General features: G+C 45.6%; 96 protein-coding genes, 1 tRNA gene and 3 pseudogenes. 62 read left to right on the forward strand and 38 right to left on the reverse strand.

Features of this window, described 5'->3' with window-relative positions:
- From Q0394_RS06215 to ileS, 7 genes are all read right to left on the reverse strand, one after another.
- The coding region (locus tag Q0394_RS06215) for an FAD-binding protein (protein ID WP_298946207.1) at nucleotides 1–256 on the reverse strand (256 nt) is incomplete at its 3' end.
- Nucleotides 257–687: 431 nt separating this feature from the next.
- Nucleotides 688–1,500, reverse strand: coding sequence for a carbon-nitrogen hydrolase family protein (locus tag Q0394_RS06220; protein ID WP_298946210.1), 813 nt, complete (start codon nucleotides 1,498–1,500; stop codon nucleotides 688–690).
- A complete protein-coding gene (xseB, locus tag Q0394_RS06225) occupies nucleotides 1,493–1,687 on the reverse strand; it encodes an exodeoxyribonuclease VII small subunit (RefSeq protein WP_002948190.1) in 195 nt (64 codons plus the stop codon). The genes Q0394_RS06220 and xseB overlap by 8 nt, the downstream gene beginning before the upstream one ends.
- Entirely contained in the window at nucleotides 1,680–2,780 is a 1,101-nt protein-coding gene (locus Q0394_RS06230; protein ID WP_298946212.1) for a homoserine O-acetyltransferase, read from the reverse strand. The genes xseB and Q0394_RS06230 overlap by 8 nt, the downstream gene beginning before the upstream one ends.
- A complete protein-coding gene (guaB, locus tag Q0394_RS06235; RefSeq protein WP_298791125.1) occupies nucleotides 2,780–4,228 on the reverse strand; it encodes an IMP dehydrogenase in 1,449 nt (482 codons plus the stop codon). Before guaB ends, Q0394_RS06230 begins: the two co-directional genes overlap by 1 nt.
- A gap of 4 nt (nucleotides 4,229–4,232) precedes the next feature.
- Complete coding sequence (gatA, locus tag Q0394_RS06240) at nucleotides 4,233–5,591, reverse strand: Asp-tRNA(Asn)/Glu-tRNA(Gln) amidotransferase subunit GatA (RefSeq protein WP_298946214.1); 1,359 nt, start codon at nucleotides 5,589–5,591, stop codon at nucleotides 4,233–4,235.
- Between the two features lie 96 nt (nucleotides 5,592–5,687).
- The gene (gene ileS, locus Q0394_RS06245) at nucleotides 5,688–8,444 is read right to left on the reverse strand and encodes an isoleucine--tRNA ligase (protein WP_298946216.1); all 2,757 of its coding nucleotides are present in this window, start codon (nucleotides 8,442–8,444) and stop codon (nucleotides 5,688–5,690) included.
- Between the two features lie 121 nt (nucleotides 8,445–8,565).
- Here ileS and Q0394_RS06250 point away from each other — a divergent pair, with 121 nt between their 5' ends.
- Complete coding sequence (locus tag Q0394_RS06250; RefSeq protein WP_298946218.1) at nucleotides 8,566–9,663, forward strand: CinA family protein; 1,098 nt, start codon at nucleotides 8,566–8,568, stop codon at nucleotides 9,661–9,663.
- A gap of 217 nt (nucleotides 9,664–9,880) precedes the next feature.
- Here Q0394_RS06250 and Q0394_RS06255 read toward each other — a convergent pair whose 3' ends face one another.
- Nucleotides 9,881–10,258 carry a rhodanese-like domain-containing protein gene (locus Q0394_RS06255; protein WP_298946220.1) on the reverse strand — a complete coding sequence of 126 codons (378 nt, stop codon included), beginning with the start codon at nucleotides 10,256–10,258 and terminating at the stop codon, nucleotides 9,881–9,883.
- 162 nt (nucleotides 10,259–10,420) lie between these two features.
- Here Q0394_RS06255 and Q0394_RS06260 point away from each other — a divergent pair, with 162 nt between their 5' ends.
- From Q0394_RS06260 to Q0394_RS06270, 3 genes and pseudogenes are all read left to right on the forward strand, one after another.
- Nucleotides 10,421–11,422, forward strand: a complete 1,002-nt coding sequence (locus Q0394_RS06260) for a Fe(3+) ABC transporter substrate-binding protein (RefSeq protein ID WP_298946358.1) — start codon at nucleotides 10,421–10,423, stop codon at nucleotides 11,420–11,422.
- A pseudogene (locus Q0394_RS06265) lies at nucleotides 11,422–12,979 on the forward strand (iron ABC transporter permease). Before Q0394_RS06260 ends, Q0394_RS06265 begins: the two are co-directional and overlap by 1 nt.
- 13 nt (nucleotides 12,980–12,992) lie before the next feature.
- Complete coding sequence (locus tag Q0394_RS06270; RefSeq protein WP_366115787.1) at nucleotides 12,993–13,910, forward strand: ABC transporter ATP-binding protein; 918 nt, start codon at nucleotides 12,993–12,995, stop codon at nucleotides 13,908–13,910.
- 23 nt (nucleotides 13,911–13,933) lie between these two features.
- On the opposite strand, the gene Q0394_RS06275 is transcribed toward Q0394_RS06270, so the two are convergent.
- From Q0394_RS06275 to rpoD, 6 genes and pseudogenes are all read right to left on the reverse strand, one after another.
- Nucleotides 13,934–14,536: a hypothetical protein gene (locus Q0394_RS06275; RefSeq protein ID WP_298946227.1), complete on the reverse strand. Its 603-nt coding sequence runs from the start codon at nucleotides 14,534–14,536 to the stop codon at nucleotides 13,934–13,936.
- 379 nt (nucleotides 14,537–14,915) lie between these two features.
- Nucleotides 14,916–15,689, reverse strand: a complete 774-nt coding sequence (locus Q0394_RS06280) for an ABC transporter ATP-binding protein (protein ID WP_298946229.1) — start codon at nucleotides 15,687–15,689, stop codon at nucleotides 14,916–14,918.
- A complete protein-coding gene (locus Q0394_RS06285) occupies nucleotides 15,673–16,650 on the reverse strand; it encodes an iron ABC transporter permease (protein ID WP_298946231.1) in 978 nt (325 codons plus the stop codon). Before Q0394_RS06285 ends, Q0394_RS06280 begins: the two co-directional genes overlap by 17 nt.
- Nucleotides 16,647–17,680, reverse strand: a pseudogene (locus Q0394_RS06295) (ABC transporter substrate-binding protein). Before Q0394_RS06295 ends, Q0394_RS06285 begins: the two are co-directional and overlap by 4 nt.
- Before the next feature lie 224 nt (nucleotides 17,681–17,904).
- Complete coding sequence (locus Q0394_RS06300; RefSeq protein ID WP_298946236.1) at nucleotides 17,905–18,519, reverse strand: hypothetical protein; 615 nt, start codon at nucleotides 18,517–18,519, stop codon at nucleotides 17,905–17,907.
- A gap of 164 nt (nucleotides 18,520–18,683) precedes the next feature.
- Nucleotides 18,684–20,600 carry an RNA polymerase sigma factor RpoD gene (gene rpoD / locus Q0394_RS06305; RefSeq protein WP_257792048.1) on the reverse strand — a complete coding sequence of 639 codons (1,917 nt, stop codon included), beginning with the start codon at nucleotides 20,598–20,600 and terminating at the stop codon, nucleotides 18,684–18,686.
- A gap of 193 nt (nucleotides 20,601–20,793) precedes the next feature.
- Between rpoD and Q0394_RS06310 the strand changes: the two genes are divergently transcribed.
- The 22 genes and pseudogenes from Q0394_RS06310 (at nucleotide 20,794) to Q0394_RS06415 (ending at nucleotide 41,450) form a co-directional block, all read left to right on the forward strand.
- Complete coding sequence (locus Q0394_RS06310) at nucleotides 20,794–21,606, forward strand: flagellar hook-basal body protein (RefSeq protein WP_298946238.1); 813 nt, start codon at nucleotides 20,794–20,796, stop codon at nucleotides 21,604–21,606.
- A 388-nt stretch (nucleotides 21,607–21,994) separates the two neighbouring features.
- On the forward strand, nucleotides 21,995–22,159 hold the full coding sequence (locus Q0394_RS06315) for a hypothetical protein (protein ID WP_298946240.1): 165 nt from the start codon (nucleotides 21,995–21,997) through the stop codon (nucleotides 22,157–22,159).
- A 17-nt stretch (nucleotides 22,160–22,176) separates the two neighbouring features.
- A complete protein-coding gene (gene flgG / locus Q0394_RS06320; protein ID WP_002948143.1) occupies nucleotides 22,177–22,965 on the forward strand; it encodes a flagellar basal-body rod protein FlgG in 789 nt (262 codons plus the stop codon).
- Between the two features lie 379 nt (nucleotides 22,966–23,344).
- A complete protein-coding gene (locus tag Q0394_RS06325; protein WP_298946241.1) occupies nucleotides 23,345–24,007 on the forward strand; it encodes an AzlC family ABC transporter permease in 663 nt (220 codons plus the stop codon).
- The gene (locus Q0394_RS06330) at nucleotides 24,004–24,342 is read left to right on the forward strand and encodes an AzlD domain-containing protein (RefSeq protein ID WP_298946243.1); all 339 of its coding nucleotides are present in this window, start codon (nucleotides 24,004–24,006) and stop codon (nucleotides 24,340–24,342) included. Before Q0394_RS06325 ends, Q0394_RS06330 begins: the two co-directional genes overlap by 4 nt.
- Before the next feature lie 11 nt (nucleotides 24,343–24,353).
- Complete coding sequence (locus Q0394_RS06335; protein WP_298946245.1) at nucleotides 24,354–25,340, forward strand: type II asparaginase; 987 nt, start codon at nucleotides 24,354–24,356, stop codon at nucleotides 25,338–25,340.
- A gap of 437 nt (nucleotides 25,341–25,777) precedes the next feature.
- A complete protein-coding gene (locus Q0394_RS06340) occupies nucleotides 25,778–26,275 on the forward strand; it encodes a YfbM family protein (protein WP_298946248.1) in 498 nt (165 codons plus the stop codon).
- Between the two features lie 350 nt (nucleotides 26,276–26,625).
- Nucleotides 26,626–27,225: a LysE family translocator gene (locus Q0394_RS06345; RefSeq protein ID WP_298946249.1), complete on the forward strand. Its 600-nt coding sequence runs from the start codon at nucleotides 26,626–26,628 to the stop codon at nucleotides 27,223–27,225.
- Nucleotides 27,226–27,316: 91 nt separating this feature from the next.
- Nucleotides 27,317–28,012: a response regulator transcription factor gene (locus Q0394_RS06350; protein ID WP_298946250.1), complete on the forward strand. Its 696-nt coding sequence runs from the start codon at nucleotides 27,317–27,319 to the stop codon at nucleotides 28,010–28,012.
- Nucleotides 28,009–28,866 (forward strand): hypothetical protein, encoded by an 858-nt coding sequence (locus tag Q0394_RS06355; RefSeq protein ID WP_298946251.1) that lies wholly within the window; start codon nucleotides 28,009–28,011, stop codon nucleotides 28,864–28,866. Before Q0394_RS06350 ends, Q0394_RS06355 begins: the two co-directional genes overlap by 4 nt.
- Nucleotides 28,847–29,908 carry a HAMP domain-containing sensor histidine kinase gene (locus Q0394_RS06360; protein ID WP_298946252.1) on the forward strand — a complete coding sequence of 354 codons (1,062 nt, stop codon included), beginning with the start codon at nucleotides 28,847–28,849 and terminating at the stop codon, nucleotides 29,906–29,908. The genes Q0394_RS06355 and Q0394_RS06360 overlap by 20 nt, the downstream gene beginning before the upstream one ends.
- A gap of 614 nt (nucleotides 29,909–30,522) precedes the next feature.
- Entirely contained in the window at nucleotides 30,523–31,005 is a 483-nt protein-coding gene (locus Q0394_RS06365) for a 3-isopropylmalate dehydratase small subunit (RefSeq protein WP_002952075.1), read from the forward strand.
- 1 nt (nucleotide 31,006) lies between these two features.
- Nucleotides 31,007–32,077, forward strand: a complete 1,071-nt coding sequence (gene leuB, locus Q0394_RS06370) for a 3-isopropylmalate dehydrogenase (protein ID WP_298793153.1) — start codon at nucleotides 31,007–31,009, stop codon at nucleotides 32,075–32,077.
- Nucleotides 32,074–32,319 carry a hypothetical protein gene (locus tag Q0394_RS06375; RefSeq protein WP_122868273.1) on the forward strand — a complete coding sequence of 82 codons (246 nt, stop codon included), beginning with the start codon at nucleotides 32,074–32,076 and terminating at the stop codon, nucleotides 32,317–32,319. The genes leuB and Q0394_RS06375 overlap by 4 nt, the downstream gene beginning before the upstream one ends.
- Entirely contained in the window at nucleotides 32,316–32,822 is a 507-nt protein-coding gene (locus Q0394_RS06380) for a GlcNAc transferase (protein WP_298946254.1), read from the forward strand. The genes Q0394_RS06375 and Q0394_RS06380 overlap by 4 nt, the downstream gene beginning before the upstream one ends.
- Nucleotides 32,788–33,924: a CCA tRNA nucleotidyltransferase gene (locus tag Q0394_RS06385; RefSeq protein WP_298946257.1), complete on the forward strand. Its 1,137-nt coding sequence runs from the start codon at nucleotides 32,788–32,790 to the stop codon at nucleotides 33,922–33,924. Before Q0394_RS06380 ends, Q0394_RS06385 begins: the two co-directional genes overlap by 35 nt.
- 196 nt (nucleotides 33,925–34,120) lie before the next feature.
- Nucleotides 34,121–34,600, forward strand: coding sequence for a tRNA (cytidine(34)-2'-O)-methyltransferase (locus Q0394_RS06390; protein WP_002945383.1), 480 nt, complete (start codon nucleotides 34,121–34,123; stop codon nucleotides 34,598–34,600).
- Nucleotides 34,597–35,934, forward strand: a complete 1,338-nt coding sequence (locus tag Q0394_RS06395) for an endonuclease/exonuclease/phosphatase family protein (RefSeq protein WP_298946259.1) — start codon at nucleotides 34,597–34,599, stop codon at nucleotides 35,932–35,934. Before Q0394_RS06390 ends, Q0394_RS06395 begins: the two co-directional genes overlap by 4 nt.
- The gene (locus tag Q0394_RS06400; protein ID WP_009494292.1) at nucleotides 35,921–36,049 is read left to right on the forward strand and encodes a hypothetical protein; all 129 of its coding nucleotides are present in this window, start codon (nucleotides 35,921–35,923) and stop codon (nucleotides 36,047–36,049) included. The genes Q0394_RS06395 and Q0394_RS06400 overlap by 14 nt, the downstream gene beginning before the upstream one ends.
- Nucleotides 36,046–38,079, forward strand: a complete 2,034-nt coding sequence (gene glyS / locus Q0394_RS06405; RefSeq protein WP_298946261.1) for a glycine--tRNA ligase subunit beta — start codon at nucleotides 36,046–36,048, stop codon at nucleotides 38,077–38,079. Before Q0394_RS06400 ends, glyS begins: the two co-directional genes overlap by 4 nt.
- A gap of 89 nt (nucleotides 38,080–38,168) precedes the next feature.
- A pseudogene (locus tag Q0394_RS06410) lies at nucleotides 38,169–38,471 on the forward strand (hypothetical protein); the annotation flags it as partial.
- Nucleotides 38,472–38,954: 483 nt separating this feature from the next.
- Nucleotides 38,955–41,450, forward strand: coding sequence for a phage tail tape measure protein (locus Q0394_RS06415; RefSeq protein ID WP_298946263.1), 2,496 nt, complete (start codon nucleotides 38,955–38,957; stop codon nucleotides 41,448–41,450).
- A 1-nt stretch (nucleotide 41,451) separates the two neighbouring features.
- On the opposite strand, the gene Q0394_RS06420 is transcribed toward Q0394_RS06415, so the two are convergent.
- The 3 genes from Q0394_RS06420 to Q0394_RS06430 form a co-directional block, all read right to left on the reverse strand.
- Complete coding sequence (locus Q0394_RS06420; protein ID WP_298946265.1) at nucleotides 41,452–42,027, reverse strand: hypothetical protein; 576 nt, start codon at nucleotides 42,025–42,027, stop codon at nucleotides 41,452–41,454.
- 260 nt (nucleotides 42,028–42,287) lie between these two features.
- Complete coding sequence (locus Q0394_RS06425; RefSeq protein ID WP_298946267.1) at nucleotides 42,288–43,025, reverse strand: TIGR04255 family protein; 738 nt, start codon at nucleotides 43,023–43,025, stop codon at nucleotides 42,288–42,290.
- 81 nt (nucleotides 43,026–43,106) lie between these two features.
- The gene (locus Q0394_RS06430; RefSeq protein WP_298946269.1) at nucleotides 43,107–43,769 is read right to left on the reverse strand and encodes a LexA family transcriptional regulator; all 663 of its coding nucleotides are present in this window, start codon (nucleotides 43,767–43,769) and stop codon (nucleotides 43,107–43,109) included.
- Nucleotides 43,770–44,336: 567 nt separating this feature from the next.
- On the opposite strand from Q0394_RS06430, the gene Q0394_RS06435 reads away from it, so the two are divergent.
- Both Q0394_RS06435 and Q0394_RS06440 read left to right on the forward strand, forming a co-directional pair.
- Nucleotides 44,337–44,576: a hypothetical protein gene (locus Q0394_RS06435; RefSeq protein ID WP_298946271.1), complete on the forward strand. Its 240-nt coding sequence runs from the start codon at nucleotides 44,337–44,339 to the stop codon at nucleotides 44,574–44,576.
- A gap of 22 nt (nucleotides 44,577–44,598) precedes the next feature.
- Nucleotides 44,599–44,799, forward strand: coding sequence for a hypothetical protein (locus tag Q0394_RS06440; RefSeq protein WP_298946273.1), 201 nt, complete (start codon nucleotides 44,599–44,601; stop codon nucleotides 44,797–44,799).
- Between the two features lie 8 nt (nucleotides 44,800–44,807).
- Here Q0394_RS06440 and Q0394_RS06445 read toward each other — a convergent pair whose 3' ends face one another.
- Together Q0394_RS06445 and Q0394_RS06450 are read right to left on the reverse strand one after the other, a co-directional pair.
- The gene (locus Q0394_RS06445; protein ID WP_298946275.1) at nucleotides 44,808–44,975 is read right to left on the reverse strand and encodes a hypothetical protein; all 168 of its coding nucleotides are present in this window, start codon (nucleotides 44,973–44,975) and stop codon (nucleotides 44,808–44,810) included.
- Between the two features lie 211 nt (nucleotides 44,976–45,186).
- The gene (locus Q0394_RS06450) at nucleotides 45,187–45,408 is read right to left on the reverse strand and encodes a hypothetical protein (protein ID WP_298946277.1); all 222 of its coding nucleotides are present in this window, start codon (nucleotides 45,406–45,408) and stop codon (nucleotides 45,187–45,189) included.
- Nucleotides 45,409–45,496: 88 nt separating this feature from the next.
- Between Q0394_RS06450 and Q0394_RS06455 the strand changes: the two genes are divergently transcribed.
- The 19 genes from Q0394_RS06455 to Q0394_RS06545 all read left to right on the forward strand — a co-directional run bounded on the left by Q0394_RS06455 (nucleotide 45,497) and on the right by Q0394_RS06545 (nucleotide 54,483).
- On the forward strand, nucleotides 45,497–45,703 hold the full coding sequence (locus Q0394_RS06455; protein WP_298946278.1) for a hypothetical protein: 207 nt from the start codon (nucleotides 45,497–45,499) through the stop codon (nucleotides 45,701–45,703).
- A 23-nt stretch (nucleotides 45,704–45,726) separates the two neighbouring features.
- Nucleotides 45,727–45,960: a hypothetical protein gene (locus tag Q0394_RS06460; protein ID WP_298946281.1), complete on the forward strand. Its 234-nt coding sequence runs from the start codon at nucleotides 45,727–45,729 to the stop codon at nucleotides 45,958–45,960.
- A gap of 4 nt (nucleotides 45,961–45,964) precedes the next feature.
- On the forward strand, nucleotides 45,965–46,153 hold the full coding sequence (locus Q0394_RS06465) for a hypothetical protein (protein ID WP_298946283.1): 189 nt from the start codon (nucleotides 45,965–45,967) through the stop codon (nucleotides 46,151–46,153).
- Nucleotides 46,104–46,295 (forward strand): hypothetical protein, encoded by a 192-nt coding sequence (locus tag Q0394_RS06470; protein ID WP_298946285.1) that lies wholly within the window; start codon nucleotides 46,104–46,106, stop codon nucleotides 46,293–46,295. The genes Q0394_RS06465 and Q0394_RS06470 overlap by 50 nt, the downstream gene beginning before the upstream one ends.
- The gene (locus Q0394_RS06475; protein ID WP_298946287.1) at nucleotides 46,295–46,540 is read left to right on the forward strand and encodes a hypothetical protein; all 246 of its coding nucleotides are present in this window, start codon (nucleotides 46,295–46,297) and stop codon (nucleotides 46,538–46,540) included. Before Q0394_RS06470 ends, Q0394_RS06475 begins: the two co-directional genes overlap by 1 nt.
- Nucleotides 46,533–46,727 carry a hypothetical protein gene (locus Q0394_RS06480; protein WP_298946289.1) on the forward strand — a complete coding sequence of 65 codons (195 nt, stop codon included), beginning with the start codon at nucleotides 46,533–46,535 and terminating at the stop codon, nucleotides 46,725–46,727. Before Q0394_RS06475 ends, Q0394_RS06480 begins: the two co-directional genes overlap by 8 nt.
- The gene (locus Q0394_RS06485) at nucleotides 46,728–47,633 is read left to right on the forward strand and encodes a hypothetical protein (RefSeq protein WP_298946291.1); all 906 of its coding nucleotides are present in this window, start codon (nucleotides 46,728–46,730) and stop codon (nucleotides 47,631–47,633) included. It begins immediately after the preceding gene.
- Between the two features lie 11 nt (nucleotides 47,634–47,644).
- A complete protein-coding gene (locus Q0394_RS06490; protein WP_185898765.1) occupies nucleotides 47,645–47,821 on the forward strand; it encodes a hypothetical protein in 177 nt (58 codons plus the stop codon).
- 2 nt (nucleotides 47,822–47,823) lie between these two features.
- Nucleotides 47,824–48,006 (forward strand): helix-turn-helix domain-containing protein, encoded by a 183-nt coding sequence (locus tag Q0394_RS06495; protein WP_298946293.1) that lies wholly within the window; start codon nucleotides 47,824–47,826, stop codon nucleotides 48,004–48,006.
- Nucleotides 48,003–48,938: a DNA methyltransferase gene (locus tag Q0394_RS06500; protein ID WP_298946295.1), complete on the forward strand. Its 936-nt coding sequence runs from the start codon at nucleotides 48,003–48,005 to the stop codon at nucleotides 48,936–48,938. The genes Q0394_RS06495 and Q0394_RS06500 overlap by 4 nt, the downstream gene beginning before the upstream one ends.
- A 9-nt stretch (nucleotides 48,939–48,947) precedes the next feature.
- Entirely contained in the window at nucleotides 48,948–49,235 is a 288-nt protein-coding gene (locus Q0394_RS06505; protein ID WP_298946297.1) for a hypothetical protein, read from the forward strand.
- A gap of 14 nt (nucleotides 49,236–49,249) precedes the next feature.
- Nucleotides 49,250–50,752, forward strand: a complete 1,503-nt coding sequence (locus Q0394_RS06510) for a DEAD/DEAH box helicase (RefSeq protein WP_298946299.1) — start codon at nucleotides 49,250–49,252, stop codon at nucleotides 50,750–50,752.
- A gap of 151 nt (nucleotides 50,753–50,903) precedes the next feature.
- On the forward strand, nucleotides 50,904–51,101 hold the full coding sequence (locus Q0394_RS06515; RefSeq protein ID WP_298946301.1) for a hypothetical protein: 198 nt from the start codon (nucleotides 50,904–50,906) through the stop codon (nucleotides 51,099–51,101).
- Nucleotides 51,102–51,105: 4 nt separating this feature from the next.
- Nucleotides 51,106–51,504 carry a YopX family protein gene (locus Q0394_RS06520; RefSeq protein ID WP_298946303.1) on the forward strand — a complete coding sequence of 133 codons (399 nt, stop codon included), beginning with the start codon at nucleotides 51,106–51,108 and terminating at the stop codon, nucleotides 51,502–51,504.
- 13 nt (nucleotides 51,505–51,517) lie between these two features.
- Nucleotides 51,518–52,291 carry a phage antirepressor KilAC domain-containing protein gene (locus tag Q0394_RS06525; RefSeq protein ID WP_298946305.1) on the forward strand — a complete coding sequence of 258 codons (774 nt, stop codon included), beginning with the start codon at nucleotides 51,518–51,520 and terminating at the stop codon, nucleotides 52,289–52,291.
- 40 nt (nucleotides 52,292–52,331) lie between these two features.
- On the forward strand, nucleotides 52,332–52,580 hold the full coding sequence (locus Q0394_RS06530) for a hypothetical protein (protein ID WP_298946306.1): 249 nt from the start codon (nucleotides 52,332–52,334) through the stop codon (nucleotides 52,578–52,580).
- On the forward strand, nucleotides 52,570–53,268 hold the full coding sequence (locus tag Q0394_RS06535) for a helix-turn-helix transcriptional regulator (RefSeq protein WP_298946309.1): 699 nt from the start codon (nucleotides 52,570–52,572) through the stop codon (nucleotides 53,266–53,268). Before Q0394_RS06530 ends, Q0394_RS06535 begins: the two co-directional genes overlap by 11 nt.
- Before the next feature lie 262 nt (nucleotides 53,269–53,530).
- Entirely contained in the window at nucleotides 53,531–53,689 is a 159-nt protein-coding gene (locus tag Q0394_RS06540; RefSeq protein WP_298946311.1) for a hypothetical protein, read from the forward strand.
- Between the two features lie 146 nt (nucleotides 53,690–53,835).
- Nucleotides 53,836–54,483, forward strand: coding sequence for a hypothetical protein (locus tag Q0394_RS06545; protein WP_298946313.1), 648 nt, complete (start codon nucleotides 53,836–53,838; stop codon nucleotides 54,481–54,483).
- Here Q0394_RS06545 and Q0394_RS06550 read toward each other — a convergent pair.
- The 4 genes from Q0394_RS06550 to Q0394_RS06565 all read right to left on the reverse strand — a co-directional run bounded on the left by Q0394_RS06550 (nucleotide 54,480) and on the right by Q0394_RS06565 (nucleotide 57,195).
- Nucleotides 54,480–55,667 carry an integrase arm-type DNA-binding domain-containing protein gene (locus tag Q0394_RS06550; protein WP_298946315.1) on the reverse strand — a complete coding sequence of 396 codons (1,188 nt, stop codon included), beginning with the start codon at nucleotides 55,665–55,667 and terminating at the stop codon, nucleotides 54,480–54,482. The two genes, Q0394_RS06545 and Q0394_RS06550, sit on opposite strands and share 4 nt — an antisense overlap.
- Before the next feature lie 190 nt (nucleotides 55,668–55,857).
- Nucleotides 55,858–55,944 (reverse strand) — tRNA-Leu (locus Q0394_RS06555).
- Nucleotides 55,945–56,034: 90 nt separating this feature from the next.
- Nucleotides 56,035–56,337, reverse strand: a complete 303-nt coding sequence (locus Q0394_RS06560; RefSeq protein ID WP_298946317.1) for an HU family DNA-binding protein — start codon at nucleotides 56,335–56,337, stop codon at nucleotides 56,035–56,037.
- A 120-nt stretch (nucleotides 56,338–56,457) separates the two neighbouring features.
- Nucleotides 56,458–57,195: a YaaA family protein gene (locus Q0394_RS06565; RefSeq protein ID WP_298946319.1), complete on the reverse strand. Its 738-nt coding sequence runs from the start codon at nucleotides 57,193–57,195 to the stop codon at nucleotides 56,458–56,460.
- 120 nt (nucleotides 57,196–57,315) lie between these two features.
- Between Q0394_RS06565 and Q0394_RS06570 the strand changes: the two genes are divergently transcribed.
- Both Q0394_RS06570 and Q0394_RS06575 read left to right on the forward strand, forming a co-directional pair.
- Nucleotides 57,316–59,562, forward strand: coding sequence for a flagellin (locus Q0394_RS06570; protein ID WP_298946321.1), 2,247 nt, complete (start codon nucleotides 57,316–57,318; stop codon nucleotides 59,560–59,562).
- A 178-nt stretch (nucleotides 59,563–59,740) separates the two neighbouring features.
- Complete coding sequence (locus Q0394_RS06575; RefSeq protein WP_298946323.1) at nucleotides 59,741–61,846, forward strand: DNA translocase FtsK; 2,106 nt, start codon at nucleotides 59,741–59,743, stop codon at nucleotides 61,844–61,846.
- Between the two features lie 211 nt (nucleotides 61,847–62,057).
- Here Q0394_RS06575 and Q0394_RS06580 read toward each other — a convergent pair whose 3' ends face one another.
- The 9 genes from Q0394_RS06580 to glmU form a co-directional block, all read right to left on the reverse strand.
- Entirely contained in the window at nucleotides 62,058–62,519 is a 462-nt protein-coding gene (locus tag Q0394_RS06580) for a DUF3137 domain-containing protein (protein WP_298946325.1), read from the reverse strand.
- 247 nt (nucleotides 62,520–62,766) lie between these two features.
- A complete protein-coding gene (locus Q0394_RS06585) occupies nucleotides 62,767–63,003 on the reverse strand; it encodes a hypothetical protein (RefSeq protein WP_298946326.1) in 237 nt (78 codons plus the stop codon).
- Complete coding sequence (gene truA / locus Q0394_RS06590) at nucleotides 63,000–63,956, reverse strand: tRNA pseudouridine(38-40) synthase TruA (protein ID WP_298946327.1); 957 nt, start codon at nucleotides 63,954–63,956, stop codon at nucleotides 63,000–63,002. Before truA ends, Q0394_RS06585 begins: the two co-directional genes overlap by 4 nt.
- On the reverse strand, nucleotides 63,957–64,982 hold the full coding sequence (locus tag Q0394_RS06595; RefSeq protein WP_298946329.1) for an LptF/LptG family permease: 1,026 nt from the start codon (nucleotides 64,980–64,982) through the stop codon (nucleotides 63,957–63,959). It abuts the gene before it with no gap.
- Nucleotides 64,975–65,796 carry an A24 family peptidase gene (locus Q0394_RS06600; protein WP_298946331.1) on the reverse strand — a complete coding sequence of 274 codons (822 nt, stop codon included), beginning with the start codon at nucleotides 65,794–65,796 and terminating at the stop codon, nucleotides 64,975–64,977. Before Q0394_RS06600 ends, Q0394_RS06595 begins: the two co-directional genes overlap by 8 nt.
- A gap of 341 nt (nucleotides 65,797–66,137) precedes the next feature.
- Nucleotides 66,138–66,839 carry a polyprenyl diphosphate synthase gene (uppS, locus tag Q0394_RS06605; RefSeq protein ID WP_002950179.1) on the reverse strand — a complete coding sequence of 234 codons (702 nt, stop codon included), beginning with the start codon at nucleotides 66,837–66,839 and terminating at the stop codon, nucleotides 66,138–66,140.
- Between the two features lies 1 nt (nucleotide 66,840).
- Nucleotides 66,841–67,521, reverse strand: a complete 681-nt coding sequence (locus Q0394_RS06610; RefSeq protein ID WP_298946333.1) for a hypothetical protein — start codon at nucleotides 67,519–67,521, stop codon at nucleotides 66,841–66,843.
- On the reverse strand, nucleotides 67,518–68,693 hold the full coding sequence (gene coaBC / locus Q0394_RS06615) for a bifunctional phosphopantothenoylcysteine decarboxylase/phosphopantothenate--cysteine ligase CoaBC (protein WP_298946335.1): 1,176 nt from the start codon (nucleotides 68,691–68,693) through the stop codon (nucleotides 67,518–67,520). Before coaBC ends, Q0394_RS06610 begins: the two co-directional genes overlap by 4 nt.
- A 1-nt stretch (nucleotide 68,694) precedes the next feature.
- Nucleotides 68,695–69,999, reverse strand: coding sequence for a bifunctional UDP-N-acetylglucosamine diphosphorylase/glucosamine-1-phosphate N-acetyltransferase GlmU (gene glmU / locus Q0394_RS06620; RefSeq protein WP_298946337.1), 1,305 nt, complete (start codon nucleotides 69,997–69,999; stop codon nucleotides 68,695–68,697).
- A 148-nt stretch (nucleotides 70,000–70,147) separates the two neighbouring features.
- Between glmU and Q0394_RS06625 the strand changes: the two genes are divergently transcribed.
- The 10 genes from Q0394_RS06625 (at nucleotide 70,148) to Q0394_RS06670 (ending at nucleotide 83,948) form a co-directional block, all read left to right on the forward strand.
- A complete protein-coding gene (locus tag Q0394_RS06625) occupies nucleotides 70,148–71,296 on the forward strand; it encodes a PepSY-associated TM helix domain-containing protein (protein ID WP_298946339.1) in 1,149 nt (382 codons plus the stop codon).
- Between the two features lie 302 nt (nucleotides 71,297–71,598).
- Nucleotides 71,599–72,366 carry a motility protein A gene (locus Q0394_RS06630; RefSeq protein ID WP_009494312.1) on the forward strand — a complete coding sequence of 256 codons (768 nt, stop codon included), beginning with the start codon at nucleotides 71,599–71,601 and terminating at the stop codon, nucleotides 72,364–72,366.
- A 5-nt stretch (nucleotides 72,367–72,371) separates the two neighbouring features.
- The gene (locus tag Q0394_RS06635; RefSeq protein ID WP_298946340.1) at nucleotides 72,372–73,142 is read left to right on the forward strand and encodes a flagellar motor protein MotB; all 771 of its coding nucleotides are present in this window, start codon (nucleotides 72,372–72,374) and stop codon (nucleotides 73,140–73,142) included.
- 2 nt (nucleotides 73,143–73,144) lie between these two features.
- On the forward strand, nucleotides 73,145–73,885 hold the full coding sequence (gene fliP / locus Q0394_RS06640) for a flagellar type III secretion system pore protein FliP (RefSeq protein ID WP_298085778.1): 741 nt from the start codon (nucleotides 73,145–73,147) through the stop codon (nucleotides 73,883–73,885).
- A 142-nt stretch (nucleotides 73,886–74,027) separates the two neighbouring features.
- Entirely contained in the window at nucleotides 74,028–75,347 is a 1,320-nt protein-coding gene (locus Q0394_RS06645; protein WP_298791020.1) for a TolC family protein, read from the forward strand.
- Nucleotides 75,344–76,492 carry an efflux RND transporter periplasmic adaptor subunit gene (locus Q0394_RS06650; RefSeq protein WP_298946342.1) on the forward strand — a complete coding sequence of 383 codons (1,149 nt, stop codon included), beginning with the start codon at nucleotides 75,344–75,346 and terminating at the stop codon, nucleotides 76,490–76,492. Before Q0394_RS06645 ends, Q0394_RS06650 begins: the two co-directional genes overlap by 4 nt.
- Nucleotides 76,480–79,500: an efflux RND transporter permease subunit gene (locus Q0394_RS06655; RefSeq protein ID WP_298946344.1), complete on the forward strand. Its 3,021-nt coding sequence runs from the start codon at nucleotides 76,480–76,482 to the stop codon at nucleotides 79,498–79,500. Before Q0394_RS06650 ends, Q0394_RS06655 begins: the two co-directional genes overlap by 13 nt.
- A 315-nt stretch (nucleotides 79,501–79,815) precedes the next feature.
- The gene (locus Q0394_RS06660) at nucleotides 79,816–80,901 is read left to right on the forward strand and encodes a PepSY-associated TM helix domain-containing protein (protein ID WP_298946346.1); all 1,086 of its coding nucleotides are present in this window, start codon (nucleotides 79,816–79,818) and stop codon (nucleotides 80,899–80,901) included.
- The gene (locus Q0394_RS06665; protein ID WP_298946347.1) at nucleotides 80,898–83,036 is read left to right on the forward strand and encodes a TonB-dependent siderophore receptor; all 2,139 of its coding nucleotides are present in this window, start codon (nucleotides 80,898–80,900) and stop codon (nucleotides 83,034–83,036) included. The genes Q0394_RS06660 and Q0394_RS06665 overlap by 4 nt, the downstream gene beginning before the upstream one ends.
- Before the next feature lie 294 nt (nucleotides 83,037–83,330).
- Nucleotides 83,331–83,948 carry a tetratricopeptide repeat protein gene (locus tag Q0394_RS06670; protein WP_298946349.1) on the forward strand — a complete coding sequence of 206 codons (618 nt, stop codon included), beginning with the start codon at nucleotides 83,331–83,333 and terminating at the stop codon, nucleotides 83,946–83,948.
- A 150-nt stretch (nucleotides 83,949–84,098) separates the two neighbouring features.
- On the opposite strand, the gene Q0394_RS06675 is transcribed toward Q0394_RS06670, so the two are convergent.
- From Q0394_RS06675 to Q0394_RS06690, 4 genes are all read right to left on the reverse strand, one after another.
- Nucleotides 84,099–85,271, reverse strand: coding sequence for a HAMP domain-containing sensor histidine kinase (locus Q0394_RS06675; RefSeq protein WP_298946351.1), 1,173 nt, complete (start codon nucleotides 85,269–85,271; stop codon nucleotides 84,099–84,101).
- Entirely contained in the window at nucleotides 85,264–85,926 is a 663-nt protein-coding gene (locus Q0394_RS06680) for a response regulator transcription factor (RefSeq protein WP_298946352.1), read from the reverse strand. The genes Q0394_RS06675 and Q0394_RS06680 overlap by 8 nt, the downstream gene beginning before the upstream one ends.
- The gene (locus tag Q0394_RS06685) at nucleotides 85,926–86,171 is read right to left on the reverse strand and encodes a hypothetical protein (RefSeq protein WP_002944746.1); all 246 of its coding nucleotides are present in this window, start codon (nucleotides 86,169–86,171) and stop codon (nucleotides 85,926–85,928) included. Before Q0394_RS06685 ends, Q0394_RS06680 begins: the two co-directional genes overlap by 1 nt.
- A 63-nt stretch (nucleotides 86,172–86,234) precedes the next feature.
- A complete protein-coding gene (locus Q0394_RS06690) occupies nucleotides 86,235–87,146 on the reverse strand; it encodes an AEC family transporter (RefSeq protein WP_298946353.1) in 912 nt (303 codons plus the stop codon).
- A gap of 145 nt (nucleotides 87,147–87,291) precedes the next feature.
- Between Q0394_RS06690 and Q0394_RS06695 the strand changes: the two genes are divergently transcribed.
- Genes Q0394_RS06695 through Q0394_RS06705 form a run of 3 tightly spaced genes read left to right on the forward strand, consistent with a single transcriptional unit; the run spans nucleotide 87,292 to nucleotide 91,795 of the window.
- A complete protein-coding gene (locus tag Q0394_RS06695) occupies nucleotides 87,292–88,503 on the forward strand; it encodes an efflux RND transporter periplasmic adaptor subunit (RefSeq protein ID WP_298946354.1) in 1,212 nt (403 codons plus the stop codon).
- 18 nt (nucleotides 88,504–88,521) lie between these two features.
- On the forward strand, nucleotides 88,522–90,450 hold the full coding sequence (locus Q0394_RS06700; protein WP_298946359.1) for a MacB family efflux pump subunit: 1,929 nt from the start codon (nucleotides 88,522–88,524) through the stop codon (nucleotides 90,448–90,450).
- Between the two features lies 1 nt (nucleotide 90,451).
- Nucleotides 90,452–91,795, forward strand: a complete 1,344-nt coding sequence (locus Q0394_RS06705) for a TolC family protein (RefSeq protein WP_298946355.1) — start codon at nucleotides 90,452–90,454, stop codon at nucleotides 91,793–91,795.
- A 108-nt stretch (nucleotides 91,796–91,903) separates the two neighbouring features.
- Here Q0394_RS06705 and Q0394_RS06710 read toward each other — a convergent pair whose 3' ends face one another.
- Nucleotides 91,904–92,596, reverse strand: a complete 693-nt coding sequence (locus tag Q0394_RS06710; protein ID WP_298946356.1) for a CorA family divalent cation transporter — start codon at nucleotides 92,594–92,596, stop codon at nucleotides 91,904–91,906.
- 9 nt (nucleotides 92,597–92,605) lie between these two features.
- On the reverse strand, nucleotides 92,606–92,901 hold a 296-nt coding region (locus Q0394_RS06715; RefSeq protein WP_298946357.1), incomplete at its 5' end, for a tRNA-guanine transglycosylase.

A 92,901-nucleotide genomic window follows, 5' to 3' on the forward strand; every position in this document is an offset into this window, starting at 1 on the left:
CGTTAATTACGGAGTTACCGCCGACGCGTCCCATCTTTTCTAGGATTAGGACTTTGTTGCCCTTTTCGGCTGCGGTGATACCGGCTGCTAGTCCTGCAAAGCCAGAGCCCACGATGACTACATCCCACTCTTCGTCAAATTTGACGTCTTTAGCGTTAACGGCTGCTTGCGCATTTACTCCGCCTAGAGCCAAAGCTCCGGCACCTACCATACTTAACTTAACAAAATCTCTTCTTGAAACGTTTGAGTTTTTCATAGCTTCTCCTTAAATTTACTTAGCTATTACCTGTAAATCTTTAATTTACGACTCTACTCTAAATACCTTTATTACTATTGGCGTCTTTTGGGCGTCCTCCTTAGATTAAATTTATTTTATCTAGTGTTATTATAGGACTTAACTTTAAAGAATAAGCTTAAATGAATGTGTAATTTGGAATTTATTTGTAATATTTAAAGATTTATTTAGCCTAAAAACGTGATTATATCGGGATATAGATAGAACAAAAAGAAATTTGAATTTAGTCTAATTAAATTGATTTATTATGCAAAATTTAAAGATATAAAAATATATTTGATCAAATTTTGGCGATAATATAAAATTTAAGGGCAGGGTAAATTTAGAAAATCGGCAAAATTTATAGAGAAAAGGCGGCAAATTTGAATACATTTGCCGCCTAAAAGCTAAATTTAGCCCAGTCTTTTATATAAAATTTGAGAAAATCCCCATAGGTGCCTAGCTTGTACGAGTTCGGTTTTTTCGAGTTTTGCCACCATCATCTCTTCGTTTTTACCTAGGCGAGAAACTACCTCGCCAAAGGGGCTAATAAGCATCGAATCGCCGTAAAAGCTCCATTGCTCGCCGCTTGCGGCCTTGTGGTTGCCGACTCGGTTTACGCGCAGGACATAGGCGTTGTTCGTAAAGGCGCGGGTCTTTAGTAGCTCCTCCCAGCGCATCTCGCTAAAAAACGTGCATGCGGTGGGAACTACGACGGCATCGACCTTCTTGCGTGCCATATACGCCCATGCCGCGTCAAAATGCGCCTCAAAGCCAAACATTACGCCGATTTTAAATTTTTCGTAGCTAAAGATGGGCAAATTTAGCTCGCCTTCAGTCTTGTTGGCAAAAAATTTCGCCTCGTTCCAGTGCGGATAGGGCATCAAGATCTGCTGCTCGTAAAAGCGCGACGACGCGGGGCTAAATCTCGCCGCGACCTTGACGAAGCCTTTGCCTTTGGGTAGTACGAGCGGGGCTAGGATTTCTAGATTGTATTTTTGCGCCATCGCGGCAAGCGCGTGTTTTTTGCGCTCGCTTTGTTCTTTGATGAGGCTTTTTGGCATGAGCTCGAGCTCTTTAAAAAAGCTGTTTAGCACATATTCTCCGAGTACCACGAGCCTAGCGCCTTCACCCGCGCAAATCCTAAAATAATAATCCAGCCTCGACTCGCTCATGGGCTGAGTGGGTAGCTGCAAGGCGCAAACGGCTGTGGTAGCGTTATTCATCGTCTGCATCCTTTACCACTAGCTTTGCGTTTTGCAGTATTTTGTCAGCTTCCTCGAGTAGCTTTTTGCCTTCTTTATGCAGCTTGACGCTTTGCTCTAGGCTTAAATTTTCGTCGCCGAGCTGTTTTAAAATTTCATTTGCTTTGGCGAGTTTGCTCTCAAAATCCTCGCTTAAATTTTCACTCATCTAAAACCTTTTTTATGATTTTTTCAAATTTATCTACTTCGACCAAAAACGCGTCGTGGCCGTAGTCGCTGTCTATCTCGTGGTAGTCGCACGCCTTGCCGATGCCCTGTAGCGTCTCGTGCATCTCGCGCATACAGCTTGGCGGAAACAGCATGTCGCCGCTAAATGCGACCAGCGTAACCTTGGCACAAATAGGCGAAAGGGCGTGCGCTAGGTCGTCGTAGTGGCGCGTGCAGTCAAAGATATTCATCATCTTTACGATGTAAAGGTAGCTCAGCGGATCAAAGCGCTTTGGAAAGCCGTGGCCGTTGTACTCCATATAGCGATCGACCTGAAACCGCCCCGTAAGCTCGTAAAGACCGTCGGTTTCTACGTAGTTACGGCCAAATTTGGAGTCCATGGAGCTAGGCGAGAGAAAGCTGATGTGCCCCGCCATACGTCCTAGCGCCATGCCGGTTAGCCCCTGCGCGGCGATATCGTTTTCGTCGTATTGTCCGTCTTTGAAACCCGGATCGCGCAGTATGCCCTCGATCGCGATTTTGTTAAACGCGATCGCCCAGGCCTTGCTCTGATAGGTGCTGGCTAGGATGATGACGTTTCTAGCAAAATTTGGAAACTCGATCGCAAAGCAAAGCGCCTGCATGCCGCCTAGGCTACCGCCCACGACCGCATGCGCGCGCTCTATACCTAAGTGCTCAAAAAGTCTCATCTGCGCCTTTACGACGTCGCTGATGGTTAGCACCGGAAAGCGCAAACGATACTGCTTGCCCGTGCTTTTTTCGATACTTAAGGGATTTGTAGAGCCGAAATTTGATCCGAGGATATTTACGCAGATGACGAAAAATTTGTTCGTATCTATGCCCTTGCCCTCGCCAACTAGCGCGTCCCACCAACCAAATTTCTGCTCGTTTTCGTATCTGCCTGCGGCGTGGTGGCTGCCCGTTAGGGCGTGACAGACGACTATGACGTTGCTTTTATCCTCGTTTAGCTCGCCGTATGTTTCGTAGGCGAGCTCAAATTCGGGTAAAATTCGGCCACTCTCTAGATAGAGCGGCTCATCAAATTTTACTTTGCCGGTTTTTAAATTTAGCACTAATTGACTTTGTAGTTAGGGGCTTCTTGCGTGATGACGACGTCGTGGACGTGGCTCTCTTTTAGTCCAGCGCTCGTGATCTCGACAAACTGGGCTTTTTCCTGAAGTGTTTTGATATCTTTTGAGCCCATATAGCCCATCGCGCTTCGTAGGCCGCCAATTAGCTGATGTACGACCTCTTTTATGCTGCCTGCAAACGGTACGCGACCCTCGATACCCTCAGGCACGAGCTTGTCTTGCGCGGTGCCTTCTTGGAAATATCTATCGCTGCTACCTTTCGTCATCGCGCCGATGCTGCCCATACCGCGGTAGACTTTGTACTGGCGTCCTTGGAATGTTATCACCTCGCCCGGAGTCTCCTCGCAACCAGCTAACAAGCTACCAGCCATCACGCAGCTAGCGCCTGCGGCTAGGGCTTTGGCTACGTCGCCTGAGTACTTTAGTCCGCCGTCTGCGATGACCGGGATACCGTATTTTGCAGCCTCGGCTGAGCAGCTATCGACGGCGAAAATTTGAGGTACGCCTACGCCCGCTACTACGCGAGTGGTGCAGATGGAGCCTGGTCCTATGCCTACCTTGATACCGTCTGCGCCGGCTTCTGCTAGGTCTTTGACGGCGGCTGGGTTTGCGATATTTCCGGCTACGACGTCTACTTTTAGCTCGGCTTTAACCTGCCTTAATGTATCTATTACGCCTTTTGAGTGGCCGTGGGCGGAGTCTATAACGATGACGTCAACGCCAGCTTCTGCTAGAGCTTTTGCTCTATCCATTTGGCCTACGCCGATGGCTGCTGCTACGCGGAGTCTGCCGTATGCGTCTTTGTTGGCGTTTGGATACTCTTTGCGTTTTTTTAGATCTTTTATGGTTATGAGGCCCTCTAGATGGCCGTCTTTATCGACGATAGGTAGTTTTTCTACGCGGTTTTGAGAGAAAATTTTCTCCGCGTCGTCTAGTGTGCAGCCCTTTGGAGCCGTGATTAGCGGAGCTTTGGTCATCCTATCTTTTACGAGGACGCTTCTGTCGTTTTCAAATCTCAAATCGCGGTTGGTTAGGATTCCTATTAGTTTATTTTCCTCGTCTACGACTGGAACGCCCGAGATATGCAGATCCGCCATCATATCAAGCGCTGAGCCCACGCTGGCGTTTGGCGAGATGGAGATAGGATCGATGATTACGCCGCTTTCGCTTTTTTTCACGCGGCGGACCTCTTTGACCTGGCTTTGTATGTCCATATTTTTATGTATGACGCCGATACCGCCCAGACGCGCCATCATGATCGCCGCGCGGTGCTCGGTGACGGTGTCCATCGCAGCCGATACGATCGGGATGTTTAGCTCCACGTTTCTGCTAAAGCGCGTTTTTATATCGACTTGTTTAGGCAAAATTTCGGAGTACTGCGGGACGAGCAAAACGTCGTCAAAGGTGAGAGCCTTCGTAACTATCTTCATGCGTTTATCCTTTTATAGAGTTTTCTAAACTAAGCGCGCCTTCTAGCAGCGTTTTTTCGTCCCACGCCTTTGCAATGAGCTGAGCAGAGACGTTTAGGCCGTCCGCGTCTTTAGCTACCGGAACTGAAATAGCAGGCAAACCGGCTAAATTTACGCTGATCGTATAGATGTCTGATAGATAGGAATCTAGCGGGTTTTTTAGCTCGCCAAATTTATACGCCGTGCTAGGGGCGACAGGCATCAAAATGAGGTCGCATTCGTTCAAAATTTGCTCATACTTGGCCTTAGTGTGGGCGCGAGCTTTTTGCGCTTTGATGTAGTATGCGTCGTAATAACCGCTGCTAAGCACGAAAGTACCGAGTAAAATTCGCTTTTTTACCTCTTCGCCGAACCCTTCCGAGCGTGAGTTGATATAGAGCTCTTTTAAATTTTTAGCTTCGGCTCTGCGTCCGTATCTTATGCCATCAAAGCGGCTGAGATTTGCGCTAGCTTCGGCCGTGGCGATGATGTAGTAGGTCGCGATATCGCATTTTGAGTTTTCTAAATTTTTATAGATTATCTTGTGGCCTACGGCTTTTAAAACATCGACCGCTTTTAAAAGCGCTTTTCTAGTCTCTTCTGAGGCTTCGTTTATGTAGTTTTCGATGACGCAGATCGTTAGTTTTTTATCCGCGTTTAACTTATCTGCTACGCTCTCAAATTTGATATCCGCGCTCGTGCTGTCTTTGTCGTCGTACCCTGCGATGATGTCGTACAGGATCGCGGCGTCCTCGACGTTTTGCGTTATCGGTCCGATCTGATCTAGCGAGCTAGAGTATGAGCCCAGACCGTATCTGCTCACGCGTCCGTAGGTCGGCTTTAGCCCTACGCAGCCGCAAAATGCCGCAGGCTGGCGTATCGAGCCGCCCGTATCGCTTCCTAGAGCAGCCACGGCTAGCCCGGCGCCGACCGCAGCCGCCGAGCCGCCCGAGCTGCCGCCCGGCACTCTTTCGCGGTTTAGGGGATTTAGTGTTTTACCGTAGTAGCTGTTTTCGGTCGTATTACCCATGGCGAATTCGTCCATATTCGTGCGGCCAAACGGCGCTAAGCCCGCCGCTAGCAGCTTTTCTATAACCGTCGCGTTATAAGGCGCGATGTAGCCTTGTAAAATTTTAGACGCGCTAGTTACGCTCCAGCCTTTTACCTGGATGTTGTCTTTTATGGCAATAGGTACGCCAGCACCCAGTTTGTCAAGCGGCAAATTTGCCAACTGCTCGACGTAAGCGCCAAGCTCCCTATCTGCGAAAATTTTCTTTTCCAGCTCGTTTCTAAGCTCGGCTACTTCGCCGGCACTTAGCTTTAGAGCCTCTTTTAAAGTTATCATTTTTTATCCTTAAATTTTATTACCGCTACGATACCTGCGGCTGTGACCGCGAGGATGGCCGCGATGGTCGCCGCGACGAACCAAGCGGAGATGGGCTCAGACATTTTTTAGTACCTTTTCGCATCTCGGGCAGGTTTCGCCGTCGTGCTTAGCGGTAAATTTCCAACATCTCGGGCACTTGTGACGCGTCGATAAAACGAGTTTAAATTTATCGTTTCCGACATCAAATTCTGCTAGGCCGTCGCTACCGTCCAGGCTTTGGACGTCGCTAACCATATACCAGTCGCTGATCTCGTTTATATCTTCACTTAGGATCAAATTTGAGCTTGTTTGTAGTACGAGTTCTAGGGTCGATTTTATCTTTTTATCTTTTTTGAGTACGTCGATTAGCTCGAAAAACTTCTCGCGGCTAGCCACTAGCAGCTCGTCGTCTACATTAAACTCAAAATCTAGCGGCGCGTACTCTAGATCAAAGGCGTCGGTTGCGCCGTTTTTTATGATCTCAGGCGCATAGTCCATCACCTCATCCACGGTGTACGTGAGCGTAGGAGCGATGAGCGGCAGGAGCGCTCTGGTGATTAGAGCCATCGCGCTTTGAGCCGAGCGGCGAGTGTCGCTATCTTTGGCATCGCAGTATAGGCGGTCTTTGCAGATATCAAGATATATGCCGCTTAAATCCGCGCTTAGGAAGTTCATCAGCAGGCTAAAGCCTTTTGAGAAATCATAGTTTCTAAACGCCGCTTCGGCCTCGTCGAATGCCTTTTTCGCGCGGCTTAGTATCCAGCGGTCTAGGATGTTGAAATTTGACGTTTCGATATCCTCTAGATCGTTTACGTTGGCTAGCAGAAATCTTATCGTATTACGTATTTTTCGGTATTGCTCGCTTACTTGCTTTAGGATGTTTTCGCTGATTTTTAGGTCGCTGGAGTAGTCGCTAAGCGCAACCCAAAGGCGTAAAATTTCCACGCCGTAGGTTTTAGCTACGTCTGCGGGAGCTACGACGTTGCCCTTGCTTTTACTCATCTTTTGACCGTTTTCATCGACGGTAAATCCATGCGTGAGCACGCTTCTATACGGCGCTCTTCCTTGTGCGGCGCAGCTTAGCAGTAGGGAGCTTTGGAACCAGCCTCTGTGCTGATCGCTGCCCTCTAGATACATATCGGACGGATAGCTACCCGCATCGTAGTCGCCGCTTTTTAGCACAGCAGCCCACGTCGAGCCGCTGTCAAACCAGACGTCTAGGATGTCCATAACTTTTTCTAAATTTTGCGGCTCGTATTTGCAGTTTGCCGGCAAGAGATCCTTGGTCTCGCTATCCCACCACGCGTCAGCGCCTTTTTGCTCAAATATCGCCGCTACGTTATCTAAAATTTTATCATCAAATATCGGCTCTTTAGTATCCTTATGTCTAAAAAACGCTATCGGCACGCCCCAGTCGCGTTGGCGCGAGATACACCAGTCGGGACGATTTTCTATCATCGAGCCTATCCTTTTTACGCCGCTTGCAGGGTAAAATTTGACGTTTTCAAGCTCTTTTAGCGCGACTTCTCGTAGCGTTTTGCCGTCGATTTTCGGCTCGTCCATCGCGATAAACCACTGCTTCGTAGCGCGGTAGATAACGGGCTTATGTGTCCTCCAGCAAAACGGATAGGAGTGGACAAATTTACTCGCTTTTAGCAAATTTGAGCCTAAAAGCTCTAAAATTTTCTCGTTTGCTTTAAAGATATGCATACCGATTAGTTCGTCCGCTACGCCCTCTGGAAATAACTTTTTCGCCTTTAGCGTTTCGTCGTACAGACCGCCTTCATCGACGGGCATGATGACTTCGATGCCGTATTTTAGGCTCACGTGGTAGTCGTCCTCGCCGTGACCCGGAGCAGTGTGAACTAGACCCGTACCGCCGTCCATAGTGACGTGATCGCCTAAGATAAATAGCGATTTTCTGCCGTTTAGCGGATTAACTGCGTGCAGGTTTTCAAGCTCGGCAGAGGCGAATTCTTTTAAAATTTCGCCCTTGGTTAGACCTTCTTTTTCTAGTTCGCCAAGCATCTCTTTGGCAAATATCAAATTTTCAGCCGTCAAAACGTAAATTTCATTTGGATTTAGCGAGATGGCTTGGTTCGCCGGCAGCGTCCAAGGCGTAGTCGTCCAGATGACCGCGCTGGCGTCTTTTGCACCGATTTTTGCGGCGGCTTCTTCGCCTAGCTTAAACGCGACGTAGATGCTGTAGTCCTCTTTGTCCTCGTACTCGACCTCTGCTTCGGCTAGGGCGCTTCTAGCCGCCCAGCTCCAGTATACCGGCTTGCTTCGCTCGATCAAAAGTCCGCGCTTGGCGACTTTGCAAAGCGTTTTGTAAATTTCGGCTTCAAATTTAAATTTCATCGTCAGATACGGATCGTCCCAGTCGCTGGCGACGCCTAGCTGCTTAAAGCTCTCCTTTTGCACCTCGATAAATTCTCTGGCGTGCTCGCGGCAAAGCTCGCGGATTTGCGTTTTGCTTAGACTCTTTTTCTTGTCGCCCAGTTTTACCTCGACTTGCTGCTCGATTGGTAGTCCGTGGCAGTCCCAGCCCGGCGTAAATCTCACGTTTTCGCCGAAGAAATAGTGCGTTTTTAAGATGATGTCTTTTAGTGTTTTGTTTAGCGCGTGTCCGATGTGGATGTTGCCGTTGGCGTATGGAGGGCCGTCGTGCAGAGTGAAGCTTTTTGCGGCTTTTTGCCTTTTAGCTTTCATTTTTTCGTAGATTTTTCTATCGTCAAACCACGATTTTAAGCGTTTTGGTTCGTTTTCCGGCAGGTTGCCGCGCATGGGAAATTCGGTGTTTGGAAGCAATAATGTATCTTTGTAATCCATAGGTTCGCCTTGAAGTAAAAAATTGGTAGATTTTATCCAAACGGCGATTAAATGCTACTGAAAAAACGCTATTTTAAGCTAAATTTATGTAAGATGTTTTCGGCTTTTAAAGGAGAAAACATTGAAAAACGCACTACTGATCATCGGCGAAGATATCGGCGTAAACGCGCCTTTTTTGGATTATATTTTTTGCGCTTACAAGCGGCATTTCGGCGAGCTTGGCGAGTTTAGGTTCGTTAGTAAAAGCGACAAGGAGTTGCCGTTTATCATCGAGCATCTTTGCGCTCGCTCCGATAGTCTTTGCATCTACGCATCGAGTCAAAACTGCTCCGTCGCGGCTAAAATTTTAGCTACGTTAAGCGGCGATATTTTGGAGCTCAAATCCCCGCAAATGCTAGCTCCTAGCAGGGCCGAGAAATTTGGCGACGAGGGCTTTTTAATCAAATTAAATCAAACTTACGTAAATTTACTAAAGGCCGACGCGAATCAAAAACTACCTGCCATAGATATCAAAACGCAGCGAGATTTTGGGTATTTTCATCTGGTCGATATCGACGAGGAGAGCGCGAAAATCCTGCTCGAACCGCTGGCAAAAACTTACGAAGTACAAATTTATTCGTCTCAAATTTTATCAAATTTGGCGCTAATCAGAGTGGAAGCAAATAAATTCGGCCAAACGAGCGGCTTTATAAACGGCGCTAAAAATCTTTTCTCAGGCAAATTTTTTGAGGGCGAGGATGTTTTTCGTCACGTTGCGAGCACTCTCATCGCAAGCGGGCTAAAGCTCACCTTTGCCGAGTCTTGCACGGCGGGGCTTGCCGCGGCAAAATTTGGCGCTTTTGCGGGGGTTTCGGCGGCGTTTAACGGCTCGCTAGTGACCTATGCAAACGAGATGAAACGCGACTGGCTAGGCGTTAGCGATGAGATTTTGCAAACCTACGGTGCGGTGAGCGAGCAGTGCGTGATGGCGATGCTAAAAGGCGCGTTAAAGGCGAGCGAATCGGACTTTTCGCTAGCTATCAGCGGGATTGCGGGGCCTGACGGCGGTAGCGAGGCAAAGCCGGTGGGGACGGTATTTGTAGGAGTTTACGCAAAGGACGGCGAGTGCATCATCGAGAGGCTAAATTTAAACGGCGACCGCAACTATATAAGAGAGCAAAGCGCGCTGGCGGCGTATGTTTGCCTACTAAAGCTAAAGCCGAGACTATTTTTGGCGTAAATTTTAGTTAAATTTGATGAAATTCGTCAAATTTGCGCTCGCTAAAATTTAAAGCAGATGTTTTTGTTCTATGTGAATTTTGTAAAAAAAGACGCCGACAAATTTAAAATTTACCGCCGTCTTGCGTGCGAGTGGAGCACAGATTAGCTCCGCCAAGCTTAAAATTTAGCGCAAATTTAAGCCTGACGGACGAAATTTATAAAGTAAAATTTGTGGATTATTTTTGATACGGTACGGTTTCGTAGCCTTGATTTATGAGGCTGCCCATACCGCCGTCAAGATTTATTATATTTAGTTCCGGCGAATCTATCATCATCGCCGCCGCAGCGCTTCTGCGTCCGCTTCTGCATATGAGCGCGACCGGTTTTTTTAGATCGACTTTGGCTTTAAGCTCGCTTAAAAATCCCTCTTTATCGGTTGCGTTAAAAGTGATAGTCTTTGCACCCTTTATTACGCCCGTTTCCATCCATTCAGCAGGCGTCCTGATATCAACGATCTGCTCGTAGTTTTTGATCGCCTCGGGACTAACTTGAACCGTAGAAATTTCCGCAAAAGCCATTGCTGCCGCCGCTCCTAAAAGTAAAATTTTTCTCATTTTCTCTCCTTAAATTTAACGGCGTGAATATTAGCACTCAATTTTAAATATTTTGTCATTCTAAAATCACTCCTGCATAAATTTTTCTTTTTTAATAATTAATATTACTTTCATCGGTCAGACGCCATAATCGCAAATCCATATCAATACAAAGGATAAAAAATTAAAAAAAGTTTTTTCGCACTTAGCTTGCTTTCAAGCTTTTTGTTTGCCGCGGAGGTAAATATCTACTCTGCGCGCCACTATGACGCCGACAGCGAGCTTTATAAGCTTTTTGAGCAAAAAACTGGTATCAAGGTAAACGCCACGCAGGCAAAAGCCGGCGAGCTAATCAAAAAGCTAGAAGTAGAAGGGGGTAGCTCTGCGGCGGATATTTCCATCACCGCAGACGCGGGAAATTTCTACACCGCAAAGACTAAAGGCGTGTTGCAAGCGGTCAAATCTGAAACTCTGGAAAAAATCGTACCGGAGCAGTATAGAGACAACGACGGTCAGTGGTTTGCTATCTCAAAACGCGCTAGAGTCATCGTTTACGACAAAAGAGACTTCGATCCTAAAGGCATCAAGGACTACGAGGATCTAACAAAACCAGAGCTAAAAGGCAAACTGTTAATCAGAAGCGCGACGGCTCCATACAGCAAGTCTCTGCTAGCTGCTATCATCGAGGCCGACGGTAAAGATGCGGCTACTAAATGGGCGGAAGGCACGCTAAAAAATCTTGCCCGCGATTCAAAAGGCGGCGATAGGGATCAGGCTAAGGCCATCTACGCAGGCGAGGGCGACGTAGCAGTGATGAACACCTACTACATAGGCCTCATGCTAACCTCTCCAAAAGCAGAAGACGTTGAGGCTGCGAAAAATTTGGGCATTATTTTCCCAAATCAGGACAACCGCGGTACGCACGTAAACATCAGCGGTATCGCGCTAACCAAAGCTGCTAAAAATAAAGAAAACGCCGTTAAATTTATGGAGTTTATGGTGAGTCCTGAGGCGCAAAAGATACTTGCGGGTATAAATTTCGAGTATCCGATCAACGCAGAGGTCGAGCCTAGCGACATCGTAAAGGGCTTTGGTAAATTTAAAGAAGACTCCACTCCGCTTTATAAAAGCGTGCAAAACACGAACGAGGCTATTAAAATTTACGACGTAGCCGGCTGGAAATAATGAAAGTAAAATTCGGGGCGATCTTTATCGCCCTTATCGTTTTGATCCCCATTTTTAGCATATTTTTCGAGATCGCTTTGGGCGATTACTCCTTACTCGAGCATTTTTTTTAAGTATCTTTTTATGAGGTATATCCAAGGTACTTTTGCGGTTGCGGCGGGCGTTTTGGCGCTTAGTCTCGTTATCGCCTTGGTTTCGGCGTGGCTGGTGGCGAACTACCGCTTTGCGCTATCAAATTTCTTTGAATATGCCCTCATCCTTCCGTTTGCGATTCCTGCTTATATATTTAGCTTTTGCTACGTCGGGATTATGGATTACGGCGGATATTTTCATCAAATTTTCGGCTTTAGGCTGGAGTTTATGAACATTTACGGAGCGATTTTCGTGCTATCGTTGTCGCTTTATCCATACATCTATATGTTTGCTAAAACCTCGTTTAAAACGCAGTCCGCAGCGATTTACGATGTTTGTAAAATTTACAAGCTCCCCGGCCTTGCCGTGTTTTTTAGGGTTGCGATATTTCTCTCGCGTCCGGCGATCGTGGGCGGAGCGATGCTGGTGCTCATGGAGACGCTTAGCGATTACGGCACGGCGGCTTATTACGGCGTAGAGACTTTTAGCGCGGGCATTTTTAAGCTATGGTTTGACATGGGCGACTCGTACTCCGCGTCAGTGCTAGCGGGGCTTTTGATGATGTTCGTGTTTGTTTTGATGATATTTGAGCACGTTAATAAAAACTCTAAAAAATACAGCTTCTCCACGCACGACACATCCAAATTTACGCAAAAGCGCGAGCTTGGTAAATTTGGCTCGGCGGCGGCGTTTTTGTGGTGCGCGAGCGTGTTTTGTCTGGCATTTGTGTTTCCTTTTGCCTGGCTCTTGTATTGGAGTATTCACGAGCTAGATAGCTTTAAATTTGAGTTCGTGCAGATGGCGGCAAATTCGCTTCTGATGGCTGCAGGCGCAGCGATACTCATCACGGCGGTGAGTTTTTTCCTCGTTTTTGCGACGAGACTTATAAAAAACAAAGCGCTAAACGCCTTTTTGCTAAAATCCGTCTCGCTAGGCTACGCGCTGCCGGGCGCTAGTATCGGGCTTTGCGTGATGATAGTTTTTGGTTATATTGACCGAAATTTTGACACCCATCTGCTCTCGTCGAGCTTTGTGGTGCTGATTTTCGGATACGTCGTGCGGTTTTTGGCGACCTCGATATATGCCGTCGAGAGCGGATACGCTAAGGTCCCGGCAAATATCGACGACGCCGCGCTTTTGCTAAACGGCTCGCGGTTAAATTTGTTTTTCAAAGTGCATTTTCCGCTGCTTCGCCACTTTTTCTTTCTCTCGCTCATCGTCGTTTTTATCGACATTATCAAGGAGCTGCCGCTTAGCCTCATTTTGCGGCCTTTGGGCTTTGAGACGCTTAGTATTAGAGCGTTTTTCTACGCGGCTGACGAGAGGCTTTATACTGCGGCTCTACCGTCGTTTCTCATCGTTTCGATGTCGCTAGTCGCCGTCCTTTGGCTAGAAATAATCTCCAGAAAAAAACAAGAAAGATAAAAATATGGCTGAAATTTTAAAAATAGTAAATTTAAACAAGAAATTTGGAAATTTAGAGGTTTTAAAGGACGTAAATTTAAGCCTTAACGAGGGCGAAATTTTAAGCATTTTAGGTGATAGCGGCTGCGGTAAAAGCACGCTTTTGCGTATAATCGCAGGGCTTGAGACGCCAAGCGGCGGGCAAATCGTAGTAAAAGAAGGCTGCGGTACGGCTATGATGTTTCAGAACTACGCGCTTTTTCCGCATTTAAGCGTTTGCAAAAACGTGGAATTTGCGCTGTGGCGGCTGCCTAGCGCCGAGCGAGCCCAAAGGAGCACGCAACTGCTGGAGAAATTTAAAATCTCCGAGCTAAAAGACAAAACTCCCGATCAAATTTCGGGCGGTCAAGCGCAGAGGACTGCATTTGCCAGAGCCGTGGCTAACCGCGAAAAGCTGCTTTTGCTCGACGAACCCTTCGCAAACCTTGATCGCAACCTAAAAAGCGCGCTAAGAGGCGAGCTAAAACAGATGATAAAGGCAAACGGCATCAGCGCGGTCATGGTAACGCACGACAAGGAGGACGCCTTTTTGCTAAGCGACAAAATCGCGCTGATAAAAGGCGGTAAGGTTTTGGCTTTCGGCGCGCCTAGGGAGCTGTATTTTAGCCCCACATTTTACGAGATCGCCTGCTTTTTGGGCGATATGAATTTGATCGATGAGCGAGAAGCGCAAAATTTGCCGGCTGAATTTAGATTGTGGCTGGAGCAAAGAAATTTTATGTTTCGCCCGGAGCTAATCATAAGCGACGAAAAATACGAAGCAGACGTGATGGAAGCAAAGTTTTTAGGCGCATTTTACGAGCTAAATTTGGAGTTTTACGGGGTCAAATTTAAAGCTGTAGTTAGCTCAAATTTGCAGATTTGCGATAAATTTAAATTTGACCTAGCTTAAATTTGACGAAAAGGAATCAAATTTTAAATTTGGCTTTCTGGGTTGCGGTTTTCGACGTAATCCACTCTCGACCAGGCAAGCACATAGATAAACCCCAGCGCCAGGTAGATACCAAGCACCGCAAGCTCGATAGGGTATGGATCGCGCAGGGCTTTGTTGAGTAAAAGCTTTAGCGCCGCGGCTATGAGCGTGCCGACTACGCAAAGCACCGCGTAGCCTGAAAATAGGGCGTTTTGCGTGACGGCGCCGAGTTTTAAATTTATTTTTATCCAAAGCAAAAACGCAAGCACCGCCGTGGTGCAAATGACGAAAAATAGGACCTTGTGCGTACTGGCTGGTGCGTAGTTTGTGCTAAAACTTAGCAAAATCATTGTACTGCTAATAGCGATAAAAATGCGGTAAAGCTTAAACACGCCTCCGCCTGCGAGTTTGTTTACCTTTGATATCGCGCCGTAAAGGCAGATGACGGAGACGAACAACATCGCTACGCGCGCGCTCGTTGCGATATCAAAGAGACTTTTAGGTAAAACCATCTCTTGCGAGAGCAAATTTAAAATAACCAAAATCCCGGACGTCATACCTAGCGCTCTTGCCGTACTTATGCGTCTTATAAAGTTTTCTTGCACGTTTTGCCTTTTATTAATTTAATAAAAATTTTACACAAACAAGCTTAAAATTTTTATTAAATTTAACCCAAGTAGACAGGCGAATAATCGCGATCTAAAATACAAAAAGCAAAGTTGCGAGCCGTTGAAAAGAGATCGTTTGCGTCAAATTTGAGTTTTTAAAATGAAAGATGATTTAAGGCCGCGAGCGTAAAAATAGAATTTACGCCTGATAAATTTGGGTGGCTTACGTGTAGTTTAATAAACGTCGCAAAGCTCGTAATCTGCGCAAGTTGGCAATCTAAAATTAAAAAAGTCGGTAAAATTTACAAACACGTAAATTTCAAAGTACATAAAATTTTACGCACAGCGCAAAATTTGCCGATTAATAACCCAAAAACTACTTCATCTGCGCACTGAAAATTTGCGTGATGCTCGGTATTTGCTCGCCTGTAACGTCAAATTTCGCCGTTTTCATCCGCACGCGGTAAAGCGCGTTTAAATTTTCCTCGTTTAAAACCTCGGCGCTGCGGCCGTAAACGTAGCTAAGATCGTCTTTTAAAATGAGCGTGCGATCGGCGACCGCAAGGGCATGGTTTGGCTGATGCGTGGTAAAAACGATGCTGGCGTTGCTTTTTCGCTTTAAATTTACAATGAGGCTTAGCACGCGGTCTTGGTTTCTGATATCAAGCGCGCTGGCAGGCTCGTCCAAAAACAGAATTTCGCTCTTGCTCGCGATCGCCCTGGCAAAGAGTACGAGCTGCTTTTGACCGCCTGAAAGCGAGTTGAAGCGCTTGTTTTTCAGGTGCGAAATTTCAAGGCTCTCAAGCGCGTCCAGACAGATCTGCACGTCGCGTTTGCTCGGCTTTGAAAACAGCGAAATATCGCGCACGCGTCCCATCGCTACGATGTCCTGCACGCTGTAATCAAACGCCACGCTAAAGCTTTGCGGCAGAAAGCCGAATTTTGCCTGCGTGCTAAGCCGCCCCTCTTTGAGGTCCAAAATGCCCATCATGCACGACATTAGCGTGCTTTTGCCCTGACCGTTAAGTCCTAAAATCGCTAAAATTTGACCCCGCTCAATCTCAAAGCTTAAATTTCTAAAAAGAAATTTGCCCTCTTCGTAGAAAAATCCCGCGTCTTTGATCGCGAGCAAACTATCTTCTGTTCGCATCGGCGCTCCTTTTTAAGAGGACGGCGAATATCGGGCTGCCGATGAGCGCGGAGATGATGCTAAGCGGCACTTCGCTGGAGCTTATCGAGCGCGATACGTCGTCGATGGCGAGCATAAAAACGGCTCCCGCGACGAAGCAAGCGGGCATGGAGCGTAAGTGGTCGCTGCCAAATATCATCCTAGCGACGTGCGGCACCACCAGGCCGATCCAGCCGATGTTTCCGCTGACGCTGACCTGTGCGGCGACTAGCAGGGTGCAGATGACGAGGATGACCGAGCGCAGCCGCACGATGTTTACGCCGAGAACCTTTAGATCGCCGTCTTCGAGGCTGAGTAGGTTAAACCGCCACCGCATCGCGATGAGCGCCGCGACGCAGGGCGCCGAAACGGCGGCGAGCATGACGAGCTTGTCGTAGTCTGCGCGCACGAAGCTACCCAGCAGCCAGTAGATGATGTTTGGCAGCACGTCTTCGTTGTCGGCTAGATACTGCACGAGGCTCGTTAGCGCGGCAAACACGCCGTTTATGACGATGCCCGCCAGTATGAGCGAAAAGACGTCGCTGCGCGAGACGAATTTGGCGATAAAATAGAGCATAAAAAGCGCGGCAAGCCCGAAAAAGAAGGCAAAAGCTACGATAAAATAGGAGCCAAAGCCAAGCATGATACAAAGCGCTCCGCCAAATGCCGCCGCGGTGCTGACGCCCACGATGTGCGGGCCTACGAGCGGGTTTTTAAACACCGCCTGAAGCGCGAGGCCGCTAAGCGCCAAGATTCCGCCGCAAAGGCTCGAAAGTAGGGCGCGCGGGATGCGGATATCAAGCACCACGCTTTTTGCCGTCTCATCGGCGGCGGAGCCGATTAAAATTTTACCCGTCTCCTCTAGGCTAACCGGATACTGCCCGATGCCAAGCGAAACCGCAAATAGCAGCACCCAGATCAGCAGCAGAGCGGAAAATTTCATTTATAGCTCGTTCGGTAGAATTTTTGATAAAATTCCTCTACTTTTTTGTCAAATTCCGCCTCGTCAAAGTGCTTCGGATAGAGCTTCATCGCTAGCCACCACTCGCCAAGCGCCATGGCTTCGGCAGTCGGATAGCCCCACGCTTTGGCGTATTCGGGCATCATGTAAATTTTATCTTCTTTGACCGCGCTAAAATTTGCAAGCTGCGGGTTGGATTTGAGCTCGGCCGGCACCTGAGGGTAGCGATCTGCACGAAGATTATCTGCGGCGCCCACGCCAAAACTTGCTCGGCGGACACCTGCTTGTAGCCCTTGATACTCTGCGCCGCGACGTTTTGCGCGCCTGCACGCATAAACATTATACCCGTGTATTTGCCACTGCCGTAGGTCGTGAGATCGGGATTTGCCATATAAATTTTAGGCCTTTTATCCACGATGAAGTCGCTAAATTTAGCCTTTAGCTGCTCTTGCGAGGTTTTAACGAAGCTTATGAGCTCGGCGGCCTCTTTTTCACGGTTTGCGACCTTGCCAAGAAGCTCGACCCCATCGTAAAAGCCCTCGGTGTAGGCCGCCTCGTCGTCTTTGAAGGTTGGATTTAGCTTGCCCTTATCGGCGGCATCGCTGCGCTGAAAGCTAACGGCGACGACTGGGATTTTGAGCTCCGTCATTTTGTCGATGTATTCTTGCGGGATGTAGTTTGTGACGATCGCGACGTCGGGCTTTAGCTTAAGCACCGCCTCGTAGTTGATGACCTTCAGATCGCCCGGCGTCGGCATATCTTTTAGGCTCGGCGCTAGGCGGATGTAGTTTTTGCCGAGCGACTTTTCCCACGATTCTTGTACGCCAACTACCTTATCCATCGCGTTTAGCTCGTTTAGCGCGTTTAGGTTTTGGTGCTGAAGCACGACTATGCGCTTAACTTCGTCGGGTAGCGTGACGTCGCGGCCTAGCTGGTCGGTTACGACGCGGTCTGCAAAAAGCGAACTCGCGCACAGCGCAAGAGCTAGTGCGAAAGAGTGAAATTTACTCATGTTTTTCCTTAAGTTTTTAAATTATATTTATTTATAGGCTTGAAATAAGCATTTTTAGCTCATAAATAAATAGCAGTATATTACAAAAACGGTGATGAATTTATCATAAATTTGCAGATTTTGTTTTGCGGGTAAATTTGAGGGGCGGCGTTGGCGTCATTTGCGATAAAATTTAGCAAAACGGCGTACAGGACGGCTGTAATAAAATTTGGAATTTATAAATTTTAAGGCCGCGCTAGAGCGATATTTTTGATCCTAGCCCAAACCGCCAGTTCGCAAAGCGGGATCAAAAGCGCTATCGTAAGCAGCGCGTATGGAGATACCAAACTGTTAAGGGACGAAAAATCGATAAACTGAAGCGTTGTGCACATAAAGGCTAAGCCTGAGTAGATGTAGAAAGCACTGCTCTGCGTATCTTTGCCGAGCAGATAGTACGCAACGCCGAGCATAAGCCAAAAGTAGATAGTAAGAATAGAGTCTATGGTAAGAAATATCGTAAGAGCTGAGCCTTGTATGTTTAAAAAATTACTTGCGACTGCTCCGATTACAGAATAAGCATTGTCAACAAAAGAGCCTCCAATCTGCGCCACGGCATACTCTACCGCACTAAAACCGACTTGACTTACCGAATACAATGCCATAGATAGCCATAAAATCGCTATTAGCGCCGCCGCGATTAGCGCGGAGGAAATTCTCGTAAAAAGCTTGCTTGCAGAGAGTTTGGAGATTTGTCTAGCAACAAGAAGCTTAAAAATCATCGATGCAAGAAAAGTAAAGCAGATAAAAAACACGGCGGTCAAAAATCCAGCTAGCGAAACGCGGCTACAAAATTCGCACAAAGCCCAAATAGATATGTAGCCTTCGATGATTAAAATATTAGACGCTATGCCGCGGAATTTTATCTCGGCCAGGGGTTTCTGATCTATCTTTGCGCCTTTGATTTTTCTTTAAATTTGGTAACGGGTTTTATTTGCCGATCCGCTATAAAAGAGGAGGGCTAAATTTAGCCCTCGATGTAGTTTTTGAGTTTTCTACCGACTTTCGGGTGTTTTAGTTTTTTGATCGCAGAGCTTTCGATCTGGCGGACGCGCTCGCGGGTTACGTTTAGCTCCTTGCCGATCTCTTCTAGCGTGCGGTCGCTCTCGTCATCTAAAAGGCCAAATCTCATCCTAATGACGGCTTTTTCGCGCTCGTTTAGCTGGTCTAGGACTTCGTCTATCTGCTCTTTTAGGTCGTTTTTTAGGATATGATCCATCGGGCTTAGAGAGCTTCTGTCCTCGACGAAATCTCCAAATTTACCGTCGTCTTCGTTGCCGATAGGGGCTTCTAGGCTGATAGGCTCTTTGGTTATTTTGATGACCTGTTTTATCTTGTCCGCGCTTAGTCCGACCTCAGCTGCGATTACGTTTATATCCGGCTCTTTGCCTTCTTCTTGTAGGTATTTTCGGTTGATTTTGTTGATACGGTTTATCGTTTCTATCATGTGGATAGGTATGCGTATCGTACGAGCTTGATCGGCGATAGCACGGCTAATAGCCTGACGTATCCACCACGTCGCATAGGTAGAAAATTTATACCCTTTTTTATATTCAAATTTATCGACCGCTTTCATTAGCCCGATATTGCCCTCTTGAATCAAGTCTAAAAACGGCAAACCGCGGTTCGTGTAGCGCTTGGCGATGCTCACGACTAGGCGTAAATTTGACTTTGCCATCCTGGCTTTTGCTTCGTCGGATATCTTTTTGCCGCGTTTGATCTGCTCTAAAATTTCCTTTAAAAGTATCGGATCGAGGTTAAATCCGCTCTTGCTCGCTTCCTTGGTCGCAAATAGCTTTTTGATCTCCACGTAGGTTGATACCATCGTAGCCTCGGGTACTCGCGCGATGATATCTTCTTTGCTGAGCTTGATGATATCTTTTAGGATCGACTTGTGATTTTTCTTTAGCTCGTCGCTAAACATAGGTAGCTTATACTCGAGTCTTTTTAGCTCCCTATCAAATTCGTCATCGCTCTTTAGCGCCGTTTCCATCGACTTTACGATCTCGGTTATGAGCTTGCTAGTAGGCCCTAGATCCATTAGCTTGTCTTTTAAAATTTTCTTTTTAAACGCAAGCGTTATCTTTGCTAAAAACTCATCCTCAGTCTCTACTTCGTTTTGTTTATTTGCAGTTTTTAGCCACTCTTTTTTGGCCTTTTCGAGCGCTTTAAAACTCTCGATCACTTTTTCAGCTCGTTTGTCGTCTTTTTTATTGTGTTTTTTTGGCTTGGCTTCTTTCTCTTCGCCTTCCTCGACATCATCCTCGACTTCTTCGTTTTCTTCCTCTTCCTCGACCTCTTCGCTGCCTTCCTCACCTTCGTCGTCAAAGCTTCTAAAAAGCTCTTTTACGCGGCGTTCGCGGTTTATAAGCGGCTCTTTGTAGTCAAGAATAAAATCGATAAGGTATGGTACTGAGCAAAATGCGTCAATGATGATATCTTCGCCAAGCTCGATTTTTTTGCTGATTTCTACTTCTTCTTCTTTGGTTAGTAGTGCGATTTGACCCATTTCGCGTAGGTACATACGCACGGGGCTATCCGAGCGCGACCACTCGAGCAGATCGGTTTCGCTGGCGAGGTCAAATTCTTCCTCTAGATTGTCGTCGGCTAGTTTGGCCAGCTCCTCGCGACGCTTTTTAGCATCTTCGATATTGCGCATTTTAGCGATTTCAGCCGAGGTGATGAGCTGGACTTTATTTTCTTTCGCCAGCGACTCTATCTTTTTTGCTATCGCTGCGGTCGGCGCTTTGTCTAGGAATTTAACTAGTTTTTCGTAAGTGATATAGCCTTTGGCATTTTCTTTGAAAAGCTCTTCTATGAGCGACAATGCCTCTTTTTTTGCGGTACTCATTCGGGATTCCTTCTTTTTGTAGAAAACGAGGATTATACCCAAACTTCTTTAAATATTAATAAAAATACGATTATTCGGGCATTTTTACATAGGCTAAATTTGCTGAAAATTTTATTAAATTTGAGTTGGAACGGAAGTTGCTGATCTAATCAGAAAAATGTGCTCGTCTGAAAGTTGCAAGCAAAGCGTAGCAAAAAAGACGAGTCGCCAAAATAAGGAAAAGTAAATGAACAACGGCTACTACCAAGCAACCGGTGCCATGGTGACGCAGTTTAATCGCCTAGACGTCATCGCAAACAATCTAGCGAACATAAACACGATCGGTTTTAAACGCAACGACGTCGTAGTCGGGGACTTTGAGAGGATTTTTAAAGAGTACCGCGACGAGCTACCGATAGAAAATCACACGAAAGACGCGGCGAAATTTCTAAACAGAACTATCGATAGAGTGCCGCAAATTTCGGAACAATACGTGGATTTTAGTCAGGGCGGGCTTAAATTTTCAAACAACGACCTTGACTTTGCGATGAAGCGAGAGGATCTGTTTTTCCTAGTCGAGGTAAAACCGGGCGATGTGCGCTTAACCAAAAACGGCTCGTTTAATCTCGATGAGGACGGATTTTTGGTAACAAAAGAGGGCTATAAGGTGCTGCCGAGCGATTATTTTACGAACAATTTTCAAGGCATCCAAATCCCGCAGGGCGAGCGCTTTTCCGCTGATAAAAACGGCAATCTCTACTCAAACGAGGAGCCGCTAGCTAGGCTTTATATCGCGCAGCCAAAAGAGATACGAAATCTAACAAAAGAGGGCGATAATCTCTATGTTTTGCCGAATTTAAAGGAGCTTGAGGACGTGGGCGGCGAGATAGATGCGGTCGCGTGGAAATACACTCAAATCTCCAACGTAAACGCCGTGACCGAGATGGTCGGACTCATCGAGACGCAGCGCTTTGTCGAGATGTATCAAAAGGTGATGACGTCGCATATGGACGATCTAAATCAGGAAGCCATAAGCAAGCTTGCTAACACGAAAGTCTAAATTTAGCGTTATCTCTTTGACGTATTTGCGAGAGATTTAATTTTTACTCGCAGCGACAGGCTACGTGCCTAGTCTTGTTAGTAAAAATTTGCACAACTCGCAAATCCGTTCAAAGATATTTCCGCTAAGGTTTTTAAATTTTAATAAACATAAATCGCTATGGATTAAGACCCCTGCCGCTAATATAAATTCAAAATACTTCTGCCAAAATATTTTCAGTTTTTCCCAAATTTGCAAATTTGGAACGCCTTTTGCTAAACAGTTAAGAAATGCGAGAAATCGTTTCAAATTTGTAAAATTTAGACGCTTGTTTAACATAAAGACGGACGACGACGGTTTTACGTAAAAGCGTAAAATTTAAGACTGCAAATTTGGAATATATTTTGCAATGGTAAAAGGCGATGAGCTGCTTATTAGATACATAAAGATAAGCGGCAGTAGCTTGAGATGGAGACTAGGCGGTTTTTTGCGAGGCGAGGGCGCGTATATGCGATACGTAACCGAAGCCGAGGAAAAAACCAACGAAGTATACGCTCAAGATACAACGCGCTAAGAAAGGAAAACACGAAAATGATGAGGTCTATTTATTCCGCCGCCACCGGCATGATCGCCCAGCAAACCCAGATCGACGTTACGTCGCACAACATCGCAAACGTAAACACTATCGGCTACAAGAAAAACCGCGCCGAGTTTGCCGATCTGATGTATCAGGTAATGGAGTATGCCGGCACTGCAACCAGCGCCACGACGAAAAGCCCAACGGGTATCGAGGTGGGTCTGGGCGCGCGTCCGACGGCGATAACGAAGATATTTTCGCAAGGCTATTTTAAAGAAACGAGTAACAACCTCGATATGGTTATAGCTGGCAACGGCTTTTTTCAGGTGCAGCTTCCAGACGGTACGACGGCGTATACTAGAAACGGCGCCTTTAAGCTAGATAGCGAGGGCACGATCGTAAACTCCGACGGCTACGTGCTTCAGCCGCAGATGACTATCCCTGCCGATGCCACGCAGGTTTCGGTGGGCACTGACGGCACCGTCTCAGTGCTCCAGCCTGGCAACACCGAGATGACGCAGGTGGGCCGCATTGAGCTAGCAAATTTTATCAACCCAGCAGGCTTGCACTCTATGGGCGACAACCTATATCTGCCGACGGGCTCTAGCGGCGAGGTCGTAGTCGGTACGGCCGGTCTTGACGGTCTGGGTACGATCAGGCAGGGGTTTGTCGAGATGAGTAACGTCCAGCTGGTTGAAGAGATGACCGACCTCATCACGGGTCAGCGTGCGTATGAAGCCAACTCAAAGGCGATCACGACGAGCGATGATATGCTCTCTATCGTAAATAGCCTAAAGAGATAGCCTAAAATAGGCTAAATTTGAGCCGCCTAGTCCGAGATTTGCTTTTCAAATTTGACGGAGCGGGCGGCTTTTTAAATTTAATTAATCAAAACGGCTGAATTTGAGTTAAATTTTAGCCGTTTTGTAACGGTTCTTGCTTGCAGTCATTGTTTATTTTATGATTTTTGGTTTGTCAATCGAGTATTTAAATCTAAGCTAAACATCAAGTGCGGACGGGTTAAATTTGTTTACCGCAGCATCGGCTTAAATTTGATTATTTGGCGATTATGCTAAAAATCTGCTTATTACCAGCCCGCCGCCAAATTTCGCTCAAATTCCCAGCCTTTATCCAAATTTTTTAAAATTTTAGCTATCATCGCGCTTTTATTAAGGAAAATTTTTGCATTTCAGTTACGTTTTTAAGCTTAGCGTTCCGATATTTATGGGCTATTTTCCCCTCGGCGTCGCCTTTGGGATATTGGCTAAAAGCATGGGCGTTAGCGCATTTATCGCCATCGCTCTTAGCACGCTAGCATACGGTGGCGCGGCGCAGTTTATGATGCTCTCGCTTTTTAGTGCGGGCACGGGGCTTTTAGAGGTTTTTATCGTGAGCTACCTCGTAAATTTACGCCATACTTTTTACGGACTCGCGCTTTTAAAAGAGTACAAAGATCTCAAATTTCGCCTTTTTAATATCGCGACTCTCACGGACGAAACTTTTGCGATATTTAAGGCGCTCAAGATCACGGACGCGACGGAGCGTAGCTATGTTTTTACTCGGCTAAATTTGCTCTCGTGGCTCTACTGGGCGACGGGTACGGCGGTCGGATGTTTAGCCAGCGAGCTTATTAGGGTCGATACGAGCGGGCTTGAGTTTAGCTTAACCGCGCTTTTTATCGTGATCGTGATGGAGATGTTTAAAAATGATAAAAATTATAAAGTGCTGGGCGCGGCGTGCTTTTTCGGAGTCGCCGGCGTAGCGCTCATGCCTGCTAAAGCGATGCTGGTAGGCTCGATGGCGCTTTGCTTTATTTTTATTTTAGTTTTTAAGGATAAGCTTTGATAAGCGTGAGTTCTAGCGAGTGGGCGATATTTACGGCCGTTTTGTTAAGCGCGTTTGCGACCTTTTTGACGCGCGCCGCGCCGTTTTACGTCATCAAAAACTATAAGCCGCGTCCGTGGCTAACGGCCGTGGAGCGACACATGGGTTTGATGATAATGGTTATCTTGGTGTGCTACGGACTAAGAGACGTCAAATTTGACGTTTATCCGTACGGACTAAACGAAGCAGCAGCCGTTTTTACCGCGGTTTTGATTCATCTAAAATTTAAAAATACCCTGCTTAGCATCGCGGCTTCGACGGGTATTTATATGGCGCTAATCAGGCTTACGGCTTAAACGGAGGTTTTATGAAAAGAGTTACTATACTAGCAGTGGGCGGCACGGTAGCAGGAAGCGGCCCCGGATCGCTTGATGCGAGCTATACCTCAGGAACCGTTACGGTCGATAAACTGATCGCTGCGGTGCCTGAAATCAACAAGATAGCGACCATCAAAGGCGAGCAGATCTCAAACATCGGCTCGCAGGAGATGAACAACGAAGTTTGGCTAAAGCTAGCAAACAGAGTAAACGAGCTGCTAACTAGCGGCGAGGCCGACGGCGTCGTCATCACGCACGGAACCGACACGATGGAGGAGACGGCGTATTTTTTAAATTTAGTCGTCAAAAGCGATAAGCCGATCGTGTTTACGGGCGCGATGAGAAACAGCGGCTCGCTAAGCGCGGACGGCCCGCTCAATATCTTTAACGCCGTAAACGTAGCTATGAGTAAAGAAGCAGTAGGTAAGGGCGTAATGGTCGTGATGAACGACGAGATCCACGCAGCTCGCGAGGTGACCAAAACAAACACGACTGCGGTCGATACATTTAAATCTCCAAATAGCGGCAAGATCGGCACCGTGTTTTACGGCAACGTCAAATTTTACATGAATCCTACGCGCAAACACACCGCAAATTCGGCATTTGACATCACGAAGATCAAAGAGCTGCCAAGAGTCGATATTATCTATAGCCACTCAAACGACAACCCGGACTTTGTAAATTTAGCCGTCAAAAACGGAGCCAAAGGCATCATAAATGCCGGCATGGGTAACGGAAATCCATTCCCAAGCGCGCTTGAGGCTCTAGGCGAAGCAGTCAAGGTCGGCGTGGTAGTCGTGCGCGACTCCCGCGTAGGTAGCGGTGAGACCACGCTAAACGGCGAGGTGGACGACGGTAAATACGGCTTTTTAGCCAGCGACAACCTAAACGCGCAAAAAGCTAGAGTGCTCTTGATGCTTGCGCTTACGCAAACAACCGATAAGGCAAAGATCCAGGAGTTTTTCCTAACTCACTAAAATTTGAGTTTGAGCGGATACCTCGTGAGCGCTTTTAAATGAGCTTTAATTTTTCTCAACCTGTAGCCTACACGGCTAGTCTCAATCGAAAAATTATGCACAACATTTAAAATCATCTCACGATATATCCGCCTTGTTTTTATATCGAGGCAAATTTGTTCAAAGCGTACAATTCGCCCTCTTATTCGCAAAGCAAAGCTCATACTACCTAGCTTTTTTTGCTTTGTTTTTTATTACGGCGGAGTTGCTAAATTTGCGGTCCGCTGTCTCTTTTATAAATTTCCTTTTTTGGTGGCTTTTACTGCGATGAATTTATCTTAAATTTGCGTTTAAATTTACCGCGCTAAACGGCGGAAACATGGTTAAAAGCGCGATTTGCAAGCGTAAATTTTAGCTTTCGTTGGGTATAATCGATTATTTTAATTTAAGGAGCAAAAATGGGAATGAGCGCGCACTACTATGCCTATGCGCAAAACGATATAGAGGCGATCAAAAACGGCGGCAGTGACGATGTCGAGGCGCTGGACGAATACGACCTGGATAAAATGTGGGACGCGATGCATAAAGCGCTAACGGACAAAAATATGTTTGAGGCGATGAGCGCGGGCGAGATTTTCGCGACGCCAAATCCGCTTAGCTGGGCGATTTTCGGACGCGGCATGGCTGGCGAGGAGGGAGGCGAGGCGATATCTTATATCGACGATGATGATGTGAAAGCCGTAGCTAAAGCGATGCAGAGCACCGATATAGGCGCGCTTTTGGCAAACGTAAATTTTATAGATTTTGGCAAGGCGGGCACCTATCCCGAGATATGGGAGTACGAGAGTGAATTTGAAGATATCAAAGCCGAGCTAAAAGAACGTTTTAACGGGCTTTTGAGCTTTTATCAAAACGCTGCCGACAAGGGGCTTGGCGTACTGATCGTAATAGCTTAGATTTCTAAATTTTACCGCAAAACCCGCTAAACGGTCGGCTAGTCTTAGAGCCGTTTTGCGGGGTAAATTTAGCCCGCATAGATAAAGTCAAATTTGTGGGGTTAAATTTGTGCGTTCAAAGATAAGCTTGCTAAATTTGCTCTCTGCACCTCAAAAAACGCAAGCAAAATGCCGCCGCCAAATCCGCTAAATTTACGCGCCCGCGCATAACAAATCAAGTTTTCGCCACGATATAAAAACAAAAACGACGACTGAAGTAAATTTTGCTAAATTTTCGCCGTACGCCCGCCGTTTTTTATCTTAAATTTATTAAATTTGATTTACTATTTCTTCAAAATTTAAGGCGCTTTATGAACTACCTACTTTTTGCCGTTACGTTTTTCCCCATCAGCCTGATGCCCGGTATCAACATGACCTACGCGATGAGTATCGGCATGAGCCTGGGCTACGTGCGCGCGCTAACGATGATGTCGGGACAGCTGGCGTCTCTGGCCTTCGTAGGTATTTGCTGCATGCTAGGAGTTGGCGCGGTTTTGGCGCATTATAGCTTCGCGTTTAAGGTTTTAAACATCATCGCTGGGCTTTATCTGCTATATTTGGGCGCTATGCTGTTTTTTAGCAAGGGGCATCTCAGTATAACGAAGGTTTCGCAGCTACCTAGTAAAAAGCAGATGTTTTTAAACGGCGCCGTGGTTTGCGTCTCAAATCCCAAGGCGTGGATTTTTCTTTCTGCTTTGTTACCGACTTTTTTGGACGCGAACGATCCTTTTAGCCTACCGCGCATACTCTCTATCACGGTTACGCTCGTTTTTATCGAGTTTTGCTCGCTTAGCATCTATGCGCTGGGCGGAGCGATACTAAAGAAATTTTTGCAAACCCATCTGCGACTTTTGGAGATTTTTACGGCCGCCATCATCTGCGTCATCGGCATTTTGATGATGCTTCGCTAAATTCACCCGCCGATATCTCGTTAAATTTGATAAAATAGGACAAAATTTATCGCCTTGCCCGTTAAATTCTGGGCAAATTTAAGGAAAGCAAATGTTTAAAATTTTAGTCGCCGAGGATGACAAAAATTTAAATAAAATAATCTGCCTAAAGCTAGCTCAGGAGGGCTTTTCGCCGCTTGCGGCTTTTGACGGGCGGCAGGCTTTGCAGCTACTAGAGAGCGAGCGCGCCGATCTTGTCGTCACCGATATCATGATGCCTGGACTTAGCGGATACGAGCTAACTAAGCAAATCAAGCTGCTAGACGAGTCGCTGCCGGTGCTGATGATAACGGCAAAAAGCGGCATGGAGGGCATGGAGAAGGGCTTTGTCACGGGGGTGGACGACTACATGAGTAAGCCTTTAAATTTAAAGGAAATGACGCTGCGCATAAACGCGCTTTTGCGCCGAGCCAAGATCGCTAGCGGCAAGCGGCTGAGGTTTAAAAACTCAGAGCTCGACTATGCGGCTCTTAGCCTAAAAATCGGCGGCGAGGCCGTGGAACTCGCGCCAAAGGAGTTTTATCTGCTATTTTTGCTGCTCTCAAACCCTGGCAAAATTTTCACTCGACTAGAAATCATGCAAGAAATTTGGGGCTACGACACGGATAGCGACGAGCGCGCGGTCGATACGCACGTAAAAAAGCTACGCCGCAAGCTAGAAAGCTGCGCGGACTTTGAGATAGCTACGGTGCGCGGCATCGGCTATAAGGGCGAAATTTACGAGTGGGGGGCGGGGGAGATAAAGTGAAAATTTTAAAAGCTATTTTCGCGGCGGCATCGGCGGTTTGCTATCTAAACTCGGCCGTTTTGCCAGAAAGCGACTGGAGTAAAAAGGATCTAAAAGGCGAGGTCAAAAGCATGACGGCTACGGAATATGAATACTCTATAGACGGCTCCGGCGCGCTAGAAAATACGCGCGTGAAGCGGACGGAGTTTAACGAAAGCGGCTACATACTGCAAGAAACCGAGCATATAAACGGCGTGCCAAACAGCTCGGTTTTGTTTGAGTACGGCAAAGACGGATTAATACGCAAAAAATATCAAGATAGCGCCGTTTATCTCTACGAATACGAATTTGACGGCGAAAATTTAGTCGCAACGGCCAAAGAAAAGTATGTCGAGGATAAATTTTACCCGCACACGGAGAAAACCACTTACGGCAAGGACGGCAAAATGATCGCTCGGGCGGTGTATTCGGGCGGGACGCTAGTGACGGACGATAGCTACGTTTACGACGAAAAGGGCGTTTTAACGCGGATAGAAAATAATATGGAACCGCGCCACGGCATAGAGATAAGCTTCGAGCGCAAGCCAAACGGCGAATATGAAAAAATCACGCAAGCCCCGGGCTCAAAATGGGTTTATTACTACGCCGCAAACGGCGACGAGATGGAGTATACGTCGGTAAATTACTTCGGCTCCGAGGCAAAAATCTGGCAAATCTTGCAGTTTAAAGACATAGTCAGGGACGAGCGGGGAAATTTGACGCGTAAAACCTCGGTCAAATTTAAGCCCGCGGACAAATACTATGAAAATGGAGACATAAAAGAGATCGGTCTATACAAAAAAACGGAAATAAAGTATGAATACTACGCAAAATAAGAAAAAATACCTAATCAGTCTAAAAACCTACACGGCCGCTATGTTTATCTTTGTCTTTTGCGTGCTTTGCATCGCGGCTTCGGCGGCGATACTGGCTTACGAGCGGATATTTGAGATGAAGCTTGGGATGTTTTGGGGCATTATCAGCTTTTGTGCGATCGTGATGGGCGCGGGCGGAGCGATATTTTACGCGGTATCGGCCTATTTTTTGCGGTACGTCGAGAGTTTTAGGCTAGCAGCCGGCAAGATCGCTAGAGGCGACTTCGCCGTTAGGGTAGCGCGCAAAAACTGCAAGCGCGGCGCAGACAGCGAGTATCTGCACGAGCTGGACGAGCTGGCGGCAAAGATAAATTTGACCGCGGCGGCGCTGGAAAAAATGGACTACATGCAAAAGGATTTCATTTCAAACGTCTCGCACGAGCTAAAAACGCCTCTAAGCGTCATCAGCGGCTACTGCGAGATCGCTCAGGACGAGACGGACGAGACGCGCAGAAACGAGTATCTCGGGCTCATAAAAGAGCAGGCAAACTCGCTAAGTAGGCTGTGCGAGGACATGCTGCTGCTCTCGCGGCTAGATAGCCAGGCGGGCGTAAATTTAGACGAAAACGTGCGAGTAGACGAGCAGCTACGAAAGGCTGCGGCGATGCTAATGCAAAAGTACGGCGGGCGGGAGTTTGATCTGGATCTACCCGCCGTAAGCGTACGCAGCAACGCCTCGATGCTAGCGCAAATTTGGCTAAATTTGATGGATAACGCGCTGAAATACTCAGCCGCCGATATCGGCGTGAGCTGCTGCGAAGAGGGCGGGCGGCTTATCGTGCGCATTAGCGACGAGGGGGCGGGTATCGAGGCAAAAAAGCTGGAAAAAATATACGATAAATTTTATCAATGCGAGGAGTCGCACAAGGGCAAAGGTAGCGGTCTAGGGCTATCTATCGTGCGGCGTATAGTTCATCTTTTGGGCGGGGAGATAAGCTATGAAAGCGAGCCAGGACGCGGTACGACGGTGAGCGTAAAGATCCCAAACGCACGTAAAATTTGAGGCAGAGCGCGGCTAAATTTAAGCAAATTTACGCTTTTGCGGCGGGCTAATTTGACTCTCAGGCTCGGCTGATTGTGCGACAAATTTAAGTTGCGGGCGCGAAATTTAACGGAATAAGCGTAAATTTAACGCGAAATTTTAAAAAGTCATACAAAGGACACATTGAGGACACAAAAGGTCATTATAATTCTCCAAAAATAAAGGAGAAAAGATGAAAGATTCTGCAGTAACTCACGTAACTATGGCTATCGGAGCCGTGCTTTGGGGCTGTCTAACGGCGGCGGTGGTTTTGTTTTAACCAAATGTAACGATTTATAAAAATAAAAATCCGCGGACGAGTATCTCGGCGATATCTCGTCCGTTTTTTGATCAAATTTAACCGCGATCCCGCCGCTCTAAAGCTTGCCTTTTCTGAGCGCTCAAATTTACGCAGCTTGTTAAATTTCCCGCCTTAGCGCGTTTATTTTTAATACCAAATTTGAAATTTGACCGGCGAGCCGAACCGTCTAAATTTAACCTCAAATTTACCCGCACCGACCGCTACCTATCGCGCTTTGATTGTTTATTTAGCTTCTTTTGGATAAAATCGCCCAAATTTAATCTTAAGGCGAATCATGAAACAAGCAAAAGTCTGGAAATTCGGCGACAATATCGACACCGACATCATCATAGCCGCGCGCTATCTCAACACCTCCGACGAAAAAATCTTGGCCACTCATATCATGGAGGACGCCGATCCCGAGTTTAGTAAAAAAATCTCCGCGGGCGATGTCATCGTAGCGGGCGAAAATTTCGGCTGCGGTAGCTCACGCGAGCACGCTCCTTTGGCGCTTAAGGCCGCAGGCATCGGCGCGGTGATAGCCAAGAGTTTTGCTAGGATTTTTTATAGAAATAGCTTTAACACTGGGCTTTTAATACTAGAAATCAAAGAAACAGACGAGATAAACGCGGGCGACGAGCTAAAAATCGACGTGGATAACGGCGCGGTCGTAAATTTAACGAGCGGCAAAGAGTATAAATTTAGCCCGATACCGCCGTTTATGCAAGAGCTTTTAAAAAGCGGCGGCCTCATAGAATACGCCAAAACAAGGATATAAAATGGCTAAAATTTATAACATAGCGGTGATAAAAGGCGACGGCATCGGCCCTGAGATAGTCGATGAAGCGATAAAGGCGCTGGACGCGGCTAGCGCGGAGTTTGGTTTTGAACTTAGCTATAACTACTACCTGATGGGCGGCGCTGCGATCGACGTGTTTGGCGAGCCTTTGCCTAGCGAGACGCTAAGCGGCGCGCTAAACTCGGACGCGGTGCTTTTTGGAGCTATAGGCGGGCCAAAATGGGACGGCTTGCCGCGTCATCTGCGTCCTGAAAGCGGGCTTTTGAAGCTGCGAAAAGGGCTTGGCGCGTATGCAAATTTGCGCCCTGCGATGATATTTGACGAGCTGGTGGACGCTAGTACGCTAAAGCCGTCAGTCCTTCAGGGCGTCGATTTTATCGTGGTTCGCGAGCTAACGGGCGGGATATACTTCGGTCAGCCGCGTGAGAAAAAAGAAAACAGCGCCTACAACACGATGACCTACACGAGCGAGGAGATCGAGCGCATCGCAAAGGTCGGATTTGAAACCGCGATGAAGCGCAAAAAACGCGTCTGCATGGTTGATAAGGCAAACGTGCTAGAGACTAGTCAGCTCTGGCGCGAAGTCACGAGCGAGGTCGCAAAGAGCTATCCGGAGGTAAATTTGGAGTTTATGTACGTCGATAACGCAGCCATGCAGCTCGTGCGAGCGCCTAGTAAATTCGACGTGATTTTGACGGAAAATCTCTTCGGCGATATCCTAAGCGACGAGGCTAGCATGGTGTGCGGCTCGATCGGTCTGCTGCCAAGCGCTAGCATCGGCGGCAAGGTTGGTATCTACGAGCCCATCCACGGCAGCGCGCCCGATATCGCTGGGCAGGGCATCGCAAACCCGGTCGCTACTATACTAAGCGCTGCGATGATGCTTAGGTATTCATTTGGTGAAAATGCGGCTGCAAAAGCTATCGAAAACGCCGTAAAAGCAGCGCTCGCGCAAGGATACAGGACAAAGGATATAGCGGAGTTTGGCGCTAAAGAGATTTGCTCTACGAGCGAAATGGGCGGCATCATCGCCTCGCTAATAAAAAAATGAAAAATACTATCACAGAAGCCCTAATCTACGAGGCTCAGGGGCTAAAAGACGATGCTCTGATAGTTTATAAAAACATCTTAAAGCGCGAGCCGACAAACGCCGCTGCGATCGCCGCGATAAGGCGTCTAAGCGGCCTTAGCAGGAAAAAAACGGGCGTAAACGAGCAGATGAAAGACTTTTTCATCAAAATGAAAACCGACGAAGAAATAACCGAATTTAAAAGGTGGCTGATAAAACTATGAAACTAGAAGAAATAGCAAAAATGGCGATAGACGAGGTGGCGATGGAGCTAGAGCGAATGGACGCCGCGCAGGAAAGCTTGGCCTCGGATGCTGAAAACGGGTCAAATTTGACGGGTGTTCCGGCGTCAAGCGGCGATGTAAATTTAATCAATGCCGCGGGTCTTGCGAATTTAGTCGGCGAGATAAGCGTAGCGGACGAGGCTAGCGAGTTTGAAGCCGTTTTAGAAAGCGCGGCAAACTCGCAAAACGTTGCTTCCGAATTTGACGGCATAGGGGGGATCGCCGCGACTGCCGCGCCGCAAAAAGCCTTTGAAGTCGAGGTTGCAAATTTCACGGGCGAGGAGATATTTCTAAAAAACTTAAAAGAGCGCGTTTTGGTGCTTTTTGAGGGGCTTAACGCGACCGGCGAGGAAAATTTGAAAGACAGGCTCTCGCTCACGCTTAAATTTTTAGAATTCGTGCTGGCAAATGTCGAAAATCGGCTCGAAAATCTGCAAAAATAAAAATCTAAAATGGCTGCGAGATTTTCTAGCACCCCACACCAAGCGCGCGTATATCGTCGGCGGCTGCGTTCGCGACGCGATGCTCGGTAAAAAAATCTCCGACTTTGATGTTGAAATTTACGGTATCGATCCGGCCAAATTTGACGCTCTGATGTTGCAAATCGGCGCTTGCGGCGTGGGCAAAAACTACTTTGTTTATAAATTTAAAAACTTCGATCTTTCTTTACCTCGAACCGAAAACAAAACCGGCGAGGGACACAAAGCATTTGAGGTTGCTTACGCCGATGACGAGCGTGCGGCGTCTTTGCGCCGAGACTTTACCGTAAATGCGATGATGATAAATATCTTTGACGGCTCGTTTTTAGACTTTTACGGCGGAGAGAGAGACCTAAAGCGCGGTATCTTGCGCCATATCGACGATGAAAAATTCGCCGAAGATAGCCTGCGCGTACTGCGAGCAGTGCAGTTTAGCGCGCGGCTAAATTTTCGTATCGCGCGGGAGAGTTTGGGGCTGATGAAACGCCTAAGTATCAGCGATCTTAGCCGAGAGCGCATAAACGGCGAGCTGATGAAGCTTTTTGGCGCCAAATTTCAAGAGATCGGCTTTTTGTATCTTTATAAACTAGGGCTTCTTGGTAAAATTTTCGGGTTAAATTTGAGCCGAGCCGAGGTGGAAAAATTTGCCGCAAAACTAAAAAGCGCGGTCAAATTTTTACCCAAACAAAACGGCAAAAAAGACGAGCGCGAGTTTTTATATCTTTTAAATGGCTATTTCGGCGTTAAAAATTTTTACGACTTAGGACTTCCTAAAAGCTTTGAAGCTTGCGTTAAAGAGGCGTTTTTTGTGGGTCGTCCGAGCGATAAAGATTTGCTAAAAATCGCCCTTGATAAACTGCTAAAAAGCTGGCTCGGGCTAAACTCGCCAAGCCTCATAAAAAGAGCTAAAAATTTAGGCGTTTATGAGGCTAAATTTGAACCCACTATCGACACGGCTGAGATTTTAAAACTGGGCTTTAAAGGAGCTGCAATAGGCGCTGAGATAAGGCGTAGGCAGGATATAGCGATAGATAAATTTTTAAACGAAAAGTCAAGCTGTGCCTAAAAATTAACCTAGTTAAAAGCGCAAATTGGCTAAAATCAAGCCCTATTTTAAAGAGGCGAAAGTGGAAAAAACTTCAAATATAAATTTTCAAAATAAAGATATTCTTTTTAATATAAGTTTTGCAAAAAGCCTAAATTTGAACAGCTCTGCAAATGCTTGCGCAGCTGTTAAAACGCAGGCTAAGGCGGCTTTTTAAATGTTTAATATCGTCCTTGTTCATCCTCAAATCCCCCAAAATACGGGCTCGATCGGCCGCATGTGCGTAAATGCAAACCTTAAGCTGCATATAATCAAACCGACCGTTTTTGATATCAGCGAAAAGGCCGTTAGGCGCGCGGGGCTTGATTATTGGGCGCGGCTAAATCCCGTGATTTGGGAGAGTTTGGATGAGTTTTTGCACGCAAACGCCCAGTTCGAGGATAGATTTTTTTACGCGACGACGAAGGCGCATAAATTTTACTTTGAAGCGGAGTTTAAAAAGGGCGACTTTTTGTTTTTCGGCGGCGAAAGTACGGGCCTGCCTATGGAGCTGATGGAGCGAAATTTCGCAAATGCGATCAAAATCCCGATGGGCGAGCATGGTAGAAGCTTAAATTTAGCCACGAGCGCGGGCATCATCGCGTATGAGGCTATCAGGCAAAATTTCGCCCAGTCAGGACTTGGAAGCGCGCTATGAAATTTACGGTAAATAGGCTCTTTGCGCTCTTTTTTGCGGCTCTATTTTTCGCCGTTTTTGCGGCGGGCGCCGAGTTAAAGATCGCTACTTTTAACGCGCAAAATTTATTTGACGCCAAAAACGACGGCAGCGAGTATAATGATTTTGTCGTCGGCAAATCGGAGTGGAACGAGAAAAAAGCAAGCGCCAAATTTAAAGCCGTAAGCGCAAAGATAAAAGAGCTAAACGCCGATATCATCGCGCTTCAAGAGATCGAAAACGAAATGATTTTAAAAGAGCTGATGAAGGAGACGGGCTATAAATATTTTGCCTTTTCTAAAGGTAAAAACGGCCCTGTAGGCCTAGCCGTGCTGTCTCGTATAAAGCCTGAAAAAACGCAGATCTTTAGCGTACCAAACGTAAAAACAAGAGACATTTTAAAGCTTGATTTTGAAGTGGATGGGCAAAAATTTAGCCTTTTAAATTTGCATTTTCCTGCGAGAAAAAATCCTCTAAAGCAGCGAAAAACTGCATTTATCACGCTAAAATCAGCCTTAGCGGATACCCAAAAGGTCGTGGTTTTGGGCGATTTTAATACGCCTTACGGAGATAAAGAGCTGCTGGGCGATCTCGCGGCTAGCAAAAATTTAGCCAATCTCTGGGCGTTTTTGCCAAAGCACGAGCGATACTCGCATACTAGTAATAACGCACTCGATCACGTCCTGCTCTCAAAGGACGCGCTTAGTCAAAACTATGTTTTAAATAGCTTTAAGGTTGAGCGAGACGGGGCGCAAATTTCGGATCACTTTGCGCTGGTTTTTAGGCTAAATTTTGATAAAAATGCTAAAAATACGCTGCAAAATATCGCCGAAGCGCGGGTCGGCGAGCTATCAAAAAAGTCAAATTTGCCCGTTTTGTTAAAACGCGCCACGGTCGTGCAGAAGGACAAAAAGGGCTTTACGCTAGCGCAAGATAAGCGCGGTATCTACGTCTACGAGCCAAAAAACGACGCAAAACTCGGCCAGGTCATGGACGTAGCGGTAAACCGCCTAGACGAGTTTAAGGGAAATCTTGAGATCAGCTCGCATTATGCGGTAAAAATTTATGACGAAACGCAAGATCCGCGTGAGCAAATGCTGGAAGCTAAAAATCTAAAACAAGCGCACCCGGGAGACGTACTTGGTCGTATTAGCGGCGAAGTGCGAAACGGCAGGCTTTATACGCCGTACGGAGATATCAAAATTTACGGCGCTAAGGGCAAACCGCGCAACGAAAAAGAGGCAATTTTTACGTCCGTTCGCGTAGTGAATTATAAAAACGAACCTCAAATTTGGATAGAAAATGAGAATAATTGACGCGTTGGTGCTGGGCGCATTCGTACTTTTCGTGATATTTTTGATGCGCGGATTCGTCACGCAGACGCTTGAGAGAAGCAAAAGAAGACAAAATTTAAAAAAGGATAAAAAATGAGCGAAACAAAAGAACTGATCGTGGAGATCGGCGTCGAGGAGTTGCCGGCGATCCCGTTTTTAAAAGAGTGCGGCAACGTCGCGGCAAAGTGGCGCGAGACTCTAGCGCAAAACGGCCTAGATAGCGAGTGCGAGTTTTACTATACGCCGCGCAGGATCGCGTTTTATCACCCGAAATTTGCGGTGCGTCAGGAGGACGGATTTAGCGAGTTTATCGGTGCGCCCAGACAAGTCGCGCTAAAAGACGGCGCATGGACGCCGGCTGCGCTAAGCTTTGCTAAAAAATGCGGTATCGATGAATCTGAGCTAAAATTTGAAACCGTCGGCGGCAAAGAGGTGCTCTACTACAAAAAGCCAGTCGCGGGCAAGCCTAGTTCTGAGCTTCTGGGCGATATGATCGAGAAGTTTTTGCTCGGCTTAAATTTCGGTAAATCTATGCGCTGGGGCGAGGGTAAATTTGAGTTTATCCGCCCGATTCGCTCTTTTTTATGTTTGCTTGGAGACGAGGTCGTTAAATTTAACAAATTTGACGTTGAAAGCGGCGATACGATTTTCATGCATAGAAGCGTAAGCTACGATAAATTTACCGTCAAAAACGCCAAAGATTATTTCGCTGCGATGCCTAAAATCGGCGTAATCCTCGATCAAAACGCGCGCAGAGAGAAAATTTTGAGCGAATTTAAACAGATCGAAGCCAAAAACGGCGTAACGGTCGAGGTGGACGAGGCGCTGCTAGACGAGGTCGTAGCGATCACCGAGCATCCGACTGCGCTGCTTGGCGGATTTGAGCGGGAGTTTTTGGAGGTGCCTAGCGAAGTCATCATCACCTCGATGAAGGAAAATCAGAGGTATTTTCCCGTTTTTGATGGCGGCAAGCTCGCCAATCGCTTCGTGGTCGTGAGCAACGCTATCTCGCCAGAGCCAGCGCTCATCGTAAAGGGCAACGAAAAGGTTTTGCGTGCGAGACTTAGCGACGCGATGTTTTTCTGGCGTAGCGACCTGGCGCATGAGTTTGGCCCAGAAAAGCTAAAAAATATCACCTATCTAAAAGAGCTTGGCAGCACATACGACAAAAGCGTACGCGAGCTAGGCGTTGCAAAACGGCTGGCTAAAATCTGCGCCGATCGTCTAAAAGCGTGCGCGGGAGAGGGCTACGAGGCGCTGCTGGAGCGCGCCGTGATGCTGAGCAAGGCCGATCTAACCACGCAGATGGTGTATGAATTTACCGAGCTTCAAGGCGTGATGGGTGGCTACTACGCGGCGGCTAAGGGCGAAAACGAAAACGTCGTAACCGCGATCAAGGAGCAGTACTTGCCGAGCGGTGAGGCTAGCGCGCTACCTAGCACTATATTTAGCTCCGTCGTCGCGCTCGCGATCAAGCTCGAGACGTTAATCGGGCTCTTTAGCGCGGGTAAGATCCCAAGCGGCAACAAGGACCCGTATGCGCTGCGCCGCGCGGCTAACGGCGTTATAAAGATAATCCAAAACGAAAATCTAAACCTTGATATCGCGGCGTTTTTGCGCGAGACGGCGGAGGGCTACGCCAAATTTGACGTCGAGGCGCTGATAGGATTTATATTTGATAGGCTTTATACATTTTTTGACGTGAACCCGTCCGTCGTAAAGGCTTGCCTGGCTAGCAAAAAGGGCGACGTACTCGCGCAGTGCGAGGCGATCGACGCTCTAGGCGCTATCTGCGCGGCAGATGACTTTAGGCAAAATTTCAGCACCTTTAAGCGTCTGGCAAACATCATCAAGGACGAAAATTTCGGCGCGGTCGATGAAGCTAAATTTGAAAACGAGAGCGAGAAAAAGCTATTTGACGCCTTTAAGTCCGCAGTAAAAGCAGGTGGCACATATAGCGAACGCCTAAAAAATCTTTTCGGTCTAAAAGCCGCGATAGACGAGTTTTTCGACAACGTAATGATAAACGCCGAGGATGAGCTCGTGCGTAAAAACCGCCTTGCGCTCGTGGGGCAAATTTATGCGGAATTTCTCAAAATCGCCGATATAAAAGAGATAAGCCTATAAACTCTAGAAGCGGTGCTGCCGCTTCTGCACTCAGCTTGGGGCGCCAATGCTTAGGTGTAGTTTGCGGAGGTATAGCCTTTGCCATGTTTGGCAATCCTGAAAAAATCAACCTAGACCTAACCCAAGGCGCCGTGCTGCTGTGGCTTGGCATCGGAGCTAGCGGTCTTGGATACTTTTTATGGAACAAGGGCGCATGCGAGGTAGATAGCGGAACCCTAGCTATCATGAATAACGCCCTCATACCTGCTGCTATCATCGTAAATTTAGTATTTTGGCATAAAGACGCGGACATATTAAGACTCTGCCTAGGCGGTGCGGTGATTTATATCTCGCTACTGATTCATAATAAAATCATCGCACACTACGAGCGAGCAAGCGTGGTGGCAAAATAATCTAAATTTAAAGCCAAAATTAGCTAAAATTAAAACTAGCGGGACGTTTAGGCTTGCTGTCGTAGCGGTTGCTCAGTGGTTTGATTTGCAACCGTAAATCCATATTCTTTAATTTAAAAAATAGAATTTAATGAGTTCGTGGATTATTATGAAATAGCCTTTAAGCTTGCAAAAGAGTTTTAAGGCTCTAAAACTCTAGCCTCAAATTTTCTCTCTTTTCTGAAATATTTAAAATATATGTAAATGCAAAATAGCGGGATAGAAATATACCAAAAAGCGAAAACTAAGACATAAAAAACCGCAAACCCCATCAACCCTATACCTATCACTAGGGCAAGCAGCAAATCGTCCATCTTTAGCGCCTCCATTGTATAAATTTGCATCTTAATTTTAATAATATCAAGATAAAAAAAGGCTGAAATATGGCAAAATCAGCAGAGCGTTTTTCGCGTAGCGAAAAGATTTCTAAAGGAGCGTAGCGGGATGGCAAAAAATGCAACTCTAACATTCGGGATGGACTTAAGCGACTTCGACAAGGCGATGAAGTCGATCAATAAACAAGCCACTAGCCTAAGCGATCAGATAAATAAAGCTACTCAGGGCGCGATGCAAGCCTATAAAAACGGTCTAAGCGAGCTTAAAGCAAACCCGTTTCAAAGCGCGAAATTTCACACTGATATGGCGAAGCTAAAGGATGACATCAAAAAGGCTACGACGCACAAGCTAAATTTAGACATCGAAGACGCTAAGAAAAATCTCGAAGGGCTAAAAACCCAAGCTATCGCCGCTGTGGGCAGTATAATGGCAATCTCAAAACCTATAAGCGCAGCGATCGACTTTGAGAGTTCTATGGCCGACGTTAAAAAAGTAGTCGATTTTAGTGGTGCGGATGAGGTCAAGCAGTTTGCGGACGGCATTATGAAGATGAGCCGCGAGATCCCATTAAGCGTCAATGAGCTAGCCCAAATCACGGCAAGCGGCGGGCAGCTAGGCATCGCTAAAGAAAATTTGATAGACTTCACGACTACAGCGGCTAAGATGGGCGTCGCCTTTGATATGAGCGCCAAAGAGGCGGGTGATAATATGGCTACGATGATGAATATATTTGGCATGGACGTCAAACGAGTGGGTGAGCTAGGCGACACGATAAATCACATCTCAAACAACTCCGCAGCCACCGCAAACAAAATAGTTAATGCTCTAGGACGTATTGCGGGTAACGCTAAAGACTTTGGGCTTAGCGCAGACGCCGCGAGCGGACTAGCCAGTAGCTTTATCGCCCTAGGCAAAGCCCCCGAAGTAGCTGCGACCGCGATTAACTCCATGCTAACCACACTAAACAATGCCGACAACGCTAGCGACTCGGTTAAAGCCGCATTTGAGCAGATCGGTATCGACGGCAAAGAGCTAAAACAAGCGATCATCAAAAACCCTCAAAAAGCTTTAACCAACTTTTTACATGCGCTCTCAAATATCCCAAAAGAGAGCAAAACGGGTGTTTTGACGGCGATATTCGGTAAAAACTTCGGCGATGATCTCTCGCTAGTAACGGGTGCGATCGAGAATTACGATAAGGCGATGAAGCTAAGCGCGGATAAGGCAAAAGCCGGATCGATGGATAGAGAATTTAAGTCGCGAAGCGAAACGACGGCAAATAATATCCAACTAATGAAAAGTGCGTTTAACGAGATCGCGATAAATGTCGGCGCGGCGTTTTTACCAGCTTTAAATTTAGTTATTGACGGTATTAAAAAGATCAGTTATGCCTTTTCGTGGTTTGCTGACGCATTCCCAGGCGTGATAAAATACTCGTTTGGCGCGGTTATTGCCTTAACGGCCGTTAGAACTGCGCTCATCGCGAAGCAAGCCGCATTAAGCCTTGCTACGCTAATGCTCGGAAATTATCGTAAGGTATTGCAACTTTTGCCGTTTGATTGCTTGCAGCTGGGCGGCTCGCTAAAAGATTGCGGTATCGCGGCGAGGTTTAAAGCAATGTGGCTAAATGCAGCCGCGAGAGCATCTACTCTTTGGAGCGCTAGCACCGCGGCAGCTAGCTCAAAATCCGCTCTTTTCGTCGGCGCTCTCAAAAATATCGGGGTAGCTTTTAGAGCGCTTAGCGCGGCATTTTTGAGCAATCCTATCGGACTTGCTTTGACGGCGCTCGCGGCCGTCGCTTTTGCGGCTTATAAATACTGGGATGAGTTAAAGGCATTTTTTAGCGGATTTTTTGATGGCATAATGACCGGACTAAAACCGCTAACGGATAGCTTTAGCAGGGCGTGGGATGCGATAAAGTCCGCCTTTGCTCCGATTGTCGATCTCTTTGGAGCACTATTTGGCGTTACAAAAGCTAGCGAGGGCGAGCTAGGGGCGTTAAAAGATACGGGCGCTAGCTTTGGCCAGACTCTAGGCGCAGTGCTTAGCGTGCTTTTGTATCCTTTTGAGGCGCTAGCGAACATCATAACCGCCGTCGGTTTAATAATCGACATCGTCAAAATCAAGGGCACGCAGTGGATAGAGGCTTTTGGTGAGGAGCTTAATTGGTGGCGCGATCTTTTCGGCAATATAGGCGAGTGGATATTGCAGAAATTTGATGCAGTCGTTGAGGGGATAAAAGGCTTTTTTGCGGGCTTTTTTGATTGGCTAGCGGAGAAATTTGCATTTGTAACCGATAGTATAAAAGCGGTTACGGACTTCGCGGGATCTGCCACGCAAGGCGCGAAGGATATACTAGGCATCGGCGACGGCAAGGAAACTAACTGGTATAATCCTTTTAGCTGGTTTAATGACGAAGCGCCACAAACGACGGCAGGGTCTGTGGATAAAATCGCGCAGGATCGCCGCGAGATGAGGGCGCAAACGAGCCAAAATCAAATAACCGACAATAAAAAGATCGATATAAATTTATACGGATCGCAAGCTACTCCGCAAGCCGTGGCGCAGGCTGTGAGCGATAACGGGTATAGTTTTGGGGATTAGGCTAACCCCTCTGCGTTCCTTCCCTTAGTCTAGTAAAATGATAAGATAGTTTAAATAAAAAAGCATAAAATCCGTAGTTGCTCAAAGAAGCTATTTTATTTATTATTGCTTCGCTAAATTTACTATAATCTAGGTGCATCGTTCTATCTAGCAAAGCTACCGTATCGTTCGGCAAATAAAACATATTTGTTACTCGTTGCTTTTTTATCGCATCTATTTGACTGTTTATAGACTGCTCGTCTTTTCCGTTTTCCTTGAATGTTCTTTTCATTTTTTCAAGGCTGAGAATCACCACGAACGATACGCAAATAGGAAAATTGCGTTCATTTTCGCTACTGTTATCGCAAGAGTTGGATATTATCATTACTTTGGCGTTACGCCCGTCGTATATATTTTTACACTCCACTATATCGGACTGCAAGAGTTTGGGCTTATGCTCGTTAAATATATCTTCGGGCATTATCATTTTTTCCAAGTTGTCCGGAAAACCATCAAGCGAATTTTTTAAAGCATTTTTAGCATCATCGCTTAGATATTGCGGTAGATACTTTTGTATATCGCTTTGCGGAATTCCCATATTAAGCCAATAAATCCATTATGTTATCATTGATTATTTTTGCGAAATCGGCATCCAAATCATGGGAATTCTTTACGATATTTTCGGCGAAATTTAACATGCTCCTAAACAATCGGCTATCAATACTATTTACCTGATTAAAAGAGCTTATATCTGAAAGCTTACTCGTATTGTTTTGCAAAAATAGATTTTTTGGCATATTGGCCTCAGTGGCAGTTAATGCTGAGGCTATAAGCATCGCGGGGAATATCATTTTTATATTAGTATTCTGGATTGAATTTGGCATTTATATACTCCTCTTTGATGATTGAAAAAAACAGCTTCTTATTACTCTCGTGCATTTTTTCCAGTATTTCTTTTATATTATTTACGTCTATATCTGAATCTACAAAAATAGTCTTTATATCTATGGTCGAGCCGGCTGTGTTTTTATTGCCTACTATGGCCTGTGCCGATCCGTTTATACTTATGTTGTTTGTTATACCCTCGAAAGTCTCTGAAAAACTTAATTGCTTACTAGTGCATTCTACCGGGTAGTCTATTTTTATATTTATTTTTTTAAACATATCCTCGTCTTGGAAAAAATCTATATTTTGATACTCTAAATTTATAATCTTTTTTATAACTTTGGATTTGTCTATACACGCTATAAATTTTTCTATTTCAGACCTAAAATAATCTCTCCATCCGCCGTATTCTATTCCGTAGGCTTTATCGTATGCTATCGACACTATTTTGCCGCCTATTTGTATCGAGTATTGCTTGCTATCGTCTAGTAGCGTATATACTGGCATGAATTTTAAGTTATCGTCATTCTCTCTTATCTCGGGCGGGATGTTTATTATCGGCATAGGAAAACTTTTAAAAGTTCCTAGGCTACTTTGAATATTTTGATACAAAATTCCAAAAATGGCCTCAGTCGGAATTGTTGAATCAAATTTTATATTTATGGCCGATATTAACAATGGAGCTGGATTGAGTTTTTTTGGGATGTTCATAATATTCTTCTTTTTTCTAGTAAATCGTATAATTATAGTATTTTTTATTGAATTATACCTTTAAAAATGTCGTTTTTCAGACTATATTATACTTTTTATCACTTTACCCACGATTTTAAAATGCTCCTGGGTTTCGTTTAGATCGATCTCGTAGCTTTGAAAATTCGGATTAACTGAAACGATTTTAAGCATGCCGCGCGGCGTGAGTTGCAGGATTTTTACCATGAGCTGATCGCTAAAATTTACCACGTAAAGCCCGTCTCCGGTAAATGCGCTGTCCTCGCGAAAAATAACCCAATCCCCGCTCCTTAGCATCGGCGTCATGCTCTCGCCGTCTACCTCCATGCTGTTGAGGTTTTTGCCGGGCGGGACTTTAAAAAACGCCTTAGCAATCGGCATTAGCTCGCCCGTTTGGTAGCTCCTCACGCCCTCTAGCTCGTTACCGCCGCCCGCGCTTGCTTTAACGGAGGTCGTTTTGCGGATGAAGTAGAGATGATCGGTATCAACTGAATCCGATTGATCATAAACACTATCATCGCCATCGCCAACAGCCCCAATAAGCTTATCCAAGCTAACACCTATCCTATACGCCAAAATGGCTAAAGTTTTTTCTGGGATTTCGCCCCTAGTTTTCCAAGTATTGAAATTTTTAGGGCTAACCTCTAGTTTTTGACTAAGTTCTCTGATGGTTTTTGCGCCTGTTAGTTTCTTCAAAACGCCCACTACTTCATCATAATACGCCATTTGTTTCCCTTTCTTAGAAAATTTACTTCAAAAACTCTTGACAAAATACTTCAAATGAAGTATAATTCAAATATCAATTAAGCAATTATACCAAAAACGCGCAAAGTTAAGGCGCGAGTTCTTTAAAAAGGTTAAAACGATGATTTTGATTTTCTTGATTTTAGGCGTGATGATCGGAACGTTTACGGCGACTTTGGTAGCTTGGATGCTGGGGATGTTTGACTAAAAGCGCGTGAAAGCTTGGCACCTTTGCCCGGTAAGTTCGCAGGTTTTCTTGCTGCAATTTTCGCAAATCGCGATGATGGGCTTGTCGTTTTTAAAGCCTATTTGGGCTTGGCGTTTCGTATAGCCGTCTTTGAAATGAAGGACGCACTCGAAATTTTTAAACGTAGTCGGAATTCTAGCTTGGAAAATACGCTAAGCCGAGTATGAGCCAAAGCCGAAGCCGCCGATAAAACCGACGATAAAGGCGTGTGTAACGTCGCCGAAAATATCGGCTAAAAAATTTAAAAAAACTTCCATCTAAAAGCCTTTTTTTAGATGAGATTATACCAAAAAGGACGAAAAATGAAACTTCAAAACGCGGTTAAGCTCTTAAAAGAGTTCGGAGAGGTCAAGGAGCACGAATGCGGCGCAAGCGTCGAGATCGGGGCTAAAACTTACGGCGCGCTAACAAATTGCGGCGAGGATGCGGTTTTGTATCTCTTTGAGGAAACTAAAGACGAGCGCGGCGGGATATATTTTAGCTTGATTGGCTCGCTTAAGCAGATGCGCGAACGCTTGCAAGATCTACAAAGGGCGGCCTAAGCTGCCCCAAAAAGGATAAAAGATGAAAAAAATCAAGATTTTAAAAAAGCTTTTAAAGCTGGAGCAAGAGCTAAATGCGATTGATGCGGTGCTTAGTAATGTATATAACGCTCAACGTAGCATCGAGGCCAAGAAAAAGGAGCTGGTCGCCATGCTAGGCACGAAACCTAGCAAAAGCGTTAAGAAAATAGCTAAGAAATTTAAAGGCTATAAAGAGGAGTGAGGGCAAGGTTAATGGGAGTGTGTGTTGTCCGCTTTGCGGCCTAACGCATCTTTAGTAGTCTTTAACTCTTCCTCAAGAGCTCGAACCGCTTTTTTGAGCTTGGCAACGTCGGCTTTGAGTTGCTCAAGCTCGACCTGGTCTAGGATTTTGACAGTTTCTTCTATGTTGGTATCCATAGATAAGTCCTTTTAGTTGAATTTGTTTTGGCGAATGGATTATAACGAAAAAGGGCTTTTTTATGAGTATTTTTGAAAGGATAAAAGATGAAACGAGACAAATTTATAAATGAGATTTTAGGGTTAGAGGCGGCTCAAAAAGTTAACGAGAGCGGCTACGTAATCATCTCAAAACAGCGATACAAGAGACTTACGGCGGTGTATGCTAGTTTTAAAAAATTGCTTCCCACTCGCTTAAGTCGCAAGGCTCATCGTGATCCTCGTCATCCCAAAGGTCAAAGCCCGTGTAGCCGTGATAAACGTCGTCTGCGGCTAATGACGCGTTGGCATACGTTCCGTAAAGCTCGTCATTTACAAAGAGCCCAAAATGTCCGTAACTAAGCGGCGCGATAAAAAAGCTTATTTCGTCGTTGATCTCGTAGCGGTATTTCATTGTTTTAGCTCCTTTTTGGGTCGTTGATTTTGCACTCAAATTTTACCCAAAAAAGGGGCTTAAAGAGCGAAATTTGAAAGGATAAAAGATGACAAAAGACGAGTTTAAACAAGAGGCATATTTGAATATCGCGGTCAATGAGGAGCTGGAGCGCGAGATCGCCAGGCGAAAAACGATCTGCCAAAAGATAATCAAGTTAATAAATAGCGATTTGGGCGAGGAGTTTTTGCAAGACTGCGAGGATTTTAAGGATGCGATGCAGAAATTTGAGCTCAAATACGGCTTTTTGATTTGAAATTTAAAGGAGGAGGCGAGTTAATGAAAACTCTAGCGCAGTTAATTTACGAAAAAACGAGATGGACGATGAAGGACTACTGCGAAATGCGCGGGATCAAAAGCACGGGCGGCTTAAAAGGCGGATACGTAAGTAAGGAGAACGCGAAAATACTAGAAAGCGACGGGATCGAGTGGCGCGCGGCTAAAAACGTCCGAGTGGGCGACGGCACTTGCGCGGGATATGTCTTTTTGAACAAAAACAAGAAAGCGAGCTAAAAAAATGCTAAATAAAAAAGCGGTTGATTTTGCGATATTTCAAGCAAAAATGGCGATGGTGGGGTTTGAGGTTAAACTAACTCCAAAGGGCGAGATCCGCGGGATTAAACGCGGCGCAAAGCTAGGCAAAGCGGAGGCAAAAAGTGCGAATAATCCAAATTTTAAAACAAATTCTCTCGCATCGCTCAGTTGAGCCGTGCCGAGCAAAGGAAAAGGATAGGAAATTTAAAGGAGCGAGCGGCGCGATCTTTAGCAGGTCGCACTACTACGTAAATGCGGACGGCTTCATCGCGTGCAGGCTAGGCGGCGCGATCGTGGATATAAAGGAAAAATAATGCTAATTCAAAATTTGAAACGATTTTTTGAGGTTAAGTCGGGGATCGAGAGGATAGAGGAGCAGATAAAAGAGCTTAAAGAGGATAAAAAAAGCTACCTTGAAACTCTAGAAAACCTAGAGCGCGAGCTAAAGCGAGAGCTGAACACGGACGACTTATCGGACGTCCAAATTTCGCACGGGCTCAAGATGTCCGTCGAGGTTGTCAAAAAAGAGGACAAAGACAAAGAGGTGGGCAATGAGTAAAAAAATAAGCGATGCGTTAAAAAACGCCAAAGACGAGATCAAAGAGCTAATCGCCTCATTTTTCGAGGAGATTGAAGCCGATCTTGATGAGCTTGCCGAGCTCGTGGAACAAAACGAAACAGAGCAGGCGGGCGACCTAATCACTGAAATCAAACAAAAAATGGATAGTTGGCTCGCGGTGCAGTAGATGAAGCCCAAAACGCCTAAATTTAGCGCAGAGGACATTGTCGATTGCGGGATAGATAGCATCCGTTTTGTGATGCCTAAGGCCACGCTAAACGGCTTTTTAAAAAAGATTGAACTTTTGGGAAAGCTGCGGCTAATAAGCCGAAATAAAACGGTCAAGGATTATGCGGAGTATAAATTTAAGGGCGCAAATAAGCCGCTTTTTGATGCGGACGAAAAGCACCCCTTTAAAATCCGCTATGTCAGCTTTAAGCGCGGCACGAAAAGCTTAAGTAATACGATGTTGGTGGTCGAAAACTCTAGCGAGTTAAACGATCTTTGCAAGAAGCGTAAAAAGCCCTTTGGCTATTACGTTTGCGTTGTATTTGCTGGGCTATTTCAGCCTAGCAGGGATATTTTTAAAGAGACTTACCGAATTTTGGGCAAGTTTTTACGGCGTTTTAAACCTTATAGTTGGGATGTCGCGGTGGATTTTAAAGACCCTTGCGACGTGAATTCTAAAGCCAAAGGCAAATTTAAAGAGTCCGTAAAAGAGTGTGCCGATGACGTGATCAGTTTTAAAACTAGCATTTACGCCAATCGCGGACTAAAAAGCGGGAAGTTTTACGCCGTGGATAAGGTTTGTTTATACGACAAATTCGAAAAGCAAACGAACTACCACAAGCAAAAAATAGACGAGAAATTTAAGGACTGGAAGCGCCTTGAAGTTACGTTTCGGCTCAAGGGTAAATTTATGGATTTTATTGAAAACGAAAACTTTAAGGAGTACGTTGAGGTGATGGACGAGATCGCGGATAAGCTCACGGGCGAGTTTCCTTTTGGCGTCTATCTTGGCAAATTTAACGAACAAATCGCATATTTCAGGGATATGCGCAAGCGATTAAATTTAAGCAAAACTATTTTTTAAAGGGGTAAAAAGTGGGAAAATTTAACGTAGATGAGCACATAAAGGCGCTTAAGGTTTGTAAATACTTCACGATCGAAGGTATAGAAAATTTAATCAAAAGGTATCCGAACGAGGAGCATATAAAAATCGCCATGCAGATCAAGGCGAAAAACGAAAAGCCGATCGAGGGCGCGGCAAACGAGGAGTGAAAATGCATCAAAATCAAATAAATTTTATCAGCTACGCGCAGGCGGCAAAAATGCTAGGCGTTGCGGTAGTGACGATCAAGAAAAGGGCGCAAAAAGGGATTATCAAGCGCTACGCCGTAACTGGCCGCAGCGTGTTTGTCGATAAAGACGAGATTTTAGAGATGATTAGAGGTAAAGAGGCATGAACGTGATAAATCAAGTCGTAGCGGACGATTATGCCATTTATAACGGCGACAGCTGCGAAGTAGTTAAGGCTCTAAATGATGAGAGCGTAGGCTATATCATTTACTCGCCGCCGTTTGATAGCCTTTACACTTATTCAAATTCCGATCGAGATATGGGCAACTCCGAAAAGGGCGAATTTATGGAGCATTTTGCGTTTTTAGCAAAAGAGCTATTTCGTATCCTAAAAAGCGGGCGGCTCATGAGTTTTCACTGCATGAATTTGCCGACTTCAAAGGTTAGAGACGGCTTTATCGGGATTCGCGATTTTAGGGGCGAGCTGATACGCCTTTTTGAGAGCGTGGGCTTTATTTTTCACTCTGAGGTTTGCATCTGGAAAGATCCCGTAATCGCTCAGCAACGCACCAAGGCGCTCGGCCTGCTTCATAAGCAGCTCGTAAAAGATAGCGCAATGAGCCGCCAAGGGATACCCGACTACCTCGTCACGATGAGAAAACCGGGCATAAACGCCGAGCCGATCGAGGGCGGACTAAAATACTACTGCGGCGACGGTGCGCCGATCGCGTCTAAATTTGACGAAGAAAAAGGCAACCTAAACCGCGGGAGTATCGAAGTATGGCAAAGATACGCGAGCCCGGTTTGGATGGACATCAACCCAAGCAACACGCTAAGCCTAAAAGGTAGCCGCGACGACGAGGACGAGAAGCATATTTGTCCTCTCCAGCTTGACGTTATAGAGCGCGCGCTTCAGCTATGGACGAACGAGGGCGACGTCGTATTTACTCCGTTTTTGGGTATCGGCAGCGAGGTTTATCAATCCCTAAAAATGAACCGCAAGGGGATAGGCATCGAGCTAAAGAGCTCTTATTTTAACGTTGCGGCGAAAAACTGCGAGCTAGCCTTGCGAGAACGCGCCCAAGGGTCGCTCTTTTAAAGGCCGGCAGTGGATAAGGCAAAAGAAATCCAAGACTTCTACGCTAGCAAAGTTAAAGCCGAGTGTAAGCCTGAGATTAGGCGATACAGCGCGCTTCAAATGGCATTTTTCAAAGCAAAGAGATCGGGCGAGGACATAAGCGTCCTAAAACAAGAGCTAGAAAACGCGAGGCGCGAAGCGATGAGAAAAGCGATCGGATGTTTGGACGAGCATGAGCATTTTGAGGTGATCGCCACATTAAGCGATAACGGCAAAATCCGCTCAATGCCCGACTTTTTCAAGAATTGTATTATTTGATAAAGGGAAATTTTATGCAAGATGGTAAAAACTACGGCGCGGCCGACACGCCGCGATGTGCTTTAGGTGGGTCGAGGGAGCGTAGCTCCTCGTCGCAAAGGGTGGCTTTGCCGTCCTGCGAAGTAAAAAACTATGAGGACTTTTTAAAGACGAAACAAAAACGCGCAAGCTTTAAAAGCATCGAAATATCGCGAGACGAGCTAAACGACGCGCTGTTTGATTATCAAAAGGATCTCGTCTATCTCGCGCTTAAAAAGGGGCATTTTGCGATATTTGCGATGACGGGTAGCGGTAAAACCGTGATGCAAGGCGAGTGGGCTTATCAAATTTGGCAAAAAGAACTCGCGCCCGTGCTGATCGTGACGCCTCTTGCCGTTGCATTTCAAAGTATCGAGGAGATAAAACATATCCTAGGCTACGACGTTAAATTTTGCGAAAGCGCGGACGACGTGATAAACGGGATAAACATTACCAACTATGAAAAGTTGGATAAATTTGACCCGGATGCGTTTGTCGCGCTAGTCCTGGACGAGAGCTCAAGGCTAAAAAGCTATACCTCGGCCACGCGAAATTTAATCATCGAAAACTACAAACACACGCCCTATAAGCTCGCTTGCTCGGCCACTCCAAGCCCGAACGACTACACGGAACTAGGCAATCACACGGAGTTTTTAAATGTGATGAGCTTATCCGAAATGCTCTCGATGTATTTCGTGCATGACGGCGGTGATACGTCTGAATGGATACTCAAAGGCCACGCGGTTAAGCCGTTTTGGAAATTTATCAGCTCGTGGGCGGTGTTTTTCACAAAGCCCTCCGATCTAGGGTATAGCGCGGAAGAGGACGCTAAATTTAAGCTACCGCCGTTAAAAATGCAGCACGTCGAAGTTGAAAGCCAAAGCAAGGACTCGCTTTTTGCGATAGCCGCACAAACCTTGCAAGAGCGCAGGCAAGCCAAAAAAGACAGCCTGGAGCAAAGATGCGAAAAAGTGGCTGAGATCTGCAATGCGTCAAACGAGAATTTTTTGATTTGGTGCGAGCTAAACGACGAGGGCGCGATGCTCAAAAAGCTAGTGGCGGGTAGCGTGGAGATCAAGGGAAGCGATAGCGACGAGTTTAAGGCGCGCGCGATGAGCGATTTTGCAAACGGCAAAATAAAATGCCTCATCACAAAGCCCAAGATCGCGGGTTTTGGCATGAACTGGCAAAAACACTGTGCAAACGTGATCTATGCCTCGCTATCGGATAGCTTTGAGGGATTTTTCCAAAGCTTGCGCCGCGTCTATCGTTACGGCCAAACGCGGGAAGTGACCTGCTATATCATCACGAGCGAAGTCGAGGCAAACGTGCTAGCAAATATCCGCCGCAAAGAGGCTGAATTTTATAAGATGATCGAGGGCTGTTTGGAGCAAACGCGCGAGCTGGTGCTAAGCGAGATCAAGCGCGTAAGCCGAGAAAAAAGCGAATATAACCCGAGCGTAGCGATGAGCTTGCCGGAGTTTTTGAGAGTGGGATAAAAGACGCATATATCTGAATATATTTTCCCAAAGATTTGGAAGCATATGGATCAGATTAACGCTAAATTGTTTCAACAAAAAACAAAGCGGGCTTTTTGACTTTAGCGGCTCGTCGCTAAAAGACGGTTTTTGTAAAATTTAAGGAGCGAACATGGAAGAACTAGAAGCGAAGCTAAAAGCGGCGCAAGAGGAGATCACGATGTTAAGGCGCAAAAAAGTAGTGATGCCCTCTCGTGCAGCCCAATTGCTAGGCGAGATTAAAAGGATGGCTCAAAAAGGACTAGATGCCAAAACGATGACTACAAAAGACGAAAAACTAAGAGGGATAGTCAAAAAGATTAAGGATTGATGATATGAGAGAGATAAAATTTAGAGCTTATTACAAGGCAGATAAAAGGATATACGAAGTTTTATATCTTGACTTTGCAAGCAATGAATTAAGATTATGGGATGAGGAGACGGAGTTTGATTTCGAGTGCTCTTTTGAAGATGTCGAGCTTATGCAATACACAGGGCTAAAGGATCAAAATAATGCGGAAATTTACGAGAGCTACATCGTCAAATTTGACCCGCAGTCTCCTTGTGGCGATGAATTTTATAATCCGCGAGACGGCGAGATAGGCGAGGTGATTCTTGATTTCGGAAGTTTCGTCGTTAGGCCGATTGATAAAAAGCGGGAGGATTTGCGATTTTCCTTCAGTGAGCTCGGCGATTGGGTAGTCGTCGGCAATATTTTCGAAAATAAAATTTAATAGAGGCCAAAAAATGAACCTAGAAATTTTTAAAAACGATAACTTTGAGATCAGGGTTGCGGTAGGTGAGTCGGGCGATCCGCTATTTTGTTTAGCTGATGTTTGTAGAGTTTTGGAAATTCAAAACGTAACCGACGTCAAAAATGCGATAAAAAGGGAGTTTGACGATGGCCTAGATTTAACCTACCCCATCTTTGATAGTCTAGGCAGGGAGCAAAACGCGACTTTTATTACCGAGCCGCAGCTTTATTTCGTGCTAATGCGAAGCGACAAGCCAAATGCGAGGAGCTTTAGAAAATGGGTCAATGTTGAGGTTTTGCCGTCTATTCGCAAGCATGGCGGCTATTTGACACAAAAAAAGATCGATGAGGTGCTAAGCGATCCGGATACGATCATAAAACTAGCCCTTGATCTAAAAGCCCAAAGAGCAAAAACTCAGGAACTAGAGCGCGAAAAAGCGGCAAATTTGCCTTATATTACCTTTGCCAAAGCCGTCGAAGCAAGCGCGACAAGCATCAACATCGGCGACTATGCAAAAGCCCTATGCGACGACAAGCGCATCAGGGTAGGGCAAAAGCGGCTCTTTAGTTGGCTGCGAGATAGTGGCTACTTGCAAAAAGACAATAAGCCTTATCAGAAATACGTAGATAACGGATACTTTGAGCTTGTGATGAACGTGATAGCCACTACAAAAGGCAATCTGCAAACCTTTACGACGAAAATCACGAGCAAAGGGCAAGTAGCGCTCGCACCTAAAATAGAGCAATTTTTCTCAAAGAGCGCGTAAAATTTAGTCGAAATTTAGTAAAATAATATAAAGGTAGAAAATGAAAAAAAACATAAAAGATATAACCGAAGTAGAAATAAGGTGCAAAACATGCAAGACTAAGATCACGTTTGACATCAAAGAGCGCAAGAAAAGCTTTAGCTTTTGCCCTAATTGCGGCGGAGGATTTTTTGATGACGATACGAATTTGCTTAATGATTTTGACGAGATATTTTATCGCTTAAATCATATCAAAAACATAGAATTTAGCTTTATTTGTGACGATGAAAAGGGAAAAAATGACAAGTGAAAATTTTATAAAAATATGTAAAAAATACGCAAAAGAAAATAATAAATGGCTACATCCTACCAATTTAGAGGCGATATTGCCGTTTTATCAGAGGTTTAAAAAATACTGCATCGAAAACCTTCGCAACGAGGACGATGAGGATAGCGTATTTGATTGGCTTGAAGACAACAGGCACAGCCCTGATCTTATGATAGAAAATCCTAATGCGATTGATAAAGGCAATGATCCTACGGACGGATCTAAAATTTTAATCCTAGGGCAACTTAAACACGAGATAAATCCAGTCACGCCGATAAAGCGAGGTAATGAAAAAGAGCTTATCAAAGAAATAAACGCCAAAATCAAAGAGATAGTCGGATACGATACCTTTTTTCATCAGGGCGGTAATCATATAGAATTTAAGGATAAAAAGCAAAACGATTTATACGTTATTGAGTGGCATTTTGATCCAAATTACAAAGAGAATAATATAGTTAAACGGGTATGTGCCGAGCTGGGCATCACGCAGCGAGAGCTTGCGGAGAGGATAGGAATGAGCGAGGGTGGCTTAAATGTTGCCGTCTCAAACAACAAAATAAGTAAAATGACCGAAGCCGCCGTAAATTTGGTTTTAGAGGTCGAAACCCTAAAAAAAGAGCTATCAAAATATGAAAATCTAAAAAATGCCCTAAAAGACGCAGTTTCTTAATAGCCGAAATTTTCGGTTATTAGTTTAATGGGAAAAATTTTCACCTATTAGTTTTAATTGTGGGAAATTCCCCTAATTAAAAAACCTTATAAAAATTAAGGTTTTTATTTTAGTTTTATTATTATTTTTAATAAAAACTCTTGACAAATCTAAATTATTATAATATAATTCTCCCATAAATCTTAAAAAAGTTAAGATTTTGTTCTTTTAGGCGGAATTGTTAAATTTAGATTAGTTTGCTAGAATACGCAAAAGGTAAAAAATGATAGAGCTGTTTAAAAATATCGGCTTAGGTATTTTCGTAAACGGTGCGTTTGCTTGGCAATTCGGCGAAGCGACGACGAAAGGTCTCCTTGCGATAATCGAAGGAGTAACTATAATGGCTATAGCCATTTATATTGAGAGGAAGGCAAACAAATGACAAACCAAGACATTATGCTTATAGCGGGCGCGCTTATAATAGTCTTTTTAGGCTTCAAAGCCATCAAGGAATACAAAAAAGAAAAACCGCAACACTGATCTAATCGACAATTCCCCTAAAGCGCAAAATCGCAGAGAGGGGAATTTGTGCAAAATATCACTTTAAACACGCTCTTTACGACAGAGCAAGTCGCCAAAAATTACGGCATTTCGCAAAATACCATAAGAGACCATCTAAAAAATCACTTTGACGAGCTTATCGAAAATATCCACTTCGTAACCCACAAAAATGACCGCAACCGCCCGCTCGTAAAATGGACTTTAAAAGGTATCGTAGTTTTAGGCTTTTTTATCCGCTCGCCGCAGGCTAAAAACTTCAGAATTTGGGCGAGCGAGCAGTTAGAACGCGAGCTTTTAAAACAAGCGCAAGAATTTAATGATACTAGGGCGCGAAATCTCACGCTGGCGGATAAGGTGATCTCGCTCGAAGCCGCCGCCAAGCTCGAAGCCCAAAATCATAAAAACGCGGTAAACGGCTACCGCTCGCAAATCTCTAGGCGAAACAATCAAATAGCGACGCTAAAGCGCGAACTGGCTAAATTTGAAGACAAAAAGCAAAGAATGGGCGATATAAGCTACGAAAATTTAAAGGCTCTTTATCACAATACGCGGCTAGACTCCGAGTATTTTAAAAAGCAGTATAAAGAAAAGGAGCTCAAAGAGCGCGCGATCGGCGAGGCGCTAAGCCACATAAACGGACACGTGAAATCGCTAATAGACTACATTTATGATTAAAGCGCGTCTAAATAGTCCGCCCACCACTGCATCATCGCACGCATTTGGGCTAGGTTTTGGGCGCGGTTGTAAGCGGCGCGGATCTTGTCCGTGCCTTTGTGCGCGAGGCATTTTTCTATTATGTCGAAATTTAGCCCGTGAGTGTCGATGTTTTCGTTGCAAACGGTGCTAAACATTGCACGAAAACCGTGCGACACGATCTCGTCTTTGCTAAAGCCCATCCTGCGAAGCGCGACGTTTAAGGTGTTTTCGCTCATATACCGCGCCGCGCCGTAAAGCGAGCCGAAAAGATAAATTTGATCCAAGTTGTAGCCTTTGTATTCTTTTAGTAGCTCTAAGGCTTGGCGCGACAAGGGCAGGGTAAAAGCTTCTCGCATTTTCATATCGCCCGCGGGGATGCTTATGACGCCCTCGTCAAAGTCGATATACTCCCATTTTGCGCTCCTAACATTAAAGGGGCGTAGCGCTGTGAGGACTGCAAATTTAAGGGCGTATTTAGTGCGGATGTCGCCGCTGTATTCGTCTATGCTTTGCCAAAGAGCCTTAATATCGGCGTTTTTGGTAAGCGTCGCGTAGTTTTTCTCTTTTACTTTTTTAAACGTGAAGCGGTAGTTAATGCTCGCGATCACGTTATTTGGCGCGATATAGTAGGCTGATTGCCAAATTTGATTTAAAAGTGAATAGAGCCGCTTCATCATCTCAAGGCTACCTTTTGCCTCTATCTTTTTTAAAATTTCGATGACGTCGGTTACGGTGATGTCCGTGATGCTTCTATTTTCAAAAAACGGATAAGCATACATTTCGAGCAGCCTTTTATCTCTATATAGGGTATTTGGCTCTACGCTGGGGGCTTTTATTTCGAGCCATCTTTGCGCGAGTTTTTTAAAATTTGCCTGCTCGTTTATCTCGCTCTCACGCTTGACGTCGATGCCGTCTCTTACCTTTTGCTCCAGTTTAAACCTCTCCTCGCGCGCCATTGCCAAACTAAACTCGGGAAAGTCTCCTAAATTTAGCCTTTTGATTTTGTTATCGGCCGGGCTTTTGTATTCGAGAGCAAAATATTTACGACCGCTAGGATCTACGAAAATATATAATCCTCTGCCGTCGCATTTTTTATAAATTTTATCCTTTGGCTTTAGCGTCCTGATTTCTCTATCTGTGAGCGGAGTGGGTATCTTTGGCATTTTTTTTACGGAGTCCTTTTTGTGCTTTTTGTTTTGCTCCGTTATTATTCCGTAAAAAATGAATATTTGCAAATATATTTTTATATCTGTTAGTATTTTTAAATATACGCAAAAATATCTTTAAAATCCGTCTATATCGGGGCTTTTTTATGCTTTTGGAAGTTTTGGGAAGCTTTAAGATGTAGTATAATGGTGCCCGAGGTCGGACTCGAACCGACACAAGGTTGCCCTTACCAGATTTTGAGTCTGGCGCGTCTACCAGTTTCACCACTCGGGCTAATTAAAGAAGTGAGATTTTACCTTGAAAGATATAAAAAATAGATTAAAAAACATGAAAGCCCAATCTTGAGCTTTCATGAAAGGGTAATTATTTTTTTTTGCCTTTTTTGCCTGCGCCTGCTACTACGGCTTCTTTTAGTTTTTTGCCTACTTTAAATTTAACCGCTTTGCTAGCAGGAACGTCTATAACTTTCGTAGTTCCAGGTACTCTTGCTTTTCTAGCGGCTCTCTCGGCAGTAGCAAATGTACCAAAACCTATAAAGCTAATACTATCGCCGCTTTTAAGAACCTCTTCGATAGTCTCTAACGCAGCATCAACTACCTTTAGAGAATCTTTTTTGGAAAGACCGGCCTTATCGGCAACAGCTTGAATAAAATCAGCTTTTTTCATAGAACCATCCTTAATAAGAAGTGATATGCGGGCATTTTACAACGTTTTTATAAAAAATACAATAGTTTTTAGCCGAAAATTTAACGATTTTTGCGCGAATTTGACTAAAAAGCTCGAATTTTAGACTATTTGCACCAAAAACTCGCTTTTTAGTCCAGTTTTTTTGATGTCTATAAGGCGCAAATTTTCTATATCGGTTTTGCAAAGTTCGCTGAAGTTTTTTACCCCGTTTTGCGCTACTTGCCTCAAAACTATCCCGCGGTATGCTTTGGCATAGTGACTGACGACTTTACCGTTTTTTAGAAATTTAAATGTCGCAAACGGTTTTTGTATGCGGTAAAATTTCTCGTAAAACTCGGCTCTAAGGTCTAAAATGTCGTCATCTCCTAGCCATTTATCTATCTCGCCGCTAAAATTTTGGCTATAAAATTCCTCCAAATTTAGCCCGTCTATCCGCTCGCCTTGCTTTAGTTTGTATTCGGGTAGCACATCCGCCGCCGTCACGGGGCCGAATAAATTTGAAAAAATCAGCGTATTTTTATCTATAAACTCCTGCGCCGAGCTATCAAGGCTTCGGTAGTCAAGGTGCTTGTAGGCTACTCCGTCATATCGCAGGATTGCTTTTACCGCGCCTTTTTTAAAGAGGCTTTCGCGCAAACTCGGCTCATCGGTCAAATTTTTAACACCGAAAAGTTTTGAGATTTTTTCAACGGTAGCCGTTTGCAAAAAATCATCGTAAATTTTTAAAATTTCATACCGTTTTTCATATAAATTTGGAAAAATAAAGGCATCCTTATCTATAAATTTATTTGGACTAACAGTGGTTTTTGCTTCGCTCGGCGAAAAGAGTACTTTCATTTGTTCTCCTTAAATTTGGCAAAATCATATCTAAAACTAAATAAATTTTGAAATTTGACGATATAACGAGTGGAACTTTATTTGCTTGCAAGAGCTCAATTAAATTTAAGGAAAAATGCGATGAGAATGACAAATCAGCTGATGAAATTTACGAATAACTACGACTATCAGACCAATATGAAAGCGCTTTACAAGCTAAATACGCAAATTTCAAGCGGTCTAAAAATCCAAAATTCTTTTGAGGATAGTAGCGTCTATAACGACGGCATGCGGCTTGATTACGAGGTTGCGACGCTTGAGCAGGTGCAAACGGCGACGTCAAAGGCGCAACACTTTTCAAAAAATACAGATAAGGCTTTGGGTGAATTTAAGCAGCAGCTTGAGACTTTTAAAACAAAATTAGTTCAGGGTGCTAACGAAATCCACTCGCAAACATCGCGGGAAGCCATCGCAAACGACCTTCAGGGCATCAAAAATCACCTAGTAAACATCGCAAACACCTCGATCAACGGGCAGTTTTTATTCTCTGGAAGCGCTATAAATACAAAACCTATAAACGGCGATACAAATGAGTATTTCGGCAATGCGCAAACTATGAAAGCTGTAGGCGGAGCTCAGGTAAATTTGACCTACAACCAAAACGGCCATGAGCTATTTTTGGGCAAGGACGGCGACTATAATAAAAAAGTCACCTCCAACACAATGCTAAAAGCGCAAAATTTAGACGATAAAAATAAAACCGTTTATATCGATAGCGAACACAAAATGCGCGATCTAATCGGTTTTAAATATGTAAAAGACGAAAAAACTCTAACCAATCAAGATTTTACCGGAACCGGCGTTAGGCAGTTTCAGGATACGACGTTTTTCTTGCAGGGTAAAAAGCCAAACGGCACTAGCTTTACGAGTAAATTTAAGATGACTTCGGACGCTTCGATAAACGACCTGTTAGAAAAAATCGGCACCGAATACGGCAACACTCCTACTAATAAAGTCGTCGAAGTAACGATAAACAATCAAGGCCAAATCAACGTAAAAGACTTAAGCAAGGGCAATCAGGTTATCGATTTTCATATGATAGCGGCGACGAAAAAAGTGGCAAATGCAGATGCTCTAGCGGGCGGTATAGCAGGAGCATCTAGTGCGTTTGATACGATAGATAGCCTAACTAGCGGCGCAAATCCGCTCGAAGCCATGGTGCAGGCAAACCCAGACGACTATGAAATCACTGAATTCGTTAAGAGCAAATACGAAGACTTAGACGGCGCCGTTACAAACGCTTACGACTACGACAAGATAAATTTAAAGCAAGAGGGCAGAAACCTAATAGGCACTGTATCGCAAGTAGAGCGCGGTACTGGTAAATTTGCCGACGATAACACTACTCTAAGCCAAGTCGTGGGCTCAAAAGAGCTATATCCTGGCGAAAGAGACAAATATGATATAAACGACCAAGCCTTAAAAATGCAGATCAAATCTAAAAGCGGCGGAGACTATAAGGTGGACGTGCTTTTTGGCACCGCCGTACCGCCTGCAACCTCAGGCAACGCGCGGGTAAATATAACAAGGCCTGACGGCACTACGTACACGACTGAGGTTTGGGATAGTTTTTACAACGACACCACAAACCCGCCGACGACCGAGGGTAGAACTACCCAGTCAAAAAATATGACCTTTAGGCAGCTAAACGATATCATCGGCATGGTCGCTAGCGATAGCGTCCCTGCGGGTGCCGGTGGCAACACTCAAGCCGACTATGCCGCCTATAAACAAGCCATCGCAAATTCGCAAGGCAGCGTCGAGGCAAACATGGATCACCGTGGCCGTATAAAAGTAACCGACAAGCAAAACGCTGTCACGCCGATAAAAGTTGGAATTTACGACGAGGCAAATTCTGATCAATTTTACGGAGATAGCACCGGCACTACGCCTGCAACCAAGCAAGGAGACGGCTCTCTGTGGAGTTTTTCCGCAAACAACGGTATCGAGATAGATAGCCCGAGCGTGGATATTTTTGATGACCTGGATAGGATGATAGAGGCCGTTAGAAGTGGCCAGTACCGCGCCGACAGCGAGAGCGAACATCCGCGCAATTCCGGTATCCAAGGCGCGATCGAGAGGCTAGATCACATCGCCGACCACGTAAACAAAATCCACACTAAAGTGGGCAATCAAACAAATACGCTAATACAGACCAATACGCACGCTAGCGTCATGGAGGTAAACGTAAAAACCGTCAAGGCCGATATCACAAACGCCGACTACGGCGAGACCTATATGAATCTCATGCAAAAAATGATGTCGTATCAGGCGATGCTACAGTCCGTGGCTAAGATAAACCAGCTTTCGTTATTAAACTATATGTAAAAACTCGCTATAATCTACGGTTTTATTAAAGTTTCGTTATCAAAGCGGGCGGAGCGAAAATAGGGTCAAATTTTGATAAATTTGGCCCAAATTTCGCGCTCTCGCAAATTTAAATTTACTAAATTTAAAAGGACGCGCCATTTTAAGAGAATCGGTTTTAGTCGTAGTTGTTTGTTTTTTGATATTTTTCGGGATCGCCACCATCGCGCCCGCGGCAAATTTCGTAGGTAGCTTTGGCAACGCGATCGGGCTTTGGAACTTCAAGCTTTTTGGCTTTATAGCTTACGTTTACCCTTTTGTTTTTATATTTTTTGCGTATTATATTTACAAATATTTTAACGGCTTTAACGCCGAATTTGCTCAGATGACGCTTGGAGCGACGCTGCTATTTTTGGCGTTTTTGATGTTTCAATCAGGTGCGGACGCTAGCTACGGCGGACTGGTTGCAAACAGCATAAATGATGCGCTAAAAGACGTCGCCGGCGTGATAGGCATGTGGGTCTTTATCTTGATGCTTTTTGTACTTAGCTTTGGTCTCATCGCGCAGGATAACATCATAGCTATCCTAAAAAAGGCTTTCGTCGAGCCCAGTGCCAATGAAGATAAATTTGAAAATATGGGTGAGGTTAAACCAAAATTGCAAAAAAAACCTAGACAAATCAAAAAGCCTAAAGCTCAAAGCGAGTCAAATTTGAGCGAGGAAAACGGCGAAAAGCTAGAGGACGAAGACGAGCCGGACGACGAAGACGAAGCGCAGGATGAAGGCGAGTCAAATTTAGAAGAAAAAAGTACTACTATAAACGGCGTCGAGATCCTAAATGAAGTCGCCGAAAATAAAAAACTGCTCGAACAAATGGAAAAAGGCAAGGTCGAAAAACCTAAGGATTTTGCGTTGCCGCCGCTTAAATTTTTAGCTGATCCGCCTAAAAGATCAAACAGCGTAAACGAAGCCGAAATCGATCAAAAGATCTCCGATCTACTCGATAAACTGCGCAAATTTAAAATAGATGGCGACGTCGTGCGCACCTACACGGGTCCTATCGTCACGACGTTTGAGTTTCGTCAGGCACCGCACATCAAGGTGAGTAAAATTTTAACCCTACAAGACGACCTTGCGATGGCTCTACGCGCGCAGACTATCCGCATCCAGGCGCCGATCCCCGGCAAAGACGTCGTGGGTATCGAAGTGCCTAATAAAAACATCGAAACCGTCTATCTAAAGGAAATTTTAGATAGCGAGGTTTTCAAAAACTCGAGCAGTCCGCTAACTATCGCGCTAGGCAAGGATATCGTCGGTGCGCCTTTTATCACCGATCTAAAAAAGCTGCCTCACCTACTAATCGCGGGCACGACGGGATCCGGCAAGAGCGTAGGTATAAACGCGATGCTACTAAGTCTGCTATATCGCAACAGCCCGCAGACGCTGCGCCTGATGATGATAGATCCAAAAATGCTGGAATTTAGCATCTATAATGACATCCCGCACCTGCTAACTCCAGTCATCACGCAGGCTAAGCAGGCTATCACCGCGCTATCAAACATGGTCGCCGAGATGGAGCGCCGCTACAAGATCATGAGTCACACTCGCACCAAAAACATCGAAAGCTACAACGAAAAAATGAAAGAGGAGGGCGGCGAGCAGTTCCCGTATATCGTCGTGATCATCGATGAGCTGGCCGATCTCATGATGACTAGCGGCAAGGACGTGGAGCTATACATCGGACGTCTAGCTCAGATGGCCAGAGCTAGCGGCATACATCTCATCGTGGCCACCCAGCGCCCTAGCGTGGACGTCGTGACGGGGCTCATAAAGGCAAATTTGCCTAGCCGCATCAGCTACCGCGTCGGCCAGCGTATCGATAGTAAGGTAATCCTAGATCAAATGGGCGCGGAGAGCTTGCTGGGACGCGGCGATATGCTGTTTACCCCTCCTGGAAGCCCCGGCGTCATCAGGCTGCACGCGCCGTTTGCGAGCGAGAAGGAGATCGACACGATAGTAAATTTCCTAAAAGCGCAGCAAGAGGTGGTCTATGACGAGAGATTTTTAGCCGAGGAGGGCGCTAGCGGCGGTGCGGGCACAGGCTCCGGCGCCGTAGCAGGCGAGCTAGACGAGCTCTACGAAGAGGCCAAAGAGATCGTATTAAGCGAGCAAAAAACTTCGATTAGCTATCTACAACGCCGCCTAAAAATCGGTTACAACCGCGCAGCTACGATCATCGAGCAAATGGAGCAAATGGGCGTTCTGAGCCCGATGAACGCAAAAGGGCAGCGGGATATTTTGTAAATTTGGCTCAAATTTACGAGCGAATGCTGGCTGTATTTATTTTTAGATTAGCGTCATTAAATTTGAGAATAGGCGTCCTTTGCGAGTGACCCGCTTTGCACGGCATTACAAAGTTTTTGCGCGTTTAGCTAAAATCTATATTTAAATTTCCGACTGAATTTACGGTCAAATTTTAAGCTCGTCGTTGGCGAAATTTACTGCCGAAGCAAAATTATTTATAAACGTCAAGGCTTAAATTTAACTCGTCTATGACGCGTAATAGCCGCAAGACTTCGTCTTTTATGGCCTGTGCATCAGAAAGGCTTAGCGGCGGGTCTAATAGTGAACTTTCAAAACGGTTTTTTGCACCGTTTAAAAAGAGATAGAATTTATTGTCCATAAACGCCGCGCTTAGCGATACGGCACTGTCAAAACCCTGCTTAACCTCGCGTAGGCGTTGCATAAAACCGGGGCTTAAAAGATAGCGCGCTTCTATTTTGTCGTCGGTAAATACGCGAAATTCGTTGTTAAACTCCGTATCATCAAGTACCTCTTTTTCGCCAGATATTTTCGTATTTAGCACCTTCTTATCGGCTAGTATCGTTTGTCCTTTGAAATTTTTATAAAACTCGCAGACTAGTACTGTACCGTTAAAGTCCATATATTCGTCGTATATGACTTTGCTTACTCTCAAAAGCGCCAGATAAGGGTTTTTTGAGCCGTTTGAGTCATATGTTTTTTCTACTTTTATAGCCTCGCTTAATCGAAATTTGACATTAGCATAAGTACCGCTTATTTGGTCTTCGCCGTAAAAATTTACGCGCCTATATATTCCGCTTTTATAAAATTCGTTTGCGCTGATGCCTTTTTGAGGCTCGTATGTAAAATTGCTATCTATATCGGCAATTACCGTGCTAACAAAAACATTTTTGTAGAAGCTTCTATAACTCTTCCAGCGTTTTTTCTACTTTTGGAATCCTCGGCGTGACGTATATTGGGATGACTGCAAATAAAAGAAAGAATATTTCAAAGCGTCGCTCCATAATAATAAAAATTAGTATTGGTGTGACAAATGTCGTTATAGTCATAAATGTAGCGTATTTTTTGACTATTTTTTTACACTCATTTTGCTTTTGCGTTACGGCAGCGATAGCTTCTTTTATTTTTTGATTTCTCATTCGTAAAAAACTCGGTTTAAATAAAGACCGTTTGGCGGTGCGGGGATGCGCGTTAGCGGCTTTTGCTCGTAGATAGCCTGGCGCAAAAGCTCTTTTGCTTTGAGGAAATTTTCATCTCGGCAGTTGTTTGCGACTTCGTTTAAATTTGAGTTTTTAGCGTCAAATTTTGAGGCGACGCAAACCGCATGTTCGGCGGTTAAATTTGCGCCTTCGTGGCTTTTCGTCAGGATATTATCGTGGCTGTTTTTGTTTAAATTTGCTCTCAAATTTGCCGCCTCTGGGCACTCAAATTTAAACTCCTGTGCCTGCGTTTGTCTAAATTTACCGCTTTTGGCAAGCTCAAGCGCCTTTAAAACGCTAGCGACCATGAGGCGAACCTGGGCGCGCAAAAAGCCGTTTGCTTTAAAAACGATAATCGTTTGTTCGCCGCGCTCGTAACAAAACGCTTTTGCGACGCGCCGCACTGGACTTTTGATATCGCTACCAAGCTTCATAAACGCGCTAAAATCGTGTTCTCCGACAAAAAGTGCGAGTAGTTCGTTTGCTAAATTTAGGTCAAATTTTGGTAAAAAAGTCTCGCAAGACGATAAAAAAGGAGAAAACTCGCCGTGATTGATGACGTATCGATATGCGCGCGCCTTAGCGTCGTAGCGCGGGTGAAAGTCGTCTTTAACGCGACTTATAAATTTGACGTGAATAGCCGGATGGGCGTGGCGGTTGATGAGAGCTTTTAGGCGCGCAAAGTCCTTAAAATGCTCGCCGCACTCCACGCAGGCTACTTGATTGTTTGCGTGCACGCCCTTGTCTGTGCGCGAGCTGGAGATTATTTTGCTAAAGATCCCTACATGCGCTAGAGCCGCACCCAGAGCATCCTCGACGCCGTTTTCGTGCGGCTGTGTCTGCGAGCCTTGAAATTTCGACCCGTCGTAGCTAAAAACGAGTTTAAGCCGCACTTAGTATCTTTTTAAAATTTTAGCCCTAAAGCTAAAAATCGAGGCGATAAAAAATAGCAAAAATATCGCCGCAATCGCGATAAAAACGCGCGAGCTAAAGAGCATAATGAGCGTAAAATACCCGAATAGTACGCCAAATATCCCAAAATACACAAAGCCTTTTTCGTAGCGGTAGGTTACGATACCAAGGCTCAAAGCAAAAAGCGTCGTAGCTAGCGGAAAAAGCGCGATAAGAACGTAGGTTGCGAAGTCTTTGGCGCGTTTTTTATCCTCGCTCATTGCCTGCCAATACTGCACAAACGACTTCGTCTGCGCGACGCTGTCCTCTTGGGCGGTGCTGATTTTCATCGTGCCAAAGTCGGTTTTATGCCATGAGGCGTCTCTCATATCGTAAATTTTACCCTCTGATAGCGTAAACTCAAGCACGGCGTTATTGTTGGTTAGGCGAGCGTTTTTAGCTAGAACGAATCTATGCGCGCCTTCTTTTGGCGAATAAAGCGTCACGCCCTCGTAAAGAGTGCCGTTCTCGTCGTTTTTTTCGTTTTGGATAAAGACCATCCAGTCGGAGAATTTTTGTCCGAATTCGGTCGTTTTTAAATTTAGCTTGGCGACGGTTTTTTTGTACGAGACGAAATTTGAGTTTAGCTCCGCAGCTGTGGGGATCAGTATTATCGCGGTTACAATGAGAAAGATTGAGACCGCGCCGCTAACGATGAGGAAAAATTTAGCGATCTTAACTGGCGAATATCCGAGCGTAAAAAGTACTATACTCTCGTTTTCGCGAGAAAGCCTGAAAAACATGAGCGCAAGCGATGCGAAAAACGCGATAGGAACGGTAAAAAGCAACACTCTAGGCAGCATAAACATATAGAGTTTAAAAAGCTCTATAAAGGTGATCTCGATGTACGACGTGATACGCGCGATCTGGATGAAAAACACGATCGACATGATGAGAAAAAGCGTCGCAAATAGCGATGCGAACGTACTTAGGAAGTTTGAGAAAAGATAACGCGCCGTCCTATCCATAAATCAGTCCCAATATGTAGATAAATTGCTCCTTAAACGCATAAACGATGAGCGTAGCAAGGCTTAGAAACGGCACGAAAGGCAGCTCATATCCGCGCTTTCGCACGATGACGTATGCAGGCAGCGTCAGTAGCGCCGAGACATAGATCGCCATGAGGCCAAGCTTGATGCCCAAGATCGCACCCATAACGCCCGCGATAAAGATGTCCGCAGAGCCCATGGCTTCGCGCTTAAGGGCTAGGCTAACGACCGCGCGCAGTAGCCAAAAGGCAAACATAAAAATCGCGGCGTTTATAAACGAATCAAAGGCGCGCAAAAGCTCATCAGAGTCAAAAGAGGCGGGTAGATTAAAGCCGTAAAGTAGTGAAAAAGCGACGCTGGCAAAAAGTAGCGGATCGGGAACGGCTTTATAACGAAAGTCGATGAGGCTAAGCGCTAGCAGCAAGATAAAGCAGATACCAAGCATCGCCGCCTTAAAAATCGCGGCGTAAAAGCCGTCCGTAAGAGGCTCAAGTCCGTGTGTCTCAACGCAATACGCAAGCACGCAAAGCAGGCCGCTAGCAAGCTCAACTAGAGGATACTGAAAGCTGATTTTTTCGCCGCAAAACGCGCACTTGCCGCGTAAAAATAGCCACGCAAAAATCGGGATGTTATGATACGGTTTTAGCGGAGTTTTGCAGCTTTGGCAGTGTGAGGCGGGAAAATTTATGCTCTCGCCGCGCGGCATGCGGTAGATCAGGACGTTGCTAAAGCTGCCGACTACGGCGCCCAAGATAAAAAATAATAAAATAAAAAATACAACGGCGAAAATCATAACTCTCCTAATTTAATTTATAATGCATTTGGCTGCTTGCGATTATTTTTGAGCTAGCGGCGACGTTTTTAAGCAATGTTTGCGCAAATTTGTCGCGCGATTTGAGCTAAAATTTGACTCGTTATTTGCGCCGCAAAAAGCATAAAACACAAAATTTAAAGGCGATTTTAGCGAAATATTGCCTTGAATGATTTTAAATTTAAAGTTTTCGGTTGAAAATTTATGGAAAACGGCTTTGCGGCAAGGCTTTTATTTGTCAAATTTAAAGGCACTTTTTTAGCGAGCAAATCAAATAAAACGACATAAATTTAAAAGATAGCGGCAGCCAAAAACATCAAATTTTAAAGCCCGCCAAATCTTCTATCTTTTTTTTTAAATTTTGCCGTTATCTGGGCCAGCTCCTCGCGCGTGAAATCTGGCCAAAGCGTAGGCGTAAAGGCAAACTCGGCGTATGAAGCTTGCCAAAGCATGAAATTTGATAGTCTCTGCTCGCCGCCCGTGCGCACGAGAAGGTCGATGGGCGCGGGCTCGTCGAGGCACTCTTGTAAGCTATCTTCGCTCAAATTTAAAGCTAATTTTTCGGCGTCAAATTTGCCGCCGTTTTTTTCGCAAAATCTCCTAAATGATCTTAAAATTTCATCTTTCGCGCCGTAGTTTAGAGCTAAATTTAGCTTTAGCCGCGAGTTTTGTGCAGTTGCGTTTTTGATCTCGTTTATCTCGTTTTTTAGCTTGTCGCTTAGCGGACTTTCGTCGCCAATAACGTTAAATTTGATGCCGTTTTTGATAAAACTATCGCGTTTTGATAGCAAAAATTTATGCAAAAGATCCATCAAAAACGCCACTTCGCTCTTTGGGCGCTTCCAGTTTTCGGTGCTAAATGCGTATAAGCTCAGCACCGCCACGCCCTCGTCGATACAAAACTCGCACATCTGCTCCACGACGTTTGCGCCAGTTTCGTGCCCTTTGGTACGTAGCAAACCGCGGCGCTTAGCCCATCTGCCGTTGCCGTCCATTATGATCGCGAGGTGATTTAGCTCGTTCATTTTAGCCCTTAAAATCAATTATTTTGCCGCTGGGATTAAAAAAAGCGGCGATGTTTTGCGTCGTTTGAGTTTCGCAGTCAAATTCATTTCGCAAGAGCCTAGCGACCTTGTCAAACGGCGTCTGCGCGCTGATTATTTGAGCGCCTTTTAGCGTGAAAATAATCGGAGCGAAATTTGAAAAAACAAGGTAAATTTGACTCGTTTTAGCTCCGTCAAATTTCATCTGAAAAACCCCTTTTATGCCGTTATAAACAAACGAAATATTAATGATATTTTTTTGTAGCGCAAGTAGCATTTGAGCTAGATTTTCAAACGATTCCCGCGAGTCTGCCGTACTAAGACCGTTAAATATATATTCATAAAACCAGTTTAGATCGGGCTCGCTTATCAGTCTTTCTATTAGCGCTAGCCCATCAGGCGCAGCGTATGCTAAATTTGGCTTTTTAAAGAGATTTCTTATCACGATATTTTCGGTGCCGCTTGCGATCTCGCCCCAGTATTCGCCGTCCACGTCGAGACTTTTCATGCTTTTTGTGCTTAGAATTTTGTTGCCCATTTTGAGATTGTAGCGATTATAGCCCGTCTTTTCGGCGACTTTGATGCTGATGGGCAGGCTCGCGTTTAGAGCCGTGCCCGCGCCGCCGCTTGCGATTTTTTGCACTCGTGAGACGGGATTTATCATAGCTTGCTTGCTAAATTTACGATTTGGCGCGCCGCGTCATCTTTGGATGTTAGCGCGATATTTTGCGCGTCATGTCGCGTGATAAAGGTTACTTGCGTGCTATCCGAGCCGAAATTTATATCGCCGCCAAGCACGTTTAGGCAAACGGCGTCTAGGCTCTTTTTCTCAAGCATATTTTTTGCGTTTTGCATGGCGTTTGCGCCGTCCATTTCCATTTTAAAGCCGATTTTTTTTACGTTTTTAAAACCTGCCAAAGAGCCCAAAACATCATCGTTTTGAGTGAGTTCTAGCGTCCAAATTCCGCCTAAGTTTTGCTTTTTTAGCTTGCCTTCAAATTTGGTTTTTGGAACGTAGTCGCTAACCGCAGCCGCCATCGCGAGCAAATTTGCGTCCGCCAAATTTGCATGCAGTAGCTCTTTTAGCTCCGCCGAGCTTTGAAATTTGAGCGTTTTATAAGGCGCGTTTGTCGTCTCAAAGCTGGCTATCAGCGTCACGTCCGCGCCCGCGTAGTAAAATGCGTCAGCAAGCGCTCGCGACATCTTGCCGCTAGATAGATTCGTCACGGCTCTTACGTCGTCGATCTTTTCGCTCGTGGCGCCGCCCGTGACGATCACTTTTTGCCCTTTAAATTTGGGTTCAGCAAGCATCCTTTTGGTTTCGTAGATGATCGTAGAAAGATCGGCCAGCGCGCCTTTGCCTGTGTCGCCGCAGGCTAGGATTTTTTCTAACGGCTCGATAAATCTCGCGCCGTTTGCCGCTAAAAATTCGAAATTTTTGCGCGTGGAGAAGTGATTTATCATTTTGTCGTTGGCTGCGGGCGCGATGAGTAGGGGAGCGGGGCTCGCGATCAGAGTCTGCATAAAGACGCTATCGCAAATGCCGCTTGCAAGCTTGTTTATCGTATTTACGCTCGCAGGCGCGATGAGGATTAGATCGGTTTTGGCGTAGGCGATGTGATTTAGCCCGTCCTGCCAACTCTCCGTGCGCGAGGTTAAAATTTTATGCTCGCACAGCGCTTCAAAGCCCGCTTCAGAGCAAAATTTAAGCGCTCCTTCACTAAGCATAACCCGCACGTCCGCGCCCTCTTTTTTTAGCGCGGATAAAATTTCATAAGCTTTATAAAACGCGATACTGCCGCAAACCGCGAGCAAAATTTTTTTATTTTTTAGCATTTTAGTCGCTTTTCGTATCGTTAAAAAATTTATAAAAAAAGCCTTCTTTATTTACCTGTTTCGTGCGGCTGATGGCTAGCGCGCCGCTTGGCACGTCGCTAGTTACGGTGCTTCCTGCAGCGATTAGCACGTCGTCGCCGACTTTTACAGGGGCTACTAGCTGCGTATCAGAGCCGATAAAGACGTTTTTGCCGATTATCGTTTTATGTTTGGCTTTGCCGTCGTAGTTGCACGTGATAGTGCCGCAGCCTACGTTTGTGCCGCTACCTATCTCGCAGTCGCCAAGATAGCTTAGGTGGCCTGCTTTGACGCCGTTTAGTCTGGCTGCTTTTAGCTCGACGAAATTTCCGATGTGGGTGTTTTTGATCTCGCATTTTGGGCGTATGTGCGCGAGCGGGCCGACGTCGGAGTCTTCGATGACGGAGTTTTCTACGACCGAGCCGCTTTTAATGACGGAGTTTTTGATGACGCACTCTCCGATGACGCTTACGTTTTCTTCGATGACGCATTCGCCTTCAAATTTGGCTCTAGAGTCGATATAGACGCTATTTGGTAGCCGCATGAGCACGCCGCTTTTCATCAAATTTTTCTTGATTTCGTCCTGCATCAAATTTTGGGCGATACTGAGCTGAAATTTATCGTTTATTCCCATGAAATTTTGCTCTTCGACGCTGATGGCCCAGCACTTTAGACCGCGCTCGTTTGCGATTTTGATCGCGTCGGTTAGGTAGAATTCTTTCTGCGAGTTTTCGTTGCCGATGAGAGGCAAAATCTCGCGCAAAACTTCGCTTTTAAAGCAGTAGCAGCCGGCATTTGCGCTTTTTATCATTTTTTGCGTCTCGGTCGCGTCTTTTTGCTCGACGATGGCCTCGACTTTACCGTTATTTACGATCACGCGGCCGTATCCGTACGGGTCTGCCGCCTCAAAAACGCTTAGCGAGATGTCTGAGTTGCCCGCGCTTAGGCGGATCAAGTCGTTGGTTTTGATAAGCGGCATATCTCCGCACAAAATCAGCGTTTTTTCGCTATTTAGCGGGATGTTTTTTAGCGCGCCCGCAGTGCCAGGGAACTCTTTTAAATTTTGTTCGTAAATTTTAGTTTGAGGGAAAATTTCTTTGATTTTGGCTTCGACGAGTTCTTTTTGATAGCTCAAAACTACGCTCACGTCGCTACTGATCTCGTAAGCTTTGCGTAAAATATGTATGATCATCGGCTCTCCGCAAAGCTCGAAAAGCACCTTTGGTTTAGTTGATTTCATCCTCGTGCCAAGCCCAGCGGCAAGCACCACTACACCGATATCGCTCATCTTTTTTCCTTATTTAAATTTGAGCGATTTTATCTCAAATTTGCTAAATGCGCGATTAATGCTTTTTGGACTTAACAAATTCTTAAGCATTAATCAATATAATCACTAGTTTTAAAAATAATCAAAATCAAAATTTAAAGGATGTTGCTTGCTTTCGTTTTTAAAAAAGGCCTTAAGAAGAAATCAGTTTTTGTTTAATCTCCACCTTATTTTATCGATTATTTTTGCTATTCCGTTGCTTATTATCGGCGTTACGGGCGGGATTTTGTCGTATCAGCACGAGCTTGAGGAGCTTATAAATTTAAACGCCGTCAAAGTCGAAAAAATGGGCAAAATGCTAAGCGTGGAGCAAATCTTGCAAAGCTTTAGCGAGCAAACGGGCGTTAAGCAACCCGCAAGGCTCGTGCTACCAAAAAACGGAAACGAAGCGATCAAAATTTATGCTAGTAATAGCGATGCTTATCTGGTCGATCCATATACCGCGCAGATCATCGGCAAGGACTATGGAGTTACTTTTGTGCGCGTAGCGATGTCGCTGCACCGAAATTTGGGCCTTGCGCTAGCGGGCAACAAAACCGCGGGCGAAGTGGGCAAGCAGATCGTGGGCGCTAGTACGGTCGCGATGATAGTGCTTGTAATAAGCGGTGTTTGGCTGCATTTTCCAAGGATAAAACGCAAATTTGTCGAGGCGATAAAGCCGAATTTTAAACTCAAAAAATACGCCCTTTTTCACAACCTACACACGAGTTTTGGCGCCTTGAGCGCGGTGATTTATCTCATCATCTGCCTAACCGGGCTCATGTGGTCGTACCGCTGGTATAACGGCGCTGTGACGGAGCTTTTTGTTAGCGAGCAAAATTTACCAAAAGAGGCCGAGCGCAAAGAGGGCGCGCCCGCAAAAGCAGAGGGTAAAAAGAACGCCGAGTATAAATTTAGCGATGTACAGAAGGCTTATGAGATATTCAGATCAAGCGGCATAGAGTATAAGGAATTTAGCCTGATGCTCGCGGTCGGAGATAAGATAAACGTCAGATACTACGAGCCGGACGCGCCTAGCACCGCTCGTCCGAAAATGACCGCCGTAAACGTAAAAGAGGGCAAGATGGCTGAGCAAAAGCAAACCGAGGGCATAACCGTAGGCATGGTAAAAAGTACGAACTATCAGCTGCATACAGGATATTTTTTCGGGCTTGCGGGTAAAATTTTGTGGTCGATAGTTTCGCTTTTGATGGCGCTTTTTATATTTAGTGGCTTTTATATGACGGCAAAAAGGGCGTTTAAGCCAAAAAAGGCTTAGATAAATTTGCCTTTTATGTGTGCGAGCAATGAATTCGTCAAATTTACGCTCATCGCAAGACGCCGCCTTTTGTTTTTGTTTAAAATTTCGCTTCGTTTTTTAAATTAAATTTTAAAAAAATAAGCATTTAAATTTGGTCAAGAAAAGTGCCAAAAAAACGAAATATGACCAAAAACGCAAAATTTAAAAAATTTTATGTCGATTTGGAACGCCTTTTGCAAAAAGCTAATCTAAGTTTAACTGTTTTTTCAACTAAAAAAAACTAAAATACAAACTAAAATTTTTAAATAGAAAGTTGCAAGATGGATTTAGGTAGCCTCGTTGGTTGGATAGTTATTATGGTGCTTTTGCTCGGTTCGATGCAAATGGGCGTCGGAATCGGAGCTTACATCGATATTCCCTCGGTTTTGATCGTTTTTGGCGGTACGATTTGCGCGCTGATGATCGGCTTTAAGATGGAGCAGATAAAAAAACTAGGTACGTTTTACGGCATCGCGGTAAAACCAAAAACCTACAATCTCCCAGAAATCGTAAAAAAAATGGTCGAGTACTCCACAAAAGCCCGCCGCGACGGTATCCTGGCGCTTGAGAGCGATGCAAATAACGAAACCGATCCGTTTCTAAAAAAGGGTCTATCTATGGCGGTTGACGGCAACGAACCAGACGCCATCAGGACGCTGCTTGAGATAGATATGGAGCAGTCTAGCTCCAGACACGGCGATAATATCAAAATTTTTGAGCAAATCGCGGGTTTTGCGGGCTCGATGGGTATGATCGGTACACTCATCGGTCTGGTCGCGATGCTCATGAATATGTCAGACCCCTCAGCTATCGGTCCTTCGATGGCGGTTGCGCTCATCACGACGCTTTACGGCGCGATGATAGGAAACATCCTAGGCTCGCCCGTGGCAAACATCCTGAGCATCCGCGATAAGGACGAAGGCACGGCAAAAGTGCTGATGCTAGAGGGCATAATGGCGATCCAAGCCGGCGACAACCCTAGGACGCTCGAGATGAAGCTACTATCGTTTTTACCGCCTAAAGACCGCGTCAGTCAGTTTGATAAGTAGAAAAAATGGCTAAAAAGTTAATCGATCCAAGCGACTGCCCCAAATGCTTGCCCGAGTGGCTCGCGGCGTTTGGCGACTTGATGTCGCTGTTGCTTTGCTTTTTCGTACTGCTTCTTTCTATGAGTACGATGGACGCAAAGAAGCTAGAAGCTGCGATCGGCTCGCTAAGCGGGGCTTTGGGTGTGCTTGAGGGCGGCGCGAAACCCGACGTCAGTGCTGAGCAAAACCAAGACGACCACGCCACCTCAAACAAAGAGCGCACGGGCGTGAAGTCGAATTTCGAGCAGACGCTGCGCTCTATCAACGAGCTTTTGCACGCTAGCGGCTCGCCTGAGGTTACGTTTGAGGAGAGTGAGAGCGGATTTGTGATTAGGTTGCCGGCAAATTTACTCTTTGCAAAAGACAGCGCCCAGCTGCAAAGCGACGATGCGCTGCTGTTTTTAAAACGTATCGCGATGGTGATAGCCAAACTACCGCCAGACGTCGTAGCAAACGTGATCGGACATACCGACAGCGAGCAGCCGGCGTCTGCCGAGTTTAAAGACAACTGGCAGCTATCGTCAGCTAGAGCTATTAGCGTAGTTAGCGAACTTATAAAAGACGGCGTCGATCCTAAAAAGCTAACCGCATCAGCAAAGGCCGAATTTGAGCCGTTCGCGACGAATTTTACCGAGCAGGGCAGGGAGAAAAACCGCAGGGTTGAGATTCACTTCGTTTCGTTAAATTTAGACGACAAAGCCAAAACGCAAAAAAGCATACTGGACGCGCAGGAGTAAATTTGAAAAAACTGACGTTTTTGCTGTTTTTTATATTTGCGGCGGTCGCGATCGGCGAGGATAATGTAACGATCCCGACCGTAAATCTCAGCCTAAGCGCGCCCACTACGCCTACACAGCTAGTTAGCTCGCTAAACGTCCTGCTGGTCCTTACTGTCCTCACGCTCGCGCCATCGCTGGTTTTTATGATGACGAGCTTTTTGCGGCTCATTATCGTTTTTTCGTTTTTACGCCAGGCGATGGGTACGCAGCAGATGCCGCCTTCTACGGTGCTTATTAGCCTTGCGATGGTGCTTACGTTTTTTATCATGGAGCCTGTGGGTAAGCAAGCCTACGAAGCGGGTGTGAAGCCCTATCTAAGCGAGCAAATCGGCTACCAAGAGGCCTTTGAGCGTGGCGTGAAGCCGTTTCGCGAGTTTATGATAAAAAATACGCGAGAGAAGGATCTGGCGCTGTTTTTGCGTATCAGAAATATGCCAAACCCGCAAAGCTTCGACGATATCCCGCTCACGGTCGTGATGAGCGCGTTTATGATTAGCGAGATGAAAACGGCGTTTGAGATAGCCTTTTTGCTCTATCTGCCGTTTTTGGTCATCGATATGGTCGTTAGCTCCGTGCTTATGGCGATGGGTATGATGATGCTGCCGCCGACGATGATTTCACTGCCGTTTAAGCTGCTTATTTTCGTGCTCGTCGACGGGTGGAATTTACTCGTCATGAACCTCGTTAAAAGCTTTCATTAGGTTTTTTATCGCTATAATCTTAAAAATGCTCCGCGCGCCGCTTAAATTTTCATTTTATTTCACCTACGGCGCCAGACTTCAGGCGGCGCAAACCCGCTCAAATTTAGCCCGCGCCGCCCAGAGCTAATAGGGAAGGGTTTAGATGAAAAAAATTTATATATTTTTGAGTTTTTGCGTTTTTTTAGGCGGCTCGGAGGTTAAATTTGAAGGAAATTTGCACGAGCTGATTTTAGCCGCGCAGAGCTCAAATTTAGCTCAAATTTCAAACTACGAACCGCAAAAAGCGCAACTGCAAAAGGACGCAGTAAAAAGTGCGTATATGCCAAGTCTCATGGTTGAGGGCGGATATAGCTTTTTAAGCGGCGACATAAACGTCCTGCGCCCGCAAAGAGCCGCCACGGCAAGGGCGATTTTGGAGCTTGCCGTTTATGACGGCGGCAAGCGCGAGGCTCTGCTAAGTTCGCTTTCGCACCTTAGTGCGGCTGAAATTTTAAAAAACGAGGAGTATCAAAACCTGCTTGCGTTTAACGCGACTAAGCTTTATTTTGGCTTTTTGTCGCTGGGTGAGCTCGCGCTGGCAAAAGAGGGCGAGATAAACTACCTAAAAAACGCGCTAAATAGGCTGGAAAAATACTACCGCGCAGGACTTAGCGACGAGAGCGAGTATGAAGCGGTAAACGCCAGATACGCCATGGCGCTGGCCGAACGCCTCGAGATCTCGCAAAATCAAAACGAGATAAAAAATCAAATTTACGCGCTAACGGGCAGATGTATAGAGCCTGTGGCTGGCTCTAGGATCGCTTTTACGGACGAGGAAAATTCCGTGCCGCCAAAGAGCGCAAAGCCCGAGCTTGAGGCGCTTAGGCTAAATTTTGCCGCGGCTTTGGAGGACGAAAAGATAACCGCGTCCGAGACGAACCCGCAAATTTTCATAAAAAATACCTACACCTTTATGCGCACTCATTACGATAGAAATTTGCTGCCGGCGCAGTATAGAAGTGCGCTGGAGCCGTATTTTGACGACTTTTTTAAGCCAAATTTAAATACAAACGAGCTGATTTTGGGCTTTAGCTGGAAGGCGTTTGATTTTGGCGCGAACAAAAAGCAGCGCGAAATAAAGCGCATAAGCGCGCTGCAAGCGAAGTTAAATTTAGATCAAAAGCGCTTGCAAAACGAGCTAAATTTAGCAAATATCAAAAACGACCTAAAGACGCTCGAGCAAAAGATCGCCGCCGGCAAAAGTGCGCTAAACTCGGCGCAAACCTCGCTAAATGCCGTTAGCAAAAAGTATGAAGCCGGGCTGCTCGGATACGTCGAGTTTTTAAACGCGACCGCGCAGAGCTTTAGCGCAGGCAGCGCTCTGGAGCTAAGCAAGAGTAAATTTGAGATCAAAAAGGCGGAGTATCTATATGAGCGCGGCGGCAAAATCGCTGAAAATATCGAAAAAACGGAGCGCAAATGAATAAAATTTTACTTTTTTTACTGAGCGCGGCGGTTGCGCTTTGCGCGCAGGATAAAATTTACGCGAGCTTTGACGTCGCGCCCGCAAAAGACGCGCAGCTCGCGCTAAAAGCCGTCGGTATCGTAAAGAGCGTAAATGTAGAAATCGGCTCCGCGGTAAAGCGCGGCGACGTGCTACTCGAGCTTGAAAACGAGAGCGAAAAGCTAGCCGTAAAGCTCGCGCAAAACGACCTAGAGAGCGCGCAGACGGCAAAAGCCCACGCAAAAAGCGTGCTGGATAAATTTAAGCTCGTTCAAAGCGTGAGCTCGAAGCAGGCTTTTGAAAATGCGGAGTTTGATTTTAAAAACGCCGCGCTAGCCGAAAACAGGGCGCATCTGGCGCTAAATTTGGCGCAAAAGAGGCTTGATGATACGCGGCTACTCGCGCCTTTTAGCGGGACGATATCTGGCAAGAGCATCGAGGTCGGCGAGGGCGTGGGCGGCGTAGCGCAAAAGCTGATGTTGATTTTTTCGTATCCGGACGTGAAGCTCAAACTTAGCTTTGATGAAAAATTTAAAGACCGCGTGAAAATCGGCAGCGAATTTATCTATAAATTAGACGGTGAAAATGAGGAAAGACGCGGCGAGATCAGCCTCATCTATCCGACTATCGACACGAAAAACGGCAAAATTTACGCCGAAGTACGGGCGCGAAATTTGACGCCGGGGCTTTTTGGCGAGGGATATATCGTCTCAGATTCGCAGGTTGAAACGGATGCCGAGCCTAAAAAAGAGGACGCAAATAAAACGTCTGGGCTTAAATTTGACGGCTTTAAAAACGGCGGACTTGCGAGCGTGAAATTTTATGACGAGAAACCGAGCGTCTGCGTAGAGGGGGTTTCAAATTTGACGTCGCAGATGAAAAGCGAGATAAATTTGAGTTCAAATTCGGCACGCGTTAAATTTGACTCCGCTTCGAAAAATGCAAATTTGATGAGCGGGTCAAATTTATCGTATAAACAAGGCGGCGTAAATTTAAATCCCGAATTTGATGCGGCGCAAATTTTACTAGCCGCTAAACGCCAAACGCTTTTTGCGCAGCAGGGCGGACGGGTAAATTTGACGCAAAAGGCCCGTTTTAGCGAAGGCTCGAAATGTATAAACTAGCCATAAATCGCCCGATTACGACGCTGATGTTTTTCGTCGCGCTCGTATTTTTTGGCGCGATGTCGCTTCATAGGATGCCGGTAAATCTCTTTCCCGAGGTCGTCATCCCGCTGGTTAAGATCACGACCTATGCGCCGGGCGACATGAGCCTCATCGAGAGCAGGGTCACTAAAAAGATTGAGGACGAGGTCTCGACAATAGACGGTATCAAAAAGATTAGGTCGTATACCTTTAACAACCTCAGCATCGTCACGGTCGAGTTTAATCTCAAGAAAAACATCGATGTCGCCGCGAACGACGTGCGCGACAAGGTCGCAAAGGCAAAGCTGGACGCGCAGCCCGAGATAGAGAAAATCAACAGCGACAGCGGCAAGGTGGCGAGCTTTTTCGTTAGCCGAAAGGATGAAAATTTAACCGCACTCATGCAAACGGTAAAAGACGAAGCAAAGCCGTTTTTGCAGCGCGTAAAAGGCGTGGGCAAGGTCGATGATAAGGGCTTTTTGGAGCCTGAGATTAAAATTTACCTTGATCCGTTTAAACTCGATAAATACGCTCTAACCGCGGCCTCGGTCATAAATATAATCAAATCGCAAAATTTAAAAGCACCGCTAGGTAAGCTGGAAAATAGCGAATTCGAGATATTTTTAAAGAGCGAATTCGACGCTAAAAGCGTGCGCGAGCTAGAGGAGATCCGCCTGCAAAAGGACGTGTTTTTAAAAGACGTCGCGCGCATTGAGCTATCTCATCACGACACCGACGCCGTTGCGATGTATAACGGCAAGCGCGGAGTGCTGCTTGACGCTATAAAAGTAAGCGGCGCAAACACGATCGAGACGATAGATGCGCTCAAAGCTAAAACCGGCGAACTAGCCGCAAAACTAGGCGCAAACTACGAAGTAGAGCGGGTTTATGAAAAGAGCGAAAGCATCCTAAAGCACATAAATCAGGTCAAATTTGACATGATGCTGGGCGTCGCGCTCACGGTCGTCATCGTCTTTTTCTTTTTGCGAAGCTTTAGCGCGACCATCATCGCCGCGCTCGCGATCCCGGCTAGTATCGTGGGGACGTTTTTTATCATCGACGTTTTGGGCTTTGATCTAAACCGCCTCACGCTGCTGGCTCTCACGCTTGGTATCGGTATATTTATCGACGATGCGATCGTGGTCGTGGAAAATATCTCCAAAAAGATGCAAGAGGGCGAGAGCAATCCGCTAAAAGCGAGCTTTGAGGGCGTGCGCGAGATTGCATTTAGCGTGCTTAGCATTAGCGCGGTGCTGCTTTGCGTGTTTGTGCCGATTGCTTTTATGGAGGGCATTATCGGGCAGTATTTTAACTCCTTTGGTATGAGTGTGAGCGGCGGTATCGTTGTGTCGTTTTTGGTTTGCATTATGCTGATACCTAGCCTGGCGGCGAGATTTTTGAGTGAGGGCGAGAGTAAATTTTACCGCGTGACGGAGCCATTTTTTGAGGTGCTTGAGAGCGGTTACGAGCGGCTTTTGAAGCTTATTTTGAGGTTTAAAACCGCGTTTGTTATCCTTACCTTCGGTGTGCTGGCTCTTTGTATGAGCCTGGCTGGCAAGGTCGGTATGGACTTTTTGCCAGTAGAGGACGAGGGGCAGTTTGAGATATTTTTAAAAGCAAGCCCGGGCATCTCGGTCGAGGCTATGAGCGCTAGAGCTAGCGAGGTCGTGCGCGAGGTAGATAGTGATCCACGCGTCGAGTACTCGTATATGATCGCTGGCTACACGGACTCAAAAGACGCGTATAAGGCTAAAATTTACGTCCGCTTAAAGGGCTTTGATTCGCGAAAAGAGCGCCAAACGCAGATAATGGACGAATATAGAAAAAAGCTTAAATTTGAAGGTCTCAGCGTCAAAGTCCTGCAGATACCATATGTCGATACGGGCAGCGACAGCGAGCCCGTGCAGCTAACGATCACGGGCGATAGCCTGGAAAAGCTGGACGAAATCCTACCTAAAGCCATCGCCATGGTGCGCGCGATAGAGGGCACGACGGATGTGGGTAGCGATAACGAGGACAAGATAAACGAGCTACAAATCAGCGTAAATAAAGACAAAGCCAAGCGCCTAAGCGTCGATCCTAGCGTGGTCGCGCAGGTGATATACGCGTCCTTTGGGCAAAATAGGCTTGGTAGCTTTGATAACGGCGACGCGCAGTACGATATGATACTGAGGTTTGACGACGAGTATCGCAAGGACGCGCAGGCGCTGCAAAAACTAAAGATCAAAAACGCTCACGGCGAGAGTATAAGCCTAAGCGCGGTGGCGGAGTTTAAGACGAGCAAGACCTTTTCCGTGATAAACCGCTTTAACAAACAGCGTCAGATCAGGATCGTCGCAAACGTGGATAACGTCCCGCTAGGCGCCGTGCAAAAGGGTATTGACGAAAATATCGGTCAAATTTTACCCGCGGGCTACGACTACGTGATGACGGGCTTTATCGAGATGATGAACGACACGAACGCGGCCTTTGTCTTTACGATCAGCCTTAGCGTCGTGCTCATCTATATGATCTTGGCCGCGCTTTACGAGAGTTTTATTTTGCCGCTCATCATCATGATCTCGATGCCGCTGGCATTTGGCGGCGTGGCTGTCGGACTGTATCTTAGCGGCAACTCGTTTAGCTTGTTTGTGATGGTCGGCGCGATCTTGCTTTTTGGTATGGTGGGTAAAAACGCGATTTTAGTCGTGGATTTTGCCAACCGCTACGCAAACGAGGGTGCGCCGCTAAACGAAGCTATCGTTCGCGCTGGCGTCAAAAGACTGCGAGCGATACTGATGACTACTTTTGCGATGATATTTGCGATGCTACCGCTTGCGCTTAGCAGAGGCGCGGGATACGAGGGCAACTCTCCTATGGCGATCTCGGTGATCTCGGGGCTCATTAGCTCTACGCTATTAACGCTACTTGTGGTGCCAGCGCTCTTTGGTGCGGTGTATAAGATAGATAAATTCGTGAGTAAAATTTATAAAAGAGAGGAAATTTAGGGCTTAAATTTGAGTTTGTTTTCGGTGAGACTTGTATCAAATTTGCGCTCGGTGATTGCTCGACCGTTGGGCGCTGATTTTGATTAAACTAAAAAGCCGATTTTGCTTTGAGACCACATTAAATTGATTTCCGTAATTTAACGTAACAAATTTGTCATTTTGCATTCGTCTGCCTCTGCTAAACCCTGTTTTTAAATATTCAACGCAAAATATAGATTCCTTATTTATTTGATAATGATTTTAGAAATTATTAATTATTAAAATGCTAAAATCCGCGCCGATTTAAAGTAAATTTTAAAAGGACAAATTTTAAACGTGAGTATACTTGACAAAAAGACGATGTATAAAATTCATACTTATATTTCACTCATATTTTGCATTCCGCTAGTTATCGCATGCTTTACTGGTTCGGTTTTAGTTTATAAAGATGAGATAAATAATATTTTAATGCCAGGCGTCATCTATGTAGCAGACGGCAACGATAAAAAGAGGCTAAAATTTGACGAACTAAGAGAAAAAATAGAAAAAGAGTATCCGCATCACGAGATCGTAGGTTGGAATATCGACGTAGATCCGCAAAAAACGGACAAAATTTGGCTACTAGAGCACGGCGCGGGCGAAAAAGAGTGGGCGTGCGTGTATCTGGACGCTTTTAGCGGAGAGATAAAAAGCGACCTCGTGCCGCACGATAGCGGATTTATCGGCGTCATGACCGAGCTTCACGAAAATTTGCTTCTTAAAAAAAGCGGTCAAATTTTGCTTGGGCTGACGGCGATTTTTGCTTTTATTATTTCGATTAGCGGTTTCATCGTTTACCGAAACTTTTGGGCGAATTTGCTGCGCCTTCGGTTTGCGTGCATGGCGGTTTTTATGAGCGATTCGCACAAATTGATCGGCGTTTTTTCGACGCCCGTTATCTTTGCGGTCGCGCTTAGCGGTGCTTGGTGGGAGCTTAGGTTTGTGTTTATGCCGCCTTTTGATAATTCAAAATTCGTAATCGGTCCGCAAATTTACGACAAAAATATCTCAATCGACGCCCTGGTACAAAAAGCAGCCTCGGATATGCCCGGATTTGAGACGCACTACGTTAGCTTTCCGTTTTTTGAGGGCGCAAATATCACGCTTTACGGACAAAAACCACAGCAAAGCTTCCTTCATAGCCAGTACTCAAGCACCGTTTCTTACGATAAAAATAGCGCAAATTTAATCGATGTAAAATATATAGAGCTAGCAAGCAAAACGGATAAATTTTTATCGACGTTTAGGCGCGCTCACTACGGCGACTATAATGCAGCGACCAAATTTATCTGGTTTTTGTGTGGGCTAGCTCCGCTTGCGCTTAGCGTTTCGGGGATTTATTTATGGATAAAAAGATCAAATTTTAAAAGGAGAAAAAGATGAGAAATAAAATTTTGTTTTCGGTTGCGGCTATCAATTTGCTCGCGTCCGTTCAAATTTTAGCCGCTCAAAACGGCGGGAACGTAGCAGGCAAAGAGACGCTTGATGCCGTCGAGGTAACTAGCGAACAAAGGCGCGACGACGTAAAATACAACGCAAAAGAGCTCGTAAAAAGTACTACTAGGCTAGACCTCACCTCGCGCCAAACGCCTCAGTCGCTAACCGTCATCACCGAGGCCAGGCTAAAGGATCAAAATATCAACGACTATCAGGTGCTTTTGCGAAATATCCCGGGCGTCACGCTTAGCAAGTGGGATGAGCGCGTATATCCTACGGCTAGAGGCTTTAAGATAGATTATTATTTGCTTGATTCGATGCCAAGTTTCGGCGGATTTAGCCTAGGCGCAAACGATATGAGCATGTTGCCGTATGAGCGCGTCGAGGTCGTAAAGGGCGCAAACGGCCTACTAGCGGGTGCAGGCAATCCAGCGGCTAGCTTAGATTTCATCCGAAAAAGAGCAAATTCAAAAGAATTGACGGGAAATTTCAAACTAAGTGCGGGCTCTTACGATAGATACGGCGTATCGGGCGACGTGCAGACTCCCGTAACTGCCGATGGTAACGTGCGAGCTAGGGCGTCTTTTATGCACGAGAGGTCTCGCTCGTATATGGACTACTATAACCGTAAAAACACCGCTATCTACGGCGTTGTTGATGCAGATATCATGGATAGCTCGTGGCTAAGCCTAGGCGCTTTTTATCAGGAGCTAAAGCGCCATGGCATACGCTGGGGAGGAATGCCTGCGTTTTACAAGAACGACGTTAGGCGCGAGTTTAGTAAAAATGAAATTTTCTCGCAGCCTTGGACTAGATGGGATATCAAGACTTTTGACGTTTATGCCGATTTTAGGCACTATTTTGAAAACGAAGCCAGCCTAAATCTCTCCTACTCCTTCCGCCGCGCAAATACGGATACTAATTTGCTCTACTACGGCGGCAAGGTAAATTTAGACGGTACGGGCGATGTTAGCGGGCTTAGCGTCTATGCAAACAAACGCGAGGAAAATATCCACAACGTAGACGCCTACGTAAACCTGCCGTACGAAGCGTTTAGCTTGCCCCACGAGGCGGTTTTCGGCGCTATGTACAACAACTATAAAAAAAGCTCCGACAACGTCAGTAGCTACTGGAATAGCCGCACGACTCCGGCAGGCCTAGCCTATGCGGCGCGCACTAGGATAGATTTTAACAACCTACACCTAGACGACCCGAAGCTGCCTTACGCCGATCAAAACAACGCCGATAAAACGGTGCAAAAGGCCATATATTTGGCTAATAAATTCTCAATCACGGACGAGCTTAAGTTTTTGCTAGGAGCCAGAATGAGCTACTATAAGTACCGCATAACAGGCGGCAACGGAAATAGAAATTTCACTCAAGAAATCACGCCGTATCTAGGCATCACGTACGATATCGGCGAAAACCACACGCTTTATGCTAGCTATACAAGCATTTTTAAACCCCAAACCGTAAAGGATATCAACGACAAATACTTAGATCCAATCCAAGGTAAAGACTATGAGCTTGGCATAAAGGGAGATTATTTTGACGGCGCGCTATCGGCCTCTTTTGACGTATTTAAGGTCGTACAAGATAAGCTAGGCGCAAAAACCGGACAAAAGATCCCGGGCACTACGACTGACGCGTACGAAGCTAAAAAGGGCGTGACGAGCAAGGGCTTTGAAGTAGACGTAAACGGCGAGATAAATCAAAATTTAAGCCTAGGTCTTGGGCTTACTCACTTTAACGCCAAGGACGCAGACGGTAAGAAATTTGACACAGAAAGCTCGCGCACTACGGCAAATCTATTTGCTAAATACTCTATAGCGGACTTTAGAGCGGGTGCGGGAGTGCAGTATAAAAGTAAAATTTACGTCGGTAGCGGCGCAAACGAAATCACGCAAAAGGCCTACACGCTGGCAAATTTGATGTTTGGCTACAGGATAAGCAAAAACTTCGATATCCAGCTAAACATCGATAACGTGTTTAACAAAAAATACTTCGAGGGCATCGGAAACAACAAGATGGTCTACGGCGACCCAAGAACGTTTAATCTGGGCTTTACGTATAATTTCTAAGGCGTTTTGGCACGCCTTGCTGCTTGGGTTGCGCCCGTAGTAATCCAAGCTATAAATTCGGCGTTTTTTGTCGGCATTAAATTTGTAAATTTATGAACTACGATAGGCGCCGAATTTAGATATAAAACTAAGTGTAAATTTGTCTTAATATGCTAGAAATGCTCTTTTAATGAGCAATAAATTTGTTACAAACTCGGCCCTGTTTGATTGTAATTAAGTTTTTAAAGTTTATTTTAAGCGTTATTTTGGCGAGCGTAAGGTAAGATTAAGGCAAAATTTTCTTAAGGCTAAATTTTGAAACGCGCTATTTCTCAAACTATCTCGCACGTTATCATTTTTACGCTGGTTGCGGCGTTTGCTAGCGGTTGTACAGCGCAAAAAAAGGCGACACCCGCACCGCCAAAGCCCGTTACACAGGCTGAAGTAAAACATATATGCGACGGTAAAACTCCAAAAGAGTGCAATGATATGGGCGTAAAATTTGAAAACAGTAAAGACTACGAACGCGCTAAGCTGTGCTACCAAAAAGCCTGCGACGATAACGAGGGTATCGCCTGCTCAAATCTAGGCTCGCTACATCAAAAGCTAAAAAGCAAAGAGGAGAGCGAGATCTTAAAGATATTTATGAAGTCTTGCAAGCTCGGTAATAAATACGGTTGCTATAATGCAGCTAACTTCTACCGTCTCAGGCGCGGCACGGAGCACGATTTTGCCGCGGCGCGTAAGCTATACGAAAAGTCGTGCCTAGAGCTAAATCACGCGCAAAGCTGCTCAAATCTGGGCGGTATGTATCAGTTCTCACTAGGCGTAAAAACCGCTGATTCTAAAACGGCAAAAAAATTTTACAAAATGGGCTGTGAGATGGGCGATGAGATAGGTTGCAGAAACCTTTCTCTTGTCGGCGGTGAGTAAAATTTACTTTTATACTTTCTTGATTTTACCGCCAAATTTGACGATTCTACAAGTATCCTAATCAAAATTTGACTGAGAGTGTTTGTGATTTGAGCCAAATTTACCAGTTTGGAGAAAAGCACCGCCGCTTTTATGACGCAAAATCTAAATTTAAGACTTCCACCTAAGCGTAAAGGTTGTTTCTTTACCCGGCTCACTTTCGCAGGTTACGGATATGGCGTTGTTTTCACAGGCTCTTTTTACCAAATTTAACCCTATGCCAAAGCCGCCTTGGTCTTCGTTAAACCGCGTGTATCGCTCGAAAATTTTATCTTGCTGCTCTTTGCTTAGCCCCTCGCCGCTGTTTGAGATCTTTAGCTCTCCGTCTTTGAGGTTAACGGCGACGTAGCCACCTTGGTTTGCGTATTTTGCGGCGTTGCTTAGTAGGTTATCCACCGCACGTTTTAGCTCATAGCCATTTGCATTTATGAGAGCGTCTTTTAAATTTAGCCTTAAATCAAGCCCTCGCTTGGCAAAAAACGGAGCGAAAAACTCTAGCCGCTCGTTTAAAATATCTTTTAAATTTAGCTCTTCTTTTGGTGCGCAGCGCTCGGCACCAAAGGATAAATACGTGAGGTCCTCATAGGTACGGCTTAGCGTTTTGGCGGCGGTTTGGATGTTGTTTAGGCGCTTTAGATTTCTCTGGCTTAGGCTACTTTTATCTGCCGTTTCGATGCTCATAAGTATGACGCTAAGGGGCGCGTTTATCTCGTGAGTAGAGTCTTTTATAAAGCGATTTAGCGCGGCGATCTTGGCGTGTAGCGGCGCTAGCGCGGTCTTTGCTAGATAAAAGGCGATTATCATGATGACGCCTAAAACGATGAGCAAATTTAATGCCGTTCGCAGCCGTAGTAAATTTAGCTCGCTCGTGACGTCCTTGCCGCTTAGCGCGATCTTTGCCGTGGCTAGCTCGTCCGCGCCGCCTTCGTCCATATTTTGCAGCGCCTCAAATATCGTTACCTTGCCGTCTGCCGCGACCGCGCTGCTTTGGGCCGCGTCAAATTTAGCGCAGCCCACCTCGCCGTATAAAATTTGACCGCTTTTAGCCACGATGCAGGCTTTGACGTCTTTTTCGGCGGTAAAGCTTTTTACCGCGCCAAGCCCATCCATACGCGCTTTCATATAGATACCCATCTTGATCTCTTTTAGGTTTTTGACCTCGTTTGAGATGAGGACTTCTTTTTTCATCTTATAGTCGTTCGTGAAAAAATATCCCAAAAATAGGGCGCTAGTGATGAGATAAAGCGAGAGGATTTTAGCTATAACGGCGGAGCGCTCAGACATAGATATAGCCGTCGCCGCGCCTATTTATGATCGCGTCCTTGCCTAAAATTCGGCGTAAATTTTTAACGTAAACCCGCAGGCTTAGCTCGCTAGGCTCCTCGCCGTAGTTCCAAATTTTATCAAATATCGCCTCTTTGCTAAGCAGCGTGTTTTTGTTCTCCAAAAATAGCGCCAAAAGTTCGCTTTCTTTGTTTGAGAGGCTTACGATTTGCCCGTTTTGCCGGAGCGTTTTGGAGCTTGGATAAAATTTATATCCATCGTTAAGCTCGATAAATTCGTCATTTACGTGAGAAAATTTGCGCTTGATTAAAATTTGAATACGAAGCAAAAGCTCTTTTAGCTCGTACGGCTTTTTAAGGTAGTCGTCGCAGCCGCTTTTGTAGCCGATCTCTAGGTCTTGCAGTGCGTTTAGCGAGGTGGTAAAGATCGCAGGCGTGTCGTCGCCAAGCCGCCTAAGTTCGCGCAAAAGGGAGAAACCGTCGCCTTTAGGTAGCTTGACGTCAAGGATGAGGATATCAAAATTTCGCTCGTAGGCGGTATCTAGAGCTGCTTTAGCATCGGCGCGAACGGTCACGTCGTAACCTTGTTCGCTCAAATACTCGCTGATGAGTTCGCTTAGCGTCTCATCGTCCTCTACGAGCAAAATTTGCGTCATTACATCTTATCCTTTTTCATGTCTTTCATATCGTCTTTCTTTTTGCCCATATCGTCTTTCATCTCTTTCATGTCGCCCTTCATTTCGTCCTTTTTTATCATCATATCGTCTTTTTTCTCCATCATGGCGTCCTTCTTTTCCATCATGGTATCTTTTTTCTCCATCATATCGCCTTTCATCTCGGCGGCAAAGATAGAACCTGTAACGAACAGCGCGCTAAGCGCAACTAAAGCTAACTTTTTCATAGCATCTCCTTTAAGAAAATTTATGATGGAAGTTTAGCCAAGAAACGTGAAACGAGCGTGAATTTATGCCATCAGGCTAAAAACGTACGATAAAAGCGGCAGGCTAATAAAGCTAAACGCGACTCCCACGGCCACAGCGGCGACAGCTAGCTGGCTATCAAGCTCTGCTTTCATGATCATCGCGCTTGCTAGCACCATCGGCGGCATGGCGCACTGAAGGATACCTATCATCCAAATTTGACCGAAATTTACGCCAAAAACTATCGTGACTAATATAAAAATAAAAGGCGCCAGCAGCATTTTGCCCGCGATTACCACTGCGGTTGATTTATAGCAGCTCTTGATGCTCCTAAATCCAAGCCCGATGCCGATCGCAAAAAGAGCGACGGGAACGACGCTTTGCGCAAAAAGAGTAAGCGCGTCAAATAGCACATTTGGAAGCGGAACGCCACGGAGTAAAAAGCCTAAAATGAGCGCAACGAAAGGTGGAAATTTGATCACTTTCATCACGTTTTGCACGAGTGAAACCTTTGCCGGAGCGCCGAAAGCTAAGATAAAAGGCCCAAAAATGCTAATCGGGATCGAGGTAGCTAGCTGATCGTAAAAGATAACTTCATTCATCGCGTCCTCGCCAAAAAAGCCCTTTATGATAGGCATACCCATAAATACGGTGTTTCCAAACATCCCTAGCAGTACGGCGCTCACGGTCGTGGCTTTGTTAAATTTTAAAAATCTGCATGCCAAAAATATCGCCGCAGCCCCTAGCATCGAACAAGCAAAACCCGTGGTGATGACGTTAATAAGCGTGGTGTCGATGTTTACATGGTAAATTTTGTCGAAAATAAGTGCCGGAAGAGCGAAGCAAAGTGCGTAGTTTATGAAAACGGAGGCGTTTTTTTGCTCGAAGACTTTAAATTTTTTCGCCCCGTAGCCCGAAGCGATAATGATAAAAATAGACAATAGTTGCGTAAACATTTGCGTAATCCGAGTTATAAATTTTAAAAACGCGATTATACGGCGGCTCGCATTAAAGAAAAATAAAATTTAATTGAATTACTTAACATCGCCTTAACGGGTTTTTGTATATAATCTCGCGTTAAATTTAAAAAAGCGAGAAATAATGAAAAAATTTATCAAATTTATCGCGGTTTTAGCCGTGCTGGCTGGAGTGGGCTACTACTTTTACGATAAAAATTTTAACGTCCCGCAAGGCGATCAGTTTATCACCTCAAAAGCCGTTCGCGGCGAGCTGGTTAAAAGCATCGAAAGCAACGGCGAGATCTACGCTACCGAGCTAATCGACGTGGGCGCGCAGGTAGGCGGTCAGATCAAAAAACTCTACGTAAAGCTCGGCGACGTCGTAAAAGCCGGCGACATGATAGCTGAAATCGACTCCGCGACTCAGCAAAATAACGTAGATACCAAAAAAGCGCAGCTTGGTATTTACGAAGCGAAGTTAAATTCGGCCAAAGTCGCGCTCGAGATTTCAAAGACCAAATTTAAGCGCGAGCAAGAGCTTTTTGCCAAAAACGCAACCTCGAAAGAGGAGTTTGAAAACGCCAAAAATACCCTAGCCGCAAACGAAGCTTCGCTAAAAGAGATTGAGGCGCAAATCGTGCAGGCTAAAATCTCTCTAAACACCGCTCAAATCGACCTTGGCTACACTAAAATCACCGCTCCAAAAGGCGGCGTCGTAGTCTCCGTGCAAGTCGAGGAGGGTCAAACCGTAAACTCAAACCAAACTACGCCCACTATCGTAAATATCGCCGATCTAAGCAAAGTTCAGCTAAAAATGGAGATAGCCGAGGGCGACATAACTAAAATCAAAGTAGGCTCAAGAGTCGAGTACTCGATCCTATCTGAGCCAAACCGTAAATTTCACGCCCATATTAGCTCTATCGACCCGGGCCTAACCACGCTAAGCAACGGCAAATACACCACGACTACAAGCTCGGGCTCGACCGCCTCAAGCTCCAGCAGCTCGGCGATCTACTACTACGCTAAGGCCGTGGTAGATAATCCTGACGGCACGCTAAGGATCGGTATGACTACGCAAAATACCATCATCCTAGATAGCGCTAAAGACGCCGTCATCGTGCCATCGATCGCTATCAAAAAAGAGGACGGCAAAAGCATAGTCTACGTGCTAAAAAGAGGCGAAAACGGACTAGAAACGGCCGAGCGAAGAGAGGTACAAACAGGACTAATCGATAGCCTAAAAACTCAAATTTTAAGCGGAGTAGAGGAAGGCGAGGAAGTCGTGACGAAGCGAAATTCGGCGGCTGAAATCAGCGAAATGCTTAAAAAAGAAAAAATAAAAATGAAGTTCTAAGGCTAAGTCTTGAAAAATTTGATAGAACTTAAAAATTTAAGTAAGAAATTTAAACTCGGCGATAACGTGTTTGACGCGCTAAAAGACGTAAATTTAACCATAAAAAAGGGCGAGTTTATCGCTATCATCGGTCAAAGCGGATCTGGTAAATCTACGCTCATGAATATCCTTGGCTGCCTAGATAACCCAAGCGGCGGACAGTATTTGCTAGAAGAGCGCGACATATCTAAATTTGAAGGCGACGAGCTGGCGCGTTTACGCAGAGAAAAATTCGGCTTTATTTTTCAGCGTTATAACCTTTTATCTACGCTAACTACGCTGCAAAACGTAGCTTTGCCTAGCGTGTATGCGGGCGTTTCTAAAAAAGAGCGCGAGAAAAAGGCCGGCGAGCTTTTAGAAGGGCTCGGGCTTGGCGAAAAGCTACAAAATTTACCCAATAAACTTAGCGGCGGACAGCAGCAGCGAGTCTCGATCGCTAGGGCGCTTATTAACGGCGGCGAGATCATCCTGGCAGATGAGCCAACGGGTGCGCTAGATAGCAAAAGCGGCCTCATGGTGATGGAAATTTTAACGAATTTACACAAGCAAGGCCACACCATCATCATCGTCACGCACGACCCAAATATCGCCGCATACGCAAACCGCGTCATCGAGATAAAAGACGGTAAAATTTTGAGCGATACGGTAAAAAGCGGAGAAATTTTCGCCTCCGAAAAACCGGCGCCAAAGCAAAAAAATATCTTTAGCTTTTATAAAGATCAGTTTATCGAGAGCTTTAAAATGTCGATAAACGCGATCCTTAGCCACAAACTTCGCTCGGCGCTAACGATGCTTGGTATCATCATCGGCATCACATCGGTTATCTGCGTAGTAGCACTTGGGCAGGGCTCGCAGGAGCAGATCCTCTCCGATATCCGCGGTATCGGCACTAACACGATCGATATCCTAAACGGCAAGGGTTTTGGCGATATGCGCTCGGAGCGGGTGAGAAACCTGACCGTTAGCGACGCAACGATGCTATCTAAGCAAGACTATCTAGATAGCGTCACGCCAAACGCCTCTGCTAGCGGCACGCTCACCTACGGCAATAAATCAGCCTCCGCGACGATTAAAGGCGGTAGCGAGGAGAGCCTAAACGTGATGGGCTACAAGGTCGAGGCCGGACGGGTGTTTACCGCCCAAGAGGTCGCAGAGTCGGCGTCCGTGATCGTGATAGATCAGCCAACTCGTGAGCAGTTTTTCGCAGACGAAGATCCGCTAGGTAAAACTGTGCTTTTTAACAAACGCCCCTTTAAAATCATCGGCGTAGTAGCCAAAAACGACAATATGTTCGCCGACTCCAGCACTCTGCGCACGTTTTCTACATATACCGCTGTCATAAACAAGCTAACCGGCGATAGGCATCTCTCATCTATCACGGTTAAGGTTAAAGATAACGTAAATGCGCAAATCGCCGAGCAGAGTTTAACGGAAATTTTAACCGCCAAACACGGCAAAAAGGACTTTTTCACTAGAAACTCCGACACTATCAAAAAAACGATCGAGGAGACTACGAGGACTATGACGCTGCTGATCTCTTGTATCGCCTTTATCTCGCTGCTAGTGGGTGGTATCGGCGTGATGAATATCATGCTAGTCTCCGTAACCGAGCGAACCAAAGAGATAGGCATCAGGATGGCGATCGGCGCTCGCCAGGGAAATATCCTAGAGCAGTTTTTGATAGAGGCGGTACTACTGTGCCTGATCGGCGGATTAATCGGCGTCGGAATGGCCTTTGGTATCGGCTATCTAGCGGAAAATTTCGCGCCCGATATCAAGATGATATTTTCTCAGACCTCTATCGTGGTCGCGCTCGCCGTCTCTAGCGCGATAGGCGTGATATTTGGCTATATGCCTGCTCGCAGCGCCTCAAAGCTAAATCCGATCGACGCTCTTTCAAGGGAATAAAATGAAAAAAATCTCCATAATCCTAGCCGCCTTTTTGCTCGGCGGCTGCGCGGTAACGCAGATAAATGAAAACTACGAGCAAATTTTGCTAAAAGAGGACGTAAGCGCCGACATAAAAATAAATCGCGAGTGGTGGACGAGCTACGGCGAAGCGCGCCTAAACGAGCTAATCAGCCTCGCGCTAAAAAATAATATAGATCTGGCAAAATCGGCCGTCGCGGTAAATAAAGCCTTAGCTCAAGCAGGCGTCTTGCAGGCTGATCTCGTGCCTAGTTTTAACGCAAATTTGGGCGCGGAAACTGGTAAAAATATAAAAACGGGCGGCAGCTGGAATGAGAGCTATAAAAGCGGCGTATCGTTAAGTTACGAGATAGATCTGTGGCGCAAGCTTGCAAACTCCGTAGACGCCGCCATGTGGGAGGCAAACGCGACTAAATACGACCTAGAGGCCGCTCGCCTCGCGCTCATTAACTCCGTCGCAGATGCGTATTTTGAGGCAAAATATCAAAAAGAGAGCATAAATCTATACGAAAAAACGCTAAAAAACTACGAAGAGTTAGAAGCCATCATAAAGGCCAAATTTGAGCTCGGCAAAGAAGAGGAGCTAAGCCTAAATCAAGTAAAAAGCTCGGTAATCTCGTCTAAAAATAGAATTTTAAACGCGGCAAAGAGCCTTGACGCGGCGGAAAAAACGCTAAGAAATTTGCTAAACGTTAGGCCTGAATTTGAGCTAAATTTAGGCGGAAATTTGAGCTATATCTCGCCTCAGGGCGTAAATTTAAACGTGCCGCTTTACGTTATCGGCGCGCGTCCCGATTTGCAAGCCGCGATCTCGCGTATCAAAGAGGCGCTTTTGGGGGTCAAGGTTAGCGAAAAAAGCTTTTATCCAAGCATCACGGTAGGAGCTGGGCTTAGCGGTAGCGGAGATAGCGCTAGCGAGGGGCTTAAGCTAAATTTCTTAAGCGGAAATATCGCGATAAATTTGCCATTTTTAAACTATTCTAAGCTTAAATCAAAGCTAAAAATCTCCGAGCTTGAGTTTGAAGCGATGAAGCTAAACTACGCGCAGACGCTAACGACCGCGCTAAACGAGATCGACGCCGGCTATAAAAGTCTGCAAAAAGACGAGGCGGTTTTGCGAAATCTAAACGAAAATTTGCGAAATTTAAGCTCCATCAGCGATATATATAAGCTCAAATACGACTACGGCAAAACTGAGCTGAAAAACTATCTGGAGGCGCAAAATTCGCTACTTGAAGGCAGGATCGGCCTGCTTGCTCAAAAATATAAAATTTTGCAAGACGAAATCGGTATCTATAAAGCTGTGGCTGGGCGGGCGGAGTAAATTTTGCCAGGCTGCGCACCTGATTTGCGGTTTTGATTTGGGTGCGTTAAATTTGCAGCGAATTTGACGGCTAGTTAAATTTAGCTAGCCGTAAATGACTTTGCAAATTTACTCGCGCCGTTTGCCTAGAAAATAAAACAGCCCCGCCAGCGTCGCAAAAAGAGCAAGCATAGATCCGGCGACGATAGCCGTGCCGTTTTGAAAGCCATTTAAAAACATTCCGTTCGTGTTCATCCCAAAAAATCCCGTGATAAAATTTAGTGGTAAAAATAGCGCTGAAAGTAGCGTCAGGATGTAGATGTTTCGGTTGATTTTGTCGTTTTTTAGGCTCTGTATATGCGCGTATATATCGTCTATCCTGGCGGCGTTTTCGCAGGCTGCGTTTTTTAGTACGCCGGCTTCGTAGACGTAGTTTTTGAGCTGTTTTTTAAGCTCAGGTCTTTCGTTCTGACAGATCGCCAGAGCCTCGTAAAAGTGCGAAATTTTATTTTGAAATTTGCGTATTTCGTATTTTAAGACCGCGTGCTTTTTGATAAATTTAGTAAAATCCCTCTTGCCCGCGTAAATTTTCTCGTAGCTTTCAAGCTCGGCGGAGTGCTCGGCGATCTTGGCGCGAAACTCGCTCGTTATCTTTTTTACTACGCGAATAAACTCCTGCGAGCCGCTTTCGCTACCGTCCTGAGCGTAAATTTTATCATCTTTAAAGATAAATTTGTAGTTTTGTTCGCTGCCGTCCGTCACGAGATAGACGTACTCGCACTCCTCGTCGTAGAAGTACCCCGAGATATCGCGCTCGCTCACGGTTTTGCCTTATATGCTTGGCGCGTTTTTACCGCGTTTGGCGTAGAAATTTCGCCTAAATTTTTCAAATTCGCCTGCCGTTATCGCTTCTCTCATCTGCCGCATCAAATTTAGATAATAATGCAAGTTATGCAAGCTCGCTAGGCGGAAAAACGTCAGCTCGCCCGCGCGGTATAGGTGGCTAAGATAGGCGCGAGAGTAGTTACGGCACGCGTAGCAGTCGCACTGAGGATCTATCGGAGCGCAGTCGGTGGCAAATCTCGCGGACTTGATATTTATCTTGCCAAAACTCGTAAATAGCGTGC

Source organism: uncultured Campylobacter sp. (genome assembly GCF_938039205.1).
GTDB lineage: Bacteria > Campylobacterota > Campylobacteria > Campylobacterales > Campylobacteraceae > Campylobacter_A.

Excerpts from the sequence above, each read along its gene's own strand:
- Q0394_RS06220 (WP_298946210.1), bottom strand. The coding sequence starts at position 1,500 with ATGAATAACGCTACCACAGCCGTTTGCGCCTTGCAGCTACCCACTCAG.
- xseB (WP_002948190.1), bottom strand. The coding sequence starts at position 1,687 with ATGAGTGAAAATTTAAGCGAGGATTTTGAGAGCAAACTCGCCAAAGCA.
- guaB (WP_298791125.1), bottom strand. The coding sequence starts at position 4,228 with ATGAAGATAGTTACGAAGGCTCTCACCTTTGACGACGTTTTGCTCGTC.
- gatA (WP_298946214.1), bottom strand. The coding sequence starts at position 5,591 with ATGATAACTTTAAAAGAGGCTCTAAAGCTAAGTGCCGGCGAAGTAGCC.
- ileS (WP_298946216.1), bottom strand. The coding sequence starts at position 8,444 with ATGGATTACAAAGATACATTATTGCTTCCAAACACCGAATTTCCCATG.
- Q0394_RS06255 (WP_298946220.1), bottom strand. The coding sequence starts at position 10,258 with ATGAGAAAAATTTTACTTTTAGGAGCGGCGGCAGCAATGGCTTTTGCG.
- Q0394_RS06280 (WP_298946229.1), bottom strand. The coding sequence starts at position 15,689 with ATGCGAACAGAAGATAGTTTGCTCGCGATCAAAGACGCGGGATTTTTC.
- Q0394_RS06285 (WP_298946231.1), bottom strand. The coding sequence starts at position 16,650 with ATGAAATTTTCCGCTCTGCTGCTGATCTGGGTGCTGCTATTTGCGGTT.
- Q0394_RS06310 (WP_298946238.1), top strand. The coding sequence starts at position 20,794 with ATGAACAACGGCTACTACCAAGCAACCGGTGCCATGGTGACGCAGTTT.
- Q0394_RS06315 (WP_298946240.1), top strand. The coding sequence starts at position 21,995 with ATGGTAAAAGGCGATGAGCTGCTTATTAGATACATAAAGATAAGCGGC.
- flgG (WP_002948143.1), top strand. The coding sequence starts at position 22,177 with ATGATGAGGTCTATTTATTCCGCCGCCACCGGCATGATCGCCCAGCAA.
- Q0394_RS06335 (WP_298946245.1), top strand. The coding sequence starts at position 24,354 with ATGAAAAGAGTTACTATACTAGCAGTGGGCGGCACGGTAGCAGGAAGC.
- Q0394_RS06340 (WP_298946248.1), top strand. The coding sequence starts at position 25,778 with ATGGGAATGAGCGCGCACTACTATGCCTATGCGCAAAACGATATAGAG.
- Q0394_RS06345 (WP_298946249.1), top strand. The coding sequence starts at position 26,626 with ATGAACTACCTACTTTTTGCCGTTACGTTTTTCCCCATCAGCCTGATG.
- Q0394_RS06350 (WP_298946250.1), top strand. The coding sequence starts at position 27,317 with ATGTTTAAAATTTTAGTCGCCGAGGATGACAAAAATTTAAATAAAATA.
- Q0394_RS06360 (WP_298946252.1), top strand. The coding sequence starts at position 28,847 with ATGAATACTACGCAAAATAAGAAAAAATACCTAATCAGTCTAAAAACC.
- Q0394_RS06365 (WP_002952075.1), top strand. The coding sequence starts at position 30,523 with ATGAAACAAGCAAAAGTCTGGAAATTCGGCGACAATATCGACACCGAC.
- leuB (WP_298793153.1), top strand. The coding sequence starts at position 31,007 with ATGGCTAAAATTTATAACATAGCGGTGATAAAAGGCGACGGCATCGGC.
- Q0394_RS06375 (WP_122868273.1), top strand. The coding sequence starts at position 32,074 with ATGAAAAATACTATCACAGAAGCCCTAATCTACGAGGCTCAGGGGCTA.
- Q0394_RS06380 (WP_298946254.1), top strand. The coding sequence starts at position 32,316 with ATGAAACTAGAAGAAATAGCAAAAATGGCGATAGACGAGGTGGCGATG.
- Q0394_RS06385 (WP_298946257.1), top strand. The coding sequence starts at position 32,788 with ATGTCGAAAATCGGCTCGAAAATCTGCAAAAATAAAAATCTAAAATGG.
- Q0394_RS06390 (WP_002945383.1), top strand. The coding sequence starts at position 34,121 with ATGTTTAATATCGTCCTTGTTCATCCTCAAATCCCCCAAAATACGGGC.
- Q0394_RS06395 (WP_298946259.1), top strand. The coding sequence starts at position 34,597 with ATGAAATTTACGGTAAATAGGCTCTTTGCGCTCTTTTTTGCGGCTCTA.
- Q0394_RS06400 (WP_009494292.1), top strand. The coding sequence starts at position 35,921 with ATGAGAATAATTGACGCGTTGGTGCTGGGCGCATTCGTACTTTTCGTG.
- glyS (WP_298946261.1), top strand. The coding sequence starts at position 36,046 with ATGAGCGAAACAAAAGAACTGATCGTGGAGATCGGCGTCGAGGAGTTG.
- Q0394_RS06415 (WP_298946263.1), top strand. The coding sequence starts at position 38,955 with ATGGCAAAAAATGCAACTCTAACATTCGGGATGGACTTAAGCGACTTC.
- Q0394_RS06420 (WP_298946265.1), bottom strand. The coding sequence starts at position 42,027 with ATGGGAATTCCGCAAAGCGATATACAAAAGTATCTACCGCAATATCTA.
- Q0394_RS06425 (WP_298946267.1), bottom strand. The coding sequence starts at position 43,025 with ATGAACATCCCAAAAAAACTCAATCCAGCTCCATTGTTAATATCGGCC.
- Q0394_RS06430 (WP_298946269.1), bottom strand. The coding sequence starts at position 43,769 with ATGGCGTATTATGATGAAGTAGTGGGCGTTTTGAAGAAACTAACAGGC.
- Q0394_RS06435 (WP_298946271.1), top strand. The coding sequence starts at position 44,337 with ATGAAACTTCAAAACGCGGTTAAGCTCTTAAAAGAGTTCGGAGAGGTC.
- Q0394_RS06440 (WP_298946273.1), top strand. The coding sequence starts at position 44,599 with ATGAAAAAAATCAAGATTTTAAAAAAGCTTTTAAAGCTGGAGCAAGAG.
- Q0394_RS06445 (WP_298946275.1), bottom strand. The coding sequence starts at position 44,975 with ATGGATACCAACATAGAAGAAACTGTCAAAATCCTAGACCAGGTCGAG.
- Q0394_RS06450 (WP_298946277.1), bottom strand. The coding sequence starts at position 45,408 with ATGAAATACCGCTACGAGATCAACGACGAAATAAGCTTTTTTATCGCG.
- Q0394_RS06455 (WP_298946278.1), top strand. The coding sequence starts at position 45,497 with ATGACAAAAGACGAGTTTAAACAAGAGGCATATTTGAATATCGCGGTC.
- Q0394_RS06460 (WP_298946281.1), top strand. The coding sequence starts at position 45,727 with ATGAAAACTCTAGCGCAGTTAATTTACGAAAAAACGAGATGGACGATG.
- Q0394_RS06465 (WP_298946283.1), top strand. The coding sequence starts at position 45,965 with ATGCTAAATAAAAAAGCGGTTGATTTTGCGATATTTCAAGCAAAAATG.
- Q0394_RS06475 (WP_298946287.1), top strand. The coding sequence starts at position 46,295 with ATGCTAATTCAAAATTTGAAACGATTTTTTGAGGTTAAGTCGGGGATC.
- Q0394_RS06480 (WP_298946289.1), top strand. The coding sequence starts at position 46,533 with ATGAGTAAAAAAATAAGCGATGCGTTAAAAAACGCCAAAGACGAGATC.
- Q0394_RS06485 (WP_298946291.1), top strand. The coding sequence starts at position 46,728 with ATGAAGCCCAAAACGCCTAAATTTAGCGCAGAGGACATTGTCGATTGC.
- Q0394_RS06495 (WP_298946293.1), top strand. The coding sequence starts at position 47,824 with ATGCATCAAAATCAAATAAATTTTATCAGCTACGCGCAGGCGGCAAAA.
- Q0394_RS06500 (WP_298946295.1), top strand. The coding sequence starts at position 48,003 with ATGAACGTGATAAATCAAGTCGTAGCGGACGATTATGCCATTTATAAC.
- Q0394_RS06510 (WP_298946299.1), top strand. The coding sequence starts at position 49,250 with ATGCAAGATGGTAAAAACTACGGCGCGGCCGACACGCCGCGATGTGCT.
- Q0394_RS06515 (WP_298946301.1), top strand. The coding sequence starts at position 50,904 with ATGGAAGAACTAGAAGCGAAGCTAAAAGCGGCGCAAGAGGAGATCACG.
- Q0394_RS06520 (WP_298946303.1), top strand. The coding sequence starts at position 51,106 with ATGAGAGAGATAAAATTTAGAGCTTATTACAAGGCAGATAAAAGGATA.
- Q0394_RS06525 (WP_298946305.1), top strand. The coding sequence starts at position 51,518 with ATGAACCTAGAAATTTTTAAAAACGATAACTTTGAGATCAGGGTTGCG.
- Q0394_RS06530 (WP_298946306.1), top strand. The coding sequence starts at position 52,332 with ATGAAAAAAAACATAAAAGATATAACCGAAGTAGAAATAAGGTGCAAA.
- Q0394_RS06535 (WP_298946309.1), top strand. The coding sequence starts at position 52,570 with ATGACAAGTGAAAATTTTATAAAAATATGTAAAAAATACGCAAAAGAA.
- Q0394_RS06540 (WP_298946311.1), top strand. The coding sequence starts at position 53,531 with ATGATAGAGCTGTTTAAAAATATCGGCTTAGGTATTTTCGTAAACGGT.
- Q0394_RS06550 (WP_298946315.1), bottom strand. The coding sequence starts at position 55,667 with ATGCCAAAGATACCCACTCCGCTCACAGATAGAGAAATCAGGACGCTA.
- Q0394_RS06560 (WP_298946317.1), bottom strand. The coding sequence starts at position 56,337 with ATGAAAAAAGCTGATTTTATTCAAGCTGTTGCCGATAAGGCCGGTCTT.
- Q0394_RS06565 (WP_298946319.1), bottom strand. The coding sequence starts at position 57,195 with ATGAAAGTACTCTTTTCGCCGAGCGAAGCAAAAACCACTGTTAGTCCA.
- Q0394_RS06570 (WP_298946321.1), top strand. The coding sequence starts at position 57,316 with ATGAGAATGACAAATCAGCTGATGAAATTTACGAATAACTACGACTAT.
- Q0394_RS06585 (WP_298946326.1), bottom strand. The coding sequence starts at position 63,003 with ATGAGAAATCAAAAAATAAAAGAAGCTATCGCTGCCGTAACGCAAAAG.
- Q0394_RS06595 (WP_298946329.1), bottom strand. The coding sequence starts at position 64,982 with ATGGATAGGACGGCGCGTTATCTTTTCTCAAACTTCCTAAGTACGTTC.
- Q0394_RS06600 (WP_298946331.1), bottom strand. The coding sequence starts at position 65,796 with ATGATTTTCGCCGTTGTATTTTTTATTTTATTATTTTTTATCTTGGGC.
- uppS (WP_002950179.1), bottom strand. The coding sequence starts at position 66,839 with ATGAACGAGCTAAATCACCTCGCGATCATAATGGACGGCAACGGCAGA.
- Q0394_RS06610 (WP_298946333.1), bottom strand. The coding sequence starts at position 67,521 with ATGATAAATCCCGTCTCACGAGTGCAAAAAATCGCAAGCGGCGGCGCG.
- coaBC (WP_298946335.1), bottom strand. The coding sequence starts at position 68,693 with ATGCTAAAAAATAAAAAAATTTTGCTCGCGGTTTGCGGCAGTATCGCG.
- glmU (WP_298946337.1), bottom strand. The coding sequence starts at position 69,999 with ATGAGCGATATCGGTGTAGTGGTGCTTGCCGCTGGGCTTGGCACGAGG.
- Q0394_RS06630 (WP_009494312.1), top strand. The coding sequence starts at position 71,599 with ATGGATTTAGGTAGCCTCGTTGGTTGGATAGTTATTATGGTGCTTTTG.
- Q0394_RS06635 (WP_298946340.1), top strand. The coding sequence starts at position 72,372 with ATGGCTAAAAAGTTAATCGATCCAAGCGACTGCCCCAAATGCTTGCCC.
- Q0394_RS06645 (WP_298791020.1), top strand. The coding sequence starts at position 74,028 with ATGAAAAAAATTTATATATTTTTGAGTTTTTGCGTTTTTTTAGGCGGC.
- Q0394_RS06650 (WP_298946342.1), top strand. The coding sequence starts at position 75,344 with ATGAATAAAATTTTACTTTTTTTACTGAGCGCGGCGGTTGCGCTTTGC.
- Q0394_RS06655 (WP_298946344.1), top strand. The coding sequence starts at position 76,480 with ATGTATAAACTAGCCATAAATCGCCCGATTACGACGCTGATGTTTTTC.
- Q0394_RS06665 (WP_298946347.1), top strand. The coding sequence starts at position 80,898 with ATGAGAAATAAAATTTTGTTTTCGGTTGCGGCTATCAATTTGCTCGCG.
- Q0394_RS06675 (WP_298946351.1), bottom strand. The coding sequence starts at position 85,271 with ATGTCTGAGCGCTCCGCCGTTATAGCTAAAATCCTCTCGCTTTATCTC.
- Q0394_RS06680 (WP_298946352.1), bottom strand. The coding sequence starts at position 85,926 with ATGACGCAAATTTTGCTCGTAGAGGACGATGAGACGCTAAGCGAACTC.
- Q0394_RS06685 (WP_002944746.1), bottom strand. The coding sequence starts at position 86,171 with ATGAAAAAGTTAGCTTTAGTTGCGCTTAGCGCGCTGTTCGTTACAGGT.
- Q0394_RS06690 (WP_298946353.1), bottom strand. The coding sequence starts at position 87,146 with ATGTTTACGCAACTATTGTCTATTTTTATCATTATCGCTTCGGGCTAC.
- Q0394_RS06695 (WP_298946354.1), top strand. The coding sequence starts at position 87,292 with ATGAAAAAATTTATCAAATTTATCGCGGTTTTAGCCGTGCTGGCTGGA.
- Q0394_RS06705 (WP_298946355.1), top strand. The coding sequence starts at position 90,452 with ATGAAAAAAATCTCCATAATCCTAGCCGCCTTTTTGCTCGGCGGCTGC.